Genomic DNA, 115,343 nt, shown 5'->3' with positions numbered 1-115,343 from the left:
TACTGGCGCTGGTAGACGCCGACCCAAAATGGGTCCTCAAAAAACACGGTGAAGGTACATTCGATACGGTCCATAGCAGACTCCTCCTTAAAAATGGTCCCGCAGAGAACGGACAACCAAGGAGGCAGGTTACTGACGGCACTGGGCCGCGCCCGGACTACCGACCGGGCTGTGTTTTTATCTCTGCTGTACCCATTGTACGCTCAGCGTCAGCCGACGACAAGGGGCAGAGCGGTAAAGGGACAAAGACCTGCGGGCGGATCAAGGTATTGGGTTCTTCGATGCTGGAGGGAGCATCTGGCCGGCGTGAGCACGGGCACAGCCAGAACAGCCGTGCCGGCGGGATGGCGCTGCCGAGGACACCGTCGGCAGGGCAGTTACAGCGCTTGACAGAGTTTTACATTAGAGCGTAAAATTTGGGTATCGATCACTTTACACCTGTTATTTTTTGCCCGGCGGCAGCCGCTGTGATACGCTGATAAACTGATGAGCGCACTGCTTTGCCGTATGGTCCGGTAGAGATACCGGCTGTTTTTGAAAGGGGCCTACTTGTGATGGACGAGCGCAAAAAGATTATTTTAGATGTGGATACCGGCAGTGACGATGCAGTGGCAATCACCTGTGCACTGTTGAGCAGTGCGTGTGATGTGCTGGGGATCTGCACGGTAGGGGGAAACCTGCCGCTGGCAAATGTAACGGACAACACACTGCGGGTGGTACAGTGCTGCGGGCGGGAAGATGTGGGGGTATATGTGGGCAGCGCCTCGCCGCTGGCCTCGACCCTGGTGCCGTGGGGGCTGCAGGCTGAGCTGTTGTGCCGCAAGGAAGGGGTCCGCGAGCTGACGCTGGATTTTCACCCCGAGCACCTGCCGCTGCCGGCACCGCGCATTACCGCCAGGCCACAATGTGCCACCGTATGGCTGATCGAGACGCTGCTGGCGGCCGAGGACCACAGCATTACGCTGGTGCCGGTCGGGCCCATCACCAACATCGCCATCGCCCTAAAGGCCGATCCGCGGATCATCCCCAAGATCCGCGAGATCGTGATGATGGGCGGTTCCGACCGGGTCATCGACCCCACCCAGGCCGCCGAATTCAACGTGTGGTGTGACCCGGAGGCGCTGGAGATCGTTTTGCAAAGCGGGGCGCCGGTCACGATGGTGCCTTTTGACGCCACGGTATTCGCGGCGCTCACCCGCGAGCAGGCCGCCGAAATTCGCCAGGTGGGGACGTCCCCGGCGCAGCTGATCGCCGACCTTATCGACCAGCGACTGGATGCGAGCGTCGATTTTGAAGCGGTACATGGACTCTCGACAGGAGAGCCCATACACGACGCGCTGGCGATATGTGCCGCCCTGCACCCCGAGGTGCTGACGGATGTAAGGCAGGTCAGCTGCCATGTAGACCTGGGGCGCGGCTACTGCTATGGCGAGACGGTGATCGACCGCAACTATAAATATGATGCGCCCCAGGAGAAAAACTGCCGCTTTGCCTACGGCGCCGACAACGAGTTCTTCTTTCAGTGGATCCTATCGGTCCTAAAGGCAGCTCGCTGAGAAGGTAGATGGCGGCAGGTGTCCGCTCCCCTATTTTCGATACTTCCGATGTGTTCGGTGCGGGGGGCTGGAGAGGGTTCTCTGCTCCACCGCATAAACGCCCCGCTGGTGGGGCTGTTGTGGAACTGAGCATGTACCGCGCCGCCCCGAGCTGCGCGACAGAGCAAAAAGCGCGGCAGACCTGCCCTTTTGTGGGGCGGATCTGCCGCGCTTTGCCTATGTGGATATGCGGTGACGGCTATGCCGGCCGCTTTTTATTTGCCGTAGCACTTTACGTGCAGCTCGCGGGGGCGGGGGCCGTCGAACTCGTAGAACAGGATGGCCTGATCGTCGCCCAGGTCCAGCTCGCCGTCTTTGATGATGGGGGTGACATCCACGCCCACCACTACGCATTTTACGTGGCCGGCAGCGTCAAACGGGGTCTCGACGTGGTTGTAGTTGGCGCGCAGCGGGAAGATGCGGTCCAGGTCGGCTTGGAAGTCTCTCTGGGCGGCCTCCTCTTTGGTGGCGATGCCCACAGCGGCGGTGGTATGGGCGTTAAAGATGACACAGATGCCGTCTTTCACGCCGCTTTTTTTCACGATAGCTTTGACTTTATCGGTCACGTCGGTGACGGTCATATAGTCGGTTTTCAGCTTGATCACTTCATACATAGCGCTTTCCCTCCTCTTCCCTACATGATGTTGACGTGTACTTCACGGTCGTTTTTGGGACCGTTGAACTCGCAGAACAGGATGCCCTGCGAATTGCCGAACAGCAGCTCGCCATCTTTGATGATGAGCGACATTACATTGCCCACAAAAGCGGCTTTGGAGTGCGCGGCAGCCTCGTGCGCATTGTTGGTACGCTGCTCGTAGTCTACCTTAGAGGGGAAAGCGCGGCGGATCTCCTCCATCGAGTCGTCCCAGCCCTTGGGGTCCCAGAAAGAGTGGATGACCAGGCCCGCATCGGTGTGGGGGATGGACACGGTGAGGATGCCGTCGGTGACGCCGGCGCCGGCGATGATCTCTTTGATCTTAGGGGTGACATCGATGGCTCTGTTGTGCTGAGTTTGCAGCTTGATGACTTCAAACATATTATTTGCCCTCCTTCTCTCTGTCCATCACGATCTCGATCTGGTGGCTCTGGTCGGCGTAGATGCAGTTGCGGTCGCCGTCGCCCCAGGGCGACTCGGTGATGCCGCGCAGCGGGGTCTCGCCCAGCTCGTTTTGCAGGTAGCCGCACAGCAGCGTGAGGGGCATGAACTGCATCAGCGGGGCCATCCAGCTCTCGGCGGCGGTGGGGATAGAGACGACCTCGATACCTGCGGGGATCTCGCTTTGGCACACGTCGGTGATGGCGACGGTGGGGCGGCCCAGGCGCGCCATGTTCTGCATGGCCTCGATGCAGCGGTACTTGGCCGGGCTGGAGGCGGTGACGTAGACGATGGTGCCGATGTTCTGCGGATTTCTGGCAAAGTAGTTGACGTGGCACCAGTCCTCGGTATTCTCGACGGCGGTGACTTTGCCGATCGCCTCGTACAGTTTGGCTCTGGCAAACCAGGCCGAGGCGTAGTCGAGGCCGGAACCCACACAGTCGTAATGGGTGCAGGGGGCCAGCTTTTTGCCCAGGCTCTCGGCCTTGGCGATGATCTCGTCGATGTGGGGGCGGAAAGCCTCGCAGTAGGCGGCCAGGCCCTCACGGTAAGCTTCTGCCTGCTCGGCGCAGATGCGGCCCTTGACTTCGCCCATCTTGATGGCCAGCAGCAGAAGGGTCATGACGCTGGTGAAATAGGTGGCGGTGCCGGGGGCCAGCTCGGCCTCGGGGCTGTCGTGTTTGAGCACGCGGTCTACGTGCTGGGCCAGCGGGGCCTCGAGATTCTCGGTGATGCCCAGGGTAAAGGCGCCGTAGGGGTGCACGGCCTCCATGGCGGCGGCGGTGGCGGCGACTTTACCGGAGATAGAGATGCCGATGCACAGCGTTTTGCCGTAGTTAAATTTGCTGTTGTTGTAATTGTACGCCACTTCGGGGGCGGGCAGCGCGTCGACAGCCAGGCCAGCGAGCTTTTGGAAGGCGGGCTTGGCGGCCACACCGGCTATGTACGAGTCGCCGCAGCCGGTGAGGATGAGTTTGTCGAACGCGCAGATCTCCTCTTTGGTGAAGAGCGCATCTATTTTTTTCTGCAGGTCGCCGATAAGGGGCCTGGCCAGGTCTACTAAGCTGAGAGACTGCCGGATCACAGCATTGTCCACTGCCTGATTCATAAGGAAATCCTCCATTTCAATACAAAAATCACGGGTTGTGAGTTAGTCGCTGTACACCGAGAGGTAGCACTTTTGCAGTCTCGGGCCGTCGAACTCGTAGAAGAAGATGCCTTGGCTGTGGCCCAGCACCGGCTTGCCGTCTTCCACGATGAGGGTGGTGTTGGTGCCCATCATGGCCGATTTGGTGTGGCCGGCAGCGTCGGCGGGGGTGTCGAACTGGTGGGTGTAGTCGACTCTCTGGGGGACGATCACGTCCAGCTGGATCTGCACGTCCTGCAGGTCGTAGTCGTGGAGCATGTAGGGCGTCAGCGAGATGCCGGAGGTGGTGTGGGGGGCGGAGATCACGGCGATACCGCTCTTTACACCGCTGTCGGCGATGCATTGGCGCACCCAGTCGGTGATCTGGTGGACGCCGTTTTTCTGGCAGTCTATCTTGGTCTCATAAAACTTCATTGCAAGCGCTCCTTTCGCACATCAAACGATTTCGATCTTGCTGGTCTTGATCTTGTTGCCGTCCTGTACGGCGAAAGCCTCCATACCTTGGCGGAACATGCCTACGTTTTTAAACTTGGCCAGGTAGCCGGCAAACAGTGCGAAGGGGATGTAGTTGCCGGCGGGAGTGATCCAGCTGTGGGCTGCGCTGGGCAGCTTGCATACTTTCATGCCGGCGGGGAACAGGCTCTCGTCGGCGTCGGTGAAGACGATGCAGGGGCGACCGATGCGGGCCATGACGCCTGCCGCCTCGATGATGCGGGGCATGGCGGGGTTGTTTTTCTCGGCGATAAGCACGGTGGCGATGCCTTTGTAGTCGCGGGCGAAGAAGTTGATGTGGCACCAGTCCTCTACGTTCTCGTAGGTGCACACGTCGCCGGTCGCCTCGTAGATCTTGGCCGAATCGAACCAGGCGGTGACCATGTCGTCGCCGGCGGCCACGAACTCGAAGCTGTCGATATCTTTCCACTCCTCGGCCAGAGCGAACATCTGCTCGTCCATGGCGTCGATGCAGTCTTTATAAGACTCGATGTAATCGACGATATCTTTGCGGTACTGGCCGGCCTGACTCATGGGGTAGTGCATCTTGACTTCGCCCATGCGGATGGCCGAGGTCATCAGCGCGTAGATAGAGGCGTAGTAGCTGCGCAGGCCCGGCGAGTGCTCGTCGAAATTGTTGGTGTACGGAGGCATGGGAACAGCCATGGTAGTCTGGCACTCCTGCGCCAGGGGCGAGTCGGGATTGCCGGTGACGGCTACCGTGTGGGCGCCCACCCCGGTCTCGTTGCCGCGCTTGGCGATCTCGATCATCCGCGATACGGTGCCGGATACCGAGATGCAGTAGAGCAGCGGGTTGTGGGGCTCGCCGCCCAGCACGCCGCTGTCTAAGTGGCGGGCGGCCTCGATGGCCGGCAGCGCCGAGGTGCCGATGTGGCCCAGTTTCTCGAACACGGGTCTGGCCGCCAAAGCAGCACAGTAGGAGTCGCCGCATCCGGTCAAAATCGCCTTTCTGGACGCGAACAGCTCAGGGGTGGACAGGGCCATGCGCAGGTCCCCGTCGTCTTGCTCCGCCAGTGCTGCTGCCATGTCCAGCAAGTCATAGACTTCCTGCCGAAGAGCATTGTCAAAGTCCTTCTTGTTCATAATTTGCCTCCTAACAAAATTTTCACACTGCATTTGTGCACAATGTACACTTTGGGTGCGTATTCCCATTAACAATTGTACAATGGACCACCGTTTCTGTCAAGGAGAGCACAGTTGTATTTGACAAATCATGTTTTTTATGGACCCCTATTTTTGGCGTATTGCACAACAGCGGCGCCCCAGCCAATGGGCCGAGCAAGCCGGCACAGCCGCATATCTATGCGGTTTTAGACGGTTTTAGGGGGTGGTTTTGTGTGGGTCGACTGCAGGTGGAACAAGGCATTTTTATCGACTTCGTTAAATGAGGCTTGTCATTATTGCCCAAAATTCTCTGTACCCCCCGCACAAAATCCGTATGTCTTTTGTCTGCGGCGGTGTTCTGGGGGTGGCGGGGCGCCTGCCGTAGGGGGCAACTTTGTCAGGATTGCACAACTTTGCCTGCCGGGATAGGCCTTTGGCGCTTTTTACAACGAACGATGGGCAGTTCACGTCAGGGTGCATAAAACGGCCATCAAACAAATTCCATATAAAATCGGAGCCGTAGTATAGCACGGCTCCGATTTATTGCTATCTATATCAAAGTTGATATTAGATGCAGGTCATGAATGTATAGGTGAGCTCACCATCTATCGCTTAGCGGTGAAATCGATCCAGCGGTCCACTTCGCGTCCATCTTGAACCGATACGACACGGAATGAATACTTGCCGTCTTTTAAGTCCCGCGGTACTGTCCAGCTGACCGTGCTGCTGCCGGCCGGGAACGATCTGTTGCCCGATGCATAGCCGACAAAACCCGTCGTGCTCCACACCTGCACTGCACAGGTGGCCGCTCTGTTGATGGTGAACTTACAGGTGAGGCTGCCGCCCTGACTGGGATCTACCGTGGAGGTACTTGTGCTGCCCCCTGTGATGGAAAACGGTGTGCTCTTAGCGGTGAAATCGATCCAGCGGTCCACTTCGCGTCCATTTTGAACCGATACGACACGGAATGAGTACTTGCCGTCTTTTAAGTCCCGCGGTACCGCCCAGCTGACCGTGCTGCTGCCAGCCGGGAACGATCTGTTGCCCGATGCATAGCCGACAAAACCCGTCGTGCTCCACACCTGCACTGCACAGGTGGCCGCTCTGTTGATGGTGAACTTGCAGGTGAGGCTGCCGCCATTAGCCGGATCAACGGTAGAAGAACTCGCCGAGCCAGAGGTGATCTGAAAAGCCGGAGGTTGGTCTATTCGATAAGATAAGGTCGTCGTTTTACCACCACAGGAGATCGTGAGCGTATGATCGCCTGCTATCTTGGAGGAAAAGCCGCTGATGGTATAGCGGCCGGCGGCGATAACTTGTGTGCTGCCATTACTGTAATGGCCGATCACACGGATGCGGGTATCATCGAACTTGGCGCCATAGGCAAAATGTAATGCACCGGAAGTGGGGCTGGCCTCGATGCGCTCGAGCAAATTGGCTTTGACCAAATAGGAAAATTGCCCCGTGACGCCCTGATAAGCGACTGTGCCCTGACGCGGACCCACCGTTATACTGTCGTACCCGGACACCTGACAGCTGGCGATCGGCAGCTCTTCGCTGCTGCCGTCGCCGTACATAACAGCTACCTTGAGCCGGGAGATATCAGCTGTTTGCCCCTGGTATAACACGATCGGTTCGGCACTGCTCACCTGCAGAGAAACTGCGGTGCGTGCATGTACGGTGATCGCAAAGGTGGACTGGTAGCCGAGATACGTTACCGTGACCGTTTTTTGCCCCGCCGCCGAGGTATCGAAGCCGGTTATGGTACAGCTGCCCAGCGGCACTTCTACATCGCCGGCGCCAATGCGCTGCAGCGACACCTTCATGCCGGTGTAATCAGCAGCCTCCCCCACCTTGTATTCCAGTTTTGCCGGTGGGACGACTGTAATGCCAGAAGCCTGGACGGCAGCGCTTTTTTCCTTTATCTGAAACTGCTGCTTGGCGCTGAGGGAATAGCCGGCATAGACCGTATTGCCCAGTACGGCCAGGTCTATCTCACCGCTGGCGGCATCGACAGGCAGTCCAAACTGGTACCAGTCGTTTTGGCTGTTTGCGGTATAGACCAGGGTCTTGTCGGCGCCTGCATCACTGAATGCCACATAGGGTTGTCCGGCATGGCAGGTGATACCGATATCCATTACATTTTGCGCGCGGATCGGAGCGCCCACAGTCTGCCAAACGGTGCCGTCAAAGTGCTGTACATACACGGCGCTCTGATCGCGAAAGGCCCGGTAGAGAGAGCCGTCACCCGCACAGCTGGCCATCATGTCACCGGCCTGGCGGTCGCCTGCCTCGCAGTAACTGCCATCTGCCTGCCGAGAGAAAGTTGCCAGCTGGCTGGCGCCGGCTGCCGACCGCAGCTGTACGTAGACGGTACCGTTTATGCTCTGTACCTGGGGCTGCCCGCACAGGCCGGTAAACACCGGACTGCCATCACTTTTAAAAGACTGCAGACCCGGGTCGTACACCGCCAGATGCATGCTCTGTGAATCGACATCGTAGGCCAGATACAGGCCATCGGCATCCCCGTACAGGTCAAACGAATTGACGCCGCCGACGCCAAAGCCGACCTCTGTAAAACTTGTACCGGTATAGCGCTTTACCTTGACTGTGCCGCTGGATTGGTCGCGAAAAGCAATGTATAGCTGGCCGCCATAAACTGCACACTGCGGGGCATCACCTTTACCCGGGGTGCCGAGAGAGCTCCAGCTGGTGCCGTCGAACCGCTGCACTGCGATACTGCCGCCGTATTGGCAGGAAGCGGCGTAGAGTGCGCCGTCAGCGGCGATGACAGAGGTGCGGTCAGCGGGCTCTGACCCGCTAAATACCGGTGTCCATATATCTTTCTGATCGATCTCGGGAAAAGTTACGGTAGCAGTGATACTGCTGCCGCCGGCGCTGCCCACCTCGGAGATGACGATCCCTGAATTGGTGCCGTCGCTAAAGGTCAGCGCCCCATCGGCCAGGCTTTTACCCATATCGCTGGTACCGATAGAGGTGCGCCCGCTCTCGGCCGACAGATGAGCCCCGCGGTACAGCGCCAAAGCCTCTGTGTCGTAACCGCTCTGCGCCCTGAACACATATACCCCGTTTGCACCATGGAAATTGCTGAGGCCCTCGACCGACGTATTGACGCGGTAGACGATGATACCTGAACCGCCGATCTTATAATCCAGCGAGCTGGCGATGTCATCGCCCTGACGCCGGTACTCGACCACAAAGAATTCGGTGGCGCTCAGCGGGGCCCGCAGGATATAGGCCTGCGTACCGCCCGCGTCAGATTGCTCGTCGAGCGTTATCTCCTGTGTAGTGGTGAGCGTCTCTACATCGATCCAGCCGCTGATCGCCTGCCGCAGATACGCCAGCGGCCACTGGACGAAAGTAGAAGTGGAGGCCATGATATCCCACTGGCCGACGTAGGCCGTACCGTCGCTGGCGTACAGGTCGGGATACCCCATCGTATGCAAAAACTCGTGGATGATGGTGCCGGTGCTGGACGTCATGGCGCCGTCGTATACCTGATCGCTCATGACCATGTTGTAGGCGGAGACCTGCTTGCCGCCGGCCACGGTGAGCACACCCGGGTAATTGGCCTTGTGCGACACAGTGGTGGTGATGCCTTCCCCCCGATCACCGCCGGCCCCCTGCATGAGCACGGTGAGATTATCGACGACACCGTCGCCGTCGCCATCGACGAGCAGGCTGCTGTCGATCGGTACATTTTGCAGGATATCCTGTAAAATATCTACATCGATATCCGCCGCCTGTGCCTGTTCTCTAGTGACATGCAGTGTGTAGGGGATAAATTTGTCGCCGTTATCTTGCGGGAATACCGTTTTGACCTCGAGCTGACCATAAGATACTGTGCGCAGATAGCTGGCAAAAGAGCGCGGTCGAGAGCCGTTATAGAGGTCATAGAGGTCTTCTCTGGTCTTAGGCTGATCAAACAGCGTATCAGTATCACCGGCAAATTTAGCCAGCAGCACTACGTTGGCCACCGCTTTTGTACTGCCGCCGGTGGTCTGGGCCACTGCCGTAAGGTCACCGAAAGCCATACAGAGAATGCCGATCAGCAACGCGACTGCCGCCAAGCGTTTTTTCATATACTATCCCCTCTTTACACATTGCAGCTGGCCGCCAGTTTATACAGTGCCGCCACCGGCCAAACTAAACTACAGTTATCTACTATGAGTATACTGTTCACCTTGTGCAACGTCAAGAAAACTTTATCCACTGTACTTTGTTTTTTGGAGAGAACGCGAATACATGGTCACAAATATCGACGTAGTCACGTGATCGCGACAAAAAAAAGAGCTACCTCGTAGATGTAGCTCTTTTTTATAATAGCCGGTCCAAAACCGCCAGGTTTTGGGTGCGTCAGCACAGCTGGCAGCAGCCAGTTACCGGCGTATTCAAAAAATATCCTGTATGGGGACTTGGCCCCATACAGGAAGCGGTGCTAATGGCGGTAAGCCGCAGAGCGGCTATTTTTTATTATACTTGTCACGACGGTGTGATCTGCCGGCGATATACCAGCCACAGGCCCAGCGCTGCCAATAGCAGCTGCTCGGCGGGGATGGACCACCAGACGCCGGTGAGACCCAGACCCAACAGCCCGGGCAGCAGCAGGCCGGCCAGCAATGCCAGCAGGACTGGCTCGCTGTAGATGAGCAGGTAGGCGCTGCGATTTTGCTGCACGGCATAAAAGTAGGAGGTGCTGACCCGCAACAGGGCCATGGGCAAAAAGCCCAGGCAGAACACCGACAGCACCGACGCCACCTGGGGCGCCAGACCGCCCGACACCCCGAACAGGGCCGGCAGCTGGCGGCGCAGCAAAAATACCGCCAGCGCCCCCAACACCGCCACCAGGCAGGAAAAGCAGTAGGCCATGCCTCTTAAAGACACCACCGAATGGTGATCGCCGGCGCCGCTGCTGCGGCTGATGAGCGGCTGGCAGCCGTCGCCTATCCCCTGCAGGAGCAGCTGCACCACGCAGGCCACATAGCTGACCACGGCGTAACAGGCCACTGCCTCGCTGCCGCCATAATGCAGGGCCGCGCGGTTCATGATGATGACGATATTGGGCGACATGGTGAGCCCAAACGGCGAGAGCCCCACGTGCCCCAGCCGCAGCCACACCGCCCCGGGCTGGGGGCGCACTGCCAGCGCCTTTAGGGCCTTTTTGCGGGCCAGGTGCCACAGGCAGGGCAGCACCGTGACCCCCTGACCGAGAACGGTGGCCACAGCGGCGCCGGTCATGCCCCAGCTATACACCGAGACGAACAGCCAGTCGAGCACGGTGTTGGTGAGAAAGCCGGCGATCATGGCGCCCATGGCCACCCCGGCACCGTTAAAGCAGCGGCAGAGCGGCACCATGCCGGTGGCCAGCAGTTGGAAACTGGCCCCCAGAGCGATGACCCGGATATACTGCTGGGCCAGCGCGAGCATAGACCCGCTGGCGCCGAACATCTGCAGCAGCGGCACTGCCAACAGGCTGGTGAGCGCTGTCACCGCCGCACAGCACACCAGCAGCAGCTGCAGCGCGCCGCCCAGGTATCGGCGCTGGGCAGCGGTATCTTTTTGGCCCATGGCGGTAGAGACCCAGATGGCCCCACCCATGCCCACACCGGTGCCCACCGCCTGGATAAAAGCGGTGATGGGGTAGGCCACATTGATGGCCGCCAGACCGATATCCCCCACATTTTGGCCGATAAAAAGCCCGTCCACGATCGCGTACACCCCGGAAAAGGCAAACGCCAACATGGCCGGTAACACATTTTGAAAAAACAGCCGCCTGGTATCGCGGGACGGCGCTGCCTGCAAGTCGCCGCCCGCAGTGTGGCTGCGGCGCACATCTGCCGGCGCCGGGGCGCTACTGCCTTTTTTGTGGGCAGCTGATGCGCAGCTGTTTATAGACCTATTATTATTTTGCATATACCTCTGTGCCCCGCCCAGCACACGGAGCGCAGTGCTCCTGTCGGCGGGTATCTCCCTCTTTCTTTTAGTCTAATATTGTACCTTTATAGTATATACGGTCTGCCTTATTTTGTCAACTGCCGCTGTGGGAGGCTGATCTGACAGTGCCCGACAGAGCCGCTGTGTTGACACCAAATCGAGCGCTGTGCTACTATAAAACACGGCTGCTGGCCGACTGTAGGCGCTGTGCGGCGGCAGATGGGATTTTCGGGCGAGGACCCGGGCAGTAGGACCCCTTTGCGGCGGCTGCCAAATACCTTTTACCGCAGTTTTTGCCTTTTTGGCTGCCTGCTGCGGTGCTTTTTATGACAGATTCGGCGGGCCATCCCCGAACAGCGGAAATATGCCATGACCCGGGTGCACTGCCGATAAAGCCGATTAACCTGTTTTCGATATTAAAGGGAGGACACTTTGAAACATACGCGCAGACAAAAGCTGATACTGGCCGTGAGCGCCTTTATTTTGTTGGCCGCCTGTGTGGGCGGCTGGCTGCTGTACCGGCGATACGCCCCCCAGGGCCAGACCGGCGACAAACAGATAACGGTGCAGGTGATACAGCTGGACGGCGACCGGGACAGCCACACCTACCGCACCGATGAGGCCTATTTGGGCGCTGTTTTGACCGCCAATCACCTGGTGGCGGGAGAAGAAGGCGCCTACGGCCTGTTTATCACCACTGTGGACGGGGTGGCGGCCGACCAGAGCCGCCAGCAGTGGTGGTGTCTGACCAAAGGCGGGGAGCAGGTGAACACCTCGGCCGACCAGACGCCCATTGCCGACGGCGACACCTTTGAGCTGACCCTGACCGAGGGGTATTGACCGGCCCCCAGCGGCCGCGGCAGGGGCGGCCGAACATACAGATCAAGGCGCTGTGTACGCTGGCATTTGGCGCGGCTATTTTGTTTGCCGCACAGGTGGGGCTATCTTTTTTGCCCAACATTGAGCTGGTGACGCTGCTGGTAGTGCTGTACGTACAGGTGTGGGGCAAGAAAGCGTTTTTTCCCATCTATCTGTTCGTGCTGTTGGAGGGGCTGTTTTTCGGGTTTGGTATCTGGTGGGTGAGCTACCTGTATATTTGGGCTATCCCCGCTTTTTTGGCACTGCTGCTGAGGACCCGGTCACCGGTGTTTTGGGCGCTGATCAACGGGGCGTTTGGCCTGTGTTTTGGGGCGCTTTGTGCTCTGCCCTATCTGGTAGCCGGCGGGCCGGGGGCCGCCTTTGGCTATTTTGTTTCCGGCATCCCCTACGATATCGCCCACTGTGCGGGCAACGCGGTGCTGTGTCTGGTGCTGTACCGCCCCCTGCAGCGCATTCTGGAGCGGGCGGCGCCGCTGTAGGGGGTACAGAGAGTGCGATAAAAAAAGAGATAGGCCGGTACACGGGCAATGAGCGCCGTGTACCGGCCTATCTTTTCTCTCGGCGGTGCTGTTACTGTCTACTCCGGCCGGCGTATATTCAGGTAGCCCGGGCGGCTGATGGCGTCGGCAGCGCAGGCGTTGCCCCAAGCCACGGCCTGCTTTAGAGTACGGCCGTGGTACAGCGCCGCCAAAAAGGCGCCGTCGAAACAGTCGCCGGCCCCCACTTTGTTGCGCACCTGCTGCACCGGCTGCACGGCAAACTGCTCCAGCGTGTCGTTTTGGGCCAGCAGCACCGGACCGGTGCCGTCGCGCACCACTGCGGCGCCGCCGTTTTGGGCCAGTGCCAGCGCGGCGGCAGCCAGCGTTTTTTGACCGGTGACGGTGCACACCTCATCGCTGCCGGAACCAAACACCACATCGCTGAGCTGTATCAGCTCCTCGAAGATGGCCCTCCGCTGGGCGCTATAGCCAAACAGCTCGGCCCGCAAGTTGAGATCGAGCGCCACCTTGGCCCCAGCCTGCCGGCAGGCGCGCACGAACGGCCCCACCTTTTGGGCAAAGCCCCGGTCCTCGCTGCCCACGCCGTTTACAAATACCCAGGACCAGCCGGTGGGGGGAATATCGACCGGCAGATCCCAGCCGGACTGCTGCCCCGGCACCTGCAGCGGTAACATCACCCGCTCACCTTCCTCGTCGAGCACGGTGAGGCAGAGAAAGGTGCCCCCCTGCCGGCCCACGTGGCGGCAGTCTACCCCCCGCTGCTGCATGGCGCGAATGAGAAAATCGCCGTACATATCGCCGCCGATGGTACCCCCCAGCACCACCGGGCAGCCCAGCTGGGCCATGGTGGCCGCTGAGTTGGAGGCCGTGCCGCCCGGCTGCATGGTGGCATAGAGACTGTCGGCCTGACCGGTGCTCTCGCCCCGCTCGACAGCGGCCAAGGCCTGTTTGGCGCGGCCGTAGGGGATGATGACGTCGACGCTGATGTTGCCGATGGATAAGATGCTGCCCGCTGTATTTTCTGTCATTGGATCTATACCTCCCTGTACGCGGTACCGCCGCTATTCTACGCCCCTATTGTACCGCCGGGGCACGGTGCGCTATAATGACATGTGTCGTGATCTTACAAAAATATGCCGCGAGAGCGGCCAGATGGAGATGGGGGATCGCTGTGCAGTGCACCCGAGATCAAAAAGAGATACAGGCCCAGATCGCGCGTATTGGACTGCGCGCCCAGCTGCCGCATATCGACAGCTACCAGCCGGTACTCTGTACCTTTTATAGAGGAGAGGTGGTGTGCGGCCAGCAGCAGCCCCTGCCCTACCTATATATTGTAACTTTGGGCCAGCTGATGGGCAGTATCGCAGCGCCGAGCGGCGGGGCGGTATCGTACCTCTCGTGCGGGCCGGGCGATATGGCCGGCGAACTGGAGCTCATTGGCGGGGGGTGCTGCATGGCCCAGATGCAGGCGACCTGCCGCACCCGCTGTCTGCGCATCGATCTGGGTGTTTACCGCGATACGGTGCGGCAGGACCCGGCGATGCTGCGGCTGATCTGCCAGAATCTGGCCCACAAGTTGGCAGCCACCGCCCAGAGCAGCACCCAGAACTTGCTGTTGCCCCTGCCGCAGCGGCTGGCGGGCAAGCTGCTGGCCGGGCAAAAAGACGGGATATACTGCCAGAACCTGTCGCGGCTGGCGCTGATCATGGGCGTCAGCTACCGGCACCTGCTGCGCTGCCTGAGCCAGATGGTAGAGCGCGGACTGCTGCAGCGGGCGGGGCGGGGGCGCTTTTTGCTGGTAGACCCGGATGCGCTGCGGCGGTTGGCCGACGGGGTGCACAGCCGGCAGCTATGAGCTGTACTGGGTATAAGATCGACAGACTGCGGCACCTACCTGTCTTTTACCGGTTCTACGTACACCTTTTCACCGCAGTGGGGGCAGCGCAGTACTTTGCCCTCGACTGCATTGACCGAAAATACCATCTGCCCCAGCGGCGGTTTCCAGCGGTGGCCGCACTGCGGGCAGACAAAGTGCTCGCGCTGATAAAAGCGCCAGTACCGCCACGCCGCCCACAAAATGGCCAACGCCAATAGCGCGATCGCCGCCCAAAAGAGCTTGTCTTCCACACCTGTCACCTCTGTTGTTTTTATATTCTATTTCAAAGTGCCTTGGCGCCGCCGGCTGCTGTACATCTACCTGCCGCAATTACAGCAGATGGGCGGCAGAGCGGCTATTTTTTATAATAGCCGGTCCTAAATCGCCAAATCTTGGGTGCGTCAGCACAGCTGACGACAGCCAGCTACCGGCGTTTTCAAAAAATATCCTGTATGGGGGCTTGGCTCCACACAGGGAGAGCGGCGCCAGCCGCGGCAAGCCGCAGAGCGGCTATTTTTTATAATAGCCGGTCCAAAATCGCCAGATCTTGGGTGCGTCAGCACAGCTGGCGACAGCCAGCTGCCGGCGTTTTCAAAAAATATCCTGTATGGGGACTTGGCTCCATACAGGGAGAGCGGCGCCAGCCGCGGTAAGCCGCAGAGCGGCTATTTTTTATAATAGTCGGTCCTAAATCGCCAGATCTTGGGTGCGGCAGCACAGCTGGCGGCAGCCAGCTGCCGGCGTTTTTAAAAAATATCCTGTATGGGGGCTTGGCTCCATACAGGGAGGGCGGCGCCAGCCGCGGCAAGCCGCAGAGCGGCTATTTTTTATTGTATTTTTAAAACACAGGTCCTACCGGATAAATCGACCGCCGGTGATCGCTGACACGCATGTTCACCGAAAAACATCGGCAGGCGGCACGACGGCAATTGTCGCCTTTAAAAGATAAAGTTGACGGCACTGGATAGAAGGTGGCTGGCGGTAAAGAGACCGGCAGCTACGAGCGCAGGGGCATTTTTCCGCGCGGCTGCATAGAGCAAAAACGCCAGGCAGGGGGCGATACACAGGTCCAAAATGACCGCTGTGCCGGTAGTGCCTGTGTAGTAGAGCGACCACCCGCCATAGTAGAGCGCCACCAGTGCGGCGATGCCGACCAACAGCGCCCGACGAATCAACTTTGACCCCTCAATATTTTTGATCCCACAGAGAGCCGCCACCATGATGACCTGAAAGACGGCGGCAGCAGTGTCCACCGCCGGTGTGGCCGATGTGTGGCGCAGGATATCGCGGAGGGCCGGGACGACAAACCAGATAAAGTTGGGCGCCATGACTGCCGCGAACAGGAGCAGACCCCCACAGTCAAAACCGATCTTATACGCGCGGGCGTGAAACACGGCTATCTCCCCTATCCATATCTGTCGATCGCCGGCGTTTAGACCGGAGCCGGACTGCCGGACAAGGTTACCACACCGCGGTCCGACTTCTACTTTTATTATAGCTTATAGCGCAGGCAGTGCGCAATTGGCAAAAATGTAGCGGCGGCGCCAGCTGAGGACCGTACTTTGGGACAAAAATATACCGCGTGGGGCATATCTGCTCCACGCGGTACGGCACCGATCCGGTGCGGGGGGCCGCGACTCGATCACGGCTCTTATTTTTTCGGGGTTACATCATGCCGCCCATACCGGGGTTCATGGGCATGGCAGGCTCGTTTTCGTCTTTTTTGTCGGCGACCAGGCTCTCGGTGGTCAGTACCATAGCGGCGACCGAAGCGGCGTTCTGCAGCGCGCTGCGGCTGACGATGGTCGGGTCGACGATGCCGCCCTCGATCATATCCAGGTACTGCTCGTTGTAGGCGTCGAAGCCGTAGCCTACTTTTCTGGAGCGGCGGATCTTATCGATGATGACCGAGCCCTCTAAGCCGGCGTTGGCAGCGATCTGGCGGATGGGCTCCTCCAGCGCTTTGAGCACGATGTTGACGCCGGTCTTCTCGTCGCCGGAGGTGGCGCTCACCAGTTTGGTGACGGCGTTGGTGGCGTTTAAGAAAGCGGTGCCGCCGCCGGCCACGATGCCTTCGGCCACAGCGGCCTTAGCGGCAGACAGGGCGTCTTCGATGCGCAGCTTCTTCTCTTTCATCTCGATCTCGGTGGCAGCGCCCACTTTGATGACCGCTACGCCGCCGGCCAGCTTGCCCAGCCGCTCCTCCAGCCGCTCGCGATCGAAGTCGGAGGTGGAATTGGCGATCTCGTTTCTGATCTGGGCGACCCGGTCTTTGATGGCCTGGCTGTCGCCGGCACCGTCGACGATGATGGTGTTCTCTTTCATCACCTTGACCTGCTTGGCAGTGCCCAGCTGGTCGATGGTGGTCTCTTTTAAGTCGAGACCCAGCTCGTCGCTGATGACCTCGCCGCCGGTGAGGATGGCGATATCGCGCAGCATCTCTTTGCGGCGGTCGCCGAAACCGGGAGCTTTGACGCCCACGCAGTTGAAGGTGCCGCGCAGTTTGTTGACCAGCAGGGTGGTCAGCGCCTCGCCCTCGATGTCCTCGGCGATGATCAGCAGCTTTTTGCCCGACTGTACGATCTGCTCCAGCAGCGGCAGTACATCCTGGATGTTGGAGATCTTTTTGTCGGTGATGAGGATGTAGGGGTCGTCCAGCACGGCCTCCATCTTGTCGGTGTCGGTGACCATGTAGGGGGAGATGTAGCCGCGGTCGAACTGCATGCCCTCGACGACCTCGGAATAGGTGTCGGCGGTCTTGGACTCCTCGATGGTGATAACGCCGTCGGAGGATACCTTCTCCATGGTGTCGGCGATCAGCTGACCCACGAAGTCGTCGCCGGCAGAGATGGAGGCGACACGGGCGATATCGGCCGAGCCGTCTACCTGGCGGGCGTTCTCGACGATGTAGTCGACTGCTGCGTCGACCGCTTTTTGGATACCGCGGCGCACGCCCATGGGATTGGCGCCGGCAGCCACGTTTTTCATTCCCTCACGCACCAGCGCCTGAGCCAGTACGGTAGCGGTGGTGGTGCCGTCACCGGCAGCGTCGTTGGTCTTGGTGGCGACCTCTTTGACCAGCTGGGCGCCCATGTTCTCAAACGGGTCTTCCAGCTCGATCTCCTTGGCGATGGTGACGCCGTCGTTGGTGATCAGCGGGGCACCGTACTTTTTGTCGAGCACGACGTTGCGGCCCTTGGGGCCCAAAGTGACTTTGACGGTATCGGCCAGCTGATCGATACCCGACTGCAGGGCCTGTCTGGCCTCCTCAGCGAATTTGATCTCTTTTGCCATGTGTAAAACCTCCTGTTATGCGGCTGTTGGGCCCGGCGCAGTAGGGCCGGCCCGAATCGTTAAGATGTATGGTGAAAGCGGGGCGGCGCCCCGGAGAGATGGCTGTTACTCGACGACGGCCAGCACGTCAGACTGACGGACCAGTACACATTCCTCGCCGTCTACCTTGACCTCGGTACCGGCATATTTGCTGGCGATGACTTTGTCGCCCACCTTGAGGATCATCTCGACTTCGTTACCATCGACCACGCCGCCGGGACCCACGGCCAGCACCTCGGCTACCTGGGGTTTTTCTTTTGCTGCGCCCGGCAGGATGATGCCGTTAGAAGTGGTCTCTTCGGGCTCGGTCATTTTAATCAGAACACGATCTGCTAAGGGTTTGATTGTCATGGATAATTCCTCCTTTGTGTTTTAGCACTCTGTAACCCCGAGTGCTAATAATCATTTTATACAGTTTTCAGAAAAAATCAAGTAAAAATCAGAGAAAGTCAAAAAAATTAACAATTTATACAAAAATACCCGCATAGCGGCGTTTAGAAAGGTGGCTGGTGGGCAAATTCGCCGCCCGACATATAGATTTTGGGGACCGTGGGCACAATCGAGACATATCCAAATATAAATGAAAGCGTCCACATCGTTCGGACACGAAAAGCTGCACTTTCTCCCGGCACAGGTGGGAAAACTCGATCCCCAGCACGCAGTTCTGCTGCAGGAACAGCGGGGCGGCGATAGCGGTGAACTGAAAACGGCCATGCAGTACATGTCCCAGAGCTTTCGCATCAAGAACTCCGAGATCAAAGACCTATTTTTGGACATCGCAGCCGAGGAGCTGGGCCACATGGAGATGGTGGTGACGACGATCAGCGTGCTCGGCGGCCACGATGTAGACTATGCCGCGGTGGGCGCCGGCGAGATCCAGTCGCACGTGATATTGGGGCTCAACCCGGACCCTATCAACGCCTCGGGCTACTCCTGGACCGGCGACTACGTGACGGTGACCGGCGATCTGTGCGCCGATCTGCTCTCGAATATCGCTTCGGAACAGCGGGACAAGGTGGTATACGAGTACCTGTACCGCCAGATCGAGGACAAAAAGGTGCGCGAGACCATCGATTTTCTACCTGACCGCGAAAAGGCCCACAACGCCATGTTCAGAGAGGCCTTCAACAAGGTGCAGGGTACCGGCTCCAACCGGGATTTTGACAACACCAAGGCGGCGAAGATGTATTTTAGCATGTCGGAGCCATCTCCCCAGAGCGACCTGAGCCAGGTGGCCGGCAAACCGCCCAAATTTGTGTAGAGAGCGGGAACACACAAAAAGGGGCCGTGCGCGCGGCCCTTTACATAACCCGGTGTGCACGCCTATTCTAGCGGACCGGCACCCGCACCCGCAGCGCCCCCGGCAGCACCTGAAAAGTGGCCTCGGTCACCGGGGCGCATTCGCCGTCGATATTGAGCACGAACGGCATTTGCGTGCTGGCGGTGATGGTGCAGCTGCGGGCGCTGTGGGCCTCGACCAGCTGGGCGTATTCTTTTCCCACCTGCCCGTTTTGGATGTGCAGCCCTTTGCGGTAGCTGCCCACCAGCTGCAAAAATTTGAGCCGTCCCACCTTTTTTACCAGCACCAGCTCCAGCTGGCCGTCGGCAAGATCGGCGTGGGGCGCGGCCAAAAAACCGCCGCCGTAACTGCGGCCATTGGCGATGGCCGCCAGTGTACAGCTGCCGGAGAACACCTGCCGGCCGTCGACGGCGCACTGGACCTGCATAGGCATTTTGCGCAGCAGGCGCCACAGTACCGACAGGATGTAGGCCATAGCGCCCCCGACGAAGGGCAGGCGTTTGAACGCCCCCACCTGATAGGCCACATCGGCATCGAACCCGCAGGAACACAGGTTGCAGGCCACCCGGCCATTTACCTGGATGAGGTCGACCAGACGGTCCTCACCGGCCAGCTGGCGGCCCAGATCGCGGGCGGCGTCCAGACTGGTAAAGGCGGCGATAAAGTCGTTGCCGGTACCAAAAGGCAGCCCCCCCCCCGTGAGACACGGGTAGCCAAAAGCGCCGTTCACCACTTCGTTGAGCGTGCCGTCACCGCCGCAGGCAAACACCAGGCAGGGCTCTCCCCGCTGGCCCAGACGGGCGGTGATCTCCTGCGCGTCGCCGGATCGGCGGGGGGTGTACAGCTTGACGGCAGCCGGGGCCAGCCCCCCGCTGGCGGTCATCTGCCGGGTGTGCTCGGGGGCATTTTGCCGGCCCGCGACGGGGTTGATGATAAATGCGGTGTGCATGGTGTGCATGATAAAAAGCTCCCCTCGTTTGCTCTTTTCTATCCTACAGGAGTCGGGGGCGTTTGGCAATATAAAAGAGGTGGGCTCTGTATCCTTTACAGAGGTATCCGCCACAAAGAGCAGAAGAGACGGCAATTTGTGCCGTCTCTTCTGCTCTTTGCAGGGAAGATAGAGGCCCGCAGGAAAGATCAGTTGCGGGCAGACCGGCGGCGGGCGGCGCGGACCAGCAGCTTGCGCAGCATGTCTACCGGCACCACCGTCAGGGCCAGCAGCAAAATGCTCACCAGCTCTTTAAACTGCAGGCCGGCCACCCGAAACATGCTGCCGCCGAAGTAGATGAGCAGCATCTGTATGGCGCACACCGCGGCCATGATGGTGATAAAAGCCGGGTTCTTGCCCAGATGGGCGGTGAGGTTGAGGCGGTGGGTGCGGGCATTAAAGGAGTTGGCAATGCCCGAGAAGATGAACAGGGCAAAAAAGGCGGTGAGGAAGTAGATGGGGTCGGTGGCGAAGCGAAACAGCGGCCGCACCCGCTCCACCTTTAAAAAGGCCACGCACAGGCCGACGGTATAGAGCCCCATCCACAGGATCTGCCCGGCCATAGCGCGGTTCAGGATGGGCTCGTCGCGGCGCTTGGGCGGCTGCTCCATATACTCATCCAGCGGCGGCTCGCCGGCAAAGGCCAGACCGGCCAGCGTATCCATAATGATATTGATCCACAGCATCTGCATCACCGTTACCGGGGTGTCGATACCGATGAACGGCCCGATGATAGACACCCCCACCGCACACAGGTTCATGGTCAGCTGAAAGACGATGAACTTGCGGATGCTCTCGAAAATGGTGCGCCCGTAGAGGATGGCCCGGCCGATAGAGGCGATGTTGTCGTTGAGGATGACGATGTCCCCCGCCTCTTTGGCCACCTCGGTGCCGCTGCCCATGGCAAAGCCCACATCGGCCCGCTTGAGGGCTGGGGCGTCGTTGATGCCGTCGCCGGTCATACCGGCCACCAGCCCGCAGGACTGGGCCAGCTGTACCAGCCGGCTCTTGTCGGTGGGCAGGGCCCGGGCCACCACCCGCAGCCCCGGCAGCCGGCGCTTGACCTCGCTGTCGCTCATGGCCGCCAGCTGGGCGCTGTCGATCACGGCGGTGTCGGCCTCGCTTTTGCCCAGCAGACCGGCCTCGGCGGCGATGGCGGCAGCGGTGTCGCGGTTGTCGCCGGTGATCATGACTACCTGCACCCCGGCCCGCTGTATTTGGCGCACCGCCGTTTTGGCCTCGGGGCGCACCTCATCGCGGATACCCACCAGGCCGATGAGCGTGAGTCCAGACGGCACGCCGCTCTCGTCCACCGGGGCGTCGGAGGTGGCCAGAGCCAGCACCCGCACCGCCCGCCTGGTCATCTCGCCGATGCGCAGACGCAGCGTGCTCTCGCGGCGCAGCGGCTGGGCGGTACCGGCGGCATCGTAGTAGCGGGTGCAGTTTGCCAGCAATTTTTCGGGCGCACCTTTGACGAGATACAGGTTTTTAGGGCCGCTGACCCTACAGGCGGCGTATTTGCGGGCGCTGTCGAACGGCACGACCGCGCTGCGGGTATACCCCTTTTGCGGGCCCTGGGCAGCGATAAAATCCAGCAGCGCCCGATCGGTGGCGTTGCCCCCCAGCGCCCGGCCGCCCGAGAGCTGACTGCCGGTGTTGTAGCCGGCGCACAGCCGCACCAGCTCCCACAGGCCGGTCTGGCCCTGCAGGGCAGCGGCGCTGGTGTACTCCTCGCCGTCGCCGGCCAAAAAGTGCACCACCTCCAGCTGGCCCTTGGTGAGAGTGCCGGTCTTGTCGGTGAAGAGGATGTTGAGACTGCCGGAGGTCTCGATACCCACCAGTTTGCGCACCAGCACGTGGTCACCCAGCATGCGCCGCATATTGGAGGAGAGCACGACGGTGATCATCATGGGCAGCCCCTCGGGCACCGCCACCACCACCACGGTGATGGCCAGCGTGATCGCGTGCAGCAGGTGGGCCACCACCAGATGGGGAGACTGCAGCGTCTGCAAGATCTCGGGCCAGTAGAAGTTATTGTCGAGCACAAAGGCGTTGAACAGATCGGCGGTGGCCACCAGCGCCGCCGCACAGTAGCCCAGCCGGGAGAGGATACCGGCCAGCTTGCCCAGCCGCAGCCGCAGCGGGCTCTCGCGAGTCTCCTCCTGCACCTCGCGGGCCATGTTGCCATAGAAGGTGCTGTCGCCCACGGCGCGGACCTCCATACAGCCCTCGCCAGAGGTGACGATGCTGCCGCGAAACAGCCGCCCCTTATCTAAAAAATCGACCTGCTGCGACCAGGTGTAGCCGCCGGTGACGGGCAGCTTCTCGGCCTCTTTGCTCTCGCCGTTTAGGGCCGACTGATCGACCTGCAGCTTGCCGGTGATCAGCACCCCGTCGGCCGGCAGCCGCTCACCGGCCTGCAGCAACACGATGTCGCCCACCACCACTTCGCCAATGGGCACCTCGACGACCATACCCGCCCGGCGCACCCGGCAGCTGATCTTGGCGGCATCTTGCTGCAGCTTGACGAACGCCGACTCGCTGCCGTACTCGGACAAGGTGGAGACGAAGGTGGCTAAAAAGATGGCGATAGCGATACCCACGGTCTCGTACCAGTCGAAATCTCGGAACAAAAACACCACGTTGATGCACAGCGCCGCCAGTAACACCTTGATGATGGGGTCGCCGAAGCTCTGGATAAATTGGCCGAAAAAGCCTTTGCGGCTCATCTCGGTCAAGGTGTTCCCGCCGTATTTCTGCCGGGACGCAGACACCTGCTGAGGCGTGAGGCCCCGGTTCAGGTAGCTCCTCGATGCGATCATGACTGTCCCTCCATTTTATACCCGGCCTACCGGGCTTCCCTAATTTCTGCACTGTAGGGCTGCGCCCACAGCGTGTCCATACCCCATCTTATGAAAAGGCCACCGCCGGTTATGCCTGCTCGTCCGCATTTGGCGCCGGTCCAGTGATCCGCCAGCGTGTCGGCAGACTGCCCACCTGCTGCCTGCCCGCCAGTGTCTATGCGTTTTACACAGGCGTTTGCTGCTTTTTTCTGTCTTTTATATAATGAAGTCCCAAAAAAACTGTGATATGATAGGGGTATATTGGCAGAGCGAACAGCCGCCTCCCCGCAGAGAGAGCCGGGGCGGCCAGCCGCTTTTTCTGTGTACATTTGGAGGTGCAGTTAATGAACAAGCGACCCGTGATCTTTGACACCGACCCCGGCGTAGACGATTTCTTTGCCTGGATGCTCTTAAACGCGAGCGACCAGTTTGACATCAAGGCGGTGACCACCGTGCCCGGCAACCAGACGCTGGAGGCAGTGACCCGCAACGCCAAAGGCATCTACAAGTTGTTTAACATGCACGGGGTGCGGCTGGCCCAGGGCTCGCCCCGGCACATGATCAAGGCGCTGGATATCCACAGCGGCCACGGCCCCACCGGACTTGGCAACATCACCCTGGACACCACCGGCGTAGAGCTCGACGAGTACCGCGCCTGGGACGTGATCTACCAGGAGGCAGTTAAGGCCGGCGGTGAGCTGGAGCTCATTGCGGTGGGCCCGCTCACCAATTTGGGCATCGCCTTTTTTAAATACCCCGACTTAAAGGGGATGATCAAACAGATCACGGTGATGGGCGGCACCACCGAAGAGGGCAACATGTCCCCATTTGGCGAGGCCAACATCTATCACGACCCCCACGCGGCCAAGATCGTATTTGACACCGGCATCCCCATCGTGATGGTGGGTCTCAATGCGCTGGCCCCCTGCGCCATGACCAAAGAGGATATGCTCAAGCTGATGCCCGAGTGTCTGGACAGCGACGTGCGCGCGGTGTGCACTGATCTGGTGGAATTTCGCGGCGGGTACCCCTTCTGCGACGCGGTGACGGTGGCGGCCATTATGGATGACCGCTTTGCCGAGTGGGCCGAGTACGGCGTGGAGATCGAGACCCGCTCCCCGCTGACCTGGGGTGCTACCATCTGCGACAAAAACGGCTCCTACCGCTATTTTGGCGACGGCGACGAGCGGCCCAAGGTAAAGGTGGCCATCACCTCCGACCGGGTGCTGTTCTTCGAGATGTTCAGAGAGATGTTTACCCACTACTGCGGCTAGGCCCGTCCGGCCCCACTGCGGGCACTGAAAGGAGTAAAGTTTTATGCGCAAGATACCGCTCATTATCGATACCGACCCCGGCCATGACGACGCCTTTGCCATTATGTTGGCGCTCTCGAGCGACAAGCTGGACGTAAAGGCCATCACCACCGTGTGCGGCAACTCCACGGTGGAAAACACCACCCAAAATGCCCTGAACATTCTAACCCTGCTGGGCCGCACCGACATACCGGTGGCCAAAGGTATCGGCAAGCCCATGCTGCAGCCGCTGGACCGCAGCGGCGGCATCAAGGTACACGGCGAATCGGGTCTTGACGGCCCGGTGTTTGGCCCGCCGGCCTGCCAGCCGGTAGAGATGCACGCAGTGGATCTGATGGCCAAGATCGTGCGGGAGAGCGAAGAGAAAGTGACGCTGGCGCCGCTGGGCCCGCTGTGTAACATCGCCGCCTTTATTTTGTGCTACCCCGAGCTGATCCAGAAGATCGAGCGCATCTCCATCATGGGCGGGTCGGTATTTTCGGGCAACGTGACCCCCAGCGCCGAATACAACATCTTTGTAGACCCCGAGAGCGCCCAGGTGGTGTTTTCCAGCGGGATACCGGTGATCATGCACTCCATCGGCTCGACCGGTTCGGCCCGGGTGAGTGATGACGACATTCAGGTATGGCGCGAGCTGGGCACCAATGCCGGCAACTTTGCCGGTGAACTGATGGATTTTTACAAGCTGAGCTCGAAAGATCGGGGCTTTAGCAGCTACAATATCTGTGACGCCCATGCGGTGGCCTACTTGATCGATCCCTCTATCTACGAGACTTTCCACACCTATGTGGAGGTGGATCTGGTGGGGCAGTTTACCCGCGGGCAGACGGTGGCCGATATGCGCACCAACGAGGGCTCGATCTCCCGCTACTATCAGACCCAACACAAAGAGTTTGTGAAAAACTGCTACGTAGTCACCAAAGTGGACCGACAGGCCTATGTGGACCTGCTCACCGACGCCCTGAAAAAGCTGGGCTAACAGCTCGGCTGCCGGCGTGTGCAGGCCCAAAAGAGCGCGGTACAGGCAGGGCGTTTAATCGTCTATATCGACGCCGGCGCCGCATGGGCACCGCCGGAAAGACGCCGATCGGCGACAGACCACAAAGACAAGAGAGAGCCGCGGCAGCGGGCAGAATACCCGGCCGCGGCTCTTTGCCGCGATGAGGCGGCAGACCTCACAGAAAAACAGGAAAGGCAGGACATGTTATGCGTGAATTGGACTTGGCGAGCTGGCCCTTTCAGGAACACTACCGCTTTTTTCGGCAGATGGACTTTCAGATGTTTCACATCTGCGTCAACATCGATGTGACCCACTTTTTGCGGTACACCAAAGAGCGGGGCCTCCCCTTCTACCCCGCTATGATCTACGCGGCCATGCGGGGCACCGACGAGATCGAGGAGTTTCGCTACCGCACCCGGGGTCCGGACCGGGTCATCGTCCACGACTACCTGCATCCCGGCTTTACCGATGTTGCCGGCGAGGGCGGGCTTTTTAAGATGGTCCGCTCGGTGGGCCATCACGGCCTGAGCATGGAGCAGTTTTGCCGCCGGGCCAAAGAGGCCTCGGCCAGCCAACAGCAGATGCTGCCCCGGGAACCGGAGCCGGACGACATGATATTCATCACCTGCCTGCCCTGGATCTCGTTTACCGATCTGGGGCATACCATCTCGCTGGACCCCGAGAGCTGCGTACCGCAGGTATCGTGGGGCAAATATTTTGTGCAGAACGGGCGCACGCTGCTGCCCTTTTCGGTCCAGGTGAGTCACGCGCTGATGGCCGGGTACCATGTGGCCAGGTACATCGACTGGGTGCAGCAGTACATTGACAGCTTGTAACGGGCCTGTGCGGCAGCGCGGCCCTACATACCAAACGGTATAAAGCGGGCAGGCCCGGCAGATCGATCTGCCGGGCCTGCCCGCCTGTGGTTTATGGGAATAGACGGCACTGCCGTCTCGTTTTATGTTTGGCCTGTTTTTTAGAAGGACTGCCACTGGGCGCCCGCCTTACAGATAGGCGGCGTAGAAGTCCCAGGGGTCGCCGGGGCAGTAGCGCACCAGCACGTTACAAATAGGCAGCGGGCGCTGCAGAAAGCGCTGGGTCAACTGCGGATTGAGCACCTGCTCGAGCGGCAGTGAGGTGCGCACCCGACTGGTGATCTGCCGGCCGTCGGCAGTGCAGAACGCCAGCACCGGATAGTGCCGGCCATCGATCTGATCCACCCGCACGATGTCGCCGCGGGTGGTGTAGCGGATCCTCGTTTTGGGGCGCATAGGTCTTTCCTCCTCTGGTGGCACGAGCCGGCGGTGTGCCGTCTCGTCTGCACCTACAGTATAGCAAGCGGATAAAAGCGGCTGGTATGGCCGCTATCAAAAACAGGTAAAAGCTGTGTAAAATTTAACTTTTCCCCAAGTGGGCAACTGCGCGCAAACAGATGGTGGCCCAGGTACCTTTTACGGCGGCCACGATTCTGCTATACTGGCAGTGGACAGATCATTTGGACCCGATCGAAGGAGGGACTTATTGTGCAAAACTTTACCTACTCTATCCCCACGACCATTTTGTTTGGGCGGGGGCAGATACAGAACCTGGGGGCGCAGATGCGCGCGCTGGGCAGCCGGGTACTGCTGTGCTACGGCGGCGGCAGCATTAAAAAGAGCGGCCTGTACCAGCAGGTGCTCGAGCAGCTGCAGCAGGCCGGTATCTCTGTGACCGAACTTGCGGGCATTGAGCCGAACCCCCGCATCGAGTCGGTGAAGCGGGGCGTGGAGCTGTGCCGCGCCGGCGACATTCAGGCGGTGCTGGCAGTGGGCGGCGGCAGCGTGATCGACTGCGCCAAGGTGGTGGCCGCCGGTGTGAGTTACCCCGGCGACACTTGGGATATCGTGCTGGACGCGGCAAAGATCGTGCATGTGCTGCCGGTGGCCTCGGTGCTGACGCTGGCGGCTACCGGGTCGGAGATGGACTGCGGTGCGGTGATCACCAACCTGCAAACCCACGAAAAACTGGGCACCCACCACCCGGATATGCGGCCCAAGTTCTCGGTGCTCGACCCCACCTACACCTACACCGTATCGAAGTGGCAGACCGCCTGCGGCACTGCCGACATTATGAGCCACATTTTAGAGAGCTACTTTACCGGTGTGCAGGGCGCGTTTGTACAGGCGCGTTTTTGTGAGGGACTGCTGCGCAGCTGCATCCACTACGGGCCGATAGCGCTGGCCCAGCCGGACGACTACGAGGCCCGCGCCAATTTGATGTGGACCTCGAGCCTGGCCATCAACAATCTGCTCTCGTACGGGGCCGAGGTGGCCTGGTCGGTACATGCTATGGAGCACGAGCTGAGCGCCTTTTACGATATCACCCACGGAGCGGGGCTGGCCATCCTGACCCCGACCTGGATGGAGCACGTGCTGCGCAGCGGCCGGGCCGACGCGCTGGCCGTCTACGGCACCGAGGTGTGGGGCATCGACCGCGATCTGCCCCAGGCGGACATTGCCCGGATGGCGATCGACAACACCCGCCGCTTTTTTAAAGAGGACCTGGGTCTGCCCGGCACGCTGGGCGAGGTGGGCATCGACGGGAGCAAATTGGAAGAGATGGCCCACAAGGCAGCGCCGCTGCTGGCTACAGGGACCTTTGTGCCGCTGCGCTACGAGGACATTTTGGCCATCTACCGCGCCTCGCTGTAAGGCCGCAGCGCCGCTGCCGGACCAACCGCCGGACTATGCGGCGCCGTACCGGTATGCACAGCAGTATCTGCCGGGGTGGTCTCCCCCACTGCTTTTTAGAAATAGGCAGAGAAAACCGGTATAGAGAAATATAAGAGCACCTGCTCGCCGTGCGGCGGGCAGGTGCTCTTTTTTTAGTTTTGAGAGGCCGCTATTTCTTTTTGGGGACAAAACCCTGCCGGCTGCCGCGGCTGCGGGGGCGGGGGCTGCGCCGGTCGTCGAAACGGGGGCGGTCTTTGCGGGGGCGGTCGGTGTACACCCGGGTGTGGGTGGCGCGGCCGGCGATCTTACAGCCCTGCATCTGCTCGACTACTTCGTCGAGCCGGGCCAGCGGCACCTCGACTACCGAGCGGGAATCGAATATCTCGATCTTGCCGATCTCTTTGCCGATGAGGCCGGTGCGCTCGGCGATGGCACCCACCAAAAAGTTGGGGGCGATATGGGCGTCGCGGCCGATATCGATGGCGATGCGGCCCACTGGGCGGCGGTCGCCGCCCTTAATGTCGCGGCCGGGGCCGGGCATACCGCTGCGCACCACCTGGGGCAGCACCCGCTTATCTTTGCTAAAGAGCATCTCGAGCGCCACGGCGGCGATGTCGCTCAGCTCGTAGCCGTGCTCGACGAGCTGCTCGACTACCGGCAGCATGGTGCGCTCCTCGGGGGCGGCCAGCCGCTTTTCGATCTTTTTGAGCTGCTTTTCTCGGCGGGCCTCACCGATCTCTTCGGGGGTGGGCACCGGGCGCTGCTCGATCTGCGAGCGGGTGGCGCGGGCGATATCTTTTAGGGCGAACACCTGGCGCCGGCCGCTGACGATGGAGAAGGCCTTACCGCTTTTGCCGGCACGGCCGGTGCGGCCGATGCGGTGCACATAATACTCGCTCTGCTGGGGCAGGTCGTAGTTGACCACCGCGTCGAGGTCGTCGACATCGATGCCGCGGGCGGCCACATCGGTGGCGATGAGCAGCGTGCTGCGGCCCTTTTTGAACTGCTCCATCACCTGGGTGCGCTGGGACTGCTTCATGTCGCCGTGCAGGCCCACCGCCTTAAAGCCGTGGTCGTTTAAGTACTCTACCAGCTCGTCGACCATGCGCTTGGTGTTGCAAAACACGATGGTGCTGCGGGGCGCGTAGTAGCGCAGCACCAGATTGAGCGCATCCTGCTTGCGGCCCATGGGCACCTCGAAAAACAGCTGCTTGATGCTGTCGAGCGTGACCTGCTTTTTGTTGATCTGCACCATCTGCGGGTCGTTTTGAAAGCGGCCGGTCAGCTCGAGGATGGGCGGGGGCATAGTGGCGGAAAACAGCACCGTCTGCCGCTGCTCGGGCACGTACTGCAGGATCTCCTCGATGTCTTCGCGAAAGCCCATATTGAGCATCTCGTCGGCCTCGTCGAGCACTACGGTGCGGATGTTTTGGAGCTTCAGGGTGCGGCGGCGGATGTGGTCCATCACCCGGCCGGGGGTGCCGATGACCATGTTGGCCCGCTTGAGCTTTACGATCTGCCGCTCGATGGGAGCGCCGCCGTACACCGCTACCGGGCGCACGCCCGGCTTGTGTACAGCCAGCTTCTCCACCTCTTGGCAGGCCTGCATGGCCAGCTCGCGGGTGGGACATAAAATGAGCACCTGTACGGCGGTGGCCAGCTCGCCGGTTGTCTCGATCTGCTCGATGGCGGGGATGGCGAAGGCGGCCGTTTTACCGGTGCCGGTCTGGGAGCGGCCGATCACGTCGCGGCCGGCCAGCAGCAGCGGTATGGACTGGGCCTGAATGTCGGTGGCGGCGGTAAAGCCCATCTCCTCGACGGCGCGCAGTACTTCGGGCGAAAGGCCCAGGTCGGCAAATAAAATTTCGTTCATAAAAACCTCGTTTCACTGTCTTTTGTGTGCTACAGCGCGCAAAAGACAGCAAGGTGCCCCCAACCGCGCCGGCACAGACTGCGGGCACTTAGGGCCCGCTCCTGTTTTTAGCCTGCCCGGCAATGGGCATAAAAAGGCGGGAACGTACACGCCGTTCCCGCCAAACTGTCTTATCCTGTACGGCCATTGGGCCGCTTTTCAGCAAAAGTCACACGCTCTAGAACTGTATGGTCTCTCTACTATACCAGAAAGCCGAGCTTTTGTCAAAGCACCGCTTTGAGGTATAAGTGAAACAGGAGAAACGCTCATATATAAAACTCTACCAGATCAAAAAAAGACCTGCCCGGTGGGCAGGTCTTTTGGTCGTCTCAGATAGAGCTTACTGCTCGCCTCTCATGCGGGCGAAGCAATCGCTGCAGTAGACAGGACGGTCCTCGCGGGGCTGGAAAGGAACTTTGCACTCTGCACCGCAGGAAGCGCAAACGGCGTCGAACATCTCTCTGGGGCCTCTCAGGTTTTTCTTTCTGGCGTCGCGGCAATCTTTGCAGCGCTGGGGCTCGTTCTCGAAGCCTTTCTCTGCGTAGAACTCCTGCTCACCGGCGGTGAACACGAACTCGTTGCCACACTCTTTGCACACTAAGGTCTTGTCTTCGAACATGTTGGTACCTCACTTTGGAAAATAAAAAAATGAATTGTTTGGCCCCGTACCGGAATTGAACCGATCTTTTTAGATGTCTAAACGCTCACCCTGAGCTACTGGGCATATCTCAATTTTTTCCGCACTCGGGTCAGGGCGTTATCGATAGACTTTTCCGGTTTTTCCAACATGTCGGAAATAGCTTTATAACTGTACCCATCCAGGCGAAGTAGGACCACCTGTTTTTCCAGCGGTGATAACTGGGTATCTACCTGCTGCATGAGCAGGCGGATGTGCTCTTTTTGGTCTACGATCTGCTGCGGGTCGCCCGCATCGGGCTGGGCGAGCGCGGCCTGACTGGCCTCGGCATCGTCAAAAGACAGATGGCCGTCGCCATCCCGCTTTTTGGCCAGTTGGCGGCGCTGCGCGGTGATCATGGCATTTTCGATGCAGTGGCCGGCGTAGGTGGCAAAGCGGATGCCCCGCCCCTCGTCGAAACCGCGCACAGCAGACAGCAGGGCGACCAGACCTTCTTGTACCAGATCGTCGCGCTCTACCCCGGAGATGCGGCTGGCCAGAAAGACCGCCAGCGGCATATAGCTGCTGATGAGCTGATCCATCGCCTTGCTGCTGCCCTGCCGGGCGGCATAGAAAAGCGATGCCTCCTGCTGGGTGGTAAACGCTTTTTGCACTGGTGCCATAGACTGATTCTCCGCATCTGCTGTCGACGATATCATCGTACATTATAAAACCTGTTCTGTCAAGAGCGTTTTTTGATTTTAAAAATTGTATCTTTTGCTGAAAATCACGGATATTTGTCGCCTCTGCGCAGTGGTGCGGCGGGCGGTGTATGGCGATCATCACCGGCCGTGCAAAAAATTTGTGCGGCGGCGGTAAAAGCGGCAGCAAAATGGGCCGGACCGCGCTGTTTGAGCGGATCTGAAAATGTTACGAAATTGTAAATTCAGGCCCAAAATGGGCAATTGCGGACGGTACGGGCGGACTTTGGAGACAAAGTGCACAAGCAATGCCGGATGCTGACAGGTACTGCCAGATGGGGTTGCGTATTGGAAATTGGATGCGTTGGAGGTATGGACTGGTCGGGGACTTGGGTGGATCGGGGACTTGGATGGGTCGGGGACTTGGATGGGTTGGGGACTTGGGTGGGTCAGGGACTTGGGTGGGTCAGGGACTTGGGTGGATCGGGGGCTTGGGTGGGTCGGGGACTTGAGTGGATCGGGGGCTTGGGTGGACCGGGGACTTGGATGGATTGGGGACTTAGATGGATTGGGGACTTGGATGGGTCGGGGACTTGGATAGATTGGGGACTTGGATGGGCTGGGAACTTGGGTGGGTTGGGGGCTTGGATGGGCTGGGAACTTGGGTGGGTTGGGGACTTGGGTGGGTCGGGGACTTGGATGGGTTGGGGACTTGGATGGGTTGGGGACTTGGATGGGTTGGGGACTTGGATGGGTCGGAGGGGAATACAGATGTATCTTTTTCAGGGGGGTCTCCCCTATTTGGGCGGGGCGCGGGGGGATCTTTCTTTATATAGGGGCGTGGCAGAGAGTGGTGTGGCGGGCGGTGCAGTTATGGGGGCGCAAAATTTTGTCTGTTTAGAGTTTATTTTTTTTTGAAATGCTGCTATAATCAAAACAGTTAGCTGTCGTTAACATTTTGTCTCGGCGGGGCCAGAGGCACCGGCGGGGCTATTTGACAGCGGGACAGGTGTAAAAAGGAGTTTTGTATATGACGCTGGATGAGGGGATCATAGGGAGGCCTTACACGGTGGAGCGCGCGGACCTGCCCACGGGGATAGACAAGCGCATGGAGGCGCTGGGCATGACCCGGGGCACGCTGGTGACGCTGCTGCGCAAAAAGCGCAGCGGCACTGCGGTGATGGAGCTGCGCGGCACCCGCTTTGCCGTGGGGCGCGACATCACCACCAAGATCACGGTAAAGGAGGCCCGCTAAAATGGAACAGGAGATGAAAGTGGGGTTTATCGGCAACCCCAACTGCGGCAAGACCACCCTGTTTAACGCCTTTACCGGCGCGCATTTAAAGGTGGCCAACTGGCCGGGGGTAACGGTGGAAAAGGTGGAGGGCGCCATGCGCTACCACGACCACACCTACCAGCTGGTGGACCTGCCGGGCACCTACAGTCTGACCTCTTATACCATGGAGGAGCAGGTGGCGCGGCGGTACATACTCAGCGACGACGTGGACGTGGTGGTAGACGTGGTGGACGCCTCTTCGCTGGAGCGCAACCTGTATTTGACTCTGCAGCTGCTGGAACTGGGCAAGCCGGTGGTGGTGGCGCTCAACATGATGGACATCGTGCAGAAGCGGGGCATGGAGATAGACCTGCACCGGCTGCCGGAGATGCTGGGGGTACCGGTGATACCGGTATCGGCCCAGAAGCGCACCGGGCTGGATATCCTCATCCATACCATCGCCCATCACCGGGACGGCGGGCCGCGGGAGCCGCTGCAGCACCACCACCGCGCCGGCAGATTTTCGCACCTGCACGAGCAGTACGCGATGGTGTACAGCGACGAGCTGGAGGAGAAGATCGCCGCGGTGAGCGACGCGCTCAAAGCGCGCTACCCCCAGATAGAAAACTACCGCTGGCACGCCATCAAACTGCTGGAGCGGGACCGGGAGATCACCGAGAGCTACCCGCTGGATATGCCGCAGGTGCTGGACCGCAGCTATGAGAGCGACATCATCAACCAGAAATACGACTTTATTGAGGAGATCATCGCCGAGGTGCTGATGGGCAAGCAAAAGCAGGCTGCCCTGACCGACAAGATAGACCGGGTGCTGCTGCACAACATCTGGGCCATACCGGCCTTTTTGGGCATTATGGCGCTGGTGTTCTTTTTGACTTTTACCATCGGCGACTGGATGAAGGGCTACTTTGAGATGGCGGTGGGATGGCTGTCGGACGGGGCGGCGGCCGGTCTGGGCGCGCTGCGGGTGAGCCCGACGGTCATCTCGCTGGTGGTGGATGGGGTGATCGCCGGGGTGGGCGGTATCCTGTCGTTTTTGCCCAACATCTTCATATTGTTTTTGGCGCTGGCCTTTTTGGAGGACAGCGGCTACATGTCGCGGGTGACCTACGTGATGAACGGCCTGATGGGCAAGCTGGGCCTTTCGGGGCGGGCTTTTATCCCCATGATCTTGGGGTTTGGCTGCACGGTACCGGCGCTGATGGCTTCGCGGGTGCTGGAGAGCCAGAAGGACCGCTACCGCACCATGCTCATCACGCCGTTTATGTCGTGCTCGGCGCGGCTGCCCATCTACATCCTGTTTTCGGGTCTGTTTTTTCCCGACTGCGCCATGCTGGTGGCCTACTCGATGTACCTCATCGGTATTTTGGTGGCTATTTTGGTGGCTTTTGTACTGAGCAAGTGGGACCGCGCCCCCAAGTCTGACATGCTGCTCATCGAGCTGCCGGAATACAAGCTGCCCAGCGCCCGCACGGTGCGCATATACGTGTGGGAAAAGGTGAAAGACTACCTGACCAAAGCGGGGACCACCATTTTTGTGGCCTCGATCGCGCTGTGGTTTTTGTGTAACTTTGGCCCCGGCGGCTACACTGCCGACACCACCGTCAGTTTTGCCGCCTATTTGGGGCGGCTGCTGGTGCCGGTGCTGGCCCCGGTGGGGTTGGGCTTTTGGCAGGTGGTGGTGGCGCTCATCGCCGGGATCTCAGCCAAAGAGGTGGTGGTGTCGAGCTTTATCGTCCTCTTTGGCATTCAGGGCACGGCCACGGCGGCCGAGAGCGCGGCGCTTACGGCGGCGCTGGGGCAGATCGGCTTTGGGCCGCTCAACGCCTTTTGCATGATGCTGTTTTGCCTGCTGTACATCCCCTGCGCGGCCACGCTGGCCACGGTAAAAAAAGAGATGGGCAGCTTTAAGCGCATGTGGCAGGTAGCTGCCTTTCAGCTGGGCACCGCCTGGGCGGTGACCTTTGTGGTGTACCAGGTGGCGGCGCTGGTGATGGGGAGGTAAGAGAGATGGAACTGCTGATCCTCGCCTTGCTGCTGGGGTATGCCTGTCTGGTGATCTACCGCAAGATAAAACGGCGTACACAGGGGTGCCGGGGGTGCAGCTGCGGCAGCTGCCCACTGGCCGGTCACGCCGCGCCGGACGGCAAAAAAGGGCGCTGACTGCGTGACTAAATGATCGCATGCCGCAAAATAATGATAGCAGGGCCCGCCGCGCATTTGCGCCGGCGGGCCCTGCTGTTTTGAGAGACGTGTACGCCTTGAAAAAAGTGGCCGGCAGCAGTGGGGGCGGCCGGTGAGGGCTCTTTCCCGGCGATGGCGGAAAGGAGCCCAGGTCGCCGATGAGGGCTGCTTGCCAGCGGCAGCCACGCTGCGGGCGTATGCAGGCCACCGACTATAGCGGCCTTGACGCGCGGGCTGTTTGGGGCGCCGGTGGTACACCTTTGGCGGTGGCCGGCAGGGCCGGGCGGACATCTGCCGCCTGGGGCGAGCGGCTAAGGCGGCTGCGTCCGTATCGGGCGACGGGCGCTTTCGGTGCTGAGCTGAACGCCGGGCGGCTGGGTGAGCCGCTGCTTAAACGCGGCAAAAGAGGAGCAGTCCCAACTGGTGGGACTGCTCCTCTTTTTTAGATATCGGCAGGGCGGGTGGCTCCGGGGCCGGGCACTACTGCTCCAGCACCTCGCTGCGGTCGCGGGTGACGTTGTTCATCCAGGCGCCGCTGCGTATGCGGAAAAAGGCAATGATGCCCTTGATGGGCGAATCGACCCGCAGCAGCAGGTAGATGATGGGGGCGGCCACCTTGGCCACCAGGCCAAAATAGGCCCCCAGCGGGGTGGCGACCACCCAGATAAAGAACACGTCGATAAAAAAGACGAACTTGGTGTCGCCGCCGCCGCGCAGCACGCCCATGGTGGAGATGACCTCCAGCGAGATGAGGAACACCATGACTGCGGCGGCGCTCATCATCTGCCCGGTCATTTTGGCGGTGGCGGCGGGGATGTTATACAGCCCGATGACCGGATTTTTGATGAGCAGCACGATGGCCGCCCCCAGGACGCCGATGCCCACCGAGGTGAGCTGCATGGTGTGGGCCATACGGCGCACATAGTGCTCGCTCTTGGAGCTGACAGCTTTGCCGATCTGTACGGCGGTGGCGTTGGCGATACCGAACAGGAACACGAACGCCAGCTGGGTGACCACGTTGACGATGCTGTTGGCCGCCACCACTGCGGCGCCCATACGGCCCAGGATGGCCGCGTGCACCGAGGTGGAAAAGCCCCAGGCGATCTCGTTAAAGGCCACCGGCAGGCTGGTCTTGACGTAGTCGCCCAACAGGGCCTTATCCATGGGGGCAAAGAGGTGCTTAAAGCGAAAGCCGGTGCGCTTTTCGAAGAACTCCATGTACACTACGCTCATGGCCAGCTCGGACACGCGGGCGGCCAGCGTACCGATGGCGGCGCCGGCCACCCCCATGGCCGGGGCGCCGAACTTGCCGAAGATGAAGATATAGTTGATGATGACATTGACAAAAAACGAGGTGCCGTAGATGGCCACCGAGATCTTGCCCTGCTCTACCCCGCGCAGTGAGGTGATGTAGCAGTTGGAGACCCCGTAGAAAAAGTAGGAGTAGGCGATGATCTTTAAATAGCGCCCCCCTTCGGCGATGACCTGTTTATCGGCGGTGAAAAGGCCCATGATCTGGCTGGGAAAAAGGGCCACCAGCGCGGTGACCACCAGCGACAGCACCGCCACGAACTTGAGCCCGATGGCCATGATCTTGCTGATGGCGTCGGTATCGCCTTTGCCCCAGTACTGGCTGATCATTACCGAGCCGCCGGCGGCAAAGCCGAAAGAGAACATGCTGAACACGAAAAACGGCTGGTTGGCCAGCGACGACGCCGACAGCTGCACCTGGCCCAGCTGACCGAGCATGATGGTATCCATCATGTTGACGCCAAAGCCGATGAGGTTTTGCAGCGCGATGGGGATGGCCACGGCCATGAGCGCCTTGTAAAAGCCGCGGTCGGTGATGATCTTGTCTTTTAATTTGAGCACGGTCACATTCCTCCTCTTTTGTGGTGCGCGCGCTGCCGGCCCGAAAGGCGGCAGGCAAAAAAATAGAAAGTGCTACCGGCGGCCCTCAGCCCCGCCAGGGCAACACCTTATAACAAAAGTCTCTTTTCAGACCTTTTTAGTATAGCACACCGGGCGGGCAGGTGTAAAGCGATATTTGTGCGTTTTGCGACATATCTTGCACATTTGGCGGTCGGCAGAGAGCAGATCGACGGGCCTGCCGACAGACGGCCGGGCGGCGGCAGTGGGGCGGCGGAATAATGGGACAAAAAGGCAGCCCTCTGCAAAGAGAGGGCTGCCTGCATTTTGGAGGAACTCAGGGCTGCCGCTTTGGCGCCGCTACCGGACAGAGCGGCGGCGACAGACGGCGATCAGCGGGACGGCGAGTGCCGCCAGTAGCAGCGGCAGAATGGGGTGGGCGCAGCAGTCGCCGGTGGCGGCGGGACGGCTGCCGGGCTCGGCCGGTGCAGGGCCATCTTGGGCCGAGGCGGCCTGCTGGGTCCAGCCGGCGTAGAGCACCGTGTCGCCGCTGACGGTGTCGGCATCAAAATCCCACCGGCGGGTGCCGGCCTGATCGGCGTACCAGCCGGTAAACTGCCAGCCGCTGCGCACCGGGGACTGCGGGCGGGGGATGTTGGCGCCGTAGGCCACCGTTTGCCCGGGGATGTGGCTGCCGCCGGTGACGAAGGTGACCTGACAGAGCTGCGGGTCGTCGCGGTAGACCAGGCTGTAGGTGGAGAAGCGGTCGGTATACACGGCGATCTGCTGCCCGTCGACGGCGTGTGCCGGCAAAAGCTGAGCGGTATAGCTGCCGCCGGGCAGCTGGTGCACCCGCAGCACGGCGAACTGCCGCCCCACCTGTTGGGGCGCCTGCAGCTGCTCGGGCACTGCCAGCACCAGCTGTATGGGGGCCGGCAGGGACGAGATCTGCTCGGTCTGCAGCAGGTCGTTTTTATACATCCGCTTGTGCACGGTGACGCCGTAGCGGCTGCCCTCACGGTAGCTGCCCAGCGCCTGGGTGATGGCCTGCTGCTGGGCGCTGTCGACCGACGGCTGGCCCACCACCAGCGCCACCTGGTAGTGGGTGATCTCGCCGCTCTGCAGTGCGCGGGCCTCCTGTGCGGTCATGGCGCGCAGCAGCAGCGAGGCGTTGGGGGACGAGAGCACGGTCTCGCTCTGCTCGAGCACCACCTCCACCTGGGGCAGCGCGGCCAGCGCCTGGCAGAGTTTTTGGGTGTGCTCGTCGGACAGCTCCCCTCCCCCGTCAGAGATCCCTTCATAGGCGACTTTGGCCTCCAGCACCTGTTTTGTGGCCTGGGCCTGCTGCTGGGGCGTGGCGTCGGGCGGCAGCTGGGGCAGCTCCTCGATCATCTGCTGTACCTCTTGTTTTTGCAGCGGGGCGAAAAACACGGCGATAGTGTGGTGGGCCTGCACATCGGTAAAGGTGTAGATGTTTGCCGCCGGCACCGCCGCGCCGTCTACCAGCAGTTTGTCTACCCGGTAACCCGGGTCGGGCCAAAAGGTGTAGCTGCCGCTCTGCCCCAGGTCCACCTCGCTGGGGCCGGCGGGGCTGATGCTGCCGTGGTCGCCGGCGGTGGCGGTGATGGTGCGGGTCTGCACCAGCTCGACTTCCAGCTGGCCGGCAGCACCTTCGTCGTGCTGCGGGTCGCTGGGCGTAAAGGTCCAGCGGTAGCTGTTTTTGCCCAGCGCGGGGGTCTGGCCCGGGTCCCAGCTGATGGTGCCGGCGGTATCCGACTCGGCCAGAGACAGGGCGGGCAGGCCGTCTTCCAGCTGGCCGCGGGCGCTGCAGCTGGGGTGCAGGTCGGCGGGGCGCTTGCGGATCTGCACCCGGAACTCGAACTCGCCCAGCACTTTGCCGATCTTGCCGGTGCTGGTGTCGTAGGCGCGGGGGTACACCACATAGGTGCCGCTGTCGCCGGGCTCTTGCAGCGGGTAGCTGGTGGCGGTGCTGTTTTTGATGTTTTTGAGGGTGTAGTCGCTCTGCAAGCGGTACCAGCAGTAGAGCACCCGGTAGGGGCTGGGGGCGCTGCCGCTGGCCTGCATCGTCATTTTGACCGGCTGGCCATCGTAGACCTGGTCGATATCGGCCTGCTGCTGGGTGATGGACGGCCAGCTGTAAAGCTGCTGGGCGTACAGGGTGGCGCCGGTGACCAGCGTGTTGGGGGTGACGGCGTCGCGGTCGGGCACACTGCTCTGCTCGAAGCACCAGCCCATTTTGTAGCCGGGGGCCGGATCGGCGCCGGCCGAGGGCAGCGTATAGCTGCTGTCGGGGCCCCACATGCCGGTGGCGGGGTCGAGGCGGTAATTGAGGGGGCGGCCGAACAGGCAGGAGACCGGGGCGACGCCGGTATCGAACTGCACCTGCAGCGGGTAGGACAGCAGCTTGCCGGGCGCCGAGGCGGTGATCTTTTCGCGGTAGGCGGTGTAGAGGTCGGGCGGTGAGACGATGGCGGTGAGCGCGCTGCAGGAGTTGAAGGCCGAGCCGCCGTTTGTGAGCTGGGTGGCGGCGCTATTGGGCAGATACACCGTTTGCACGCCGGTGCCGTAAAAGGCCTGACTGCCGATCTGCACCAGTGCATCGGGCAGGTGCAGCACACCGCCAAGACCGCTGCAATCCTGAAAAGCCTGGTCGCCCACGGCGGTGAGACTTTCTGGCAGCACCAGCGCGCCGGTCAGGTAACTACAGCCGGAAAAGGCGGCGGCGCCGATCTCGGTGAGACCGGCGGGCAGCTGCAGGGCACCGCTGAAGTGGTTGCCCAAAAAGGCGTGCTTTTTTATACTGGTGACGGTGCTGGGGATGACCAGTGGCCCGGTAAAGGCACAGCCGTCGAACAGCTGGTCGGCCACGGTGGTGAAGGACGGGTCTTGCGGCAGGCGCAGCGCCCCGTTTAGGCCGCTGCAGCCGTAAAAGGTGGAGCCGCCCATGTCGGTGAGGCTGTTGGGCAGCAGCAGGTCGCCGGTGAAGCCAGAACAGAAGGCAAAGCAAAACGAGCCGGTAGATTCCAGGCCGGCCGGCAGGACCAGCGGCCCCTGAAAGCCGGCGGCGCCTTTGGAGGAGTAGAAGGCATAGTCTTCGATGTGGCGCAGCTCGGTGGCGGCGGACATATCCAGCGAGGTGAAGTTGACATCTTCGTAAAAGGCGAAGGGAGAGCTGAAGGTGGAGAACGCCTGGCGCCCGATGGCCCGCACCGGCCGGCCGCGGTAGGTGGCCGGGATGACCACCGCGATATGCTGCCGCTCGGCAGCGGTGAGCGACTGGATATAGGCGCTGCTGAAGCTGTCGATACGGACCCCGTCGCCGTAGGCGGAGACCGAGAACATCTCGGTCTCTTCGGCCGCGGCGGGTAGATCGCCGGCGCTTTCGGCCCAGGTGGTGGCGCTGCCGGCGAGCAGCATCGCTGCGCACAGTGCGAGCGCGGTCAGGCGTTTTATCCACTGCTTTTTCATGGGAGACCCCTCTGTGCTCTCTGGTGTTGGCGCTGTACGGGCCGGCGGCATGGAGAGCCGTGCTGCCGGCCATTATGGGCTGATACTGGCTGCGCCGCGGATGCGGCGGCGAAGAGGCAGAGCCGTTGCCGGCCATGCGGTGCGAGTAGGAGCGGTACAGACTGTTTTGTATCTACTATATAATTTTTAGGTGTATAAAACAAGATATATTGTACTTTTTGTGGTGACAGGTTTTATTTTTCTCTGCTTTTTATCGCTTTACCTTATACTGTGACTTGTGGTGAAGGGCGGTATCTGGCGGGTGTTCGGCGGGTAGTGGGGACGGCGGCGGGTGCGGGTATTGCGGCGAGAAAAAAGGCGGCGGCAGAGGCTTGCATTTTGGCTGTGGATTGTGTATACTATCAATGCACCAGACGCCGGTGTGATGGAATTGGCAGACGTAGTGGACTCAAAATCCACCGGTAGTGATACCGTGCCGGTTCGAGTCCGGCCACCGGCACCAGCAGGCTGAGCCTGCATGCAAGATGCGCATCTCACTTTGTGGGGTGCGTTTTCTTTTTGCCAGCGCCAAACGGATATTTGTTTTTATAGACACAAGCACTGTTGAGGGTTTCGGTGCGCCAGGTCGCGCTATATTTTGTGCCTGTGTTTGGGGCGGGGCGTTTGGTCGGTGCGGCTTAGAATATATGTGTCTGCAGGCATACGACATGTTTTGGTCAAAGGCCGGGTATGCTTTTGCTGTTGCGACTTCTTAGAGGGGCCATTCAACGCGGCTTGCTGGGGTACAGTTTTGGGAGATCTTAACAGACACTGCCAGCAGCTCTTGACAGCGCCCGTACCAAAAGAGCGGCAAAGTACGCCTCTATGCTCTTTTTCGTTATGACTGTTTCCAGTTATTACTTCCTATTTAAGAGGTACAAATTATTTGTCACAAATTGACTTTGTGTACCTACTTCTATATACTGTACATGTAAGAATGTTGTGCAGAAATACCTTCTGTTTGCGGCACGGAGGATAGCAAATGGCGGCATTGACCGGTGGTGGACAAGCGATATTTGAGTCTTTTTTAGAGAATGTACCTCTTGAGAAAGGCGATTTTTTTATGCAGCTTTACACCCAGGAGAGCACGTCGCAGGCAGAGTTGGCGGCATCTTTTGGCCTGCACTATTTAGCTGTAGCCCCCGGCGGCAATAAGGGGTGTATTGACTGCGCCCAATTTTTTGAAGATGCTGATCTATTGGACGAAGCTACCGGCGGTAAGCCGATAGCGGTGATCTATGTAGAACCCCTGCTGGCGGAGGACGACTGGATAAGTCCCCTGCTAAAAATATTTTCTGAACATGTCCTCTGCCGCGATACCGTGCTGCTGATCGGCACCCCCAATGCCGGTAATCTGTTCACCGCTGCCCGCCTACTTGACGGTCGGCTCAGTGAAGAAGACCGCTACTGCTTAAGAGGGTTTTCAGAAAAAGCGCTGCTGGATCTTTTAGCTGCCTGCGGGTTCACCTGTGAAGAAAAAAGCGGGCTGACCTTTGACCGCGAGAGTGAGCGGGCGCGTCTCACTGCATCCGACAGCATTTTTCTATCGCCGGGCAGCGATGCTTTCTCATTTATAGAAAAGCTAAAAGCGGTGAGCGACCAGGAGCTGTATACTGAGCAGTTTTGCTGGATGTGTCGCCCCGCTGCGCCGTGCGCACTAAAAGATAAGGCTGTCGTTTCGCCGTTTTTGTCGATCGTCATGCGCACCCAGGGGACACGCCCGGCCAAGCTGGCGGAGGTGCTTTTGTGCTTGAGCGCCCAGACCTGTACGGATTTTGAGGTGCTGCTCATCGGGCACAAGATGGACGAGACGGGCAGGCAGCATACACAGGCGCTGATCGAACGGCAGCCGGGTTGGCTGCAGTCGCGTATTCGTCTGATCGAGGTATCGTATGGGAACCGCACCACCCCGCTCAATGTGGGCTATACTGCGGCAGGCGGCGCTTATATCTGTACGCTCGACGACGATGACCTGGTCACCTCTGATTGGGTAGAGACTTTTTATGATCTGGCCAATCAAAACCCAGGGGCCATCCTGCACTGTTACGGCTATGCGCAGCCGTGGAGAGAGGTGGCGTTAGAAAACGGCACTGTGGGGCTGGTTTCCTGTGGGCCGGTTAACAGTGGTTACTGTATTCCTTTCCACATGGTTGATCACCTGCGAGTAAATCACTCTCCTACCACCGTCTATGCTCTCCCCTCTTACTTGTTTTACCAGTGCGGCTTTCGATTTAATGAAGACCTCACCACCAATGAGGATTGGGAGCTTTTGATGCGGGCGGCGTTTCTCTGTGGCGTATCTGATTGTGACCGGCGGACATCGATATATCGGCTTTGGAATATAGACAGTTCCAGGGCGGCCCATTCTCCTCAGGAGTGGGAAAAGAACAGACAGGCTGTGATAGGGCAGCTCGAGTCTGAGCGTGTTCTGGTCACCCGACCCGAGCAATTATTGACCGATCCACCATATAAACGGTATTCTGCGCGTTTATACATTGATGCGGGGATGGGACTTTCAGAGAAGTATTCGTTTGAAAGCTATTGTAACATGTGCGGTACTTTTTTACGTTTTGCATTTTCCCTAGAAGACCTTGTGGTGGACCTTGTATCCCTTCGCATTGATCCCGGAGAGACAGGCGATATCGGCGTACGTTCTCCACATATTATTTTGCGGTATAGGGACGAACGGGAAAAGATTTATGCGGCGGCAGATCTTGAAAGCAACGGACTGTTTTGCTGTGAGAAAGAATCTTTTATTTTTCTTCAGCCTGATCCGCAATTCTTTCTATCTGATATAGATGATTTGGGCATCCCTGCTGAAGTGGAATTTACCGGTCATGTTTTCTCTTTAGACGAAGATCATCGGCAATGGGCTAAGAGCGAAATGCAAAAAAAGGAAGAGATCGCCCAACAGGAAAAAGACCTATCTGCTATCCTGCCCTCTGAGTATTCTGAACCGATCAAAGAAGAGCCTGTTGAGAGCACGCACCAGAAAAAAGGTCAAAAAAAAGGACTGCGTACGTTTTTTAGAGCTCGCACAGATAGGAGGTGAGTAGCGATGGATGGTCCATCTGTACAGATACAGATCATTTTAAAAGATGGGAATGTAAGGCAAGTGGAGCGTATGCTGGCTTCGTTGGAACAGGCAGTCATGTTGTCGCGAGATGTATTTCAACATGTTGGTATCTACATGAGTGACTGCTCTAAAGCGCAGGTATTATCGGTATCTGAGATCGACGCACTCAGAAAAAAATATCGGTCACTGGATATCCAGTACAAATTTTCGAGTACTTCTACCAAGGCTCGGCTATACAACCTTGCTGCACAAAACTCACCGTTTACCTATCTTGTACTGTGCAGTACCGTAACTGTTTTCCCTCCCGCATTTTTACTCTCTTTGCCCGGGTGGTTCACAGATAAGCAGACTGCATGTGTAGAAGTACGCACGATCCCATGGGACAATAGCTCTCATTTTGATAGTTCGAGTCGTAAGGCTATCTTCTTTACTGATAACTGTACTGTTTTTAGGCGGGATGTCTTCCATGCGGTAGGTGGTTTTGATGACCAACATTTTCCGTCATATCGCTACACTGCTGATCTGTCGATCAGATTGTTAAGAGAGGGATATCAGATACTGTACATAAGCGATATATCTGTCTTTCAGGAGGCGATCCCCGAGTATCCCGAGTATGGTGCTGATGACAAAAAGGAGTCCACTTCTCTGTCAGATACGATAGAGGATTTGTCGCTACTTTATAAATACGATTGTCAAGAGGAGCTGGAACATCTACTCGCCGCTTATAAGATGAGCCCTCTGTTGGGCGAAGTTTCTATATATCAACAATTTGAAAAACAGATGTCAGAAAATTTATTGCCACTTCCAGTGACAGGAATTTCAGAGGATCTGCAACACCATATTTGTACACTGTGTAGTGTTCACTGATAGGCCTACATTTGTATAATCTATCTACTTAAAATGTGAGGAGCGTGTTATGAAAAAAATAGTATCTTTTTTACTGTCTATTGCTATTTTAGCCGGCAGTTGTATGCCTGGCAGTATAGTTTGGGCAGAGGAATCTTCGGAGGAACCGTTTGCTACCAAACAGGTATCTGAGCCGGAGGTATATGCCAATACTACTGAGCAGATCACCGATGCTTCGGTCAATCAGGTAGAGGTGGACCCTTCTGCTGGTGTCAAACTGATCTGTAACTTCACCTTGACGAGTGCAACCACCTGTTCTGTACAGGTGTGGAGCACCACCAGTTTTGTCGGCTATGCCGCCAACAACCAATCCTTTTCTGCGGGCAGCAATTCCGTGACCTGGAGCGTCCCGCAAAACCTGGCTGACGGCAAGTACTCTTTCCGCATCGTGTCGCTGCAAAACGGAAAAGAGGTCGATAGATGGGTCGACTTCACTGTGAAAAACATGCCGTTTTCTATCTCTGCAGGTTCGGCTAGCGCATCCACTATCGACCCTGCTAAAGACAGCAAACTCAGCTGCACCTTTACACTGTCGAGAGCCGCCTCCTGTTCTGTACAGGTGTGGAGCACCACCAGTTTTGTCGGCTATGTNTCTATCTCTGCAGGTTCGGCTAGCGCATCCACTATCGACCCTGCTAAAGACAGCAAACTCAGCTGCACCTTTACACTGTCGAGAGCCGCCTCCTGTTCTGTACAGGTGTGGAGCACCACCAGTTTTGTCGGCTATATCGCCAACAACCAGTCCTTTTCTGCGGGCAGCAATTCCGTGACCTGGAGCGTCCCGCAAAACCTGGCTGACGGTAAGTACTCTTTCCGCATCGTGTCGCTGCAAAACGGAAAAGAGGTCGATAGATGGGTCGACTTCACTGTGAAAAACATGCCGTTTTCTATCTCTGCAGGTTCGGCTAGCGCATCCACTATCGACCCTGCTAAAGACAGCAAACTCAGCTGCACCTTTACACTGTCGAAAGCCGCCACCTGTTCTGTACAGGTGTGGAGCACCACCAGTTTTGTCGGCTATGTCGCCAACAACCAGCCCTTTTCTGCGGGCAGCAATTCCGTGACCTGGAGCGTCCCGCAAAACCTGGCTGACGGCAAGTACTCTTTCCGCATCGTGTCGCTGCAAAACGGAAAAGAGGTCGATAGATGGGTCGACTTCACCGTCAAGTCCAGCACTCTGTCCATCAGTAATACTTCTACGAGTGTATCTTCTGTAAATGCCTCTACTGCGGGAAACAAAATTTCGCTTTCTTTTAAGATCAGCCAGGCGGCAAATTGTTCCGTGGAAATGTGGAGCAGCAGTAAATTTTTAGGCTATGCAGTACATAATCAGAACTATGCCGCCGGCAGCCATAATGTCAGTTGGACCGTACCGCAGTATCTAGCGCAGGGCAAATATTCATTTAGAATCACAGCTACCAAGGACGGTAAGACCATTGACAAATGGATAGATTTTCAAGTAACCGGCAGTTACAGCCCCTACTTACAGGGTACCTATTTTACACTGGCTCAATCCGAGACAAGGCAGCTCTACACAGTGGTCAAGACAACGAGCAGCATTTGGAGCGAGGCTGTGTCTTGGTCGAGCAGCAACAATGCGGTTGCCTCAGTCTCGGGCGGTATGGTCACCGCTAAGGCTGTTGGCACAGCCAACATTACGGCGGTGGACAAATACGGCAACGCCGCCACCTGTCGCATCGATGTCGTCAGTGCCGGCAAGCACCGGATGGTAGACCTGTCTTACGCCAACTCAAACATCAATTTTGCTCAGCTCAAGGCAAGCGGTGTAGACTATGTGATGTTGCGTGCCTGCTATAGTTACCCCGGCTCTACCGAAAGTGACAGCAAATACATCGACTCTAACTTTGACAAATATATAAACGAGGCTACTGCCGCTGGCCTGAAAGTGGGTGTTTACCACTTCAGCTATGCGCTAAATGCGGAGGAAGCCGAAAAAGAAGCCGACTTTTTGATCCGTATCCTTGACAAATACAAGGACAAGATCACACTGCCGGTGGCCTACGATCTGGAGTATAACTCCTACTGGACGAACAACGGGCTGCACCCCTCTGCCATGGGCAACGCCAAATTTAAAGAGACTATGACCGAGTTTGCCCGCAGATATCTGGCTAAGATCCGCGCTGCCGGGTATAAGCCGATGATCTATGCTTCCTCCTCCTTCTATAATTCCTTTATCGACGCGGGGACGGTCGGTGCTCACGACAAGTGGATCGCCCACTACGATGTATTGGCTCCCGGTGTATCCGGCGCCGATATGTGGCAGTACAGCAGCGAGGGAACTCCCGCCGGCGCCCCCTATAAAGTAGATAGTGGGCGTGTGGATATGAACATCGTTTATAAAGACTACTGAGTTATGCTTACCAGAGCCGCCGTAAGGGCGGCTCTGGTTTTTTATAAGGACCTCTCTATCCGTCTTTATTGCCGGTGGGATGACAGACAACCCTATGACGGCCTGTTTTTTGGGAAAAGCTTTTTTATGATCGATCACTACCATTTGTTATGCGGGCTGACCGGCTAAAGGCAGCAGACAGCGGCGTCTGTGCGGGGGATTGCTGTGACGCTATTTACGGAGATACAGGCGCTGTTTGACTGGCCGCCTATATTTAAATAGGACTGCTGGGGCGGGGCCAGCCCGATCTCGTCAATAGCCGACATCCCGCTATCTTCTGCCGCTGGGACCACGGTGCTATTTTTCCGGGAGCGGCGCTGGCGGCTGCTGGTAATCTCGATCTCATCTATGTCGGAGCCCTTTATCAGTTGGCCTATTTAGAGGATATGTTCTCGGCCGCCAAGTCGCTGGGTGGTGGGCCTATTGGGGCGGTAGGGCTGATCGCATCACTCCAGCAGGAGCCAGCACGATCGGCGGCACCGGTGGCGCGCGGGAACGAGAGCACACGGCAGCCGCATATAGCATATAGGCCCTGCGAAGCTGGACGGGGTTGGGGCCGCGCCGGATGGGCTGGTGTGCGAGATGGCAGAGCACATCTCCTACTGATGTTATAGGGACGCGACAGCGGCTGAGTTGGGCTGGGCTGGGCTGGACTGAGCGGGACCGAGTTGACTTTTTTGTGCTTTTGGCGCTGTAGGGCGCATACGGCTTGCAGTTTCTCGGAAATCTGGTAAGATAGAGGTGAAACTGCCCCGCCGGTGTGCGGGGCAGACGGTATGTGAAAAAATGTGCGAAGGAGCGCGCTTATGGAAGTGACCCGCGAACAGTTTAGCTTTCCCTCCTATCAGGACCACCAGCCGGTGGCAGCCTATGTGTATCTGCCGCCGCAGCGCCCCTACCGCGGGGTGGTGCAGATCAGCCACGGTATGTGCGAGTACATCCTCCGCTACGAGCCGTTCTGCCAATTTTTGGCCCAGGCGGGCTTTGTGGTGTGCGGGGCCGACCATCTGGGCCACGGCCAGACCGCACCGGATAAGAGCGCGCTGGGGCTGTTGGGTGAAAAGAGCGGCCACCTGTTTTTGACCGAGAACCTGAACCTGCTGTGTGACCTGATGCGCAGCCGCTTTGCCGACCTGCCCTACTTTTTGCTGGGGCACAGCATGGGCTCGTTCGTGGCCCGCGACTTTTTGGCCAAGTACGGCTACAAGCTGCAGGGGGCGCTGATCAGCGGCACCAGCGGCGGCAACTCGCTGGCCGGGCTGGGCATTGCGGTGGCCAAGGCGCTGATCTTTTTGACCGGCGGCAAAAGACCCAGCCGACTGCTGACGGCTATGGCTTTTGGCAGCTACAACAAGCGCTTTGAAAAGCGCACCCGCTACGACTGGCTGAGCCGCGATGAGGCGGTGGTGGACGCCTATATAGCCGATGCGTACTGCAACTTTATGTTTACCGCACGGGGATATTTAGACCTGTTTACCGTGCTGCGGCGGGTGTCGCAGCCGGAATGGGCCGGCTGTGTGCCCAAGGAGCTGCCGGTGCTGCTGTTTGCCGGCGAAGAGGACCCGGTAGGCGATTACGGGCAGGGGGTGAAGGCGGTATATGACCGGCTGCAGAGAGCCGGCCTGCGGCGGGTAGAACTGAAACTGTACCCCGGCGGCCGCCACGAGATGCTCAACGAGATAAACCGGCAGGAGGTATATGCGGACGTGCGCGCCTTTTTAGAGAGCTGCCTGTGACCCGGTGACCTGATGACCCGGTCTCCCCGCCCCTGCTTGGGATCAGTCTGACCATATAGTGGCCCTGCCTGTTGGCGGGGCCACTGTTTTTTAGCCAGCCCGATAGCGGTGAAGCGGGCTGCCCCATAGGACCCGGGAGGCGGGCGCATGCAGGTGGGGCGAGACGGCGGAGGACACATCGGGACAGGCGACCGACAAAAAAGAGGGCTGGTGGTGCTGCAACGGATGCAGGGCGCGGGCGGTGGCGGCGCAGCGAGGGGGACCCGGCGGGACCCGTTTTTTAAAAGAGGTGCGGGACGTGTGGGGCCCGGCACCTCTTTTTTTGAGGCGCATGATCTGGTCGATGAGACGCGCCGCTATACGGGAAGGTGGATGACTTTGTGAATTGGCCCAAAAACAGATACAGTTTTTTAGAATTGTTTACAAATTGGCTCTTGACGCATTTATCTATCCTGAATAATATATATGTAGTATAGGTAATTGGAGGTGCCGCCATGGAATTTACCCAGTTTAAGCAGATCGTGTGGGACCTGGACCGCAGCATGCGCGACAGCATGGACCGGGCGCTACAGCCGCTGTACAGCCACTACGGGTTGACGGCCATGCAGGTGTTTTTGCTGATGACCCTGCGCCAGACCGGGCCGCTGAGCGTGGGACAGCTGAGTGAGCGCATGGGCATGGCCGGCGCCAACGGCTCGGCCCTGGCCAAAAAGATCGCCGGGCTGGGGCTGCTGGAGCGGCGGCGCAGCCGGGAGGACGAGCGGGTGGTGCAGATCGACCTGTCGCAGAAGGGACGCGACACCATAGACGCCATCGAGTCGCTGCTGCAGGGGGTGTACGGCCCGCTCTTATACCGGGTAGATCCCGGCACGCTGCAGACCATCGTGGACGGGCTGCGGGCGCTGGACGCGCTGCTGGACGAGATACGGGCACTGCCCATGCCCGATGACCTGGATGCGCTGCGCATCCCGTCTTTAGAGGAGGCTGCGCCGTGACTGAAGTGAAAAAGACGCCCAAAAAGCCGCTGATCTATTACGCTGTGCTGGCTTTGCTGATGCTGCTTTTATTCAATGCGCTGGTGGTGCCGGCGTTGCGCCAGAGCCGCACCAAGGAGGTGGATTACGGCACCTTTTTAGATATGGTGGAAAGCGGCGAGATCAGCCGGGTGGAGGTGGATGACGACCAGATCGCCTTTTTGAGAAAACAGGACGGCGAAAAGCTGGTGTACGTGACCGGCCGCATGGACGACCCCCAGCTGACCGAGCGGCTGCACAGCCAGAAAGACATCACCTTTGACCGGGTGGTGCCCAAGGAGAACTCGCCCCTGGTAAACTTTTTGCTGACCTGGGTGCTGCCCACGCTGCTGCTGGTGCTGCCGGGCATTTTGCTGTTTCGCGCCATGAGCAAGCGGGCCGGCGGCGGGCCGGGCGCCATGAGCTTTGGCAAATCTAACGCCAAGGTGTACGTGCAGTCGCAGACTGGCAAGACCTTTGCCGATGTGGCCGGGCAGGAGGAGGCCAAGGAGGCGCTGAGCGAGATCGTGGACTTTTTGCACGACCCGCAGAAATACGCCCAGATCGGCGCCAACCTGCCCAAAGGCGCGCTGCTGGTGGGGCCGCCGGGGACCGGCAAGACGCTGCTGGCCAAGGCGGTGGCCGGTGAGGCCAGCGTGCCGTTTTTCTCGATCTCGGGCTCGGAGTTCGTGGAGATGTTTGTGGGCGCCGGTGCGGCCAAGGTGCGCGACCTGTTTAAGCAGGCCCAGGAGAAGGCCCCCTGCATCGTGTTCATCGACGAGATAGACACCATCGGCAAGCGGCGGGACGGCGCCGGCATCGGCGGCAACGACGAGCGGGAGCAGACCCTCAACCAGCTGTTGACCGAGATGGACGGTTTTGACGGGCAAAAAGGGGTGGTGATCCTGGCGGCCACCAACCGGCCGGAGACGCTGGACCCGGCGCTGCTGCGGCCCGGGCGCTTTGACCGGCGCATACCGGTGGAGCTGCCCGACCTGCAGGGGCGCATAGCTATTTTGCAGGTGCACGCCAAAAACGTGAGCTGTGGGCCGGACATAGACTTTGCCGCTGTTGCCCGGGCGACCTCGGGCGCCTCGGGCGCGGAGCTGGCCAACATCGTAAACGAGGCCGCGCTGCGGGCGGTGCGCCTGGGCCGCCGGGCGGTGTCGCAGTCGGACCTGGAAGAGGCGGTGGAGGTGGTGATCGCCGGCTACCAGCGCAAAGGCGCCGTTATCTCGCCGCGCGAAAAGGAGATCGTGGCCTACCACGAGATCGGCCATGCGCTGGTGGCGGCCATGCAGACCGAGTCGGCCCCGGTGCACAAGATCACCATCGTGCCCCGCACCTCTGGCGCGCTGGGCTACACCATGCAGGTGGCCCAGGAGGAGACTTTTTTGACCACCAAGGAGGAGGCCTTTAACAAGATCGCCACCTTTACCGGCGGGCGGGCCGCTGAGGAGCTGATATTCGGCAGCCCCACCTCCGGTGCATCCAACGACATTGAGCAGGCCACCAAGCTGGCCCGGGCCATGGTGACCCGGCTGGGCATGAGCGAGCGGTTTGACATGATGGCCCTGGAGACCGGCGGCAGCCAGTACCTGGGGGGCGACGGCAGCTTATTGTGCTCGGCCCAGACGGCCGCCGAGATCGACGCCGAGGTGCTGGCGATCATTCGCAGCGCGCACCAGAAAGCCATCGACATCCTCAAGCAAAACAGCGACAAGCTGCACCAGCTGGCCCACTACCTGCTGGAGCGGGAGACCATTACCGGCGAGGAGTTCATGGATATTTTGCGCCGCAGTTGACGGCGCGCCGCCCCCGTGCGGGGGGAGCACCCCAAAAGAGGAAAACAGGAGAGCAGGAGGAATAGACTTTATGGCAAAAACGCAAAATGATCTGGGCCGCGACAGTGTGGGCCGGCTGCTTTTTAAGCTGGCCGTGCCCGCCATCACCGCCCAGCTGGTGAACATGCTCTATAACATCGTCGACCGCATCTACATCGGCCACATGGCCGGAGTGGGGGCCACCGCCCTGACCGGGGTGGGGGTCACCTTCCCCATCATTATGATCATCTCGGCCTTTTCGTCGCTCATCGGTATGGGCGGCGCGCCGCGGGCCTCGATCAAGATGGGTCAAAAGCGCGACGACGAGGCCGAGAACATTCTGGGCAACTGCGTGACCGGGCTGCTGTTCATCTCGGTGGTGCTGACGGTATTTTTCTTCTTCTTTAAAGAAAAACTGCTGCTGCTCTTTGGCGCCAGCAGCGTGACGCTGCCCTATGCGCTGGGGTACATGGACATCTACATCTGCGGCACCGTGTTCGTGCAGCTGGCGCTGGGGCTCAACCCCTTTATCACCACCCAGGGCTTTGCCACCACCGGCATGCTGACGGTGGTCATCGGTGCGGTGACCAACATCGTGCTCGACCCCATCCTTATTTTTGGGCTGGACATGGGCGTGCAGGGGGCGGCGCTGGCCACCATCATCTCGCAGGCAGTATCGGCTGTATGGGTGGTGTGGTTCTTGTCGAGCAGGCGCTCGAAGCTGCGCATCCGCCCGCACAGCTTAAAACCCAGGGCCAAGATCTTGCTGCCGGTGCTGGCGCTGGGCTGCTCACCGTTTATCATGCAGGCCACCGAGAGCATGGTATCGGTATCGCTCAACTCGTCGCTGCAGCGCTACGGCGGCGACATCGCCGTGGGCTCGATGGCCATCCTCTCGAGCCTGATGCAGGTGCTGATGCTGCCGCTGACCGGCCTGACGCAGGGGGCCCAGCCCATCATCGGCTTTAACTACGGCGCCCAGCAAAACGACCGGGTGAAAAAGGCCTTTAAGCTGCTGCTCATCAGCTCGATGGGGTACGCGGTGCTGTTTTGGGGGCTGATGATGCTGGCGCCCAAGCCGTTCATCGCCATCTTTACCAGCGATAAGGCGCTGGCGGCGGCCACTGTGTCGGCCCTGCGGGTATACCTGGGGGCAGGGTTCATCCTGGGGGCGCAGATCGCCTGCCAGCAGACCTTTATCGCCGTGGGGCAGGCCAAGATCTCGCTGTTTTTGGCGCTGCTGCGCAAGATCTTTTTGCTCATCCCGCTCATCTACATCATGCCGGCGCTGCTGTCTGACAAGGTGTTTGCGGTGTTCTTTGCCGAGCCGGTGGCCGACATCATCGCCACTTTGACCACCGTCATCACCTTTTCGGTGCAGTTTAAAAAGATACTGGCCCGCAACGACCCCAGCCTGCACAGCCCCAAGACCGGGCCGCAGCCGGCCAGGTGACCCGACTTTAAAAAAGTGAGGTGCCCGCTATGTCTGCCATCCACCTGCTGTGCTGCCTGGACCGCGGCTACATTCCCCAGCTGCGGGTGATGCTGTGCTCGGCGCTGCAAAACGAGCCGGGCGAGCTGGCGGTGCACATTGCCCACACCGGGCTGACCGACAGCGACTTTGCCGCGATCGCCCGCGGTTTTGACCGGCAGCGGCTGCAGCTGCTGTCCGTTTGCCTGGACCCGGCGCTGTTTGCCGGGGCACCCACCCAAAAGCGCTACCCCAAGGAGATGTACTACCGGCTGTTTGCCGCCCAGTACCTGCCGCCGGCGGTGCACCGGGTGCTGTACCTGGACCCCGACACGGTGGTGATCGGCCCGCTGGGCCCGCTTTATCGCATGGATATGGGCGGCTGCCCGCTGGCGGCGGCCGGGCACCTGCACCGCTTTTTTACCCGCATAAATCAGCTGCGGCTGGGCCTGGGGCGCGATGTGCCGTACCTGAACTCGGGCGTGCTGCTCATGGACCTGGACGCGCTGCGCACCGGGGCCGAAAAGACGCCGCCGCAGGTGTACGCGGCCATGGCCCGACTGGGCCGGTGGCGGCTGTGGCTGCCCGACCAGGACCTGCTGGCGGTGCTTTACGGCGGCGAGATCAAAGAGCTGGACGGCCGGGCATACAACGTGAGCGATCGCTACCTGCGCCTTTACAACTTAAACCCGCAAAACCGCCGGCGCCGCTTTGACGCCGACTGGGTGCGCCGGCACGGGGTCATCATCCACTACTTTGGCAAAAACAAACCCTGGAAGCCCGGCTACCGCGGTGTGCTGGGCGGCTACTACCACCAATACGACCAGATACAGCGCCGGCTGGCTGCCGGTGGCGACGACCCCATAAAGGAGGCAACGATACCGTGAACTGGCTGCAGAGATTTATGTACGGGCGCTACGGCGTAGACCCGCTGGGTATAGCCCTGCTGGTGCTCTATATGGTGCTCTCGATGATCGGGGCGTTTTGGCACTCGGCGGTGTACGCGCTGCTCATCCTGATCTTTCCGCTGATCATATTGCTGCGCTTTCTGTCGCGCAATATCGACGCCCGCAAGCGGGAGAACGACTGGTTTTTGTCGTGGTTCCCCGGCTTTAAAGATCGGGCGCAGGGCACCGTGCAGAGCGCGGGCAGCTGGTGGCAGCGCAAGCAGCAGCAGGCGCAGAAAAAGGCGGCCGACCGGGCCAATTACCGCTACTTTACCTGCCCTAAGTGCCGCCAAAAGCTGCGGCTGCCCAGGGGGCGCGGCAAGATAGAGATCACCTGCCCCAAGTGCCAGCACAAATTTGTAAAAAAGACCTAGCTAAAAAAGGGCCGCCCCACAGCCGTGGGACGGCCCTTTTTTGGCCGGCGGCGGCAGATACGCATTGTGGCCGGGCGGCAACTGTGTTAAAATGAAGTATATATGTCGGTTTTATCGGGCCCGCTAAAATGCGCGCCCGGCACAGGAGGCCTGCTATGCACACCATCTACCTTATCGCCGGTATGCCCGGCACTGGAAAGACCACTTTTTCTACCCATTTTGCCCGGCAGCGGCACATGCCGCTATTTTGCAAAGACGCCATGAAGGAGCTCTTGTTCGACACGGTGGGCTTTGCCTCACCGGCGGCCAAACAAAAGCTGGACGTGGCCAGCACCCAGCTGCTCTACTACGCCGCTGCCGCCCAGATGCAGACCGGCGGCGACGTGATGATCGAGAGCAATTTTACCCGGGCCGACGTGCCGGACGTGCAGGCGCTGTGCGACCGGTACGGCTACCGCCCGGTGACGGTGCTGTTTGACGGCGACCTGGACGCGGTATTTGAGCGGGTGTGCCGGCGGGACCTGAGCCCCGACCGGCACCCGGCCCACGCGATACCCGACTGCTACCCCGCCCCCGGCGGACAGAAGAAAAAGCCCGACGCGCCGCTGATGCAGCGAGACCAGTTTTTTGACATGGTAGAGAGCTGGGGCTCGCGGGAATTTTGCGTGGGGCGCCGGCTGGTGGTGGACGCCACCGACCTGGATAAACTGGATTTTGCGCGTATCGCCGCGCAGATAGACGAGTTGGAGGACTGCTGAATGAAAACGCTGAGACCATTTCCGAAAGACTTTTTGTGGGGGGCCGCCACCAGCGCCTATCAGGTGGAGGGGGCTGCCCAGCTGGAGGGCAAAAAGCTCTCGCAGCAGGATGTGATCAACCGCCGCCCCGGCGTGGCCGACGCCGAGGTGGCCAGCGACCACTACCACCGCTATAAAGAGGATGTGGCCCTGATGAAAGAGCTGGGGCTGCGCTCGTACCGCTTTTCTTTGGCCTGGGCGCGCATCTTCCCCGACGGGGTGGGCGACCCCAACCCGCAGGGAGTGCAGTTTTACCACCACCTGCTCGACGAGCTGCAAAAGGCCGGCATCACCCCCATCGTGACGCTGTACCACTACGACATGCCGCTGGCGCTGGTGGAGAAATACGACGGCTGGATAGACCGGCAGAGCGTGGCCGACTTTGCCTACTACACCGAATTTGTGCTGCGGGAGTACGGCGGCAAGGTAAAGTACTGGCTGACCATCAACGAGCAGTCGATCATCGTGCAGTACTGGACCAAGAAGAACCTGATCCCCGAGAAATACCTGGATGACCCGCAGGTGCGCTACCAGATCAACCACCACATGAACCTGGCCCACGCCACCGCCTGCAAGCTGGTGCACCAGCTGGTGCCGGGCGGCATGGTGGGGGCGGCCATCAACACCGCCCCCATCTACCCGCTGACCAGCACCCCCTGCGACGTGATGGCCGCCCAGAACGCGCTGGACGTGCGCAACCTGTTTTACCTGGACGTGTACTTTAAGGGCCAGTACAACAAAGCCGCCTTCATCTACCTGGAGGAGATGGGAGTGGCCCCCAAGATAGAGCCGGGCGACCTGGAGCTGTTTCGGGAGGGATACTCGGACTTTTTGGCCCTCAACTACTACTCCAGCGACTGCGCCAAGTTCCCCCCGCCGGACGCCCAGCGCACCGAGAGCGGGGTCAACTACACCGGCAAAAAGGGCGAGATCGACTCGTACGAGACGATGCCCGACTTTTTCCAGATCGTGCGCAACCCCAACTGCGACACCACCGACTGGGACTGGGCCATTGACCCCACCGGGCTGGAGTACCTGCTGCGCGACATCTACACCCGCTACGGCAAGCCGCTGATGATCACCGAGAACGGCCTGGGCTTTTTTGACAAGCTGGAGGACGACGGGACTGTTCACGACGACTACCGCATAGACTATCTGCGCAGCCACATCCGGGCGGTACAGCGGGCCATGCACTACGGGGTGGAGGTGCTCTCGTACAACCCCTGGTCGTTCATGGACCTGCTCAGCACCGAAAACGGCTACCAGAAGCGCTATGGCTTTGTGTATGTAGACCGGGGCGAAGAGGACCTGCGCACGCTGGACCGCATAAAAAAAGACAGCTATTACTGGTACCAGCAGGTGATCGCCAGCGGCGGCCAAAAGCTGTAGACGACGCCGGACGACACCGGGAGCAGAGAGGAGAGCAGGGATGGAAAAAGAGAGACCGCGCACCCTGACCAGCCGCCTGCTGCCGGTCCTCTACGCGGCGGTGGCGGTGGCCCTGGCGGGGCTGCTGGCATATGTGGGAGCGCGCTCACAGCTGCCGGGGATGAAGCTGTCGGCGCCGGCGCCGCACACGCTAAGCAGCGGCTGGCGGCTGGTGCGCGACGGCGACAGCTGGCCGGCGGCGCTGCCGCTGGAAGTGGACGGCGACGAGGTGCTCCTCAAGATCGAGCTGCCGCAGCTAAAGGCCGGGGACATGCTCTTGTTCTCCAGCCGCTTTCAGAAGGTACAGGTATCGGTAGAGGGGCAGGTGCTGCTGGACTACGGCTACAGCCAACCAGCGCCGCTGGGCGCTCTGCTGGGAGACGTGCTGTGCCAGGTGCCGCTGGCGCCGGGGCACAGCGGGCGCACGCTGACGCTGCGGCTAGAGCTGGACGGCCGGTACCCCAACCGGGCGGGGCTTGCGGAGATGTACCTCGACCAGCAGGGCACGCTGTACAGCTACCTGCTGCAAAAGGAACTGCCCAAGATCCTGTGTATCTCTATCTTTTTGCTGGTGGGCGTCGCGCTGTGCGCGGGCTATGTGCTGCAGCTGTGTAAAAAGGCGGTGTCGAGCTACAAGAACCTGCTGTACCTGGGCTGTTTTGTGCTGCTGGCGGCGGTATGGGTGTGGAGCGACAGTTCGCTGGGGCAGCTCGCCTTTTCAAACAGCGTAGGGGTGTGCCTGGTCTCGTTTTTCAGCTTTATGCTGCTGCCGGCGCCGCTTTTGGGCATGGTGGGCACCACCTGCCCCAGCGCCAAACGCTATACCCATCTGCTGCAGGACCTGATACTGGGCAACATACTGGTGCAGACGGCGCTGTACCTGTTCAATGTAGTGGACTACCCGGTGCTGCTGCCCGTCACCCACCTGCTGCTGCTTTTCAGCGCCGGGTATATGACCTGGCTGCTGGTGCGGCAGGTGCGGCGGCAGCGCTCCCCCTATGCGCGGGATATGCTGCTGGCGCTGGGCTTTCTTGGCACGTCGGCACTGGTGAGCCTGGCCATGTTTTATATCGATCTGTCGCTGGACAAGAGCACCGTATTCTGCCTGGGGCTGATGGTGTTCATCCTCATACTGTGCTACAGTTCGGTGCGGTGGCTGTTTACCCTGCAGGGCAGCCACACCGAGATGGTGCTGTACCGCAAGCTGGCCTATACCGACGTGATGACCCACACCCAAAACCGCATCGCCTTCGAGACCTTTTTGGAGGAGCGGCGGGCCGGCGGGCCGGACCAGCCGCCGCTGGAGGTGTACATGTTTGACATCAACGGCCTGAAATCGGTCAACGACGAGCAGGGGCACCAGGCCGGAGATCAGGTCATTCGCGACGCGGCCGACATCATCCGCGCGGTGCTGGGGGGCCTGGGCACGCTGTACCGCATCGGCGGCGACGAGTTCGTGGCCATTTTGCAGGACGCCCGCCACCCCCGCAGCCACTATGCCCGGCTGCTGCAAAAAGCGGTGGCCGACCACAACCGCCAGCTGCCCCAACCGGCCTTTACGATCGCTATGGGCAGCGCCAGCAGCCGCACCTTTCCCCAGCTGACCATCGACCAGCTGCTGGAGATCGCCGACCGGCAGATGTACCGCGACAAGGCCCGGCAAAAAGCGGGCCAGCCGCTCGAGAGCCGTTAGACGTTAAAACCAAACGGGCTAAACTAAAAAAGAGAGGTCTTCTGCGCGCAGAGGACCTCTCTTTTTGCGGGGCGGGAGCTTGGCGGCCGGGAGAAGATCAGGCCGGGGGCGGTTGCAGCAGGGTGAAGTGGTTGCGGCAGTAATCGAGCACACCTTCGCGGCGCAGGCGGCTCAACTCGGCAGACATGGCACTGCGGTCGACCGACAGGTAATCGGCCAGCTGCTGCCGGTCGAAGGGGATATCGAACTGGGCGCTGCCCTGACGCCCCGACTCGGCCGAGAGATAAGAGAGCAGCTTTTGGCGGGTGGTGCGCTGGGCCATGTGGGTGAGCTTTTCGTGAAAGCGCAGATTTTTGCCGGCCATATCGGCCAGCAGATTGCGCACCACCCGGCTGTGAAAGCCGCAGGCGGCGCTGCAGGTGGTGAGCACCCGCCCCACCTCTAAAAACAACACCGTGGCGGGGCTGTCGGCAACCACCCCGATATCCAGCACCGCGCCGGGGGTGCAGGCAAAAGACTCGGCAAACAGCTGGCCGGGCTGTACCCGGGAGAGAATGTTGCGGTTGCCCCAAAAATCCTCCTGGGCGATGTGGGCGGTGCCGCCCAGCAGCAGGCCCAGCGCGGTGGCCCGCTCGCCCGGCCGCAGGATGAAATCACCTTTGGCGAAGGCGGCGGCACGGGCCCCCAGACAGCCGAGCATGGCGGCGACCTCGTCGGCCTGTACACCGGAAAACAGCACCGACTTTTGGACGATGGGAAAATAAGGGGTGATATCTGGCTGCATAAGCGCTCCTTTTGTTGGATAAACAACATACTTGTTTGTTTTATTATAGTACCCTAAAAACACCAAGTCAATGCATCGGGCGGTCACATGAGCCGGCCGGCGCCAGACGCGGCGTGCGCGCCGCGCCGTAAGGAGGAACGCGAGATGGATACCAAGATGTTTTGTTTTCAGTGTGAGCAGACCGCCGGCTGTGCCGGCTGCACCGGCAGCGCCGGGGTGTGCGGTAAGACCGCTGCCACCGCCCAGCTGCAGGACGCGCTGACCGGGGCGCTGTGCGGGCTGGCGCGGGCGGCCATGGATGGCGGCGCCGACAGCGATACCGACCGCCTGATCATCGAGGGGCTGTTTGCCACTTTGACCAACGTCTCTTTTGACGACCGGGCGCTAGAGCAGCTGCTCGCGCGGGCAGAGCGCGAAAAAGAGCGGCTGCAGCCCGGCTGTGCCGGCTGCGCCGCCCCTTGCGGCAAGGTGGAAAATTATGATCTGGCCGCGCTGTGGGGCGAGCCGGATGAAGATGTGCGCTCGCTGAAATCGCTTATTTTATTCGGGCTGCGGGGCATGGCCGCCTACGCCCACCATGCGCTGGCGCTGGGACACAGCGACGAGCAGGTAAATACCTTTTTTTACCGGGCGCTGTACGCGCTGGGCGAGGACCTGACGGTGCCCCAGCTGCTGCCCTTGGCGCTGCAGCTGGGAGAGGTGAACCTGCGCTGCATGGGGCTTTTAGACGGGGCCAATACCGGCGCCTACGGTGCACCGGTTCCCACCGAGGTGACCATGACGGTGCAGCCGGGGCCGTTTATCGTGATATCGGGCCACGACCTGCACGACCTGAAACTGCTGCTGGAGCAGACGGTGGGGACCGGGGTATCGGTCTACACCCACGGCGAGATGCTGCCGGCCCACGCCTACCCGGCTCTGCATGCCTACCCCCAGCTGAAGGGGCACCTGGGCACCGCCTGGCAGAACCAGCAGCGGGAGTTCGCCGATCTGCCGGCGCCCATCCTGTTCACCACCAACTGCATCATGCCGCCTAAGCCGAGCTATGCCGACCGGGTGTTCACCACCGGCGTGGTGTCGTTTGCCGGGGCAGCGCACATTGGCCCCGAGCGCGACTTTACGCCGCTCATCGCACAGGCCAAGCAGCTGGGCGGCTATGCGCAGCCCCACACCTTTACCGGCATGAACGGCGGCAGCAAGCTGACCACCGGCTTTGGCCGCGACGCAGTGCTGGCCCACGCCGACGAGGTGCTGGCGGCCATCTCCCGCGGGGATATCCGCCACATCTTTTTGGTGGGCGGCTGCGACGGCGCCCGGCCCGGCCGCAGCTACTACACCGAATTTGTACAGCAGACCCCGCCGGACACGCTGGTACTCACGCTGGCCTGCGGCAAGTTTCGCTTTAACGACCTGGACCTGGGACAGGTGGCGGGGCTGCCCCGGATCATGGATATGGGCCAGTGTAACGATGCCTACAGCGCCATCCAGGTGGCGCTGGCGCTGGCCGAGGCGCTGGGCTGCGGCGTCAACGACCTGCCGCTGTCGATGGTGCTCTCCTGGTATGAGCAAAAGGCGGTCTGCATACTGCTGACGCTTTTGCACCTGGGGGTGCAAAACATCCGCCTGGGGCCCACGCTGCCGGCTTTCCTCTCCCCCGGTATTTTGCAGTACCTGGTAAAGCACTACCACATCGCCCCCATCACCACCCCCCAGCAGGACCTGCAGGCGCTGCTGGGCCGGTGAGCGCAGCGGCCCCATCGCCGCCGGCCGTCCCGGTAAAATAAGAGCAGGGCCCGCACCGAGCACGGTGCGGGCCCTGCTTTTTGAGGACCGATAGAGACAGTACAGCGGGGGTTTACTCCACCGACTTGAGCGACTCTACCATATCCACTTTTTTGAGCTTATAGTGCATGGCGAAATTTACCAGCAGCGAAAATACCACCGTCAGCAGCGCAGCCAGCAGGTAGCTCAGGGCGCTGATATCGCGGCCGAACATGATGGAATCGATCTCGGCGGTGGTGATGACGAACCGGTGCAGAGCGATGCCCACCAGCAGCCCGGCGGCCACTCCAAATACGGTGAGGAAGATATTTTCCCGGTAAATATAGGCCGAGACCTCGCGGTCGGTAAAGCCCAGCACCTTGATGGTGGCGATCTCGCGGATGCGCTCGCCCACATTGATGTTGGTGAGGTTGTAGAGCACCACAAAGGCCAGCAGCCCGGCACAGACGATGAGCACGATGACCACGTAGTTGAGCGAGCCGATGGTGTCGTCGAAATTGTCCTCGATGCCGGAGGTGTAGCTGACGGTGAGCACGCCGTCCTGCGCCAGCAGGTATGCCGACAGGCTCTCTTCGGCCTGCTGGCCGCCGTTTTGCTGCAAAATACCCAGCGCCGCGTTGTAGGCCGGGGCGGCACCGAACACCTTCATGTAGTAACTGGGGCTCATGTACAGGTAGTGGCCGGCGTAGTTTTCGGTGATGTCGGCGATCTTTAAGGTGTAGCGCACGTTCTCGTCGCCTACCAGGTAGATCTCGTCGCCGGCTGAGACGTGCAGCAGCTGAGCCAGCTTCTCGTCGATGACGGCGCCGTCGTCGCCCAGCGCATAGGGTTTTTTGTCGCTGCGGTGGCGCAGCAGCACGTAATCAGAGAGCTGCTCGACCTTTTCAGGCACGAAGAGGTAGGCGTCGTACTCGCGGCTGCCGTGGCCCACGGTGCTGTTTTTCTGCCGCACCAGCAGGCTTTTTTGCAGCTCGTCGCGGCCCTGCAGCATATCGGCAAAGCGGGCCCGGTCGCCTTTGACCTGATCCTCGTCGAAGACGATGGTGGTGTCCTGCCGGGTGAGCGTGCCGAACTGATTTTTGACGATGCCGGAGATGGAATCTTTTACCCCAAAGCCGGTGAGCATGAGCGCGGTACAGCCGGCGATGCCCAGCACCGTCATGAAGATGCGCTTTTTATAGCGAAACAGGTTGCGGGCGGTCACTTTGCCGGTAAAGCTGAGGCGCCGCCAGATGAAGTTCACCCGCTCGAGCAGCACCCGCTTGCCGGCTTTGGGCGCCTTGGGGCGCATCAGCTGACTGGGCTGTTCGCGCAGCTCGCCCAGGCAGACCGAGATGACCGACAGCCCCGCACAGGCCGCCGCCCCCAGCGTGATCCACAGAGCGTAGTTCCAGCGGAACGGGGCGACGACGTCGATCATGCGGTACATGATGCCGTAGGCGCCGAAGATGATGCCGGGGAACAGCTTAAAGCCGATGAGCAGCCCCACCACTGCGCCCAGCACCGCCGCCGACACTGCGTACACCAGGTACTTGGCGGCGGTGGCCCAGGAGCCGTAACCCAGCGCCTTGATGGTGCCGGCCTGGGTGCGCTGCTCCTCTACCATGCGGGTCATGGTGGTGATGCACACCAGCGCCGCCACCAGGATGAAGAACACCGGGAACACCAGCGAGATGTTGTTGATGCGGTCGGCGTCCTGCTCGAAACCGGCATAGCCGGTGTTTTGCTGGCGGGAGTTGATGTACCACACCGGCACCTTGATCTTCTGCAGCTCGGCACGGCCGTCGTCGATCTTCTGCTGGCCGTCGCGCATCTGCTGTTCAAAGTCCGCCAGCGCCACCTGATAGTCGGCCATGCCCTGATCGTACTCGGCTTGGCCCTGGTCGATCTGCTGGGCGGCCTGCTGCAGCTGCGCCTCGCCTTCTGCCTTTTGCTGGTCAAACTGGGCTTTTGCCTGGGCGTAGCCGGAGGCCGCCTGGTCGAGATAGCCCTTTACCTGGGCGGCGTTTTGCTGCAGCTGCGCATACTGGGGCTGCAGCTGGTCGTACTGGGCCGTCAGCTGGGCGTAGAGCGCCTGCTGCTCGGCCGGCAGTGCCGCCGGGTCGCCCATGGCGTCGATCTGCGCCTTGAGCCCCTCTACTTTGGGGCCCATCTGGGCCACGGCGGCGGCCAGCTGGTCGTATTTTACTTGCAGGTCGTCACGGGTCTTTTTGACCTCGTCGATCTGCGCCTGACCCTGGGTGATCCCGGACTCGTAGAGCTGGCGGTTCTCGGCCAGCTGCTGGCGGCCCGACTCCAGCTGGGCATAGGCGTCGTCGAGCTTTTGCCTGGCGGCCCCCAGCTCGGCCTCGCCGGCTACCCGGCCGTCGTCGAGTTCTTTCTGGGCGTCGTCGAGCTGTTTCTCAGCCTCGCCGAACACCTCGTCGTAGCGGATCTGCGCCCGCTCCTCGCCCACCGCCTCCAGCGTTTTTACCCCGTCGTCGCGCAGGGTCTTGTACGCATCGGAAAAGCAGTCGAGCGCCTTGGCACCGGTAAAGGTGATGTAGGCCTCGGTGTACACCTCGGTGGTGAAATCGTCGGCGGGGATATAGAGATAGTCGGACACCTTGCCGCTGCCGATGGAGGAGGAGCCCAGGTCGTAGGTGACATACAGCGGGCTCTGCACCCGGCCGACGATGGTGTATTCGGCGGTGCGCAGGTTATCCTCCACCTGGGTGTTGCCCGAGTCGGACTGCAGCACCAGCTTGTCGCCGATCTGGTAGCCGTCGCCGAACATCTCGGTGGCGTTGATGGCGCATTCGCCGCTGTTTTGGGGCAGCCGCCCCTCGACGACGAGCGGCCGGTTGAGGGTATCGCCGGGGTCGTAAGAGAGGGCCTTGACGACGGTGTCTTTGCCGCCCATTTTCACGATGACATCCAGCGAGTAGCCCGGCTGCACCGTTTTGACCCCTTCGGCCGCGCGCAGGGCAGCCAGGTCGTCGCCGTTGATGCCGTAGGTGGAGAGCGCCTTGGCATCCATGAGATCCTGATCGTCGAAATAGGTGTCGCCGGTGAGCTTCATATCCGGCCCGGTGGCCTTGATACCGGCAAAAAAGCCGGCCCCCAGCGCCACGATAAGAAAGATGGACAAAAAACGGCTGCGGGTCTTTTTGATCTCCCGCAGAGTATCTTTGGCCAGCGGACCAAAAAGCGAGCGCCGGCGCTTTTTGGCCTGGGGCCCCTGCTGCCCGCTCACCACTCGATTTCCTCGACCGGGGTGGGGGACGGATTTTCAACCATCGAGCGCACCTGGCTGTTTTTGATCTTGATGACCCGGTCGGCCATGGGGGTGAGCGCGGTGTTGTGGGTGATGACCACCACCGTGGTACCGGTCTCGCGGCAGGTGTTTTGCAGCAGGGCCAGCACCTCTTTACCGGTCTGATAATCCAGGGCGCCGGTGGGCTCGTCGCAGAGCAGCAGTTTGGGCCGCTTGGCCAGAGCCCGAGCGATGGCTACCCGCTGCTGCTCGCCGCCCGAGAGCTGGGCGGGAAAGTTCGAGAGCCGCTCGCCCAGCCCCACCTGGCGCAGCACCTCGGCGGCGTCTTGCGGGTCGCGGCAGATCTGTGCGGCCAGCTCTACGTTCTCGGTGGCGGTGAGGTTTTGCACCAAGTTATAAAACTGAAATACAAAGCCGATATCGTACCGGCGGTAGTCGATCATCTGGCGGCGGTTAAAGGCGCTGACTACTTTGCCGTCGACGATGATCTCGCCGCCGTCACAGGTGTCCATCCCCCCCAGCATATTGAGCACAGTGGTCTTACCTGCCCCGGAGGGTCCCACGATGACACAAAATTCCCCTTTTTCTATCTCGAAGGTGATACCGTTGGCGGCGGCGATGGTCACCTCACCCATCTTATAGCGTTTCATCACGTCCCGAAATTGCACAAAGCTGTTCAATGCGATCGATTCCTCCTGCCTGTGCGGGCGCCGGTGGCCGCGATAGGGCCGGTGGGCAGCACACAGTTCTATATATAGATAAGTATAGCGCATCCGCCGGCTCTTTTCATGAGAAATTTGTGAACGGCGGTAAATAGCGGGCGCCGAAGCCAGTACCGGGCCGGCCGACGGCGGGGTGGCCGGCTCTCTGGCGCCCGGAAAGCGGCGGGCGACTGCCGCCGGGTACCGGCCAGATGGCGGTGGGGCCCGGCAGCGTTTGGGACGCGGGTGGGTGGCTGTCCCGGAGATAAAGCAGCAAAAAAGAGCCGGGCGGCCCAGCGTTAGACGCCGGTGGCCGGGCTCTTTTATTGATATATTACTGGGCCAGCGAGAAGATCACCCGCGGGTTTTGGGCATAGGTGGGGTCCCAGTAGTGGAGCTCGCGCTGGGCGGGGTCGCCCTCGTCGAGATCGAACTGGTACTGCAGCAGCACCACCTGCGTCTGGCCGGGGGTGAGCTTTAAGCGCTCGTCTTCGTCCAGCGGCACCGCCTCAGACCGGGCATAGATCGAGCTGCTGATATCGCTGTCCTCGTAGGTGGCAAAATCGCCGCCGCTATAGGCCATCAGGCGTGAGCCCTCGATATAGACGTTCTCGTCGCCGGTGTTCTCTACCTCTAAGAGCACCACCACCGTCTGCTCGTCGGCATCGTCCTTGATGCCGTAGTCGCTGCCGGGCCTTACGTCTTTAAGGGTAAAGGCGAAGTCGCCGAAAAAGGCGGTCTCGTCTTTTTGGTAGACTGTCTCATCGGGCGGCTGCTCGTTGTCGAACCAGTCGCCGGCGTCGCCGGGCTCTATCTGCTGTGACTGGCTGCCGTGGTTGTAGCGGTAGCGGTCGGCCCGGGAGCGGAAAAAGTCTTGCACGTGTGAGGCCAAGCTGGGCGCTGCCGCCGCCCACACGCCAATGATGAGCAGCAGCACCACGCCCCAGGCGGCGGCCAGCGCGATGACCACCGTTTTGGTGGACTTTTTCTTCTGCTGGATCTGGGTGCCTTTTAGAAAGGACCCACAGGCGGGGCAGAAGTTTTGCCCCGGAGCGACAGCTGCCCCGCAGTGGGCGCAGCGCTCGCCGGTATACTGTGTGTTCTGCATGGGGTGTGACCTCCTGACAAAGTGCGGCACCACTGATTGGCACCGCACCGTACATCTCTGTTACTTTAGTGTAGTGTATGCCCCCGCGTTTGTCAACAAGATGTGACCAATATGACAAAACCGTAAGCTGCCGGCGACAGCTGGCGAGCGGGGGTAAAAAGCAGGCGAGAACACACCGATCACCCATGCAAAAAATGTGGCAGGCCGGTACACACGCTCGGCCAAAAGCATCGGCGACCGGCAGGCAGAAGAAAAAAGAGCACCGGCTGTTTGCGCCGGTGCTCCCCTTTTTAATTTCTGTCTGCGCGCCGGCGTCAGGCGTAGTGGACGACGCCTTCTCTTCTGGGCTTGGGCTGGGGCAGGTCGCCGGCCGGGTAACCCAGCACCGCGATCGCGTACACCCCGTGATCTTGGGGCACTCCAAAGCCGTCGAGCACCGCCCGTACCGCCGGCACGTCAGAGAGCTCTTTGAGCTGGTTGACCCAGCAGCTGCCCAGACCCAGCGCATGGGCCATGAGCATGATGTTTTCCATAGCGCAGCCGGTATCGGCCAGGTGATTGCCGTTTTCTTTTTCGCCCGAGACCAGGATCATGCAGGCCGGCCGGTACAGATCGTACTCCGGCTTTTGCAGTGCCTCGGCCATGACGGCAGCCAGCTTCTGGATCTGCTCTTTTTTCTGTACCACTGTGAATTGCCAGCTCTGTTTGCCCATTCCGCTGGGGGCATAGGTGGCCGCCTGCAGGATGGTCTTTAGCTTTTCGCTCTCGACCGGGGTATCGGCAAAGGCCCGCACACTGCGCCGGGTGAGCATGTTTTGCAGCACTTCGTTCATGATTGACCTCCTCTATCTGGTCTGGCCGGCGGCGCCACAACAGGCAGGGCCCGACCGGCAGTCGTCTCGTCTAGATTCATTCTATCGCCGAAAGAAGTCTTTTGTCAATCGAAACACAGTGCCCGAGAGCGCGGCCAGCGCGATGAGGTTGGGTACTGCCATGAGCCCGTTGAGCGTGTCGGCCAGCTGCCACACCCGCTGCAGCTGCACCGTGGCCCCCACCATCACCAGCACCAAAAACAAGATCCGGTAGCTCCACACCGCCCAGCTGCGGCCGCCGCTCAGGTAGCGCAGAGCGCTCTCGCCGTAAAAGCACCAGCCCAACATGGAGGATACGGCAAAAAACAGGATGGAGATGGCGATGAACGGCGGCGCCCAGCTGCCCAGCACCCGGCCAAAGGCGGCGGTAGTCAGGGCGGCGCCGTCGAGCCCAGTATCTAAAGCGCCGGTGCACAGGATCACCAGCGCGGTGAGCGTGCAGCTGACAAAAGTGTCGGCAAACACCTCGAACATGCCCCACAGGCCCTGCTGTACCGGGCTGGCGGTATCGGCGCTGGCGTGGGCGATGGGGGCCGAGCCCAGGCCGGCCTCGTTGGTGAACACGCCGCGGGCGATGCCAAAGCGCACCGCCCGGCTGGTGAAAAAGCCGGCCGCGCCACCGCCCAGCGCAGCGGACGAAAAGGCGTCTTTAAAAATGCTGCCCAGCGCCGCCGGCAGCTGCCGCCAGCAGACGGCCAACACCCAGATGGCCGCCCCCATATAAAACAGGCTCATCAGCGGCACCAGTTTTTCGGTAAAGGCGGCGATGCGCGAGATGCCGCCCAGCACCACCATGGCCACCACGGCCATCACCGCCACCCCGGTGATGGCCGGGTGCAGGCCAAAGCACTGCTGCAGCGACTGAGCGATGGTGTTGGACTGGGTCATGTTGCCGATGCCAAACGAGGCGCAGGCACACAGCAGGCAAAACAGTACCGGCAGCAGGCGGCTGTGCAGCCCCTTTTTCATGTAGTACATGGGGCCGCCGCGGTAGCCGTCCGGCGTTTTTTCGCGGTAGTGCACGGCCAGCAGCACCTCGGCGTATTTGGTCATCATGCCCCCCAGGGCAGATACCCACATCCAAAAAATGGCGCCGGGGCCCCCCAGGGTCATGGCGGTGGCCACCCCGGCGATGTTGCCCACCCCCATCGTGCCGGCCAGCGCGGTGGTCATGGCGCCAAAGGGGCTCACCTGCCTGCGGTCGCGCCCCTTTTTGGCGCCGCCGAACAAACTGCCCACCGTGTGGCGCAGCATGTAGCCAAAGCGGCGCAGCTGCAGCCCCCGGGTGCCCAAGGTAAAATACAGCCCGATACCGATCATGGCCACCAGCATGGCCGGCCCCCACACAAATCCGTCTACGGCTTTTCCCGCCGCACGCAGCCACTCTGTCACCCCTGTATCTCCTCCCCTGTTTAAAAACAGACGCCGGCCGCCGCGTATCCGCCCGACTGCCGCGCCACCGTTCTGCCACTTTGGCCGCCTGCCGGCCAATACGGCCCGGCCTTACTCCTTTTTCCGCGCAGACCGCCTAAAAACTGACGGCGGTTCTGTCTTTTCCCATCGAGCTGCCACTACTGCACCCGGTGAGCAGTGGCGGCGGCCCTTCTAAAAACTGTATGAACCGGCGGCACACGGTATGCCCGCAGCGCAGCACTGCCGCTGCGCCGTCAAATATTTAGCGGCAGCGCTACTTTTATAGCAGCAGTTTCGCCATTTTTTACAGCGGCGAATTGTGCGCATCTCTGGATTTTGGCGGGCAGCAGGCCAAACCGGTTGTGCGGCAACGGCGAATCGTGTACCATATTTGGTGGCAGATAACCGGCATCGGCCACCGGGTCTTTGGGCGGGAGGCCGTGCCGGTACAGACCCCGCTGCAAACAAGGAGGAACAGAAAATGGGCAGACCCATGGTAGTACGCAATCTACAGACCAAAAAAGACGATATCGTCAATATCACCCCCGAGATCAAGGCCATCGTGGCCGAGAGCGGCGTGCAGGAAGGCATTGTAGTGGTGCACATCTCGCACACCACCGCCGCGCTGCTGTGCACCTCACACTGGGACGTGAAGGGCCACATCGAGATCATGCAGGAGCTCGATCGGCTGGTGCCCACCCGGGTGAACATGCTGCATCAGGACTCCCCGTCCGACGCCTCCGGCCACGTGAAATCGGCCATCGTGGGCGTGAGCGTAACGGTGCCCATCTCCGGCGGTGAGATGGTGCTCAGCCACTCGCAGGGCATCTTTTTCGCCGAGTTCGACGGCCCTCGCCACCGCTCGTACGACGTAAAAGTCATCGACTGCTAGAGGCCACCCGGCAAATAGATCGAGCGCCGGCCCCACACCAGGGCCGGCGCTCTTTTTTATCGTGTATCCCGATCCTGCCGGGCGGGCGGCGAGGCGGTCACTCCACCTCGATCTCCAGTGCCTCCAGCAGGGAGAGCACCTGCGGGTGGGTGAAGCGGGCCCCTTTGAGCTGGCAGCTCATGATATCGACCCGGTAACCCACAGCCCGGCGCAGGTCGGCCCGGCGCAGATCGCATTTGAAAAACTCGGTCTCATCCAGCTGACAGCCGCTCAGATCGCTGCCGGCCAGGCGGCACTCGGCAAACAGCGATCCGGTGATAGCCGACTCATCAAAGCAAAAGCGATCGAGCTCCATAGCCGTAAAGGTATTGTACTTGAGCCGGCAGCCCCGCAGCGCGGCGATGGGGGCGGCAAAGCGGCCGCTGGGCACCAGGTCCCCCCAGTTTACCCCCAGCAGGTCGCAGTTATCAAAGACGGCCTCACGCAGCTGGCTGTAGCGGGCCGTGAGCTCGCGCACCCGGCAGCCGGTAAAGGTACAGTCGGTCAGCTGGCAGTTTTGCAGCTGACAGTTTTCAAAGGTACAGCGCACAAAGGTGCAGTCGGTCCACTCGCAGTCGGCAAAGGTGTCGCCGCTGCAGTGCAGGCCGGTAAAGGTCTTTTCCTGGGCAAAGATGCCGTTCATAGCGCATTCCCCCCTATCCGTATTTTTACCAGTGTAGCACAGAAGGCCGGCGGCTGTCACCCCATCTGGCCGCCGGGGATGTCCGGCGCCTTCTGTGTGCAGCTGGCGCACAGTTTAAAGGCCGAGCCCGTCGGCAGCGGCCCCATCCTCCCCGGTGCGGTACCCGCCGGCAAGCTGCCGGTCGCCCCGCCGGGAACTGGTGGTCCGGTGGAGCGGCGTACTGCCGGGCTGGTACAACTGCTGCTGTTTTTTGCCCCGCGCCGCCCCGACTTTGGGCAAACCCACGAATATCCACCAAGTCGGTTGACATTTGGACGCACATCCAGCATACTCATACAAAACTAGTAGGAGAAGTGACGGCTATGCTGTATAGACAACATGCCCCTTACCACGGGCGTTACAACTGGGCCTGGCGATGTATGCTGACCGCGCACCACCGCGCGATCGGCCCGACGGGTCACGGCATTTGTGCGGCAGCCGGGGCGGCCCCCCGCTAGCACCGCATCGGGTGTCTATTTCTCGTCTTTTTGCCGCCGCGGCTGTTTTTTGTGCGCATACCTGCCCCCTATAGGGGCACACACTGTAAGCAGAAAACGATCAGCCGGGGCTATTTTTGTGCCCCGACATGCAGAAAGGCAGGAACCAACTGTGAAAAATATCTCTCAAAACATTCTCGAGACCATAGGCAACACCCCGCTGGTGGCGGTGGACCGCTTGGCCGCCGTCAAAGGCGCCGGTGCCCGCGTGCTGGTAAAGGTAGAGAGCCGCAACCCCGGCGGCTCGGTCAAGGACCGGGTGGCGCTGAACATGATCCGCACCTTTCAAAAAGAGGGACGGCTGCCGGCGGGCACCACGCTCATCGAGCCCACCAGCGGCAACACCGGTATCGGCCTGGCTATGGCCAGCGCCGCGCTGGGGCTGCGGCTCATCATCGTCATGCCCGACACCATGAGCATCGAGCGGCGCAAGCTCATCGCCTTTTACGGCGCCGAGCTGGTGCTGACCCCCGGCGCGCAAGGTATGAACGGCGCGATCGCCAAAGCAAAGGAGCTGCAGCGGCAGATACCGGGGTCGATCATCCCCCAGCAGTTTGAAAATCCGGCCAACCCCGCCGCCCACCTGCAGACCACCGGCGAGGAGATCTGGCGCGACACCGACGGCGAAGTGGACATTTTTGTGGCCGGAGTGGGTACCGGCGGCACCGTCAGCGGCGTTGGCCGCGCGCTGAAGGCCAAAAAGCCCGGCGTGCAGGTGGTGGCCGTTGAACCCAGCGACTCGCCGGTGCTCTCGGGCGGTAAGCCCGGCCCCCACAAGATCCAGGGCATCGGCGCCGGCTTTATCCCCGGCAACTACGACCGCAGCGCGGTGGACCGGGTGGTGCAGGTATCCGGCGACAGCGCCATGCAGGCCGCCCGTGACTTGGCCCGCAGCGAAGGGATACTGGCCGGTATCTCGAGCGGGGCGGCGCTGTATGCGGCGCTAGAGCTGGCTGCCGAGCCGCAGAACGCCGGCAAGACCATCGTGGCGCTGCTGCCGGATACCGGCGAGCGCTACCTCTCGACCCCGCTGTTTGATATAGAGGGGGTGGACCAGGATGACTGACCTGAGAGAAGCCGCACTGCAGGCCGCCGGCGCGCTGGATACCGGCTGCCGGCTGGGGGCCGGCGGTCAGGGCGTGCTCTGTGACGCCATGTCTGCCCTGCCGCAAAAGGCGGCGGTGGTCCAGATCGTCACCGGGCTGCGCCATCTGCTGTTCCCCTGCCTGTACCCCCGGCTGTCGGCGGTGTCGGACCGGCCCGAGAACACGCTGGCCGATCTGGCCGAAAAGCTATCGGCCCAGATCGCACTGGCGCTGGCGCAACAGGACGGCCGCCCGGCCGCTCAGCTACAGCCGCAGGCCGACGAGCGCACCGCCGCCTTTTTGGCCCAGCTGCCGCAGATCCGCGACACCATCCTCACCGATGTGCAGGCCACCTTTGACGGCGACCCCGCCGCCGAGAGCCAGGCCCAGATCCTCTTGTGCTACCCCGGGATATTCGCCATCTCCATCTACCGATTGGCCCACCAGCTTTACGCGCTGCAGGTGCCGCTGATCCCCCGCATCATGACCGAGTACGCCCACCAGAAGACCGGCATCGACATCCATGCCGGGGCGCAGATCGGACCCTACTTCTGCATCGATCACGGCACCGGCATCGTCATCGGCGAGACCTGCCAGATCGGCACCGGGGTAAAACTGTATCAGGGGGTGACGCTGGGGGCGCTCTCGACCCGCGGCGGGCAGAGCCTGCGGAGCAAAAAGCGCCACCCCACCGTGCAGGACGGGGTGACTATCTACTGCGGCTGCACGATATTGGGCGGCGACACGGTCATTGGCCAAAATGCGGTGATCGGCGGCAACGCCTTTATCACCCGCTCGATCCCCAGTGACGCCAAGGTGCGCATCCAGCCGCCCCAGCTGCACATCCAGAGCCCCAACGACAGCCAGGAGTGGCGCATCTAACGCGCCTTTTCCCTATCCGTGACATATACAAGCATGCACCCAAAAAGGCAGACGGTCTTTTCGCCGCCTGCCTTTTTTGCTGTATCACCGGCCTTTTTCCCCGGCTGCGGGGTCATTTTTTTCCTACGGCCTCCAGCGTCACCGCATAATCCACCACAGAACCGGCGGTATCTCCGTTTAGATAAACCGCCAGCACATAGCTTCCCTTATCCAGTTGCAGTGTCTGTTCCTCCTCCAGTTGGCTGCCGGAAACGGTATAGTAGGTCTTGTACCCGGTACCGGAGGTCAGCGCCACCCGTATTGCCCCGCTGCTGGCACCGGCCCTGATGCGCAGCCGGTAACGCCCCTTTTTGGGCAATCGGGGATGCATCCCCTCCAGCAGTCCGTCCATAGTCTGGTCATAGGTGCTGCTGCGCGATATCTGGCAGCTAAAGCTGGCCGCCTCGGCTTCGGCACGGCGGTAAAATACCCACATGGTGCACAAAAGCCCCACCAACACCACCAGCGCCGCCAGCACCGATACCCGCCGCCGGGTATGTCTCCTCGCCAGCTCTTTCAGCTGTCTTTGGGCATCCGCCTCCACCAGCTGCTCGGCCCGATCATCCCCCATCTCGGCCAGCTTGCGGGCGCATTGTGCGCAGCCGGCCAAATGGCTCTCTACCAGCGCTCGACTGCCGCCGCTGCAGGCGCCGTCGGCGTACAGCGGCAGCAAATCGGCCACCACTTCACAGCTCATTTGATCCATCTCTACTCATCCTCTCCGCTATCTTTTGGCGAGCCCGGTAAAAGGTGACCCGGGCCCAGTTGGGGCTCATTTCGAATATGCGGCCGATGTCCGCAAAGGACAGCTCACCGCAAACGCGCAGATAAAACACCTCCTGATAGGGCTGGGACAGCCGGTGCAGGATGCGGTACACCGCCACTGCACCGTCGCCGTCGCACAGCGACTGTTCCGGCCCCCGACCGGGGTCGGCCATCTCCGGCAGTTGGGCGGCGGTGCTCTCCTGCCGCCGCTGCTGTTCCCGGTAGCAGTTTTTGGCGATACCCCGCAGCCAGGTCGCCACCGTACAGTCGCCGCGAAAACTGCCCATGGCCTGCATCGCCCGACAAAAGGCCTCCTGGGTCAGGTCCTGTGCCTGATGCGGGTCGCGGCACAGCGCCATGCACCAGGCATATACCTGCCGGTAATACCGGGTGTACAGCTCTAAAAAATCCGGCACCTCTTCACCTCCTATACCTGTTGGTGCAAAAATAGATGGTTTCATTACAGCATTTTACAAAAAAATAGCCGGCGGCACACAAGCGGTACCGCCGGCGATAAACGAAATAAGAAATTAGCTCTCTTGCGCGCGGCCGCTCAGCACACGGGTATACACCGCGCCCGAGAACACCGCAAAGATGATACACACCCAAAACGACAGGTCATACCCGCCGCTGACGTCGAAAATGGCGTTGGTGAGGATGGGGGCGATGACCCCACCCACCGAGTTGAAGGCGTTGACGATGGCATACGACGCCTGGTAGCGACGCTGGCCAAAGGCAAAATGGGTGAGGATGGGGATGCCCACCGAGCCAAAAGCGCTGCCCAGCCCCACCCCCAGCATCAGCCCGCCGATGGCCGGGGCGAACCGCGGCAAAAACAGCGACCCCAGGCCGATAACGGTGGCGACACTGCAGATGATGGTGGTCTTTTTGGGGCCCAGACGGTCAAACATCTGCCCCACGATGAGCTTGCCCACTGCCAGCGCCCCCAGCGCCGCCGCCGACAGATTGGCGGCAAAGGTGGCCGAGTAGCCCGCGTCGGAGTAGTGGGGCGCCACGATCTGCACCATCGTATTGCCGCCCACCGCCATTACACAGGCGGCGATGCACACCCCCCAAAAGGCCGGGCGCTTAAAGGGGGCGCCCAGGGCCGGCTGCTCGGGCCGCGCCGGCTGACCGGCCTCGGTCTCGGCGCCCAGCGGGGAAAGCCCCATATCGCGCGGGTGCACCTTGATAACAAAAAAGGTGCAGGGCACCAGCAGCACCAGCATGATGACGCCCAGTATCTGGTAGGCGGCGCGCCAGCCCAGCTGCTCGATCCACAGCCCGGCCAGCGAGTTGAACAGCATGCCGCCCACGCCGCTGCCCATAAAGGCCAGCCCGATAGCCAGCCCTTTGCGCTCGTAAAACCAGTTGTTGATGATGATCGACAGCGGCAGTATCGTCAGCAGCGTGGAGCTCACCGCCACCACCACCGCCAGCGCGTAATACAGCGCCAGGTTTTGGGCAAAGGCGTAGCAGAAGTAGGCCGCGCCCACCACCACGCTGCTTATGCGCATGAGCGCCAGCAGCGAAAACTTTTCGAACAGCTTGCCGGCAAACAGCGACACCGCCACCATGCCCACCGACATGATAGTCTGGATCATGGCCGCCTGGGGACGGGTGTAGCCCATGTCCGCACAGATGGGCTTGATAAACACGCTGTTGCAGTTATAAGTGATGCCCATGGCCGCCGCCATCAGCACAAAGGCGGCGCCCACCACCACCCAGCCGTAAAACGGGCCCCGCCGCTTGGGGGCCGGGGCGATCTTTTTTTCCATCTCTTCTCTATCCTCCTCGGGGTCGCGCAGCCGATCAGCCGATGTGCCGCACCAGCGTGATGCCACCGGCCAGCAGCGAGGCGCAGGCGGCCGCGTTGGCAAAGTCGCGCCCGTGTACGCCGGGGATGTCGTAGGTGTCGACGCAGTCCAGCGGCACCACCACGGCAAGCTCCCGGTCGTTTTGGGTGCAGTAGGTCTTTACCGCCTGACAGAACTGGTACACGCAGATATCGGTGACACAGCCGCAGACGATGAGCTTTTTGATCTCGTAGGTGTCCAGCAGCTCTTTGATGTACCAGTTGTAAAAGCCGTTGGTGCTGGCTTTCTCCACGATCTGCACGCCCTCGATATCGCGCAGCTCGTCGATGATCTGCTCCTCACCGCTGCCCCGCACACAGTGGGGCGGAAAGCTGGCAAACTCCGGCGACTGGGGGCCGTGGCAGTCGGTGTACAGCACCGAGAGGATATTCTTCTCCCGGCAGCGGGTGGTGAGCGCCCGCACCGCGGGGATGATGGCCTCTACGTAGGGGCTGTACAGCGCGCCGCCTTTGGCAAAGCCGTTGTTCATATCGATGACCGCCAAAACCGTCTCCTGGGGGTCAAAGTCGTCGAGTGCCGCGCTGGGCAGCGCCGCCAGCTGCCCCTGGATGCGCTGGGCGGCGTCGGCAAAGCTGCCGGCAAGATCCATCTTCTGTATGTCCATGACCGGGTCCCCTCCTCAAAAAATCGTCGCAGGTGCGCACAATTTGTCTAACGTCCCCAGTATAGCGTATCTGCGCCCATAAATCCAGCGCCGGCGGCAATTTGTCACCGGCAAAAATCCGGTGCGGTCACAATATTTTCGCGCCGGCGGGCACACTAAAAACACCGGTAATTTTTATATCCACAGGCCGGGCTCCTGTCCCGGCCGCACACAGCGAGGAGGCACACCATGCAAAACTGTCACCGTCAGGGCGGCCAGAGCCGCCGCAGCAAAAAGTCGCCGCGGGCCGGCCAGTTGGGCCCGGATACGATCGCCAACTTTGACGACCACATCGTCACCGATCCCCAGGGCTCGTACACCGGCGTTCCCGCCGACCCCAACGAGCGCCCGGTCCAGGACGCCGACGATTTATAACCAGCGATATACCTAAAAATTTTACAGAAAATACGTGTCGTTTGGATATTTACAACAGGCTGCCGGCTGTACTATACTGGAGTTGCTAAAAGACCTGCGCACAGTGTTTTATACTGTTCATTTTACACTGTGGGTATTCTATTTTCCTATTTTCTGTTTTTATGCAAAAAGCCCCTACCGCACGGTGGGGGCTTTTTGTGTGTGCCGGGCGGCCGAGCCGGCGCTCGGTCTCTGCTCGCAACCGGCATACAGGGGCCGCGGGGCGAGCCGCCGTGTGCTGCTGCAAACGCCGCGGGCGGCACTGCGACTGGTCGCAGTGCCGGGGCGCTGTACACCGCACAAAAACAGTCGACTTTTGGCGGCACTGATGCTATACTGTTTTTAAACAGACTATATGCTGGTGTGCACAAAAGCACTCACTGCCCAAACAGTGCCGCTGGCCGTACAGGACGGTGCCTCTATGCAGCCCCGCACGAAAAGCGTTAAAAAAATATACTTCGACGTCGGTCTCACGGTGCTGATCGTCGTTCTTTTTGCTGCCTTTTTTTCGTTTCAGGTGCAAAAAGACTCCCGCGAGCGGGTGCTCACCACGCTGTCCGAGATCTCCAGCCAGAGCGTGGAAGTGATGCAAAAAGAGATCTCCCGCAACAAGACGCTGCTGATAAATCTGGCCGTGCTGCTGGGGCAGGAGGAGACGCTCGACCCGCCCACACTTTTGCAAAAACTCATCCCGGTGGATAAAGAGAACAACTTTAAGCGCATGGGCATCGTGCTGCCCGACCACACCTCCTATTCGACCGACCATAAAGATGTGGTGCTCGACGACGAGGGCTACGCCCGCTTTGCCAGCGCCATGGAGGGGCAGACCTCGGTCACCAACACCGTGCGCGACCTGGTCGACGGCGAGAGCGTCACCGTGTACAGCACACCGCTCACCTTTGCCGACGGCAGTCGCTGCGTGCTGTTTGGCACCTACTCTACTCAGTACTATAAAAATCTGCTGTCGGTCTCCTCTTTTAAGGGGGCCGGCTACTCCTACATCATCCGTCAAAACGGCGACTGCATCAGCGGCTCTACCAACCTTCTCAGCCAGCAGTTCAGCAACTTTTACAGCGCCACCGCCGCCTATTCCCGGCAAAACGAGGAGAAGGTACAGCGGCTGCAGGAGGCGGTGCAAAACGGCGAGCAGGGGGTGATGCTGTTTGACCGGGAGGACGGCACCCAGCGCTACCTGTACTACCAGCCGCTGGAGGTGGGCGACTGGTATCTGCTCAGCGTGGTCCCCTCCGAGGTGATCGACAAGTCGATAAACGGCACACTGGTGCCCACTTACCTGCTGCTTTTGGGCAGCGTGCTGCTGTTTTGCTACCTCATCTGGCGCATCGTCGCCATGTACCGCGGTTACCGCGACCGGGTGGAACAGCTGGTGATGGTCGACGAGGTCACCGGTCAGGGCTCGTTTGCCAAGTTTCGTCTCGACGCCGCGGCGCTGTTTGGCGGCAAAGACCGCACCCCCTATGCGCTGGTGTGCCTCAACGTGAAAAAGTTCCAGTATATAAACGACCTCTACGGCTACGACGAGGGCAACGCCGTGCTGCGCACCGTGGCCGAGTGCATCGGCGAAAACATTGCCGGGGGCGAGTATGCCGCCCGCATGCAGGCCGACCTATTTGTTTTGCTGCTGCACTGCCGCGATGTACAGCTGCTGCAAAACCGGGTGACCGAGCTGCTGCACAAGGTGCAGGCCCGGGCCGACAAGCGCGACGGCGATCTCATCTACCAGGTGCGGCTGCGGGCGGGCGTGTACCCCGTGCAGGACCGTACGCTCACCCTCGAGGGGATGATCGACCGGGCCAAGCTGGCCATGGACCACAGCCGCCAAAACGCCAGCCAGCCCTGCGGCCTGTACGACGGCGCACTGCGCCGGCAGCTGGTGCGGCAGCAGGAGCTCGCCAACCACTTTGACGGGGCGCTGGAGAGCGGCCAGCTGCAGCTGTACTTTCAGCCCAAATACGACCTGCAGGCCGGCAGTTTTCACGGGGCCGAGGCGCTGGTGCGCTGGCACTCGTCGCAAAATGGGTGGATCTCGCCCGGCGCGTTCATCCCCGTTTTAGAGCAAAACGGCGGCATCATCGACCTCGACCGCCGAGTGTTCGCCGCGGTGTGCCGGCAGATGCGCCGCTGGCTCGACGCCGGGCTGCAGCCCGGCCCCATCTCGGTCAACGCCTCGCAGCTGCACCTGTACCGGCTCGACTTTGTCGACCGCTATCTGGCGGTGATCGACCGCTATCACCTCCCCCACGACCTGATCCAGATCGAGCTGACCGAGACGGCCCTCTTTGAAAACCGCGACATTCTGGCCCAGAGCCTGGGCCGCTTTCGCCGCCACGGGGTGCAGATCCTCATGGACGACTTCGGCTCCGGCTTCTCGTCGGTGGGGTCGGTCTGTACCATGCCCATCGACGCGGTGAAGATCGATAAGAGCATGGTCGACCACCTGGTCGACGACGAAAAGACCCGGCTCATCCTCAAAAACAGCTTGGCCCTGTTTCGCTCGCTGGGGCTGGCAGTCGTTGTAGAGGGGGTCGAGCAAAAAGACCAGTACGACCTGCTGCACACCATGCAGGCCGACTACATCCAGGGCTACTACTGCGCCCGCCCCATGCCCATGGGCCAATACCAGGCCTGTCTACAAAAGGCGCAGGGCCTGCCGGTCACCGGGCAGGACGAGATCGCCGTGGTCTAATACCCAAAGGCGCGCTACCGGCGCCCGACCCTGCTGGGCCGGGCGCCTTTTTATTTGAGCGCAGCTGCTTGACGGGCGGCGCCGACAGCCCTACAATAAAAACAGATGTTTATTTTTTAAGGGGTGAATTTCATGTCTCAGCAGTCTCTGTTTGACGACCGCCAGCTGCACGACCCGCTGGCCAGCAAGCTGCGCCCGCGCGACCTCGACGAGTACCTGGGCCAAAGGCAGCTGCTGGGGCCGGGCAAGGTGCTGCGGCAGCTCATCGAGCGCGACCAGGTGTGCTCCATGATCTTCTGGGGCCCGCCGGGGGTGGGCAAGACCACGCTGGCGCGCATCATCGCCGCCCGCACCCAGGCCGAGTTCGTCGACTTCAGCGCCGTGACCAGCGGCATCAAAGAGATCCGCACCGTCATGCAGAGCGCCGAGCAGAGCCGCCGCATGGGCGAAAAGACCATCCTCTTCGTCGACGAGATACACCGCTTCAACAAGGCCCAGCAAGACGCTTTTTTGCCATTTGTAGAAAAGGGGAGCATCATCCTCATCGGCGCCACCACCGAAAACCCGTCGTTCGAGATAAACGCCGCGCTGCTGTCGCGGTGCAAAGTGTTCGTGCTCGAGCCGCTGACTGCCGAAGATCTATCCGGCCTGCTGCACCGGGCGCTGGCCGACGAGCGGGGCTTTGGCCGCCAGAAGATCGAGATCGGCGACGACTGCATCTCCGCCATCGCCCAGTTTGCAAACGGCGATGCGCGGGTGGCCCTCAACACATTGGAGATGGCGGTGCTCAACGGCCAGCGCACCCAGGATAAAACGGTCGTCACCCCGCAGAGCCTGGGCCAATGTATCGGCAAAAAGTCGCTGCTGTACGACAAAAACGGCGAGGAGCACTACAACCTCATCTCGGCCCTGCACAAGTCGATGCGCAACAGCGACGTACAGGCCGCGGTGTACTGGCTGGCCCGCATGCTGGAGGCCGGCGAGGACCCGCTGTACGTGGCCCGGCGGCTGGTGCGCTTTGCCAGCGAGGATGTGGGTATGGCCGACAGCCGCGCGCTGGAAGTCACGGTGGCCGCCTACCAGGCCTGCCACTTTATCGGCATGCCCGAGTGCAGCGTCCACCTGACCCATGCGGTGACCTATCTGTCGCTGGCACCCAAGTCAAACGCCCTGTATACGGCCTACGAGTCGGCCAAAAAAGACGCGCTGCAGCGGCTGGCGCAGCCGGTACCGCTGCAGATACGCAACGCCCCCACCGGCCTAATGAAAGACCTGGGCTACGGCGCCGGCTACCAGTACGCCCACGACAGCGCCGACAAGCTCACCGACATGCAGTGCCTGCCCGACGACCTGCAGGGGCGGCAGTACTACCGCCCCACCGACCAGGGCAGCGAAAAAAAGGTAGCACAGCGCATGGAGCAGATCGCCCAGTGGCACAGCGCCCACCAGCCGGCTGCCACGCGGGCCGAGCATGGGGCGGCCTCCGCCCCCGGTAGCACCCCCGAGAGCCCGCCCGAACAGTAGCCCGGCAGCACCGATCTGCCCCGCTGCCGCCCAGGAGATGCGTTTGTGCGCCACCGGCCCGGCGGTATCACCCGGACCTGTCTGGCGGGAGCCGCCGCTGTTTTCGCCCCCGTTTACAGCAGCATATCTGCTGTATGGTGTAAACGGCAGCGGCCAGACCTCCGTCAGCTTGGCCGCTGCCGCGCTCATTGCCGCTGTGCCACGTGCTGCCGCTGCCGTGGCGGTGCGATGATGGGCGGCCGGTATCGCGACGGCGCGCCGGTCCTCGCTATCCATCGGTGAGGTGCGTTTTCGGCAGCTGGTATCTTTACCCGCCTGCACCAATAAGACGGCCGGTCTAACGCTGTTTTGGGCAGCGCCTGTACACTGCCGGCAGGGCTTTTGCCCCGACAGCCGTCCGCCGGTATCGCCGCCAAACTCTGATTACTGGCGGCAGCTTTCCAGTGATCGGTGCGGCGTTCTGGGACCCAAATGACCCGCAAACGGCTCCGGCGGTGCCGGTGCCAAGCGCTGCTCGGGGCACAACAGGCAAAATCAAACAGAGGACCGCGCAGCCGATCGGCTGTGTAGTCCTCTGTTTTTCTCTCTGCCGGCACCGGGCCGGTGAGGTCTGGCGCCCGGGGCCCGCTATACCTCCTCGATATTCTGGGTGTAACGCCGGGCCAACAGGTGGCTGCCCAGCGCCACCAGCACCGCCAGTCCAAACACCATCCACTGCCAGATCGCGTCCTCGGTAAACAGGGCGGTGATGCCGTAAGCCAAGCCGCCCCAAAAGGCGCTGAACACCGCCGACACCAGCCAAAACCCCACCCGCGTGTGCCACACGGCCACGATGACCACCGTGATACCGATGGCGATGAGCAGGCAAAAAGCGGTGTGCAGCGCAGTGAACTACGACAGCGCCAAGGTGAGCACCAGCACGCTCACCAGCATATCCCACACCAAAATGTTGGTGTCGGAGCTGTGATAGACCTGTATCTTGTTCACCACGACCCCTCCTTTATCCTATAAATCTACACCTTTTGCTCTATTTTATCACAGGACCCGCCTTTTCGTCTACAGTGGGTACACCGGCGTTCCTCTTACAAAAAGGCCCGGCCACCGCTGCTCCTACCGTGCAGCTGCGCTCAAGACCCGGCCGCACACCAGCCACACATCAGCGCGCGGCCGCCAGCAGGCCGACCTATCGCGCATCGTCGGCGACTGTCAGCTTGCTGTCGCCGGGCATCTGCCGGTGCCGGGCCATACTCGCTGTCCCGCCCCAGGCTCGTTACACCCGTTTCACCGGCCCGACAGCCCCCACCAGGCACCAACAGAGAGCTTCACCTCGCCCCCAGCCGCGCAGCTCCTCCTTCGTCGGCTGCACGCCGCTCCCGCATGCAGTTAGCAATTGACAACTCCGCCGTAACCGCGTACAATGTGTACAGAAACACCTATAGAAACGGGAGATCTCTCGTAAAAAAGGGGAGACGCGTATGCACAGCGATATGACCACCGGCCCCGCGCGCAGGACCATCCTGCTGTTCTCGCTGCCCATTATGGGGGCCAGCTTGCTGCAGGTGCTCTACAATCTGGTCGACAGCATCATCGTGGGCAACTTCGTCAGCTCGTCAGCGCTGGGGGCAGTGGGGCTCACCGCCCCTATGGCCTGGCTGTTGGGCGCGGTGGGCACCGGTCTGGGCTCGGGCACCTGTATTGCTATCTCCCAGTATTTTGGCGCCCGCCGCCAGCGCGAGATGCGCGAAGTCATCACCGCCGCCTATCTGCTGGCCGCAGCCGCCGGTATCGCCGTTACGCTGCTCTGTGCGCTCACCGCCAAGCCGCTCATCTGGGGCTTTATGAAAACGCCGGCGGCCATGCGGCAAAACAGCTTGGGTTACTACCTGGTCTACTGCGGCGGGCTCATCTTTCAGCTGCTGTATAACGTCACCTACGGGGCGCTGCGGGCCTATGGCAACTCCAAAGGGGCGCTGCTGTTTTTGCTCATCTCGGCCGTGCTCAACGTCGCGCTCGACTGCCTGTTCGTCATCGCTCTGCACTGGGGGGTGGTGGGGGCGGCAGCGGCCACCGTCATCTCGCAGGCCGGTTCGGCTGTCGCCAGCATCCTCTACCTGCGCCGCCTGTTCCCCGACCTGCTGCCCGGCCGGCTTTTTTTGCGCAGCTGGCGGCGGCGGTCGTGGCAGCTCACCCGCCTGAGCGTGCCCATCATGTTTCAGGGCATGGTCAGCTCGATGGGCTTTATCGTGTTGCAGCGGCTGGTCAACTCCTTCGGTACCGCCAGCATCGAGGGCTTCTCGGCCCTGCAGCGCATCGAACAGCTGGCCCATATTCCCTCCGAGAGCTTTAGTGCCGCCATGGCCAGCTTTGTGGGGCAAAATATCGGTGCCGGTCAGGTCGATCGGGCCAAAAAGGGCTATCGCGTCACCGTGCAGATGGGCGTTTGCATCAGTGCGGTACTGGCGGTGCTCATCATCCTGCTCGACCGCAGACTGCTCTGCATGTTCGGCATCAGCGGCCAGGCTCTGCTGCGGGGCAAAGAACACCTCGATTTGCTCATGCTCTTTATCTGGGTCAGTACCATCTCCACCATCACCTGCGGCTTTTTGCAGGGCGCCGGCGACGTAAAGGTCCCCGCCGCATCGGGATTTATCAGCCTGGGCATCCGGCTGGCGCTCTCCTTTGCGCTGGCCGGCACCGCCGTGGGTTTTCGCTGCTATTACGTCAGCATGCCGCCGGCCTGGGTCATCGCCTGCCTGTTCGTGGTGTGGCGCTACCGTTCCGGCCGCTGGAAACGGTTTAAGATCACCTGACGGCCAACGGCAAAAAAGTGGGCGGCGCTCTCTATCGCGCCGCCCACTTTTTTCGCCCGCCCGGGTCCTGTGCCGCCGCTCTACAGCCCCAGTGCCCAGATGCGGTTGGCATTTTCAAAAAACACCTGTTCCTGCGCCCGCTCGGGAATGAGGTAGCGGATGAGATCGATGTAATCCGACAGGTTCACCAGCGGCCAGTCGGTGCCGAACATCAGCTGGCTGTAGTCGCCCACATACCCCGTCCAGGTGCGCAGCTGCTGCAGGTAGCCGCTGTACTGGTCGGCAAAATCGCCCAGCGAAAAGCGCCCCACCGCCCAGCCCGAGAGATCGGCCGCCACGTTGGGGTTTTTGGCCACCACCTCGGCCGCGTCGGTCAGCCAGGGGTTGCCAAAGTGGCACATCACAAACTGCACCTTGGGCCAGCGCACCGCCGCCTCGTCTAAAGTCAACGGGTGGGCGTACTTTAAAATAGCCGTCTCCATCGAGGTGTCGCCGGTGTGGATGGCCACCGGCTTTTGGTACTTCTGGGCCAACCTGTAAAACGGGTCGTACACCTTGTCGAACACATAGTAGTAGCTGTAGCCCGGGTACAACTTGATGCCTACACAGTTTTGGCGCTGCAGATGCGCCTCTACCAGGTCGGCGCAGTCGGGCAGGCGGCCGTCGGCAAAGCAGCTGCTGTCCAGGCCGATGCAGTAGTGCAAAAAGTCGGGGTAGCAGTGCTCCTGCAGCGACAGCCCGCCGTTGCCCATCACCACCCCGCCGACAATGCCCAGCTGCCGGTATACCTGCCACAGGTGTTCTTCCGAGTTCTCGTGTCCCGCGTCGCGGGCGATCTGGTCAAAATAGGGGCTGTTTTGATAGTCGTGCATGTGCGCGTCGATGATCTTCAATTCGCGCCACCTCCCTCGTCTTATCATTTATAACCCCTTCAGTTTACTGCAAAACCCGCCGCCTTACAAGTGCCCGTCGGCGCCACTTTATTCCCCACCGGTTTCGTGCTACAATAGGTGTATACGCCCGCCCACCAGCTTTTAGGGGAGGTATTTCTGTGACCCAACAGGAGCTGCTCAACACGGCTTTGTGCCAGTCGGCCACTGAACTGGGCTGCCGCCCGGAGGACCTTGTCAGCGGGCAAAACACGGTGGTGCGCTCCCGGCCCCATCCCCGGGCGCGGCGCTACCTGCAGCTGCCCTTTTACTGCCAGCTGGTCTCTTACGGCGGCGGCATCGTCGCCTCGGTCGACCCGGCGGTAGAGCAGCCGGTGCGCCAGTACATAAACAGCTGCCCGCCCGAGCACTGCTTCGAGACGCCGCAGCTGCACCGGCTCACCCAATTGCTGGCGCCCCGCGGCCAGCTGCCCTGTTTTATGGCCGCATACTTTTTGCCGCAGCTCTCGGCCTCAGCCCCGGCCGGGTGCCCCTACCCGGTGCGGCTGCTGACAGCCGCGCAGTTGGCGCCGCTGCACGGCGGCCGCTGGCCCAACGCGCTGTGCGACGCCAGGCGGGAGCTCGACGTGCTGGCCGTCGGCGCCTATGACGGCCCCCATCTCATCGGTCTTGCCGGCTGCTCGGCCGACTGCGACACGATGTGGCAGATCGGCATCGACGTGCAGCCCGGCTACCGGCGAAGAGGTGTCGCCGCCGCGCTGACCCACCTGCTGTCGCAGGAGATCCTGTCCCGCGGCAAGGTACCTTTTTACTGCGCCGCCTGGTCCAACATCCCCTCGGTAAAAAATGCGCTGCGGGCCGGTTTTGGCCCCGCCTGGGTCGAGCTCACCGCCCGCCCCACCGGCGACACGCTGGCCATGGCCCAGCCGCCGCTGTAAGCCGTCTGTCCGCGCCCCGCCGCGCGCTCAGGCCCGAGCCCTGCCTGCAGGCAGCGGTATTCTCTTTGCCGCCGATACCGTACCGGCCCCGCGCGGGCTTTTTAAAACTGTTACAGGAAAAGAGGCCTTCTTCATGCTCCAGGATATCTACCCCCACGTCTTCTGCAACGACTTTGTGCGCCGCGACCCCGTCCCCGGCGACATTGCGCTGTTTTTCCCCGCCCCCGACCAGGTGCTGCTCAAGTCCGGCGAAAACGGGCTCACCCTGCCCACCTTCGCCGACTTTTCCCCCGTCGCCGCGCAGGGGGCCGACCATCTGTTCGATATCGACGATCAGGGCGTCTACCTCCTCGCCAAGCCCGGTGTGTACAGCGGTTCGCTGAGCGCCTGCTCCACCCTGCAGTTTCGCACCCTGCAGCCGGGGCACCTGGCCTTTGCCGGCATCACCGCCGGCCAGCTGTACCGGTGGAAGCACAGCCACCGCTTTTGCGGCAGCTGTGGCAGCCCCATGCGCGGCGGCGATTGGGAGCGCTGTATGGTGTGCCCCAACTGCCACCAGGTAGAGTACCCCAAGATCTCCCCCGCCGTCATCACCGCCATCACCGACGGCGACCGTCTGCTGATGGTCAAAAACGACCGCAGCAGCTATCCAAACTGGGCGCTGGTGGCCGGATTTGTCGAGTTCGGCGAGACATTCGAACAGACCGTCGCCCGCGAGGCCAGAGAAGAGGTGGGCCTCTCCGTCAAAGACATCCGCTATATCGGCAGCCAGCCCTGGCCCTTCTCCGAGACCGAGATGGTCGGTTTCGTCGCCCACCTCGACGGGCCTGATGTGATCACCCTGCAGGAGGAGGAGCTCACCGACGCCCGCTGGTTTGCCCGCGCCGATATTCCCCCCAGCACCTCCGACATCTCTATCGGCAACCGGCTCATCGAGCTGTTTCGCGCCGGCGAGCTGGGCTAGCGCCGCCGGGCGCATCTCCCCGGCGGCGGCCACCGCTACCCGGTCGGGAGGGGGGCTTTCCCCCAACACGGTATTTTTTACCGCGAAAGGCGGCGGCATCCGGCGCACCTAAGCGGTGCTCTGCCCCCCACAGGACCGGCAGCGCCGCCCGCACCACCATAAAAAAGAGAGAGGACCGGCCCCGGCGGGCAACGGTCCTCTCTCTTTTTCGTCGGCGCCGTGCAGCCGGTGGGCCGCGCGCCGGTCAGTAGCAGATCTTATCCAAAATACCGGCCAGCGCCGCCAGCGCCACCCCGTAATTGGTGATGGGCACTTTTTGCTCTCTCGCCTGGCGGATGCGCTCCAGCACCAGCCGCCGATTGAACATACAGGCGCCGCAGTGCAGCACCAGATCGTAGCCGGTCAGGTCTTCGGGGAAGTCGCCCCCGCGCACAAAGTCTACCGCCAGCCCCTGGCCCGCCTTTTGCCGCAACATGCGGGGCAGCTTTTCGCGGCCGATATCCTCGGCCAGCGGGGCGTGGGCGCAGGCCTCGGCAATGAGTACCCGGCTCTTCTCCGTCAGCGCCTCAATGGCGGCCGCCCCCTCAACAAAGGTGTTTATATCCCCTTTGTAGCCGGCCATCAGCACCGAGAACGAGGTCAGCCGGCTCTCGGGCGGCTTTTTCTGGTACACCAGCGGAAACACCTGCGAGTCGGTGATGATCAGGTCCGGCGGGGCGGCCATCGCCGCCAGCGCCGCATCCAACAGGTCTGCGGTGGCGCTCACGATCACGCAGCCCCGGTCCAGCAGGTCGCGGGTCACCTGTACCTGGGGCAGTATCAGCCGCCCCTTGGGTGCCTGGATATCCTGGGGCATCACCAGCAGTACCCGGTCGCCGGGCTCCACCAGCTCACCGGTGATGCTGGGCTGCTCGTAGTCCTCGGGCAGCACGCGAATGATCTGCTGGCGCAGCTGCGAGATGCCCGCCCCGGTGCCGGCGCTCACCAGCACCGGCGACAGGCCCAGCTCTTTTTTGGCCCGGGCCGCCTCTTGGGCGGGGCCGCCCATGGCGATATCGGCCTTGTTGAGCACCGGGATCACCGGGATGCCGTGCCCCAGCAGCTTTTCCAGCCACGCCTTTTCCAGCGCCAGGTCCTGCCCGGGGGCAAATACCAGCAGCGCCACGTCGGTCTTTAAGGCGGCCTTCTCGGTCTCCTGTACCCGCAGCTGGCCCAGCTCTCCCTCATCGTCGAAACCGGCGGTATCGATGAGCACGCAGGGCCCCAGCCCGTGTATCTCCATCGATTTGTACACCGCGTCGGCGGTGGTGCCCGCCACCTCCGAGACGATAGCGTGCTGCTGCCCGGTTATGGCGTTGAGCAGTGAGGACTTGCCGGCGTTGCGGCGGCCAAAAATGCCGATGTGCAGCCGGTTGGCCCGGGGTGTATCCTGCAAACTCATGCTTATCCCTCATTTCTCGCGCGCTTTTTTCTGTATTTTGCCGCGTGTGGTCCGCCGCTCGGCAGCGGCCCTTATGTCTATTTAGTATACTCCACCGGCGGGCAGTTTGTACAGTGCCGTTTGTCGCCAAATTTCGGGCATTCTGTAAATTTTGTCAGCGCACAGGCGCCAAAAAAGGCGCCTGACCCGTCGGGGCCAGCGCCTCTTTTGATGTCGTTATTTCGGTGCCGTCAGTCACAGCGCTACACGCCGTTTTTACACAGCCACTGGGCCCACACCTGGTAGATGGCGGCAAATGGGTGGGTGCCGTCGCCGGTCAGCTCGGGCCGCAAATAGCCCTCACCGTCGCAAAACTCGGGGTTTACGTCTAAATAAAACACCTGCTGCCCGTCGGCCAGCGCGGCGATATGGACGTTCAGGTTCTCGATGTTGCCCGGGTGCAGCCACTGCACCCGCTGCACCTTTTCGCGGCTCACATGTAAGTTGCCGCACAAAAACACCTTGGCCGACGGCTGCAGCCGCCGCACCTCGCCCAGCAGCGCCTGATAGCGCTCCATCAGCCGGTCAAAGTCGTACCCCAGCTCGTTGATGCCCAGCATCAGGTACACCTTGCCGTATGTCCGCGCCGCCAGCAGGCTCAACAGGTCGGTGCGGCCGCCGGCGCTGTCCACGTAGCTCTGCTGCTCAAACACATTGAACACCGTCATGCCCGAGCCGCAAAAGTAGTCGGCCGCCCCCAGCCGCCCGTACTCCCAAAGCCCCTCGGTGCGCGAGTCGCCGATAAACAGCGCGTCGTCAAAATAGCTGGGCTCCACCTGGTGAAACGGGCTGGGTGCCGGCTGCAGCTGGGTGCTGTCGCTGCCGGTGCCGCCCTCCTGCTGGGCCGGGCCCTGGCTGTCGGCGCCGCCCGGCGGTGGGGCCTTGGGGCCGCCGTTTTCGCCTGCCTTTCCCACCTGCAACAAGGTGGGGTCTTGCAGCAGCAAAAACGGCACCGCCACCGGCAATTTATCCTGCAGCTGGCCGGTGGCGCGGCAGACGGTCCTCTGCAGCACCAGCCCGGCCAGGTTCACCGCCACCGCCGAGATGAGCAGGTAGCACAGCAGTGCTCGGGGGGATGATCGCCTCATCGATAGACCTCTTTTCTAAAAGCTAAAATACATAAACGGGTCGTTGAGCCCCGCCGACAGGCAGTAACAGCAGGCCCAAAACACCACCAGCAAAAAGCCGGTGGCCAGCGGCGTGTGCCGCACCCGCCGCCACAGCCGGGCCGGGCCCGGCATACACAGGATGAGCCCGAGCACCAGCAGCAGGCCGTACTGGCCGCCGTAGCGCACAAAGTCGCCGCCGGCCAGCGCCGCCGCCGAAAAACCGCCCCACAGCCGCTGCGCGTATACCCCCAGCTGGCCCAGATCAGGAATGGCAAACAGCATCCAGCTCAGCGGGATACACAGCGCCATATACAGGTGGCCCCACACCCGGCTGTGCTGCAGCCGCTCGTAGAGCCAGAGCTTTTCGGCCGCCAGCAGCAAAAACAAAAACAGTCCCCACAGCAAAAAGTTCACCGTCGAGCCGTGCCACATGCCGGTGAGCACCCACACCGCCAGCAGGTTGCATATCTGCCGCGGCCGCCCCCGGCGGCTGCCCCCCAGCGGGATGTACACGTAGTCGCGAAACCAGCTGCTCAGGGTGATGTGCCAGCGCCGCCAAAAATCGGTCATCGACTTGGCCGCGTAGGGGTGCGCAAAGTTTTGGGGCAGCGACAGGCCCAGCATCTGCCCCAGCCCCACCGCCATGGTCGAGTAGCCGTGGAAGTCAAAATACAGCTGCAGCGAAAAGGCCACCAGCCCCATCCAGGCCAGCGGGCCGGATATGCTCTGGTACCCAATGGCCCCCAACTGACGCCACAGCCCGCCGATGCGGTCGGCCAGCAGCACCTTCATGCCCAGTCCCAAAATAAAGGTGCGCAGCCCGGTGTCCAGCTGACGCAGGTCCAGGCGCCGCCGCCCCAGCTGGGGGGCGATCTGCCCGTACGGCGTCAGCGGGCCGGATATCAGCTTGGGAAACATGCACTGAGCGGTAAAAAAGCGGCCCAGCGAGCGCTCGGCATCCACCTTGCCCCGGTACACGTCGAACAGATACCCCACCATCGAGAAGGTGTAAAAGCTCATGCCCAGCGGCAACCACACCGCCGTGCCGGTAAAGATACCGGCGTATTTAAAGCCCAGCAGGCAGCCCACCGGCACCGCCACGGCCATCCACAACAGCTGGCGGCGGTAGCGGGTGGCGGCCCCCAACAGGCGGCCGCCAAACCAGCACAGCCAACACAGCCCCAAAAACAGTGCTATGGCCCAGGGCCGCTGCCGCACCCCCAGCGCGTAAAATATCAAGCTGGCTGCCAGCAGCAGCCCGTCCTGGTACCGTCTGGGCAGCAGGTAGATGCCCGCCAGCACCACCGGCAAAAATAGAAATAAAAATGCAAGATCGCTAAAGGCCATATCGCCGTCCTCTTTTTCCTGTGCTGTTTACTCGGTTTTATTTTCTGTGTGCGGTCGGGCGGCGGCTGTCACCGGCCGGCCCTGTCTATTTAGACGGCTGGCCCCCCACAAAGGTCACGCCCGCCGGCAAAATTTTTTTGCGTGTACCAAGGTCGGCCAGTACCACCCCCGCCCCCGCCATTTTCGGCCCGCAGCACCGGCCCAAACCCTGCCCAAGCCCAGCCTAAACCTGGCCCAAACCTGGCCCACACCCGGCTCCAACTCGACCAGATCCAGTCCAAACGGAGTCCAGTTCCGGCCCCACACCCACCCCAGATCAAGCCCCAGCCCGGCTCTCCATGCTGGCCCCAGACTGACCCGGTACCGGCAGTATACCACCACCTGACCGCACAGTGCGGCACATTATGGCCCCGGTAACACGTTTCCCCGCCGGTGCCGTCTTTACTCTCCCATCGGCGGCGCCCGGTCACAAACCTGCCCCCACCGCTTGACATCCGCCGCCACTGTCGTATAATTAGTTATACAAGTTATACTTTTCTTACTTTGTATGACCTATTTTATTGTGCAGAGGAGGTATCTACATGGGTATCCAGGTCCCCAAAGGCAAATTCATCTCCACCGTCAAGGTGGGCGAAAAGGGGCAGATCGTCATCCCCAAAGGCGCCCGCGAGCTGTTTGACATAAAGCCCGGCGACACGCTGCTCCTGCTGGCCGACGTAGAGCAGGGCATCGCCATCGTCCGCAACGAGGACTATCTCAATTTTGCCGGCGCCATCTTCGAGGCCCAGCAGTCCCCACCCGAGGAGGCGTGATATGGAGGCTATAAAGACCGCCGCGCTCACCAAGCGCTACCGGCAGGCGCTGGCCGTAGACCGGCTGTCGCTCACCGTTTTTCCCGGCGAGCTGTTCTCGCTGCTGGGGGTCAACGGCGCCGGCAAGACCACCACCATCAAAATGCTCTGCGGGCTCACCGCACCCACCGGCGGCAATGCCTGGCTGCTGGGCGACAGCATCGTCGAGCACCCTCAGCGCGCCAAACAAAAGCTGGGCCTCTCCCCGCAGGAGACCGCTGTGGCCCCCAACCTGACGGTGGCCGAGAACCTGCAGATGATGGCCCGTATCTACGGCGCCGACAGCGCGCAGGCCGCCGCGCGCACCGGCGACATCCTCTGCCGCCTGTCGCTGCAGCCGGTGCAAAAAAGCCGCGCCAAAACGCTCTCGGGCGGCATGCAGCGGCGGCTGAGCATCGGTATGGCGCTCATCTCCGGCCCGCAGATCCTCTTTTTAGACGAGCCCACCCTGGGCCTCGACGTGCTGGCCCGCCGCCGGCTGTGGGCGCTCATCCAGTCGCTCAAGGGCAGCGTCACGGTGGTGCTCACCACCCACTACATGGAGGAGGCGCAAACTCTCTCCGACCGCATCGGCATCATGGCCGGCGGCCGTCTCACGGCGGTGGGCACCCCCGACCAGCTGATGGCCCAGACCGGTACCACCCGCTTTGAGGACGCCTTTGTGGCCCTGGCCGCACCTGAGGAGGTGGCGATTTGAACGCCTTTGCCGCGCGCAACACCAAAGAGATGCTCCGCGATCCGCTAAATCTGGCCTTTGGCCTGGGCTTTCCGCTAGTGGTGCTGTTTTTGCTCTCGGCCATTCAGGCCAACGTGCCGGTAGAGCTGTTTGCCATCGAGCAGCTGGCGCCGGGCATCGCGGTGTTTGGCCTGTCGTTCGTGGCTCTGTTTTCCGGCACGCTCATCGCCAAAGACCGCAGCAGTTCCTTCCTGGTGCGGCTGCTGGCCTCGCCGCTTTCGGCTTCCTCTTTTATCGGCGGCTACACGCTGCCGCTGGTGCCCATGGCCCTGGTACAGTGTGCCGTCTGCCTGGCGGCGTCGGTGCCGCTGGGGCTGTCTCTCAGCCCGCGGCTGCTCATATTGCTGCTGCTCATGCTGCCCTGCTGCCTGCTGTTCATCGGCATCGGCCTGCTGTGCGGCAGCTTGCTGACCGACAAACAGGTGGGCGGGGTGTGCGGCGCGCTGCTCACCAACCTCTCGGCTTGGCTCAGCGGCACCTGGTTCGATCTGGACCTGGTGGGCGGCTGGTTTAAGAGCGCGGCCTATCTGCTGCCGTTCGCCCACGCCGTCGACATGGGCCGCGCCGCGCTGCGGGGCGATTACGCCGCCATCTGGCCCCACCTGGCGGTGGTGCTCTGCTGGGCGGTGGCGGTGCTGGCTGCCGCCATCTTCGCCTTTCACCACAAGCGCCGCAGCGACCGGCTGTAGCGCCCCGGCCAGTGTGGGGCCACCCCCGCATCCCCAGCGCCACCGCCCCGACCGCCTTGGCGCCGCCCCCGCCCGGCGCTATCCCCCCCGTACACATAAATGCAAAAGAAGAGACCGCCGCCGCGGTCTCTTCTTTCTATCTCTGTCCTACTGCCGCGGCACTGCCTGTGCGCGCCGACAGTCCTATGAGCGCCGAAACAGGTCGGCCAACTTTTGCAGGGCCGATCCGCCCAGCTCCTTTAGCTCCTTTTGAGCCTGTTTGCTGCCCTGATCGGCCGCCTGCTGTAGCCAGTAGCGGGCTTTTTTGCGGCTGTCGCGCTCCGGCTTGTGATCCCGGTGCCACCGGCCCAGCCACAGCATGGCGCTGGCGCTGCCGCGCTGGGCCGCCTCGGTACACAGCTGGGCGGCGCGGCCCATATCCGCCGCCACGCCGATGCCCCGCTCATAGCACTGGGCCAGGTCCACCATAGCCGTCAGGTAGCCCTGCTGGGCCGCCTGCTGGTAATAGTCCACCGCCCGCGCGCCGTCGGTTTCCACGCCCCAGCCCTTGCGGTAGCAGTCGCCCAGCAGGTCCATGGCCCGGGGATAGCCCTGGGCGGCCGACCGCTCCAGCCAAGGCACCGCGCGCTCGGGCGACCGCTCACAGCCAATACCCACCAGGTAGCAGTAGCCCAAATTGCACTGGGCCGCCGCACGACCCAGCTCGGCAGCGCGGGTGTAGTATGCCACCGCCCGGGCCGCGTCCTCCTCTACGCCGTCGCCGTTTTCACAGCACAGCCCCAGCAGGTCCAGCGCCCGCGGGTGGTTCCTCTCGGCCGCCCGCTCCAAATAGGTCACCGCTTTTTCGGGTGCCGGCTTGCAACCGATCCCCCTCAAATAGCAGTAGCCCAGGTTGCACAGTGCATCCAGGTTGCCGAGCTCGCTGGCTCGGGCGTACAGCTCCACCGCCCGCCGCTTGTCCATCTCTACCCCGGTGCCGTTTTCATAGCACAACCCCAGATCGCACACCGCCACCGCGTAGTCCAGGTCGGCGGCCTGCCGGTAGTAGTCGACCCCCCGCTGCTGGTCTACCGCCACCCCTTCGCCGTACAGGTAGCAGTCCCCCAGCAGGTCCATGGCCCGGGGGTGGCCCCGCTCTACCGCCCGCTCCAGCCATGGGATCGCCCGCTGCGGCTCCTTTTGGCAGCCGATACCGTTTAAGTAGCAAAAGGCCAGGTTACACTGGGCCCCGGCGTTGCCCATCTCGCCGGCGCGGGCATACAGCTCCACCGCCTTCTCTTTGTCCATCTCTACCCCGGTGCCGTTTTCGTAGCACAGCCCCAGGTCACACACCGCCGCCGCGTAGCCCAGGTCGGCGGCCTGCCGGTAGTAGTCGGCCCCCCGCACCTCGTCGCGCTCCACGCCGGTGCCGTACAGGTAGCAATCCCCCAACAGGTACAGCGCCCGCGGGTGCCCCTGCTCGGCCGCCCGCTCCAGCCACACCACCGCCTCCTGCGGCTGCTCCTGGCAGCCGATACCGCTCAGGTAGCAGTAGGCCAGGTTGCACTGGGCCAGCACGTTGCCCATCTCGGCTGCCCGCCGGTACAGCTGCAGCGCCTTATCCTTGTCGGGTTCCACCCCGGTGCCGTACTCGTAGCACAGCCCCAGGTCGCAGATGGCCACCGCGTAGTCCAGGTCGGCCGCCCGCCGGTAATAGTCGGCCGCCCGGCGCTCGTCTTTCTCCACCCCTTCACCGTGCAGGTAGCAGTCCCCCAGCAGGTCCAGCGCCCGCGGGTGCCCCTGCTCGGCGGCCTGCTCCAGTTCCGGCAGCGCCCGCGGGTAGTCCACCGCACAGCCGATGCCCTTTAAGTAGCAGTAGCCCAAATTGCACCGGGCGTCTAAGCTGCCCCGCTCGGCGGCGCGGGCGTACAGCTCCACCGCTCTGGCCTTGTCCATCTCTACCCCGGTGCCGTTTTCATAGCACAGCCCCAGGTCGCAGATGGCCGGGGCGTAGCCCAGCTCGGCGGCCTGCCGGTAGTAATCGGCCCCCCGCTCCCGGTCTCTCTCTACCCCGTCGCCGTAAAAATAGCAGTCGCCCAAAAGGCCCATGGCCCGCGGATGCCCCTGCTCTATGGCCTTTTTCAGCCAGGGCAGCGCCTGTTTGGGGTCCCGCTGGCAGCCAATGCCCCGCAGGTAGCAGCACCCCAGGTTACACTGGGCGGTACTGTTGCCCAGCTCGGCCGAGCGCAGGTAGTAGCGCACCGCCTGTTCCCGGTCCTGCTCCACCCCGTTGCCCACCTCATAGCAGAGCCCCAGGTCGCAGAGCGCCGGCGCGTAGTCCTGCTCTGCCGCCTGCTCCAGCAGGGCGATCGTCCTTTTCAAGTCCACCTCTACGCCGGTCCCGTCCCGGTAGCAACAGGCCAGCAGCGACAGTGCCCGCGGGTAGTTCTGGTCGGCGGCCAGCTCCAGCCAGTACACCGCCTGCTCGCCGTCTACCGCACAGCCGATGCCCTCCATATAGCAAAAGCCCAGGTTGCACTGGGCCGATACAAAGCCCCGCTCCGCCGCCTGCCGATAGTAGTGCACCGCTCTCACGGGGTCTTTTTCCACCCCGTCGCCGTTTTCGCAGCACAGCCCCAGGTCGCAGATGGCCGGCAGGTATCCCTGCTCCGCCGCCCGCGCAAAAAGCGCCACCGCCTGCTGGGGGTCGCGCTCGGCGCCGCTGCCGCGCAGGTAACAGCTCCCCAGCAGGTCCAGCGCCCGCGGGTAGTCCTGTTCGGCTGCGGCCCTAAACCAGTACACGGCCTGCTGGGCGTCTTCCGGGCAGCCGATGCCGCACAGATAGCAGTAGCCCAGGTTACACTGGGCCGGGGCATAGTCCTGCTGGGCGGCGGTGCGGTACCACTCTACCGCCGCGCCCAGGTCGCGGTCGCACCCCTTGCCGTACTCGTAGCACAGGCCCACCTCGCACTGGGCCGAGCAGCTGTCCTGGTCGGCCGCCTGCCGAAACAGGTCCAGCGCCCGCTGCTCGTCTCGCTCCACGCCGTGGCCCTCCTGGTAGCAGCGCCCCAGCGCCTCTATGGCCCGCAGGTCGCCGTCCTCGGCCGCCCGCGAAAACCAGTAAAAGGCGCGCTCGTAATCGGTCTCTACGCCGTCGCCGCCGGCATAGCGCCGCCCCAGATCGTACTGGACCGCCGTATCCCCCAGCTCGGCCTGCTCCAAAAGCGCCGCAAAGGCCTCTTTCGACTGCTTTACTTCCCGCGCCGCCCGCACGATGTTCTGGGCGTCTACCAGCACGATATTCTGCTCGTCAAAGCGGCTCCCCTCGCCGTACATCTCTTCCATCGCGTCACGACCTCCTGTCTCTTCTCTATAATAAAGACTGTAGCAGCAGCGGGGCCAAAAAGTCAATCGCTTAAGCCAGAAAAAGCAAAAAACCCGTCGAAACACCGAACATCTGCGCACGCCGCGCCGCTTTTCTACCGCTCGCGCTCCCGGCGCCCCGCCGCGCTCCGTCCCCGCTGCGCTCCAGCACACAGCCCCAGCCCGCCCGGCCGCTCGCCCCCCGGTATCCAACATCCAGCACCCGGCGCCCCAGTACCGCCGCCTCTCCAAACGCTGACGGGCCCACGCCGCCACCGCCCCACCGTACGCTCCTATACTCCCCCCGGCTCCCCCATCAAAAAAGGGACCTCTCCGGCGAGGTCCCTTGGCCGCTCACTGTCTGGGCGGCAGAATATTCTTTTTGGCGATGAGGTAGGTGGCGGAAAAGTACAGGATATAGATGGCCGTCAGCACCAGCGCCACCGCCCCGGCGGTGCGGTAGACGATCCCCCGCTGCGCGGGATAGCCGCCCAGACTCATGATCTTGCCGCAGATAGCCGCCACCGGCACGCTCATGCCCACCGGCAGCAAAAAGGGAAAGATGAAAAAGGAAAATATCTGTCCAAACAGCGTCTTTTGCTGCTGCCGCCGGCTGGCCCCCAGGCGAAAGAGGACCGCATACCGCTGCCGGTCCTGATCCAGCTCGGCCAGTACCTTTAGTGCCAGCATCGCCAGCCCCAGGCACACGAACACCACCGCCATGTAAAGCGCCCCCTCCACCAAGATCGCCGTGGTGCTGCCGCGCTCCATGCGGCTGTACTCCCGAATGCGGTAGTCGCAGCGCTCAAATTCGTAGATGCCGCTGCGGCTGGTATAGGTCAGCGCCTGGTGCAGGCCCCGGGCGTCGTACTTCTCCTGTTTTAGCTGTATGGCCGCGCAGTCGGCCAGCACCGGCAGCCCGGTCACCGCCGCGTCGGGCACCACCGCAAACGAAAAGATGTCCTGCAGCATGGGCAGCCGGTCGGTGGCCCCGGCAAAGCGGTAGGTCTTTCCCCCCAATACCAGCTCCACCGGCTGTAGCTCCCGCTCGCCTTTCTGGTAGACCTCCGCGCCCAGGCACACATAAAACGCGTCTTCTGTCAGTGTCAGCGGCGGCTCCCCCAGCTCGGCCAGCAGCGCGTTAAACTGGCTCAGCGGCATCACGCCGTCGTTTCGCTCCAGGTAATCGCTCTTTTGCAGCGCCCGGCCGCCGCTGTCGTACAGCTGGTAGGGCAGCACCTGCCGCACCTCTGCGTACCGGCCAATGATCTCCAGCGCCGCCTCCAGGTCGTAGGGCACCTGCTCGCCGGCGTCCAGGCTGGCGGCGATATCGAAGGGGTACTGCTGCTGCAGCGACAGCTGTTCGGCCACCTTCTGCATAAACGAGCTGTTGGCCCCGATCACCGCAAAGGTCATCAAAAAGGCCAGCGCCCCGGCCATCACGGCGCTGCTGCCCAGCTTGGCCGCCAGCTGCCGCAGCAAAAAGGTGCTGGTGCCGCGGCCGCCCCGGCGCTGGCCCCGCCGCAAAATGAGCTGGGTCAGACTGCGGGCCGCCGCAATGTGAAAGAGTGCCATCCCCGCCGCCAGCAGCGCCAAACTCACCACCATGCTGCCGGCCGGCTCGCCGCTGGCGGTCAACTCGTACTGCACCTGCCGGGTAAACGCCACGCAGGCATACCCCATGGTCCCCAGTGCCGCCAGCGCCACCACCAGCCATAAAAACGGGTGCCGCACCTCTTTGGCCACCGCCTGGTCGCCGTGGATGAGCGCGCCGATGCGCACCCGCTTCAGGTACAGCGCCGAGGTCAGGGCCGACAGCGCAAAAATGCCGCCCACCAGCCCCACCGTCAGCCACAGCCCTCTGGCCGAGTAGCTGGCCAGAGCAAACGGCAGCTCCATCAAAGCCGAGAGCACCATCATCATTCCCTGGTATAAAAACAGGCCCAACAGCAGCCCCACCGCCAGCGCCGCCGCGCCCAGCAGCATGGTCTCGGTCACAAAAATGCGCAGGATGCTGCCCCGGGTCATGCCCAAAGTCAGGTAGGTGCCAAACTCCCGCTTGCGCAGCCGCAGCATAAACGAGGTGGCGTACCCCAGCACAAAGGCCACCACCAGCGCTATGCAGATCGACAGCACCAGCAGCCCGGTGCGCATCGAGTCCACCGTGCGGGCAAATTCCTGCAGCTGCGGGCTGTACAGCACGTTGTGCAGGCCAAACATCATGGCCACCGTCAGCGATACGGTGATAAAGTAGATCAGGTAGCTCCCCACCTGCCGCCGCACGTTGCGCAGTGCCAGCTTACCATACATCCCGCTCACCCCCCAGCGCCGCCATCACCGCCAAGATCTCCCGGTACATATCCCGCCGGTCGCGGCTGCCCCGGTCCACCTCGCTCCATATGCGGCCGTCTTTTAAAAACAGCACTCGCCGCGCGTACGAGCCCACTACCGCGTCGTGGGTCACCATCAAAATGGTCGAGTCCAGCTGCTCGTTCATCTGCACAAAGGTCTGCATCAGCCCCCGTGAGTTGGCCGAGTCCAGCGCCCCGGTGGGCTCGTCAGCCAAGATCAGCGCCGGCCCGGCGATCAGTGCTCTGGCGCAGGCCACCCGCTGCCGCTGCCCGCCCGAAAGCTCCCGCGGGTACTTGTCCAGCTGGTCCTGTATGCCCAGCGTCTGGGCCACCCGCCGCAGTTCCCGGCGCATCTCGGCGCGGCCGGTCCGGCGCAGCTCCAGCGGCAAGGTGATGTTCTCCCCCACCTTCAGGGTGTCCAGCAGGTTATACTCCTGAAACACAAAGCCCAGCTGGTCGCGGCGAAAGTCGGCCAGCTGCCGCTCGCGCATCTCGGCGATGTTCTGCCCCGCCACCCAAATATCGCCCGAACTGGGCTGCTCGATGGTGGCGATCACATTCAGCAGCGTGCTCTTGCCCGAACCCGAGGCCCCCATAATGGCGGTGAAGTCCCCCCGCTGCACCGAGAGCGAAATACCGTCCAGCGCTTTGGTGACCACGCTGCCGCTGCCAAAATACTTGGTGACCTGCCGCACCTCTAACAGTTGTCGATCCATAAAAGTCAGCTCCTCTGTAGGTATCTTCGGGGCCACGGCGGCGCTGCCGGCGCCGTGCGCTCTAAACGGCCGCCCTAAAAAAGGCCCCCCATCTCGCTGACCACTATACCACGAGACGAAGAGACCTGTTCTAACGCCAGTCGGCGCCTTCCCTTACAGTTTTGTCAGGTTGCTGTAGGTGATGCGCACCGACGTTCCTTCCCCCAGGCGGGAGGATACCGTCAGCTGCATATCCGATTGCCGGCACAGCTGGTCGGCGATGTACAGCCCCATGCCGGTGCTGCCGCCCAGCGCCCGTCCGGCGCGGCCGGTAAAGCCGCGCTCGGTCACCCGCCGCAGCTCGTAGTCGGCAATGCCCGGCCCGTTATCGCGCACCGTAACGGTGCCCGCTGCCGCCGTCAGCGCCACCTTTCCCCCCGGGCAGTACTTGGCGCAGTTGACGAGCAGCTGCCCCAGCACAAAAGTCAGCTGTTTGTCGTCGCCGTGGGCGGTAAAATCGCCCTGCACCGTCACGCTGATGCCGGCGGCGATCAGCAGCTCCATCTGGCTCTTCACCGCCTCCCCCATCACCGCCGCCACCGAAAAGGGGCGCACCACCCGGTCCCGGTCGGCGCTGCGCAGCCGGGCGTAATACAGAATGCTCTCGGTCAGGTTGTCCGCCCGCCGCAGTTCCCGCCGCAGCTTGTCCCGGTCACCGCCGTTGGCCAAGATCAGCGAGCAGGCCGTCAGCGGGGTCTTCATCTCGTGCACCCAGCTCTCCACATACTGGCAGTAGTCCTCTTTTTCTCTCTGGGCCGCCTGTACCCGGTCGATGGCCGACCGCGACACGGCGCGCATCACCCGGTAGTACTGCCGCTGCACCGCCCCGGTCGGCGGCGGCAGCAGCTCCCCCAGTAAATAGGCGTCCTCCAGCCCCTGTTTTAGCTGCTGTAACTGCCGCAGCTGGCGGCATGCCGCGCAAAAGCTGCCCGCCAGCCAGCACAGCACCACCAGCAAAAAGCAGCCCTCAGCCGCCGCCAGCAGCGCGATCTCCGCCCCGCCAAACAGCAAAAATACCGCCAGCAGCAGCCCGCCGATGCCCAAAAAGCACAGCGTCACCCCCTGCGAGCGCACGTACTCCCCAAAGCTCATAGCCGGTACCCCACGCCCCGCACCGTGCGGATGTAGTCGCCCGCCCCCAGCTGGCGCAGCTTGTCCCGCAGCCGGGCGATGTTCACATACAGGGTGCTCTCGTCGATATACAGGCTGTTTTGCCACAGGTCCTCGATGATCTCCTGCCGGGTGCACAGCTCTTTTTGCATCAGACAGGCCAAAATGCGGGTCTCGTTTTTGGTCAGCTCCCGGCTGGCGCCGCCAAAATATACCGTCATGCTGGCCAGGTCCAGCGTCAGCTGCCGCACCGTCAACACCGTGCCCGGGCGCCGGTGCAGCAGCCGAGCAATGCGCGCCAGCAGCACCGACGAGTTGTACGGCTTGCGGATATAGTCGTCCGCCCCCACACCAAAGCCCAGCAGCTCGTCCTCCGGCGACACCCGCGCCGTCAAAAAGATCACCGGCACGTCCGAGTGCTGGCGCAGCCGCCGGCAGATCGTGAGCCCGCTCTCCCCCGGCAAGCTCACGTCCAGCAGCGCCAAGTCGCAGGGCTCCTCCTCCACCGGCAGGTAGCCGCTGGCAGTCAGCAGCGCACACAGCTCCTCTTTAATGGTCCGGTCGTCCTCGATCACCAGTATCCGCTCCACCGCGCACACCTCCTAAAAACAGTCACCTCTACTATACCACCCCGCCCCCGCTCCTGCCTAGTGCCGCTCCCCACCTGCCCCCTGTAAAAAAATACCGGCGCCGCCCCATCAGGCCGCACCGGTATCCGCCTATTTGTTCATCAGCTCCGCCGGCCATATCCCCAAATGGGCATAGGCATTTTCATAGCCCGCGTTGATCTGTTTCTGGCTCTCTGTGGCGTTTATCTGCTCAATGGCTGGCGCCAGCTGCTCCTCCACCTGCTCGCAGGCCAGCCCCCGCAGCTGCTCCATGTCCGGGCAGTCTATCCCCAGCTGCTGCGCCCGCAGCACCGTGTAGCACACCCGCGCCCACTCCAGTATCTCCAGTCGCTGCGCCACCGTCAGGTCTGCCAGCACATATACCTGGGCCCTGTCCAGCGTATACTGCTCCCACATTCCCTGCCCATCATCCGGCAGCTCGATCTGGGCCTCTTTCAGCGCCTCCAGCGCCCGGTTTTCCAGCGTCTCAAAGGGCAGGTTCAGCACCTGTTCCCGGTAAAACTGCCGCTGCCCCTCATATCCAAGCCTCGCCGCCTCCTGGCACAGCTCCTGGCGAAAATAGGTGTGGTCGCTCTTCGCCGTATACCACTTGATGGGCTGCTGCTCGTAACAGGCAGACGATAAAGTATGGTAGGACTGGTCCCAGTACGGCTGCATATCCCAATCTTTCATCTCCGGCTCTTTAAACAGCATATAGCTGTGGGTCCAGTACCACGTCCGTAAATAGGTGCTCTTCGCGTCTTCCCGGTGAAGCACCGACAGATCCTCCGCCATTAAATACTCTTCCCGTGCATATAGACCTGCCGCACCCCGCTCAGCGTAGTAGTAATACTCCTCGCTGTCCTCCGCAAACGAAAAGCCCAGCTCCCGCATCTGCTCCTGCGCCAGCGTCTTGCCCTCCGAGAGCTTGTACGTGGTCTTTTTGTCCCCCATATACACCGTGAGCACCGCCCCCACCGCCACCGCGAAGATCACCAGCAACAGCAGCAGCCACTTGCGGTATTTCCCATACCAAAACTCCCGCAGCATCTCCACGTCCGCTCACCTCACTTCACATAGCGCCGGTTCAAAAATACGCCCAGCCCCAACAATATGGCCGCCCACAGCAAAAAAGGCGTGTAATTGGTCGGGGGCGGCTGGGTACCGTCAATACGCATCTCCGAAAACAGGTCGAACAGTGCCCCATCAGACCACATAAAAGCCCCCAGCAAATGGTAGATCACCACTGCCATCGCCGCAAACAGGGTAGATTTTGCCAAATACATCAGCCCGTACATGGTACAGCTGTACACCAGCAAAATGATACACAGCCGGCCAAACTCCTGCCACAGCCCCGGCAAAATAAACTGGTAGCCAAAAAGCAGCAGCGCCGCCATCAAGACGATGTGCAGATGTACCGCCAGCAGATCGATCAGCCTCGTCTTTTTTACCCCGTCATAGGCGTACAGCAGTTCGCAGGCGGGGTTGTCCACAAACTCGTAAAAGAGCAGCACCAAATACCACACCAGCGCCATGGGAATATACCGCTCAAAATCGTTGTACACGCCCGGCCGCATATAATCATATACGTCCGGCGTAAGACCGGAAGATTGTATATACCGCCAGGTGAGCAGCGGTATCAGGCCAAATAGCAGCACCCAGGGCACAAAGTACTTCCAGCCCATGTTGCGAAACTGCCGCAGCAGCAACTGCGCTCTCGCCGCCATCGCTCACATCCCCTTCGTTATGCACAGGTACCCGTCTTCGATGTTGGGCGGCACCAAAACGCCTGCCGGCTGGGGCACAGTGCTCAGTATGCGTATATAGTCGGTGCCTTCCCGCTCAAAGCGGTTGCCCAGAAAAGCTCCCGGGCTCAAAAGCGCCTGCTTTTCCACCGGTATCTCGTAGACCTTTTTCTCCGCCACCGCTTTCAGCTGCTGGCGGGTGCCCGTAAACGCCACCTTGCCGGCCATCATCACCACCACCTGGTCGCACAGCGCATCCACATCGTCCACGATATGCGTCGAGATGATCACCGTGTGGTCCCGGCGGATATCCGCCACGATATTTTTAAAGCGCATCCGCTCCTCCGGGTCCAGCCCCGCCGTGGGCTCGTCGAAGATCAGCACATCCGGGTCCCCCAGCAGCGTCTGCGCGATGCCCAGCCGCCGCAGCATTCCGCCGGAGAGAGCGCCCACCTTGCGGTCTTTCAGCTCGCTCAGGTTGGTCCGCGCCAGGCAGCGCTCCGTCTCCTGCCGCACCTGTGCCATTGGCATTTTTTTCATGGTGCCGATATACGCCATCACTCCCTGCACCGTCAGCTCGTAAAACATGCCGAAGCGCTGGGGCAGGTATCCGGCATTCTGCGCCAGATCATTGCTCTTGCGCAGGCTCTTTCCATCGTAAAAAACATCGCCCGACTGAATGGGGTACAGCCCCAGCAGCGTGCGCAGCAGGGTGGTCTTGCCCGCGCCGTTGGGTCCCAGCAAGCCGTAGATCCCGCTGTCAAAGGTCACCTCCACCGCGTCCAGCGCCGTCTTTATCCCAAAGCGCTTTTTCAGCCCCTTTACCTCGATCATGCCGGTCCCTCCTCTACGAGCTGTTTTAAAAACTCCGCCGCTGGCCGCTGGTCGCTGCGGTCGCGCAAAAATTCGTACACCGCCCGGCTCACCGCCTGGTCTCCCCACCTCTCAGCTGCCTGGTAAAGGTACACCGTCTCCTCCCTGCCGCTGATCGTGTCGGGGTTTTGCCGTATGTCCTTCAGTGCGCTGCGGGCGCTCCTGTTAAAAATACTCTTATCCGACAAATACGATACCGTAAAGGTACTGCGCAAAAGCGGATAATCATCCGTCGTCTTGTCCTGCAGCTCGCCGGCCAACAGATACGCCGCCATCTTTTCCGGAGAGAGCGACCATATCTCCAGCAACACATGGTCGGCAAAGATGGCTACCGTCTCATTTCCCACCGTCATACTACTGCTGCTATACCAGTAAAACACCGTCTTTTCCGCCAGCCTCTGTGGGGGTTGTCCCACCTGCTCGCACAGCCGGTCATACTGCGCCCGTACCTGGCCCATGGGCAGCTGCGCGTCCACCCGCGTGTTCTCGTACCCGTATGTCATCGTGTACAAAAACCGCTGCGAAATGGGGTAGACCACCTGAATACCGTCGATCTCTTTTTTTTCCACCAGCCCCCCCAGCAGCGAGGGGCCCTCCGCCACGCCGTAAAAATGGCCGTCCTCACCCGGCAGGTTGCAGTACAGCGCCTCCGGCCCGCCCTGTATGGTAATGTCAAAAAAGCGCTCTCCCTCCGGGCAGGTATTGATATATTCCATCCCGCTCTCCCGCAGCACCAGCGGCCGGTACCCCGCCATGGGGTAGTACGGGAAGAACGCCGGCAGCTTCACTGCCTGGCGGTTGCTGTAAAACTTGCCGCTGTACCCTCGGTAGCAGATGGTCACCGCCGACAGCGGCTGCTCGGTCTCTATATCCAAATAGTCGCTCTCCCGGTTAAACGGCAGCGCCCGCCCCGTCTCGTCGCGCACTTCTGTCACCGTAAAGCCCCGGTACAACGTAAAGCGGTAGCACTCTTCGCTGCGGCCCTCGGTGCCCGCCAGCGCCATGGTCACCTCCGCCTCCAGCTGGTTATCCAGCCGCAGCCGCATCTGGTAGTCGGTCACCGCAAAACTTTCCGGCTCGTCTTTTATAAAGCCCTTGTTATACTCGTAGTAAGAAGACCCCGAAAAGGTCGTGTCCTCGTCTCTCCCGCGCAGGTTGTTTTCGCCCATATACATCACGCAGCCGCCCTGGGCATAGGTCAAAAGGCCCCACCCCGCCAGCACCGCGCACACCGCTGCCGCTGGCAGCCAGCGCAGCCGCAGCAGGTGCCGCCACAGCATGTACACCAGCAGCGCCGCCAGCGCCAGCAACAGCCAAAACACCATCCGCCCCCACCGCTCCGGCTCGTTGGCAAAGCCGTATACCGGCTCAAACATCTCCAGGGTCAGGGGGTATTTCAGCTCAAACAGATCTCCCAAATTGATGATCGGCAGCTTTTCGTTAGAGAGGGAGGAGAGTATCTGCTGCAAAAACGGCGTAAACAGCATACAGCAGCCAAACAGCAGGCTGTACCCGGTAATGCGCCGCTGAAACTGGGCCACCAAACACCCCAGCACGCAGGCAAAAAAGCCCACCAAAAAGATGTCCAGAAAAAACACCGCCGCAACATGCCGGGCCATCACGCCGCTGTGCAAAATACCCTCCCGGCCCATCGCCGCCAGGCCAAAGCCCAAAAAGTCTAAAAACACCAGCCCCACCGCCAGCGCCATCACCGCCAGGCCGCTCAGCAGCTGCCTGGCGCGGCCGCCGGGCAGGCTCTGTAAAAATTCTCCCGCCCCCGTATCGTTTACCTTAAAAAAGAACTCGTAGCTCATAAACAAAAAGGCAACGAACACCGCCACCTGGGGGGCCAGCATCTTGGTCACACAGCGGATGGTGTCCACATAGCGGGTCATGATCTGGGCGTTGTTTAAAGTAAAAAGCACCAGCACCGTTCCCAGCTCCAGTACCGTCACCGCACTGCCACAAAATATCTGTATGTTTTTCTTCAGCAGCCGCATACCCCGCACCCCCATGTTCTCCCAGTCTCCTATTACAGGTAAAGGCGAGCTCCCGCCCGCCTTTACCCACTCTAAGGTCTATACCGTTTTATCACGCTGTAATTGTTACTATTCCATATACCGGGTAGTTGGCATTGCGCTCCGCATGGGCGCGCCATTGTCCACTACCCTGATAGTATCTGGAGAAGTTTTCACCAGCCCAGGCAGTTCCTGGATCTGTATACCCATTGTTTGTACTATAACCATAATATCTCATTTTACCGGACTGTGGAGAGTTACTGCCCGACACCGTTGCTGCACCATAACTGCCATCTGTCAAACGAGTATAAGCCGAAGTCCCATTTACCGATGCCGAATACGACTCCGCTGCCGCCGGCACTACGGCCACCAGCAACATACCCACTGCACAGAGCAGAGCCAAAAACCGTTTATAATGTCCTCCTTTTCTCTTTTTAGAAAAGTTCTAAACATCCAGGTTTCTCTGCGTGCGCTCGATCAGCTTACACAGCTGCTATTCAGTCCTCTCATTGTGCAAGCTTCTTACAATATTCATTGGACTTACACTTTTCCTTGTATTGTATATATTTTACTATATTTTTTACAATTTGTAAAGTAATTCTATGTGAATATTTATAATAGTATTCATTGATCACTTTTTTGAGATAAATCACAAATATCCCCAAAATCACATGATCCTATATATCGTATCGTCTCATTTCCAGTAATATCTCACCATCATCGCCCTGAAAAGTAGCCGTCAACAATGCCCGGCAGGCCAAACGACCCGCCGGGCATCTCACTGCTCTATTTTTTAGTACCGTGTCTCTTCGTACACTGCTACAGTCACTAAAAATACTCCACCGTCACCCGCTTGCCGGTCTTTTGCAGCTCGGCAGCCAGCTCTTTGATCAAGTTGAGCTTCAGCCCCAAACTCACCGGCATGCCCGGGTTCTGGTGCGCCTCGTTGAGCGCCTGCCCCACCAGAAAATGCACCTCGGTGCAGTCCTCCAAAAGCAGGCGGGTGATGCGGGTGGCGCCGTCTTTTTTGCGGTAGTTGACCACCTCGTTGCCGCCGTCCACTTCGTTCATCTGGCGGATATTCTCCAGCGCCTTGCGCAGCGTCAGCACACCCTCGGTCACCAGATCCACCCCCGGTATCTGGGCCGTGGGGGGCAGGGCCGGGTTCTCATAGTCCAAAAGCACCTTCACCTCACGCCCGGTCACCCGGCTCACGATCTGGCTGGTGGTGCCGCCGCACACCACCTTCAGGCCCTTGGCGTACATCAGCTTGTTGACCACCGTCTGGTCTAAATCGGGGTTTACCGGCGGGCCCACCATCACCGTGGCCACCTTGCTCTCCCGCAGCCGCAGCGCGCACACGGTGGAGTCGTCGCCGGGCTTGTTCATGTACAGCGTGTTTACCGTCGACACCACTTTTTTGGCCATCACCCGGGGGGAGATGTCCTTTTCCATGGCCTCCTCGATAAATTTGACGATGTTGTCGTACTGCCACCCCAGGTCCAAAAGCGAACCCACCCCGGCGTGCACCACCCCGTCAGAAAAGGTGATGAGCATATCGTCTACCTGGGCGCGAAACTTCGAGACGTAGATCTTCTTGCCGTCTACCTCCACCTCGCCGCGGGGTATGTCCATGCGCTTGCCGTCGCGGAAGTAGATGAGCATGGGGTTATCGAATTCGGCGGTGGTGATGCCGCCGTCGTTTTCCACCCGCACGATGGTAAAGGTGGAGTAGGCCAGCCCCCGCTCCGAGCACTTGGGCAGCGTCGAGGCGATGGTCTCCACCGACTCGGTCAAACTCGCCCCCTCCGACATCATGGTCACAATGATCTTGGCCGTCAGCGTCGAGAGGATGTTGGCCTTCACCCCGCTGCCCAGCCCGTCGGCCAGCACCAGGTAAAAGCCCTTGTCGTCGCGGGTCATTTCCACCGTGTCGCCGCAGAGCTCCTCGCCGTAGTGGTTGATGCTCTCGTAAGCGGCGTCTGCAAAAATGCTCATTACAAGTCCTCCCGCTCCATCGACTTTTTCAGGCTGGTCAGCGCCACCTTGGTCTCGGCGGTGGTCTCGCCCAGCAAACTGGCGATCTCCTGGGCCACCCGCATCTGCTTGTCGATGACCTTCTGGGCGGTGTCCACCGTCTGCATGCGCATCTCTTCCAGCCGCTCTTTGTTCTTGTAATCCTCGGTCATATCCTTTAAGAACACCACGTACATCTGGCTCTCGGGGATGTGTACCACCGTCTCCTCCACCGTCAGGTCGCCGGCAAACTGCACGCCGCGCTTCATGGCCGGCTTGCCGCTCTCCCGGGCCGTGTCAAAGGTGTCGTCGCCGTAAAACTCGGGCATCACTTCGCCCACCGCCTGGCTGCGCTCCATGCCCAGCATCGCTTCCGCCGCCGGGTTGATGTCCAGTATCTCCATGTCCGCGCTCAGGGCGATGGTCCCGTTGGGCGAGTGCTGCAGCACCGCCGCCGAGGTGTTCTCCGCCTTCTCGCGCAAAAACGGCAGGCACATGTTCACATCGGCTTTGCCCTGAAATACGGCGATGGCCTTCTGCCGGCAGGTGTCGTACCCGCAGCCGCCGCAGTTGAGCTCCTGGCTGGGGTCGTTTTTGCCGATCTGCGACAAGATCGCCCGGATCTGCTCCTCGGTGGGCAGCGGCAGCGCCTTGGGGGCCGAGCGGTACACCCGGTCGTGCAGGACCTGACAGCTGGCGCTGGGCGCCGGCCGCTCGTCGCGGGGCTTGCGGGCGTCGTCGATGAACATCCGCCCCTTAAAGCTCGACTTTTTCTCCGACCGCATCACCGGCCCGCCCATGCAGGCGCCGGCGCACATGTTGGCCTCGACGAACAGGCCGGTGGGCCGCTCTTTCTCCATCCAGTCAAACAGCTCCATGCAGTTTTCGATCCCGTCCACGCACACCTTTTTGTATCTGCCGTAACTCGCCGGTTCGATGGTCTTTAAAATGCCGCTGGGCTTGGGGTACAGCCGGCTCTCGGTATGTAGGGTGCCCAGCGCCTGCTCGTCGATCACGTCGTGGGGCACGTTCTCGATGAGCGCCCGCAGCGCCTGAAAGCTCAACGCGTAATCCACGTCTCCGCCGGCCAGAGGGTCCTGCGCCTCGGCCTTTTTAGCCAGGCAGGGGCCGATGAACACCACGTGGATGTTCTGGCCGTATTTTTGTTTCATCATCTTGGCGTGGGCCATCATGGGCGAGTAGCTGGGCGCCAGCTGCGAGGTGAGCGCCGGGTAGTGCCGCTCGATCATCATCACCACCGAGGGGCAGGCGGTGGTGATGATGTTCTCCATCTTGCCCTCCAGCAGGTGCTGCTCATAGCTGCGGGAGGTCTCGTAGGCCCCCACCGCCGTCTCCTCTACCCCGGCAAAGCCCACCGCTTTCAGGGCGGCCGAGATCTGCTCAAAGGTCATGTCCTCAAAAAATCCCTTGTACGACGGGGCGATGGTCGCATATACCGGCTCGCTGCCGGCGAGCAGTTCCAGCACCTTGGGGCGGTGGTCTTTGGTAAAGCGGGCGTTTTGCGGGCACACCTCCACACAGGTGCCGCACAAAACGCATTGGTCCTCTATGATCTGCACCCGGCCGTTTTGAAAGCTGATGGCCTTGATGGGGCAGTGGCGGATGCACTTATAACAGTTCTGGCATCCCTCTTCATTTAACTTGATGATGCTGCTCATGGGGCTAGTCCTCCTCTATCTTGGGCAGTACGTGCTCGTAAAAAACATCGGCGGCGTTGGCAAAGCCCACGTGTTCGATGGGCTCGCCGTCCACCGCCATCGAGATGCCGGTCAGGCAGCGCCCCATGCAAAACGAGGCCTTCAGTGCCACCTTGTTTTCCAGCCCCCGCTCCTTGATGATCTGCTGAAAGGTCTGTATCACCTGGTACGAACCCTTCATGTGGCAACTGCTGCCCACACATACCGTCACTTCTACCATGGAATCGTCTCCTTTATCTGCAAATATGCAGCGCATTCTCTCACTGCCGCAGCGCGCCCATCCGGCGCTCACTCGGGTGCTGTCGGCCGCCAAACTGGACCGGCCGCCTGGGTCGCAGCTGTCCTGGCGTCGGGTCCGGCGGGTGCTCCCCATACCGGTCCCACTATATTATAATGCATTTGCCCGCCGCAAAACACCCCCAACCGCCCACTGCCGGCACCTAAAAATTTTCTCCTAAACTGTCGAAGAATACTATTGATTTCTGGCTGTAGCACATAGTATAATAAATAGGATTGTTAACGAATTGACAAGACCGCCCTTCTCACAACCAGAGCACCCAATTTCAGCACGGCCGCTACCCACCGCCATTTTTTGGCGCGCGGCCACCGGGGGCGAAAAAAATCTGCGTAAACAGGAGTGATCGCTTTGAAGTCCATCAAAGTAACGGTATGTGTCTGCACCCACTGCATCATGAACGGCGCCATGGATATCATCGAGAGCGTCGAGAGCCTGAAGAAACTCAAGTACGAGATCCGCCACAACGCCAAGATCGGCGTCGACACCGAGGTGCTGCACACCGAGCACGATCACACCGCCTCCTGTCCCGTGGTCAAGATCGACGGCGAGGTCATCGAGAGAGCCACCAACGAGCAAGTCATGTCCAAAATTCTGTCAATTATAAGGAAGTGAGCCATCTGTGAGAGGTATCTATACGCCCGTCACCAAAATCCGCCGTCAGGTCTTCTCCGAGATCGCCCGCCTCGCTTTCGAGGGCTGGGACCACGACAAGGTAGAGGAGCTGCCCTACAAGATCATCACTGGCGAGGTGCCCCAGTACCGCGACAGCATCTTTAAAGAGCGCGCCATCGTCGGCGAGCGCATCCGTCTGGCCATGGGCCTGCCGCTGCGCGACGTCAACGAGAACGCCCCCGTATCCAAGGGGCTCGACGACGACATGCTCATCAACCAGACCTACGAGATGCCGCTGGTCAATGTCATTCCTTTCGCCTGCAACGCCTGCGACGAGACCAGTTTCATGGTCACCGACAACTGCCGCCACTGCCTGGCTCACCCCTGCGTGTCGGTCTGCCCGGTGGGGGCCATCAGCTTCCAGAGCGACCGCACCGTCATCGACAAAGAAAAGTGTCTCAAGTGCGGCCGCTGCCGCGACGCCTGCCCCTACAGCGCCATCGTCAAGTACGAGCGCCCCTGCGCCGCCGCCTGCGGCGTAAACGCCATCGGCAGCGACCACCTGGGCCGCGCCAAGATCGACCCCGAAAAATGCGTGGCCTGCGGCCAGTGCATCGTCAGCTGTCCCTTCGGCGCCATCTCCGACAAGTCGCAGCTGTTCCAGCTGGCCTGCGCCCTCAAAAATGGCGAGAACATCATCGCCGAGGTGGCCCCCGCCTTTGTCGGCCAGTTCGGCCCCGCCGCCACCCCCGAAAAGGTCAAGGCGGCCCTGAAAGAGGTCGGCTTTGCCGACGTGGTCGAGGTGGCTGTCGGCGCCGATATCGGCACCCTCGAAGAGGCGCACCACTACGCCAAAGAGGTCTCTACCGGCGAGGCCCGCTTCCTGGCCACTTCCTGCTGCCCGGCCTGGTCGGTCATGGCCAAAAACACTTTCCCCGAGATCGGCGAGTACATGTCGCAGGCGCTCACCCCCATGGTGGCCACCGCCCGCGAGATCAAGAAAAAAGACGAGAAGGCCAAGGTCTGTTTCATCGGCCCCTGCTCGGCCAAAAAGCTCGAGGCCATGCGCCGCTCTATCCGCAGCGACGTCGACTACGTCATCACCTTCGAGGAACTGATGGGCATCTTCGTGGCCAAAGGCACCGACTTTGGCCAGATCGAGGGCCTGCCCATGTGCGACGCCGCCGAGGAGGGCCGCGGCTACGGCGTGTCCGGCGGCGTGGCTCAGGCCATCGCCAGCGCGGTGCACAAGCTCTATCCCCATGTCGATGTAAAGATGGATAAAGCTGAGGGGCTACAAAACTGCAAAAAGATGTTGGCGCTGGCCAAGGCCGGCAAGCGCGAGGGCTACCTGCTGGAGGGCATGGCCTGCGTGGGCGGCTGCGTCGCCGGCGCCGGCACCCTGCAGCCCATTAACAAAGCCACCGTGGCGGTCAACAAGTTTAAGACCCAGTCCCCCATCGAGCTGGTCCCCGACAAAAAATGATCTGTACCCCTGCCTGACTATCTCACCGCGTCGAGCACCCGCTCGGCGCGGTGTTTTTTTGCCCACGCCGCCCTACCCGGCCCACCGCTCACTTTTCCGGGTCAGCTGCCCGGCGGTGCACGCCACCATTCTCGCCGTCCCTTCCGTCTCCGCCGCCGGTCTCCCACCCGCACAAGCCCTGTTTTCCCGCCCTGTGCGCAGAACACTACCCTCAGTAACCAGTACATAGTGTACAGTACACAGTACACTGCATACTGTACACCGTACCGCGCACATATTCCCCGGGCCACCTGCCCCCGCTGCCCAATAGTACGCACGCACAACTGGTATCACCGGCGGTGCACCGCCACCATTCTCGCCGCCCCCTCTGTCTCCGCCGCCGGTCTCCCACCCGCGCAAGCCCTGTTTTTCCGCCCTGTGCACAGAGCACTACCCTCAGTAGCCAGTACATAGTGTACAGTACACAGTACACTGCATACTGTACACCGTACCGCGCACACACCTCCCGGACCACCTGCTTCCGCTGCCCTAAACGCATATGTCCCACCTAAAAAAGAGAGAGGCCAGATAGCCTCTCTCTTTTTTCGTGTTTCTCCTACCGGGCAGTATAACCGCACCCGTCAGTCCGTCTGCTCCTCTTTGCCCGGGGCCATAAACTGCCCCAGACCGGCGGCGAGCAACGCCGCCCAGCACCACAGCAGCGCGTATACCACAGCGATACCGCCGCCGCCCCCAACAGGCTCAGCACCAACGCCCCGCCCCAGCCGGGACGGGACCCGGCAGCGCGGCGCGCTCTCGCCCACAGGCAGTAAAGTGCCGTCATCAGCGCGCCCAGCAGCGCCAGCCAATGTATCCGGCAGCTGCCGTCGATACCGGCGCCGTCGGCGCCGGTGTACGGGCTCTCACCGGCAGGCGGCTGTCCGGTTTCCTCCTCGGGGTACAGCCCGCCCGCACCGCCCGGGGTCAAAATATACTGCAAAAACAGGGTGGTGCGGTTTCCGGCGCTGTCCTCTACCGTATAGGTGATGAGGTACTGCCCCGCGCGGGTGGTGTCGATGGCCGTCACCGGCTCGCCGCCGCTCTCTATCGTCAGCCGCACCTCGCGCAGCTCCCCATCCGCCTGGGCCGAGGTAAAGCGGTACCGGCCGCCGATCAGCGCCCGCACGCCGGCCAGGTCCAGGCTGCCGCCGTACAGCGGCGGGTCGCTCACCGGCTGCACCAGCCGGTCTCGCACCGTGGCGTATTGGTTCCCGCTCTGCCAGTCGGTGATCACCTCTGGGTCGGCCAGCTTGTCGTCGGGCTGTACCGTGTCGCTGCCGGGGTCGTAGCCCACCGCCGGCGCACCGCCGCTACTTATCAGGGTATAGGTCAGGTAGATGGTGGTCTTGTTGCCCCGGCTGTCGGTCACCGTCTGGGCGATCAGGCAGCTGCCGGGCCTGGTGGTATCAAAGCCCCCGGCCCCCACCTCTTTTCCGTCTACCGTCACCTGTACCGGCCCGCACACCAGCACGTCGTCGCCCTGGGCGGTGTGTATCTGGTAGCGCCCGGCCAGTATCTGCGCAGCCGTTTCTGCCGTGAGCCGGCCGCCGTAAACTGCCGGGTCTTTTACCGGCTCGGTGATCGCGTCGTACACGTAGGCGTGTTTTCTCCCGGTCTCGGGGTCGTCTTTTACAGTGGGGCGCGGCGCCGGTGCCAACGGGTCAAACGGGGGCCCCACCGGCGGCTCGGGGTCCTCGCCCCACGCCACCGTCGGCGGCTGGTCGCGGTCGATTAGCGTGTCGGTCAGCACCACTGTGGTGGTGTTGCCGTCGGCATCGGTGGCCACACAGGTCACCGTAAAGCTGCCGGCTTTGGTGCTGTCTACCCCCTGGGCGGTCACATCCACGCCGTCCCGGCTGATGGTATACGCATAGGTCAGCTTGTCGTCCCGGCCCACATTAGAAGTAAATCCGTAGCGCTCCTCAAACAGCTTTTGTGCATCCTCGGCAGTAAAGCGACCGCCGTACAGCGGGTCGGCCGCATCCAGGTGCTCCTGCATGCTGTCGTACACCACTGCGTGGGCCAGCGCGTTCTGGTCGATCTGCTGCTCCGGTGGGGGCAGCGTGTCGGCTGGGTCGGTGGGCGCCACGTCCGGGGCACTGTTTACTGTAACTGCCAGCGGTGTCGACACATTGCCCGCCGCGTCTACGGTGTGGTACTTGCCGTTTTGGTCTGTCGTTGCCGCCTGGCTGGCAGCGCCGTTTCCGTCGTTCAGGTCATAGGTCTGTACCGCGCCCCACGTACCGCTGTCCGGGTCAGACCGCTCCAGTTTCCACACCCCCGAAAGCCCGTCGTGCAAAGTCAGTGCGCCATCCTCCGCCGTCGCCAGCGTCGGCGGGGTGCGGTCTATCTTCACCGTGTCCGCCACCTTGTTCGACACCTTCTTCGTCTCGCTGTTTTGCGCCTGGTAGGCGGCGGCCAGTCCCACCGTCTCGTCGGGGTATACCCGCTGGGGCTTGTCTGCTTTCAGCGTGTCGGCCGGGGCTCCGTCCTCCTGCACGTTGAAGCGGTCAAAATCCCCCGGGTAAAAGGTCACCTGTACCGGCTCCCGGTTCCAGCCGTTTTCGTTGGCGGGGGTGCGGGTAAAGTGGTAGTCTGTCCCCGCGTTGCCCTGCTCCTCCAGCGGCTTTTGGGGGTCGGCGGCTACCAGCTCTACCGGCGGTATCAGCTCGGCGCCGGAATGCCGCTTAGACTGAAACAAGTCGTCCACCATCATCTGCCCTACGGTCACTGCTCCGCCGCTGGGGTTTTTCACCATCGCCCGGTAGGTGATCACCGTCTCGGTGGGTGAGCAGCTAAAGGGGATGCCCCCATCGGTGATATTGACAGCGTCTACCACCCGGCCGTCAACGGTCACCTCCTGCCGGGTGCCGTCCCAATTATCGGGGTCAAAGTCCAGGCCCGAGGTGGGGTATGTCTCGCTGTCGTCCGAGATCATCAGATGGCTCAGCACTGCGCCGCCGTCCTGCTGGTTATTTTTGACCCGCGCCTGAACGGTGACGATGTCCCCCTCTTTTATTTCGGCATCGGCGGGGAACGGGTCCCCCTTTTCATCCAGCAGTTTGGTCTCGATAAAATGGGGGCGGTAGTCCAGATAAGACGCCTTTATAAAAGTCGCCTCAACTTTTTTATTTGCATCAAGGCGCACATCCTGCTGTCCGCTATCCACCCCGGCAGCAATGCCCAAATAGAGATCATCGCCGCTGGGTATGGGGTTGGCAAACGAGAGTTCAAAATAGCTGCCTCCCCTATCCGGTGTCTTTTGCGCGTCGGGGTAGCCGTTTTCGTCTACATCGCGCAGATCAGAAATAGAAAAATAAAACATCCTGTTTTGGGCGCGGTAGTGCAGGTATAACCGCTTCTGGCCGTAACCGTATTTTTTATCTCCCATGGCGATCACCGGGTCCTCAGTAAAGCCCGTGCGCACCATAAGGCCGAGCGTTCTCCCGTTATACCCCGTCGTAAAGTTGTAGTACACATTCGTGCGCCCATTGGTGATGGAATAGCCGCCGTAATTGCAGCAGTTGAAACCGAAGTCATCCACTGTAAAATCCGCCAGTATCTCCCAATCTGAGCTGGTCGATATGGGCTGCTTGCTTATGACCGCGCTGGCAGAGATATGGTCGTTGCCGACCTTCTGCTGGTGCCCGCCATCGGCCAGCCGCATATAGTTTCCCTCGATGTGCAGCGGGTTTCCCCAGTTGCGCGCGGGGTCCTGCTGCTCAGTAAAGATCTGGTTGAGGTCTGTCGTCTGGACCGGCGCCTCTACCTCCTGCTCCGGCAGGATCTCCTGTCCGCTGCCCGATAATGTCCCAATAAGCAGAGAGACTGCCAGCCCCCATGCCCCCAGTCTTGCACGCAATTTTTCATGTTTCAAAACGCGTTCCTCCTCTGTATGTAAACTTTTCCAGGGCAGTCATTTTCCGCCACACGCAAATTGGTCTGCCCTCCCACACGGGGCACTGCGGTGCGGATTTTGACAAACTCCATTAGTTGAGATGCACAGGAGGTCGAAAAGTGGTCAAATTGAAAATAAATTTATTTTTGCTATAATAGGCAGAAAAGTAAAGCTGTCGAAAGCAGGGGGCAACACACATGAAAAAGGTATCACACCAGCAGCTGGCCCAGTGGCTGGAGCAGGCCCGCCGGGGCGACGAGCGGGCCTTTCGCGCGCTCTACGACGCCACCGCGCCCGCCCAGTACAGCCAGGCCCTGGCCGTTTTAAAAGACCCCGAGCTGGCCCGCGAGGCGGTGCAGGACAGCTATCTCTCCTTTTACCGCTCCATGGGCCGTATCCAGTCCAGCCAGGCGGTGGTGGCCTATCTCAACAAGACCACCCACTACGCCAGCCTGGCCCTGTTGCGCCGCGAAAAGCGCCCCCCCGAAGAGGATACCGACCTATTCGCGCTGCCCGATGCCCCCGAAAACGGCCCCGAAGAGCAGGTCCTCACCGCCGACCGCCGCCACCGCCTGCAGGCGGCTCTCGCCGAGCTGTCGCCCCGCCAGCGCCAGGCGGTACAGCTGCGCTACTACCAGCGCCAAAAGCTCGATCAGGTCGCCCACACCATGCAGTGCTCCCGCAGCACCGTCCAGCGCCTGTCTCCTATCCACACCCATCTGTGTATACGTAACTGCTCACCTGCCACATTAGGTTCCATCTCCCCG

General features: G+C 61.2%; 92 protein-coding genes and 1 tRNA gene (1 of these 93 running past the window's edge). 42 read left to right on the top strand and 51 right to left on the bottom strand.

All coding sequences use genetic code 11. The features are described 5' to 3' along the window. Window positions 1–74: the beginning of a YjdF family protein gene (locus C6Y32_RS12230; RefSeq protein ID WP_105205546.1), read on the bottom strand. Its footprint begins 346 nt before the window's first position; only the first 74 of its 420 coding nucleotides appear in the window; the start codon lies at window positions 72–74; its stop codon lies beyond the left edge, outside the window. Window positions 75–554: 480 nt separating this feature from the next. On the opposite strand from C6Y32_RS12230, the gene C6Y32_RS12225 reads away from it, so the two are divergent. Next, window positions 555–1,556, top strand: coding sequence for a nucleoside hydrolase (locus tag C6Y32_RS12225; protein WP_105205545.1), 1,002 nt, complete (start codon window positions 555–557; stop codon window positions 1,554–1,556). A 254-nt stretch (window positions 1,557–1,810) separates the two neighbouring features. Here the strand turns inward: C6Y32_RS12225 and C6Y32_RS12220 are convergent, their stop codons facing one another. From C6Y32_RS12220 to C6Y32_RS12190, 7 genes are all read right to left on the bottom strand, one after another. Further along, window positions 1,811–2,209: a secondary thiamine-phosphate synthase enzyme YjbQ gene (locus C6Y32_RS12220; RefSeq protein ID WP_105205544.1), complete on the bottom strand. Its 399-nt coding sequence runs from the start codon at window positions 2,207–2,209 to the stop codon at window positions 1,811–1,813. Between the two features lie 20 nt (window positions 2,210–2,229). Beyond that, complete coding sequence (locus C6Y32_RS12215; protein ID WP_105205543.1) at window positions 2,230–2,631, bottom strand: secondary thiamine-phosphate synthase enzyme YjbQ; 402 nt, start codon at window positions 2,629–2,631, stop codon at window positions 2,230–2,232. 1 nt (window position 2,632) lies between these two features. Then, window positions 2,633–3,799 carry an SIS domain-containing protein gene (locus C6Y32_RS12210; RefSeq protein ID WP_164998269.1) on the bottom strand — a complete coding sequence of 389 codons (1,167 nt, stop codon included), beginning with the start codon at window positions 3,797–3,799 and terminating at the stop codon, window positions 2,633–2,635. A gap of 42 nt (window positions 3,800–3,841) precedes the next feature. Then, complete coding sequence (locus tag C6Y32_RS12205; RefSeq protein WP_105205541.1) at window positions 3,842–4,252, bottom strand: secondary thiamine-phosphate synthase enzyme YjbQ; 411 nt, start codon at window positions 4,250–4,252, stop codon at window positions 3,842–3,844. A gap of 21 nt (window positions 4,253–4,273) precedes the next feature. Next, window positions 4,274–5,434, bottom strand: coding sequence for an SIS domain-containing protein (locus C6Y32_RS12200; RefSeq protein WP_164998268.1), 1,161 nt, complete (start codon window positions 5,432–5,434; stop codon window positions 4,274–4,276). Between the two features lie 626 nt (window positions 5,435–6,060). Beyond that, window positions 6,061–9,558, bottom strand: coding sequence for a bacterial Ig-like domain-containing protein (locus C6Y32_RS12195; protein ID WP_105205539.1), 3,498 nt, complete (start codon window positions 9,556–9,558; stop codon window positions 6,061–6,063). A 400-nt stretch (window positions 9,559–9,958) separates the two neighbouring features. Continuing rightward, window positions 9,959–11,308, bottom strand: a complete 1,350-nt coding sequence (locus C6Y32_RS12190) for an MATE family efflux transporter (protein WP_243562735.1) — start codon at window positions 11,306–11,308, stop codon at window positions 9,959–9,961. Between the two features lie 534 nt (window positions 11,309–11,842). Between C6Y32_RS12190 and C6Y32_RS12185 the strand changes: the two genes are divergently transcribed. Both C6Y32_RS12185 and C6Y32_RS12180 read left to right on the top strand, forming a co-directional pair. Next, window positions 11,843–12,250 carry a DUF4430 domain-containing protein gene (locus tag C6Y32_RS12185; RefSeq protein ID WP_164998267.1) on the top strand — a complete coding sequence of 136 codons (408 nt, stop codon included), beginning with the start codon at window positions 11,843–11,845 and terminating at the stop codon, window positions 12,248–12,250. Then, on the top strand, window positions 12,247–12,768 hold the full coding sequence (locus C6Y32_RS12180) for a hypothetical protein (protein ID WP_243562733.1): 522 nt from the start codon (window positions 12,247–12,249) through the stop codon (window positions 12,766–12,768). Before C6Y32_RS12185 ends, C6Y32_RS12180 begins: the two co-directional genes overlap by 4 nt. A gap of 98 nt (window positions 12,769–12,866) precedes the next feature. Here the strand turns inward: C6Y32_RS12180 and C6Y32_RS12175 are convergent, their stop codons facing one another. Next, the gene (locus tag C6Y32_RS12175; RefSeq protein ID WP_105205538.1) at window positions 12,867–13,817 is read right to left on the bottom strand and encodes a carbohydrate kinase family protein; all 951 of its coding nucleotides are present in this window, start codon (window positions 13,815–13,817) and stop codon (window positions 12,867–12,869) included. A 143-nt stretch (window positions 13,818–13,960) separates the two neighbouring features. On the opposite strand from C6Y32_RS12175, the gene C6Y32_RS12170 reads away from it, so the two are divergent. Further along, window positions 13,961–14,644 carry a cyclic nucleotide-binding domain-containing protein gene (locus tag C6Y32_RS12170; protein WP_164998266.1) on the top strand — a complete coding sequence of 228 codons (684 nt, stop codon included), beginning with the start codon at window positions 13,961–13,963 and terminating at the stop codon, window positions 14,642–14,644. 35 nt (window positions 14,645–14,679) lie between these two features. Here C6Y32_RS12170 and C6Y32_RS12165 read toward each other — a convergent pair whose 3' ends face one another. The 4 genes from C6Y32_RS12165 to C6Y32_RS12150 all read right to left on the bottom strand — a co-directional run bounded on the left by C6Y32_RS12165 (window position 14,680) and on the right by C6Y32_RS12150 (window position 18,349). Further along, on the bottom strand, window positions 14,680–14,916 hold the full coding sequence (locus C6Y32_RS12165; protein WP_105205536.1) for an excinuclease ABC subunit UvrA: 237 nt from the start codon (window positions 14,914–14,916) through the stop codon (window positions 14,680–14,682). Between the two features lie 687 nt (window positions 14,917–15,603). Continuing rightward, on the bottom strand, window positions 15,604–16,059 hold the full coding sequence (locus tag C6Y32_RS12160; protein ID WP_105205535.1) for a hypothetical protein: 456 nt from the start codon (window positions 16,057–16,059) through the stop codon (window positions 15,604–15,606). A 271-nt stretch (window positions 16,060–16,330) separates the two neighbouring features. After that, on the bottom strand, window positions 16,331–17,959 hold the full coding sequence (gene groL / locus C6Y32_RS12155) for a chaperonin GroEL (protein WP_105205534.1): 1,629 nt from the start codon (window positions 17,957–17,959) through the stop codon (window positions 16,331–16,333). A gap of 105 nt (window positions 17,960–18,064) precedes the next feature. After that, window positions 18,065–18,349 carry a co-chaperone GroES gene (locus tag C6Y32_RS12150; RefSeq protein ID WP_105205533.1) on the bottom strand — a complete coding sequence of 95 codons (285 nt, stop codon included), beginning with the start codon at window positions 18,347–18,349 and terminating at the stop codon, window positions 18,065–18,067. Window positions 18,350–18,578: 229 nt separating this feature from the next. Between C6Y32_RS12150 and C6Y32_RS12145 the strand changes: the two genes are divergently transcribed. Continuing rightward, window positions 18,579–19,259, top strand: coding sequence for a manganese catalase family protein (locus C6Y32_RS12145; RefSeq protein WP_105205532.1), 681 nt, complete (start codon window positions 18,579–18,581; stop codon window positions 19,257–19,259). A gap of 67 nt (window positions 19,260–19,326) precedes the next feature. Here C6Y32_RS12145 and C6Y32_RS12140 read toward each other — a convergent pair whose 3' ends face one another. After that, a complete protein-coding gene (locus C6Y32_RS12140; protein WP_129589443.1) occupies window positions 19,327–20,256 on the bottom strand; it encodes a diacylglycerol/lipid kinase family protein in 930 nt (309 codons plus the stop codon). Between the two features lie 179 nt (window positions 20,257–20,435). Next, on the bottom strand, window positions 20,436–23,108 hold the full coding sequence (locus C6Y32_RS12135; protein WP_105205530.1) for a calcium-translocating P-type ATPase, PMCA-type: 2,673 nt from the start codon (window positions 23,106–23,108) through the stop codon (window positions 20,436–20,438). A 365-nt stretch (window positions 23,109–23,473) separates the two neighbouring features. Between C6Y32_RS12135 and C6Y32_RS12130 the strand changes: the two genes are divergently transcribed. From C6Y32_RS12130 to C6Y32_RS12120, 3 genes are all read left to right on the top strand, one after another. After that, window positions 23,474–24,403 (top strand): nucleoside hydrolase, encoded by a 930-nt coding sequence (locus tag C6Y32_RS12130; protein WP_105205529.1) that lies wholly within the window; start codon window positions 23,474–23,476, stop codon window positions 24,401–24,403. A gap of 43 nt (window positions 24,404–24,446) precedes the next feature. Next, window positions 24,447–25,421: a nucleoside hydrolase gene (locus tag C6Y32_RS12125; protein ID WP_105205528.1), complete on the top strand. Its 975-nt coding sequence runs from the start codon at window positions 24,447–24,449 to the stop codon at window positions 25,419–25,421. A 227-nt stretch (window positions 25,422–25,648) separates the two neighbouring features. After that, window positions 25,649–26,278, top strand: a complete 630-nt coding sequence (locus C6Y32_RS12120) for a CatA-like O-acetyltransferase (RefSeq protein ID WP_105205527.1) — start codon at window positions 25,649–25,651, stop codon at window positions 26,276–26,278. Between the two features lie 168 nt (window positions 26,279–26,446). Here the strand turns inward: C6Y32_RS12120 and C6Y32_RS12115 are convergent, their stop codons facing one another. Then, entirely contained in the window at window positions 26,447–26,713 is a 267-nt protein-coding gene (locus C6Y32_RS12115; protein ID WP_105205526.1) for a hypothetical protein, read from the bottom strand. Window positions 26,714–26,965: 252 nt separating this feature from the next. Here C6Y32_RS12115 and C6Y32_RS12110 point away from each other — a divergent pair, with 252 nt between their 5' ends. Beyond that, the gene (locus C6Y32_RS12110) at window positions 26,966–28,132 is read left to right on the top strand and encodes an iron-containing alcohol dehydrogenase (RefSeq protein WP_105205525.1); all 1,167 of its coding nucleotides are present in this window, start codon (window positions 26,966–26,968) and stop codon (window positions 28,130–28,132) included. Between the two features lie 190 nt (window positions 28,133–28,322). Here C6Y32_RS12110 and C6Y32_RS12105 read toward each other — a convergent pair whose 3' ends face one another. The 3 genes from C6Y32_RS12105 to C6Y32_RS12095 form a co-directional block, all read right to left on the bottom strand. After that, window positions 28,323–30,026: a DEAD/DEAH box helicase gene (locus tag C6Y32_RS12105; RefSeq protein ID WP_243562730.1), complete on the bottom strand. Its 1,704-nt coding sequence runs from the start codon at window positions 30,024–30,026 to the stop codon at window positions 28,323–28,325. Between the two features lie 379 nt (window positions 30,027–30,405). Further along, window positions 30,406–30,684 (bottom strand): zinc-ribbon domain containing protein, encoded by a 279-nt coding sequence (locus C6Y32_RS12100; RefSeq protein WP_105205524.1) that lies wholly within the window; start codon window positions 30,682–30,684, stop codon window positions 30,406–30,408. A gap of 95 nt (window positions 30,685–30,779) precedes the next feature. Then, window positions 30,780–31,364, bottom strand: coding sequence for a sigma-70 family RNA polymerase sigma factor (locus C6Y32_RS12095; protein ID WP_164998265.1), 585 nt, complete (start codon window positions 31,362–31,364; stop codon window positions 30,780–30,782). Window positions 31,365–31,436: 72 nt separating this feature from the next. Here C6Y32_RS12095 and C6Y32_RS15160 point away from each other — a divergent pair, with 72 nt between their 5' ends. The 4 genes from C6Y32_RS15160 to C6Y32_RS12075 all read left to right on the top strand — a co-directional run bounded on the left by C6Y32_RS15160 (window position 31,437) and on the right by C6Y32_RS12075 (window position 34,839). Then, window positions 31,437–31,625 (top strand): hypothetical protein, encoded by a 189-nt coding sequence (locus C6Y32_RS15160; protein WP_129589442.1) that lies wholly within the window; start codon window positions 31,437–31,439, stop codon window positions 31,623–31,625. A gap of 787 nt (window positions 31,626–32,412) precedes the next feature. Next, window positions 32,413–32,637: a FeoA family protein gene (locus C6Y32_RS12085; protein ID WP_105205521.1), complete on the top strand. Its 225-nt coding sequence runs from the start codon at window positions 32,413–32,415 to the stop codon at window positions 32,635–32,637. Between the two features lies 1 nt (window position 32,638). Then, the gene (gene feoB, locus C6Y32_RS12080; RefSeq protein WP_105205520.1) at window positions 32,639–34,681 is read left to right on the top strand and encodes a ferrous iron transport protein B; all 2,043 of its coding nucleotides are present in this window, start codon (window positions 32,639–32,641) and stop codon (window positions 34,679–34,681) included. A gap of 5 nt (window positions 34,682–34,686) precedes the next feature. Next, on the top strand, window positions 34,687–34,839 hold the full coding sequence (locus tag C6Y32_RS12075; protein WP_105205519.1) for a FeoB-associated Cys-rich membrane protein: 153 nt from the start codon (window positions 34,687–34,689) through the stop codon (window positions 34,837–34,839). A 501-nt stretch (window positions 34,840–35,340) separates the two neighbouring features. On the opposite strand, the gene C6Y32_RS12070 is transcribed toward C6Y32_RS12075, so the two are convergent. Together C6Y32_RS12070 and C6Y32_RS12065 are read right to left on the bottom strand one after the other, a co-directional pair. Further along, window positions 35,341–36,732: an MATE family efflux transporter gene (locus C6Y32_RS12070; protein ID WP_129589441.1), complete on the bottom strand. Its 1,392-nt coding sequence runs from the start codon at window positions 36,730–36,732 to the stop codon at window positions 35,341–35,343. A 357-nt stretch (window positions 36,733–37,089) separates the two neighbouring features. Beyond that, window positions 37,090–40,218: a leucine-rich repeat protein gene (locus C6Y32_RS12065; protein WP_164998264.1), complete on the bottom strand. Its 3,129-nt coding sequence runs from the start codon at window positions 40,216–40,218 to the stop codon at window positions 37,090–37,092. Window positions 40,219–40,633: 415 nt separating this feature from the next. On the opposite strand from C6Y32_RS12065, the gene C6Y32_RS12060 reads away from it, so the two are divergent. The 13 genes from C6Y32_RS12060 to C6Y32_RS11995 all read left to right on the top strand — a co-directional run bounded on the left by C6Y32_RS12060 (window position 40,634) and on the right by C6Y32_RS11995 (window position 57,931). Further along, window positions 40,634–40,720, top strand: a tRNA-Leu gene (locus tag C6Y32_RS12060). Window positions 40,721–41,239: 519 nt separating this feature from the next. Continuing rightward, entirely contained in the window at window positions 41,240–43,309 is a 2,070-nt protein-coding gene (locus C6Y32_RS12055) for a glycosyltransferase family 2 protein (protein ID WP_105205516.1), read from the top strand. A 6-nt stretch (window positions 43,310–43,315) separates the two neighbouring features. Further along, entirely contained in the window at window positions 43,316–44,200 is an 885-nt protein-coding gene (locus tag C6Y32_RS12050) for a glycosyltransferase family 2 protein (protein ID WP_105205515.1), read from the top strand. 49 nt (window positions 44,201–44,249) lie between these two features. After that, a complete protein-coding gene (locus C6Y32_RS12045; RefSeq protein ID WP_105205514.1) occupies window positions 44,250–46,610 on the top strand; it encodes a GH25 family lysozyme in 2,361 nt (786 codons plus the stop codon). 845 nt (window positions 46,611–47,455) lie between these two features. Continuing rightward, window positions 47,456–48,385, top strand: coding sequence for an alpha/beta fold hydrolase (locus C6Y32_RS12040; protein ID WP_105205513.1), 930 nt, complete (start codon window positions 47,456–47,458; stop codon window positions 48,383–48,385). Between the two features lie 494 nt (window positions 48,386–48,879). Further along, on the top strand, window positions 48,880–49,380 hold the full coding sequence (locus tag C6Y32_RS12030) for a MarR family winged helix-turn-helix transcriptional regulator (protein ID WP_105205511.1): 501 nt from the start codon (window positions 48,880–48,882) through the stop codon (window positions 49,378–49,380). Continuing rightward, entirely contained in the window at window positions 49,377–51,203 is a 1,827-nt protein-coding gene (ftsH, locus tag C6Y32_RS12025; RefSeq protein ID WP_279386213.1) for an ATP-dependent zinc metalloprotease FtsH, read from the top strand. The genes C6Y32_RS12030 and ftsH overlap by 4 nt, the downstream gene beginning before the upstream one ends. Before the next feature lie 70 nt (window positions 51,204–51,273). Continuing rightward, window positions 51,274–52,674, top strand: coding sequence for an MATE family efflux transporter (locus C6Y32_RS12020; protein ID WP_105205510.1), 1,401 nt, complete (start codon window positions 51,274–51,276; stop codon window positions 52,672–52,674). Window positions 52,675–52,703: 29 nt separating this feature from the next. Continuing rightward, window positions 52,704–53,579, top strand: a complete 876-nt coding sequence (locus C6Y32_RS12015) for a glycosyltransferase family 8 protein (protein ID WP_105205509.1) — start codon at window positions 52,704–52,706, stop codon at window positions 53,577–53,579. Beyond that, window positions 53,576–54,013: a zinc ribbon domain-containing protein gene (locus C6Y32_RS12010; RefSeq protein ID WP_105205508.1), complete on the top strand. Its 438-nt coding sequence runs from the start codon at window positions 53,576–53,578 to the stop codon at window positions 54,011–54,013. Before C6Y32_RS12015 ends, C6Y32_RS12010 begins: the two co-directional genes overlap by 4 nt. Window positions 54,014–54,168: 155 nt before the next feature. After that, complete coding sequence (locus C6Y32_RS12005) at window positions 54,169–54,771, top strand: P-loop nucleotide/nucleoside kinase family protein (RefSeq protein WP_164998263.1); 603 nt, start codon at window positions 54,169–54,171, stop codon at window positions 54,769–54,771. Continuing rightward, window positions 54,772–56,199: a glycoside hydrolase family 1 protein gene (locus tag C6Y32_RS12000; protein WP_105205506.1), complete on the top strand. Its 1,428-nt coding sequence runs from the start codon at window positions 54,772–54,774 to the stop codon at window positions 56,197–56,199. It begins immediately after the preceding gene. A gap of 40 nt (window positions 56,200–56,239) precedes the next feature. Continuing rightward, a complete protein-coding gene (locus tag C6Y32_RS11995; RefSeq protein ID WP_105205505.1) occupies window positions 56,240–57,931 on the top strand; it encodes a GGDEF domain-containing protein in 1,692 nt (563 codons plus the stop codon). Between the two features lie 97 nt (window positions 57,932–58,028). On the opposite strand, the gene C6Y32_RS11990 is transcribed toward C6Y32_RS11995, so the two are convergent. Beyond that, on the bottom strand, window positions 58,029–58,715 hold the full coding sequence (locus tag C6Y32_RS11990; protein ID WP_105205504.1) for a Crp/Fnr family transcriptional regulator: 687 nt from the start codon (window positions 58,713–58,715) through the stop codon (window positions 58,029–58,031). A gap of 144 nt (window positions 58,716–58,859) precedes the next feature. Here C6Y32_RS11990 and hcp point away from each other — a divergent pair, with 144 nt between their 5' ends. Then, the gene (gene hcp / locus C6Y32_RS11985) at window positions 58,860–60,458 is read left to right on the top strand and encodes a hydroxylamine reductase (protein ID WP_105205503.1); all 1,599 of its coding nucleotides are present in this window, start codon (window positions 58,860–58,862) and stop codon (window positions 60,456–60,458) included. 112 nt (window positions 60,459–60,570) lie between these two features. Here hcp and C6Y32_RS11980 read toward each other — a convergent pair whose 3' ends face one another. From C6Y32_RS11980 to C6Y32_RS11960, 5 genes are all read right to left on the bottom strand, one after another. After that, a complete protein-coding gene (locus C6Y32_RS11980) occupies window positions 60,571–63,732 on the bottom strand; it encodes an ABC transporter permease (protein WP_105205502.1) in 3,162 nt (1,053 codons plus the stop codon). Then, window positions 63,729–64,433, bottom strand: coding sequence for an ABC transporter ATP-binding protein (locus C6Y32_RS11975; RefSeq protein WP_279287430.1), 705 nt, complete (start codon window positions 64,431–64,433; stop codon window positions 63,729–63,731). Before C6Y32_RS11975 ends, C6Y32_RS11980 begins: the two co-directional genes overlap by 4 nt. Window positions 64,434–64,788: 355 nt before the next feature. Then, window positions 64,789–65,562: a zinc-ribbon domain-containing protein gene (locus C6Y32_RS11970; RefSeq protein ID WP_105205500.1), complete on the bottom strand. Its 774-nt coding sequence runs from the start codon at window positions 65,560–65,562 to the stop codon at window positions 64,789–64,791. 314 nt (window positions 65,563–65,876) lie between these two features. Beyond that, window positions 65,877–66,395: a nitroreductase family protein gene (locus tag C6Y32_RS11965; RefSeq protein WP_105205499.1), complete on the bottom strand. Its 519-nt coding sequence runs from the start codon at window positions 66,393–66,395 to the stop codon at window positions 65,877–65,879. Between the two features lie 81 nt (window positions 66,396–66,476). Next, on the bottom strand, window positions 66,477–67,826 hold the full coding sequence (locus C6Y32_RS11960; RefSeq protein WP_243562728.1) for an alanine/glycine:cation symporter family protein: 1,350 nt from the start codon (window positions 67,824–67,826) through the stop codon (window positions 66,477–66,479). Between the two features lie 502 nt (window positions 67,827–68,328). Here C6Y32_RS11960 and C6Y32_RS11950 point away from each other — a divergent pair. After that, window positions 68,329–68,739 carry a secondary thiamine-phosphate synthase enzyme YjbQ gene (locus C6Y32_RS11950; RefSeq protein WP_243206195.1) on the top strand — a complete coding sequence of 137 codons (411 nt, stop codon included), beginning with the start codon at window positions 68,329–68,331 and terminating at the stop codon, window positions 68,737–68,739. A gap of 97 nt (window positions 68,740–68,836) precedes the next feature. Here C6Y32_RS11950 and C6Y32_RS11945 read toward each other — a convergent pair whose 3' ends face one another. Next, the gene (locus C6Y32_RS11945; RefSeq protein WP_105205497.1) at window positions 68,837–69,421 is read right to left on the bottom strand and encodes a pentapeptide repeat-containing protein; all 585 of its coding nucleotides are present in this window, start codon (window positions 69,419–69,421) and stop codon (window positions 68,837–68,839) included. 114 nt (window positions 69,422–69,535) lie between these two features. Continuing rightward, the gene (locus tag C6Y32_RS15430; protein WP_164998262.1) at window positions 69,536–69,706 is read right to left on the bottom strand and encodes a hypothetical protein; all 171 of its coding nucleotides are present in this window, start codon (window positions 69,704–69,706) and stop codon (window positions 69,536–69,538) included. Between the two features lie 363 nt (window positions 69,707–70,069). On the opposite strand from C6Y32_RS15430, the gene cysK reads away from it, so the two are divergent. Both cysK and C6Y32_RS11935 read left to right on the top strand, forming a co-directional pair. Continuing rightward, a complete protein-coding gene (gene cysK, locus C6Y32_RS11940) occupies window positions 70,070–71,023 on the top strand; it encodes a cysteine synthase A (protein ID WP_105205496.1) in 954 nt (317 codons plus the stop codon). Next, window positions 71,016–71,924, top strand: a complete 909-nt coding sequence (locus C6Y32_RS11935) for a serine acetyltransferase domain-containing protein (RefSeq protein WP_105205495.1) — start codon at window positions 71,016–71,018, stop codon at window positions 71,922–71,924. The genes cysK and C6Y32_RS11935 overlap by 8 nt, the downstream gene beginning before the upstream one ends. A 112-nt stretch (window positions 71,925–72,036) precedes the next feature. Here C6Y32_RS11935 and C6Y32_RS11930 read toward each other — a convergent pair whose 3' ends face one another. From C6Y32_RS11930 to C6Y32_RS11915, 4 genes are all read right to left on the bottom strand, one after another. After that, window positions 72,037–72,669 (bottom strand): anti-sigma factor family protein, encoded by a 633-nt coding sequence (locus C6Y32_RS11930; protein WP_105205494.1) that lies wholly within the window; start codon window positions 72,667–72,669, stop codon window positions 72,037–72,039. Continuing rightward, a complete protein-coding gene (locus C6Y32_RS11925) occupies window positions 72,650–73,144 on the bottom strand; it encodes an RNA polymerase sigma factor (protein WP_105205493.1) in 495 nt (164 codons plus the stop codon). The genes C6Y32_RS11930 and C6Y32_RS11925 overlap by 20 nt, the downstream gene beginning before the upstream one ends. A 114-nt stretch (window positions 73,145–73,258) precedes the next feature. Further along, on the bottom strand, window positions 73,259–74,506 hold the full coding sequence (locus C6Y32_RS11920; RefSeq protein WP_105205492.1) for an MFS transporter: 1,248 nt from the start codon (window positions 74,504–74,506) through the stop codon (window positions 73,259–73,261). 34 nt (window positions 74,507–74,540) lie between these two features. Next, complete coding sequence (locus C6Y32_RS11915) at window positions 74,541–75,209, bottom strand: cysteine hydrolase family protein (protein ID WP_105205491.1); 669 nt, start codon at window positions 75,207–75,209, stop codon at window positions 74,541–74,543. 228 nt (window positions 75,210–75,437) lie between these two features. Here C6Y32_RS11915 and C6Y32_RS11910 point away from each other — a divergent pair, with 228 nt between their 5' ends. The 3 genes from C6Y32_RS11910 (at window position 75,438) to C6Y32_RS11895 (ending at window position 79,893) form a co-directional block, all read left to right on the top strand. After that, on the top strand, window positions 75,438–75,623 hold the full coding sequence (locus C6Y32_RS11910; protein WP_105205490.1) for a hypothetical protein: 186 nt from the start codon (window positions 75,438–75,440) through the stop codon (window positions 75,621–75,623). A 460-nt stretch (window positions 75,624–76,083) separates the two neighbouring features. Then, window positions 76,084–78,369: a bifunctional diguanylate cyclase/phosphodiesterase gene (locus tag C6Y32_RS11900; protein ID WP_164998261.1), complete on the top strand. Its 2,286-nt coding sequence runs from the start codon at window positions 76,084–76,086 to the stop codon at window positions 78,367–78,369. A 132-nt stretch (window positions 78,370–78,501) separates the two neighbouring features. Then, window positions 78,502–79,893 carry a replication-associated recombination protein A gene (locus C6Y32_RS11895; RefSeq protein WP_105205487.1) on the top strand — a complete coding sequence of 464 codons (1,392 nt, stop codon included), beginning with the start codon at window positions 78,502–78,504 and terminating at the stop codon, window positions 79,891–79,893. Window positions 79,894–80,520: 627 nt separating this feature from the next. Here C6Y32_RS11895 and C6Y32_RS11885 read toward each other — a convergent pair. Further along, on the bottom strand, window positions 80,521–80,724 hold the full coding sequence (locus C6Y32_RS11885; RefSeq protein WP_105205485.1) for a hypothetical protein: 204 nt from the start codon (window positions 80,722–80,724) through the stop codon (window positions 80,521–80,523). Window positions 80,725–81,368: 644 nt separating this feature from the next. Here C6Y32_RS11885 and C6Y32_RS11880 point away from each other — a divergent pair. Further along, window positions 81,369–82,703 carry an MATE family efflux transporter gene (locus C6Y32_RS11880; protein ID WP_105205484.1) on the top strand — a complete coding sequence of 445 codons (1,335 nt, stop codon included), beginning with the start codon at window positions 81,369–81,371 and terminating at the stop codon, window positions 82,701–82,703. Window positions 82,704–82,783: 80 nt separating this feature from the next. Here C6Y32_RS11880 and C6Y32_RS11875 read toward each other — a convergent pair whose 3' ends face one another. Then, complete coding sequence (locus C6Y32_RS11875) at window positions 82,784–83,596, bottom strand: amidohydrolase family protein (RefSeq protein WP_105205483.1); 813 nt, start codon at window positions 83,594–83,596, stop codon at window positions 82,784–82,786. 158 nt (window positions 83,597–83,754) lie between these two features. On the opposite strand from C6Y32_RS11875, the gene C6Y32_RS11870 reads away from it, so the two are divergent. Together C6Y32_RS11870 and nudC are read left to right on the top strand one after the other, a co-directional pair. Then, entirely contained in the window at window positions 83,755–84,531 is a 777-nt protein-coding gene (locus C6Y32_RS11870) for a GNAT family N-acetyltransferase (RefSeq protein ID WP_105205482.1), read from the top strand. A 133-nt stretch (window positions 84,532–84,664) separates the two neighbouring features. Next, window positions 84,665–85,495, top strand: a complete 831-nt coding sequence (gene nudC / locus C6Y32_RS11865) for an NAD(+) diphosphatase (protein ID WP_164998260.1) — start codon at window positions 84,665–84,667, stop codon at window positions 85,493–85,495. Window positions 85,496–85,739: 244 nt separating this feature from the next. Here the strand turns inward: nudC and hydF are convergent, their stop codons facing one another. The 3 genes from hydF to C6Y32_RS11850 all read right to left on the bottom strand — a co-directional run bounded on the left by hydF (window position 85,740) and on the right by C6Y32_RS11850 (window position 89,431). Next, entirely contained in the window at window positions 85,740–86,936 is a 1,197-nt protein-coding gene (gene hydF, locus C6Y32_RS11860; protein ID WP_105205480.1) for a [FeFe] hydrogenase H-cluster maturation GTPase HydF, read from the bottom strand. A 242-nt stretch (window positions 86,937–87,178) separates the two neighbouring features. After that, the gene (locus C6Y32_RS11855; protein ID WP_105205479.1) at window positions 87,179–88,063 is read right to left on the bottom strand and encodes a GDSL-type esterase/lipase family protein; all 885 of its coding nucleotides are present in this window, start codon (window positions 88,061–88,063) and stop codon (window positions 87,179–87,181) included. Window positions 88,064–88,078: 15 nt separating this feature from the next. Then, window positions 88,079–89,431: an MBOAT family O-acyltransferase gene (locus C6Y32_RS11850; RefSeq protein ID WP_105205478.1), complete on the bottom strand. Its 1,353-nt coding sequence runs from the start codon at window positions 89,429–89,431 to the stop codon at window positions 88,079–88,081. A 581-nt stretch (window positions 89,432–90,012) separates the two neighbouring features. On the opposite strand from C6Y32_RS11850, the gene C6Y32_RS11845 reads away from it, so the two are divergent. The 3 genes from C6Y32_RS11845 to C6Y32_RS11835 are packed head-to-tail and all read left to right on the top strand — an operon-like array spanning window position 90,013 to window position 91,707. Continuing rightward, a complete protein-coding gene (locus tag C6Y32_RS11845) occupies window positions 90,013–90,243 on the top strand; it encodes an AbrB/MazE/SpoVT family DNA-binding domain-containing protein (protein ID WP_105205477.1) in 231 nt (76 codons plus the stop codon). A gap of 1 nt (window position 90,244) precedes the next feature. Further along, window positions 90,245–90,979, top strand: a complete 735-nt coding sequence (locus C6Y32_RS11840) for an ABC transporter ATP-binding protein (protein ID WP_105205476.1) — start codon at window positions 90,245–90,247, stop codon at window positions 90,977–90,979. Continuing rightward, the gene (locus C6Y32_RS11835) at window positions 90,976–91,707 is read left to right on the top strand and encodes an ABC transporter permease (RefSeq protein ID WP_243562726.1); all 732 of its coding nucleotides are present in this window, start codon (window positions 90,976–90,978) and stop codon (window positions 91,705–91,707) included. Before C6Y32_RS11840 ends, C6Y32_RS11835 begins: the two co-directional genes overlap by 4 nt. A 183-nt stretch (window positions 91,708–91,890) precedes the next feature. Here C6Y32_RS11835 and C6Y32_RS11830 read toward each other — a convergent pair whose 3' ends face one another. From C6Y32_RS11830 to C6Y32_RS11775, 12 genes are all read right to left on the bottom strand, one after another. Further along, a complete protein-coding gene (locus C6Y32_RS11830) occupies window positions 91,891–95,031 on the bottom strand; it encodes an SEL1-like repeat protein (protein ID WP_164998259.1) in 3,141 nt (1,046 codons plus the stop codon). Between the two features lie 372 nt (window positions 95,032–95,403). Next, window positions 95,404–97,359 carry an FtsX-like permease family protein gene (locus C6Y32_RS15780; RefSeq protein WP_105205474.1) on the bottom strand — a complete coding sequence of 652 codons (1,956 nt, stop codon included), beginning with the start codon at window positions 97,357–97,359 and terminating at the stop codon, window positions 95,404–95,406. Beyond that, window positions 97,349–98,116, bottom strand: coding sequence for an ABC transporter ATP-binding protein (locus C6Y32_RS11820; protein WP_105205473.1), 768 nt, complete (start codon window positions 98,114–98,116; stop codon window positions 97,349–97,351). Before C6Y32_RS11820 ends, C6Y32_RS15780 begins: the two co-directional genes overlap by 11 nt. A gap of 153 nt (window positions 98,117–98,269) precedes the next feature. Continuing rightward, the gene (locus C6Y32_RS11815; protein WP_105205472.1) at window positions 98,270–99,247 is read right to left on the bottom strand and encodes a sensor histidine kinase; all 978 of its coding nucleotides are present in this window, start codon (window positions 99,245–99,247) and stop codon (window positions 98,270–98,272) included. Then, a complete protein-coding gene (locus C6Y32_RS11810) occupies window positions 99,244–99,855 on the bottom strand; it encodes a response regulator transcription factor (RefSeq protein WP_164998258.1) in 612 nt (203 codons plus the stop codon). The genes C6Y32_RS11815 and C6Y32_RS11810 overlap by 4 nt, the downstream gene beginning before the upstream one ends. A 129-nt stretch (window positions 99,856–99,984) precedes the next feature. Then, complete coding sequence (locus C6Y32_RS11805; RefSeq protein WP_105205470.1) at window positions 99,985–100,929, bottom strand: hypothetical protein; 945 nt, start codon at window positions 100,927–100,929, stop codon at window positions 99,985–99,987. A gap of 11 nt (window positions 100,930–100,940) precedes the next feature. Next, window positions 100,941–101,600: a hypothetical protein gene (locus tag C6Y32_RS11800; protein WP_105205469.1), complete on the bottom strand. Its 660-nt coding sequence runs from the start codon at window positions 101,598–101,600 to the stop codon at window positions 100,941–100,943. A gap of 3 nt (window positions 101,601–101,603) precedes the next feature. Beyond that, complete coding sequence (locus C6Y32_RS11795; protein WP_105205468.1) at window positions 101,604–102,452, bottom strand: ATP-binding cassette domain-containing protein; 849 nt, start codon at window positions 102,450–102,452, stop codon at window positions 101,604–101,606. Beyond that, the gene (locus C6Y32_RS11790; protein ID WP_105205467.1) at window positions 102,449–104,506 is read right to left on the bottom strand and encodes a hypothetical protein; all 2,058 of its coding nucleotides are present in this window, start codon (window positions 104,504–104,506) and stop codon (window positions 102,449–102,451) included. Before C6Y32_RS11790 ends, C6Y32_RS11795 begins: the two co-directional genes overlap by 4 nt. Window positions 104,507–105,337: 831 nt before the next feature. Further along, the gene (locus tag C6Y32_RS11785) at window positions 105,338–106,507 is read right to left on the bottom strand and encodes a SpoIIE family protein phosphatase (protein ID WP_105205466.1); all 1,170 of its coding nucleotides are present in this window, start codon (window positions 106,505–106,507) and stop codon (window positions 105,338–105,340) included. After that, complete coding sequence (locus tag C6Y32_RS11780) at window positions 106,507–108,204, bottom strand: [Fe-Fe] hydrogenase large subunit C-terminal domain-containing protein (protein WP_105205465.1); 1,698 nt, start codon at window positions 108,202–108,204, stop codon at window positions 106,507–106,509. The genes C6Y32_RS11785 and C6Y32_RS11780 overlap by 1 nt, the downstream gene beginning before the upstream one ends. A 4-nt stretch (window positions 108,205–108,208) precedes the next feature. Then, window positions 108,209–108,463 carry a (2Fe-2S) ferredoxin domain-containing protein gene (locus tag C6Y32_RS11775; RefSeq protein ID WP_105205464.1) on the bottom strand — a complete coding sequence of 85 codons (255 nt, stop codon included), beginning with the start codon at window positions 108,461–108,463 and terminating at the stop codon, window positions 108,209–108,211. A gap of 426 nt (window positions 108,464–108,889) precedes the next feature. Here C6Y32_RS11775 and C6Y32_RS11770 point away from each other — a divergent pair, with 426 nt between their 5' ends. Both C6Y32_RS11770 and C6Y32_RS11765 read left to right on the top strand, forming a co-directional pair. Next, window positions 108,890–109,153, top strand: coding sequence for an NADH-quinone oxidoreductase subunit NuoE family protein (locus C6Y32_RS11770; RefSeq protein WP_105205463.1), 264 nt, complete (start codon window positions 108,890–108,892; stop codon window positions 109,151–109,153). Between the two features lie 7 nt (window positions 109,154–109,160). Further along, entirely contained in the window at window positions 109,161–110,639 is a 1,479-nt protein-coding gene (locus tag C6Y32_RS11765; RefSeq protein WP_105205462.1) for a 4Fe-4S dicluster domain-containing protein, read from the top strand. A 595-nt stretch (window positions 110,640–111,234) separates the two neighbouring features. On the opposite strand, the gene C6Y32_RS11760 is transcribed toward C6Y32_RS11765, so the two are convergent. After that, entirely contained in the window at window positions 111,235–114,555 is a 3,321-nt protein-coding gene (locus tag C6Y32_RS11760) for a DUF5011/hyalin repeat domain-containing protein (RefSeq protein ID WP_105205461.1), read from the bottom strand. A 218-nt stretch (window positions 114,556–114,773) separates the two neighbouring features. Between C6Y32_RS11760 and C6Y32_RS11755 the strand changes: the two genes are divergently transcribed. Continuing rightward, on the top strand, window positions 114,774–115,343 hold a 570-nt coding region (locus C6Y32_RS11755), incomplete at its 3' end, for an RNA polymerase sigma factor (RefSeq protein ID WP_129589440.1).

The organism is Neobittarella massiliensis (ex Bilen et al. 2018) (assembly GCF_900289145.1).
GTDB classification, from domain to species: Bacteria; Bacillota; Clostridia; order Oscillospirales; family Ruminococcaceae; genus Neobittarella; species Neobittarella massiliensis.
Note: the sequence above shows the minus strand (reverse complement) of the source record. Positions and strands in the feature narration are given on the sequence as shown.

Excerpts from the sequence above, each read along its gene's own strand:
- C6Y32_RS12225 (WP_105205545.1), top strand. The coding sequence starts at position 555 with ATGGACGAGCGCAAAAAGATTATTTTAGATGTGGATACCGGCAGTGAC.
- C6Y32_RS12220 (WP_105205544.1), bottom strand. The coding sequence starts at position 2,209 with ATGTATGAAGTGATCAAGCTGAAAACCGACTATATGACCGTCACCGAC.
- C6Y32_RS12215 (WP_105205543.1), bottom strand. The coding sequence starts at position 2,631 with ATGTTTGAAGTCATCAAGCTGCAAACTCAGCACAACAGAGCCATCGAT.
- C6Y32_RS12210 (WP_164998269.1), bottom strand. The coding sequence starts at position 3,799 with ATGAATCAGGCAGTGGACAATGCTGTGATCCGGCAGTCTCTCAGCTTA.
- C6Y32_RS12205 (WP_105205541.1), bottom strand. The coding sequence starts at position 4,252 with ATGAAGTTTTATGAGACCAAGATAGACTGCCAGAAAAACGGCGTCCAC.
- C6Y32_RS12200 (WP_164998268.1), bottom strand. The coding sequence starts at position 5,434 with ATGAACAAGAAGGACTTTGACAATGCTCTTCGGCAGGAAGTCTATGAC.
- C6Y32_RS12195 (WP_105205539.1), bottom strand. The coding sequence starts at position 9,558 with ATGAAAAAACGCTTGGCGGCAGTCGCGTTGCTGATCGGCATTCTCTGT.
- C6Y32_RS12175 (WP_105205538.1), bottom strand. The coding sequence starts at position 13,817 with ATGACAGAAAATACAGCGGGCAGCATCTTATCCATCGGCAACATCAGC.
- groL (WP_105205534.1), bottom strand. The coding sequence starts at position 17,959 with ATGGCAAAAGAGATCAAATTCGCTGAGGAGGCCAGACAGGCCCTGCAG.
- C6Y32_RS12150 (WP_105205533.1), bottom strand. The coding sequence starts at position 18,349 with ATGACAATCAAACCCTTAGCAGATCGTGTTCTGATTAAAATGACCGAG.
- C6Y32_RS12145 (WP_105205532.1), top strand. The coding sequence starts at position 18,579 with ATGAAAGCGTCCACATCGTTCGGACACGAAAAGCTGCACTTTCTCCCG.
- C6Y32_RS12140 (WP_129589443.1), bottom strand. The coding sequence starts at position 20,256 with ATGCACACCATGCACACCGCATTTATCATCAACCCCGTCGCGGGCCGG.
- C6Y32_RS12135 (WP_105205530.1), bottom strand. The coding sequence starts at position 23,108 with ATGATCGCATCGAGGAGCTACCTGAACCGGGGCCTCACGCCTCAGCAG.
- C6Y32_RS12130 (WP_105205529.1), top strand. The coding sequence starts at position 23,474 with ATGAACAAGCGACCCGTGATCTTTGACACCGACCCCGGCGTAGACGAT.
- C6Y32_RS12125 (WP_105205528.1), top strand. The coding sequence starts at position 24,447 with ATGCGCAAGATACCGCTCATTATCGATACCGACCCCGGCCATGACGAC.
- C6Y32_RS12120 (WP_105205527.1), top strand. The coding sequence starts at position 25,649 with ATGCGTGAATTGGACTTGGCGAGCTGGCCCTTTCAGGAACACTACCGC.
- C6Y32_RS12115 (WP_105205526.1), bottom strand. The coding sequence starts at position 26,713 with ATGCGCCCCAAAACGAGGATCCGCTACACCACCCGCGGCGACATCGTG.
- C6Y32_RS12105 (WP_243562730.1), bottom strand. The coding sequence starts at position 30,026 with ATGAACGAAATTTTATTTGCCGACCTGGGCCTTTCGCCCGAAGTACTG.
- C6Y32_RS12100 (WP_105205524.1), bottom strand. The coding sequence starts at position 30,684 with ATGTTCGAAGACAAGACCTTAGTGTGCAAAGAGTGTGGCAACGAGTTC.
- C6Y32_RS12095 (WP_164998265.1), bottom strand. The coding sequence starts at position 31,364 with ATGGCACCAGTGCAAAAAGCGTTTACCACCCAGCAGGAGGCATCGCTT.
- C6Y32_RS12085 (WP_105205521.1), top strand. The coding sequence starts at position 32,413 with ATGACGCTGGATGAGGGGATCATAGGGAGGCCTTACACGGTGGAGCGC.
- feoB (WP_105205520.1), top strand. The coding sequence starts at position 32,639 with ATGGAACAGGAGATGAAAGTGGGGTTTATCGGCAACCCCAACTGCGGC.
- C6Y32_RS12075 (WP_105205519.1), top strand. The coding sequence starts at position 34,687 with ATGGAACTGCTGATCCTCGCCTTGCTGCTGGGGTATGCCTGTCTGGTG.
- C6Y32_RS12065 (WP_164998264.1), bottom strand. The coding sequence starts at position 40,218 with ATGAAAAAGCAGTGGATAAAACGCCTGACCGCGCTCGCACTGTGCGCA.
- C6Y32_RS12055 (WP_105205516.1), top strand. The coding sequence starts at position 41,240 with ATGGCGGCATTGACCGGTGGTGGACAAGCGATATTTGAGTCTTTTTTA.
- C6Y32_RS12050 (WP_105205515.1), top strand. The coding sequence starts at position 43,316 with ATGGATGGTCCATCTGTACAGATACAGATCATTTTAAAAGATGGGAAT.
- C6Y32_RS12040 (WP_105205513.1), top strand. The coding sequence starts at position 47,456 with ATGGAAGTGACCCGCGAACAGTTTAGCTTTCCCTCCTATCAGGACCAC.
- C6Y32_RS12030 (WP_105205511.1), top strand. The coding sequence starts at position 48,880 with ATGGAATTTACCCAGTTTAAGCAGATCGTGTGGGACCTGGACCGCAGC.
- C6Y32_RS12020 (WP_105205510.1), top strand. The coding sequence starts at position 51,274 with ATGGCAAAAACGCAAAATGATCTGGGCCGCGACAGTGTGGGCCGGCTG.
- C6Y32_RS12015 (WP_105205509.1), top strand. The coding sequence starts at position 52,704 with ATGTCTGCCATCCACCTGCTGTGCTGCCTGGACCGCGGCTACATTCCC.
- C6Y32_RS12005 (WP_164998263.1), top strand. The coding sequence starts at position 54,169 with ATGCACACCATCTACCTTATCGCCGGTATGCCCGGCACTGGAAAGACC.
- C6Y32_RS12000 (WP_105205506.1), top strand. The coding sequence starts at position 54,772 with ATGAAAACGCTGAGACCATTTCCGAAAGACTTTTTGTGGGGGGCCGCC.
- C6Y32_RS11995 (WP_105205505.1), top strand. The coding sequence starts at position 56,240 with ATGGAAAAAGAGAGACCGCGCACCCTGACCAGCCGCCTGCTGCCGGTC.
- C6Y32_RS11990 (WP_105205504.1), bottom strand. The coding sequence starts at position 58,715 with ATGCAGCCAGATATCACCCCTTATTTTCCCATCGTCCAAAAGTCGGTG.
- hcp (WP_105205503.1), top strand. The coding sequence starts at position 58,860 with ATGGATACCAAGATGTTTTGTTTTCAGTGTGAGCAGACCGCCGGCTGT.
- C6Y32_RS11970 (WP_105205500.1), bottom strand. The coding sequence starts at position 65,562 with ATGCAGAACACACAGTATACCGGCGAGCGCTGCGCCCACTGCGGGGCA.
- C6Y32_RS11965 (WP_105205499.1), bottom strand. The coding sequence starts at position 66,395 with ATGAACGAAGTGCTGCAAAACATGCTCACCCGGCGCAGTGTGCGGGCC.
- C6Y32_RS11950 (WP_243206195.1), top strand. The coding sequence starts at position 68,329 with ATGGGCAGACCCATGGTAGTACGCAATCTACAGACCAAAAAAGACGAT.
- C6Y32_RS11945 (WP_105205497.1), bottom strand. The coding sequence starts at position 69,421 with ATGAACGGCATCTTTGCCCAGGAAAAGACCTTTACCGGCCTGCACTGC.
- C6Y32_RS11935 (WP_105205495.1), top strand. The coding sequence starts at position 71,016 with ATGACTGACCTGAGAGAAGCCGCACTGCAGGCCGCCGGCGCGCTGGAT.
- C6Y32_RS11930 (WP_105205494.1), bottom strand. The coding sequence starts at position 72,669 with ATGGATCAAATGAGCTGTGAAGTGGTGGCCGATTTGCTGCCGCTGTAC.
- C6Y32_RS11920 (WP_105205492.1), bottom strand. The coding sequence starts at position 74,506 with ATGGAAAAAAAGATCGCCCCGGCCCCCAAGCGGCGGGGCCCGTTTTAC.
- C6Y32_RS11915 (WP_105205491.1), bottom strand. The coding sequence starts at position 75,209 with ATGGACATACAGAAGATGGATCTTGCCGGCAGCTTTGCCGACGCCGCC.
- C6Y32_RS11910 (WP_105205490.1), top strand. The coding sequence starts at position 75,438 with ATGCAAAACTGTCACCGTCAGGGCGGCCAGAGCCGCCGCAGCAAAAAG.
- C6Y32_RS11900 (WP_164998261.1), top strand. The coding sequence starts at position 76,084 with ATGCAGCCCCGCACGAAAAGCGTTAAAAAAATATACTTCGACGTCGGT.
- C6Y32_RS11895 (WP_105205487.1), top strand. The coding sequence starts at position 78,502 with ATGTCTCAGCAGTCTCTGTTTGACGACCGCCAGCTGCACGACCCGCTG.
- C6Y32_RS11880 (WP_105205484.1), top strand. The coding sequence starts at position 81,369 with ATGCACAGCGATATGACCACCGGCCCCGCGCGCAGGACCATCCTGCTG.
- nudC (WP_164998260.1), top strand. The coding sequence starts at position 84,665 with ATGCTCCAGGATATCTACCCCCACGTCTTCTGCAACGACTTTGTGCGC.
- hydF (WP_105205480.1), bottom strand. The coding sequence starts at position 86,936 with ATGAGTTTGCAGGATACACCCCGGGCCAACCGGCTGCACATCGGCATT.
- C6Y32_RS11855 (WP_105205479.1), bottom strand. The coding sequence starts at position 88,063 with ATGAGGCGATCATCCCCCCGAGCACTGCTGTGCTACCTGCTCATCTCG.
- C6Y32_RS11850 (WP_105205478.1), bottom strand. The coding sequence starts at position 89,431 with ATGGCCTTTAGCGATCTTGCATTTTTATTTCTATTTTTGCCGGTGGTG.
- C6Y32_RS11845 (WP_105205477.1), top strand. The coding sequence starts at position 90,013 with ATGGGTATCCAGGTCCCCAAAGGCAAATTCATCTCCACCGTCAAGGTG.
- C6Y32_RS11840 (WP_105205476.1), top strand. The coding sequence starts at position 90,245 with ATGGAGGCTATAAAGACCGCCGCGCTCACCAAGCGCTACCGGCAGGCG.
- C6Y32_RS11830 (WP_164998259.1), bottom strand. The coding sequence starts at position 95,031 with ATGGAAGAGATGTACGGCGAGGGGAGCCGCTTTGACGAGCAGAATATC.
- C6Y32_RS15780 (WP_105205474.1), bottom strand. The coding sequence starts at position 97,359 with ATGTATGGTAAGCTGGCACTGCGCAACGTGCGGCGGCAGGTGGGGAGC.
- C6Y32_RS11820 (WP_105205473.1), bottom strand. The coding sequence starts at position 98,116 with ATGGATCGACAACTGTTAGAGGTGCGGCAGGTCACCAAGTATTTTGGC.
- C6Y32_RS11815 (WP_105205472.1), bottom strand. The coding sequence starts at position 99,247 with ATGAGCTTTGGGGAGTACGTGCGCTCGCAGGGGGTGACGCTGTGCTTT.
- C6Y32_RS11800 (WP_105205469.1), bottom strand. The coding sequence starts at position 101,600 with ATGGCGGCGAGAGCGCAGTTGCTGCTGCGGCAGTTTCGCAACATGGGC.
- C6Y32_RS11795 (WP_105205468.1), bottom strand. The coding sequence starts at position 102,452 with ATGATCGAGGTAAAGGGGCTGAAAAAGCGCTTTGGGATAAAGACGGCG.
- C6Y32_RS11790 (WP_105205467.1), bottom strand. The coding sequence starts at position 104,506 with ATGGGGGTGCGGGGTATGCGGCTGCTGAAGAAAAACATACAGATATTT.
- C6Y32_RS11785 (WP_105205466.1), bottom strand. The coding sequence starts at position 106,507 with ATGAGCATTTTTGCAGACGCCGCTTACGAGAGCATCAACCACTACGGC.
- C6Y32_RS11780 (WP_105205465.1), bottom strand. The coding sequence starts at position 108,204 with ATGAGCAGCATCATCAAGTTAAATGAAGAGGGATGCCAGAACTGTTAT.
- C6Y32_RS11775 (WP_105205464.1), bottom strand. The coding sequence starts at position 108,463 with ATGGTAGAAGTGACGGTATGTGTGGGCAGCAGTTGCCACATGAAGGGT.